This is a genomic window from Streptomyces specialis (assembly GCF_001493375.1).
Taxonomy (GTDB): domain Bacteria; phylum Actinomycetota; class Actinomycetes; order Streptomycetales; family Streptomycetaceae; genus Streptomyces; species Streptomyces specialis.
Genome location: NZ_LN929896.1, coordinates 55614 through 167945, shown reverse-complemented (window position 1 = coordinate 167945; position 112332 = coordinate 55614). Strand labels below are relative to the sequence as shown.

107 protein-coding genes, 2 pseudogenes and 1 riboswitch (2 of these 110 running past the window's edge) are annotated in these 112332 nt (G+C 72.5%); of the genes and pseudogenes, 59 read left to right on the top strand and 50 right to left on the bottom strand.

Going from position 1 to position 112332, the window contains the following annotated elements:
• The 3 genes and pseudogenes from BN2279_RS18980 to BN2279_RS18970 all read left to right on the top strand — a co-directional run.
• Window positions 1-1141, top strand: the 3' portion of a protein-coding gene (locus BN2279_RS18980; RefSeq protein WP_059011249.1) for an ROK family glucokinase. The gene continues 11 nt to the left of window position 1, outside the view; only the last 1141 of its 1152 coding nucleotides appear in the window; the start codon falls outside the window, past its left edge; its stop codon occupies window positions 1139-1141.
• Window positions 1138-1710: a hypothetical protein gene (locus BN2279_RS18975; RefSeq protein ID WP_059011247.1), complete on the top strand. Its 573-nt coding sequence runs from the start codon at window positions 1138-1140 to the stop codon at window positions 1708-1710. Before BN2279_RS18980 ends, BN2279_RS18975 begins: the two co-directional genes overlap by 4 nt.
• A pseudogene (locus BN2279_RS18970) lies at window positions 1707-2335 on the top strand (GNAT family N-acetyltransferase). Before BN2279_RS18975 ends, BN2279_RS18970 begins: the two are co-directional and overlap by 4 nt.
• 32 nt (window positions 2336-2367) lie before the next feature.
• Here the strand turns inward: BN2279_RS18970 and BN2279_RS18965 are convergent.
• The 4 genes from BN2279_RS18965 to BN2279_RS29510 form a co-directional block, all read right to left on the bottom strand.
• Entirely contained in the window at window positions 2368-3498 is a 1131-nt protein-coding gene (locus BN2279_RS18965; RefSeq protein WP_059011245.1) for a glycerate kinase, read from the bottom strand.
• 79 nt (window positions 3499-3577) lie between these two features.
• Window positions 3578-4999, bottom strand: coding sequence for a phytoene desaturase family protein (locus BN2279_RS18960; protein WP_059011243.1), 1422 nt, complete (start codon window positions 4997-4999; stop codon window positions 3578-3580).
• Window positions 5000-5035: 36 nt separating this feature from the next.
• Window positions 5036-5869, bottom strand: a complete 834-nt coding sequence (locus BN2279_RS18955) for an inositol monophosphatase family protein (protein WP_059011241.1) — start codon at window positions 5867-5869, stop codon at window positions 5036-5038.
• A gap of 95 nt (window positions 5870-5964) precedes the next feature.
• Window positions 5965-7257 (bottom strand): hypothetical protein, encoded by a 1293-nt coding sequence (locus BN2279_RS29510; protein WP_159037283.1) that lies wholly within the window; start codon window positions 7255-7257, stop codon window positions 5965-5967.
• Between the two features lie 312 nt (window positions 7258-7569).
• Here BN2279_RS29510 and BN2279_RS18945 point away from each other — a divergent pair, with 312 nt between their 5' ends.
• Both BN2279_RS18945 and BN2279_RS18940 read left to right on the top strand, forming a co-directional pair.
• Window positions 7570-8358 (top strand): SIR2 family NAD-dependent protein deacylase, encoded by a 789-nt coding sequence (locus BN2279_RS18945; protein ID WP_407702268.1) that lies wholly within the window; start codon window positions 7570-7572, stop codon window positions 8356-8358.
• 32 nt (window positions 8359-8390) lie between these two features.
• A complete protein-coding gene (locus BN2279_RS18940) occupies window positions 8391-9251 on the top strand; it encodes a Clp protease N-terminal domain-containing protein (RefSeq protein WP_079032305.1) in 861 nt (286 codons plus the stop codon).
• Between the two features lie 181 nt (window positions 9252-9432).
• Here the strand turns inward: BN2279_RS18940 and BN2279_RS18935 are convergent, their stop codons facing one another.
• Window positions 9433-9900 (bottom strand): hypothetical protein, encoded by a 468-nt coding sequence (locus BN2279_RS18935; protein ID WP_159037282.1) that lies wholly within the window; start codon window positions 9898-9900, stop codon window positions 9433-9435.
• Between the two features lie 126 nt (window positions 9901-10026).
• Window positions 10027-10884, bottom strand: coding sequence for an AraC family transcriptional regulator (locus BN2279_RS18930; RefSeq protein ID WP_059011235.1), 858 nt, complete (start codon window positions 10882-10884; stop codon window positions 10027-10029).
• A 50-nt stretch (window positions 10885-10934) separates the two neighbouring features.
• On the opposite strand from BN2279_RS18930, the gene BN2279_RS18925 reads away from it, so the two are divergent.
• The 7 genes from BN2279_RS18925 to BN2279_RS18895 all read left to right on the top strand — a co-directional run bounded on the left by BN2279_RS18925 (window position 10935) and on the right by BN2279_RS18895 (window position 16438).
• Window positions 10935-11366, top strand: coding sequence for a DUF2000 domain-containing protein (locus BN2279_RS18925; protein ID WP_059011233.1), 432 nt, complete (start codon window positions 10935-10937; stop codon window positions 11364-11366).
• Window positions 11367-11554: 188 nt separating this feature from the next.
• Window positions 11555-12043 carry a hypothetical protein gene (locus BN2279_RS18920; RefSeq protein WP_159037281.1) on the top strand — a complete coding sequence of 163 codons (489 nt, stop codon included), beginning with the start codon at window positions 11555-11557 and terminating at the stop codon, window positions 12041-12043.
• Between the two features lie 108 nt (window positions 12044-12151).
• Window positions 12152-12634 carry a hypothetical protein gene (locus BN2279_RS18915; protein ID WP_059011230.1) on the top strand — a complete coding sequence of 161 codons (483 nt, stop codon included), beginning with the start codon at window positions 12152-12154 and terminating at the stop codon, window positions 12632-12634.
• 65 nt (window positions 12635-12699) lie between these two features.
• Complete coding sequence (locus BN2279_RS18910; RefSeq protein ID WP_159037280.1) at window positions 12700-14016, top strand: DUF7224 domain-containing protein; 1317 nt, start codon at window positions 12700-12702, stop codon at window positions 14014-14016.
• Window positions 14016-14606 carry a hypothetical protein gene (locus BN2279_RS18905; protein ID WP_159037279.1) on the top strand — a complete coding sequence of 197 codons (591 nt, stop codon included), beginning with the start codon at window positions 14016-14018 and terminating at the stop codon, window positions 14604-14606. The genes BN2279_RS18910 and BN2279_RS18905 overlap by 1 nt, the downstream gene beginning before the upstream one ends.
• 11 nt (window positions 14607-14617) lie before the next feature.
• Entirely contained in the window at window positions 14618-15358 is a 741-nt protein-coding gene (locus BN2279_RS18900; protein ID WP_059011224.1) for an ABC transporter ATP-binding protein, read from the top strand.
• Between the two features lie 159 nt (window positions 15359-15517).
• Window positions 15518-16438, top strand: a complete 921-nt coding sequence (locus BN2279_RS18895) for an esterase/lipase family protein (protein ID WP_059011222.1) — start codon at window positions 15518-15520, stop codon at window positions 16436-16438.
• A 37-nt stretch (window positions 16439-16475) separates the two neighbouring features.
• Here the strand turns inward: BN2279_RS18895 and BN2279_RS18890 are convergent, their stop codons facing one another.
• The 12 genes from BN2279_RS18890 to BN2279_RS18835 all read right to left on the bottom strand — a co-directional run bounded on the left by BN2279_RS18890 (window position 16476) and on the right by BN2279_RS18835 (window position 26827).
• Window positions 16476-17588 (bottom strand): MSMEG_0565 family glycosyltransferase, encoded by a 1113-nt coding sequence (locus BN2279_RS18890; RefSeq protein WP_059011220.1) that lies wholly within the window; start codon window positions 17586-17588, stop codon window positions 16476-16478.
• Window positions 17585-18421, bottom strand: a complete 837-nt coding sequence (locus BN2279_RS18885) for a carbon-nitrogen hydrolase family protein (protein ID WP_059011218.1) — start codon at window positions 18419-18421, stop codon at window positions 17585-17587. The genes BN2279_RS18890 and BN2279_RS18885 overlap by 4 nt, the downstream gene beginning before the upstream one ends.
• Window positions 18418-19269: a carbon-nitrogen hydrolase family protein gene (locus tag BN2279_RS18880; RefSeq protein ID WP_059011216.1), complete on the bottom strand. Its 852-nt coding sequence runs from the start codon at window positions 19267-19269 to the stop codon at window positions 18418-18420. Before BN2279_RS18880 ends, BN2279_RS18885 begins: the two co-directional genes overlap by 4 nt.
• Complete coding sequence (locus tag BN2279_RS18875) at window positions 19266-20708, bottom strand: MSMEG_0567/sll0787 family protein (protein ID WP_079032401.1); 1443 nt, start codon at window positions 20706-20708, stop codon at window positions 19266-19268. The genes BN2279_RS18880 and BN2279_RS18875 overlap by 4 nt, the downstream gene beginning before the upstream one ends.
• Before the next feature lie 5 nt (window positions 20709-20713).
• Window positions 20714-21814: an MSMEG_0568 family radical SAM protein gene (locus BN2279_RS18870; RefSeq protein ID WP_234348009.1), complete on the bottom strand. Its 1101-nt coding sequence runs from the start codon at window positions 21812-21814 to the stop codon at window positions 20714-20716.
• 10 nt (window positions 21815-21824) lie between these two features.
• Window positions 21825-22355, bottom strand: a complete 531-nt coding sequence (locus tag BN2279_RS18865) for an MSMEG_0572/Sll0783 family nitrogen starvation response protein (protein WP_059011214.1) — start codon at window positions 22353-22355, stop codon at window positions 21825-21827.
• Between the two features lie 58 nt (window positions 22356-22413).
• Entirely contained in the window at window positions 22414-23295 is an 882-nt protein-coding gene (locus tag BN2279_RS18860; protein ID WP_234348008.1) for an amidohydrolase family protein, read from the bottom strand.
• Window positions 23238-24554 (bottom strand): MSMEG_0569 family flavin-dependent oxidoreductase, encoded by a 1317-nt coding sequence (locus BN2279_RS18855; RefSeq protein ID WP_059011212.1) that lies wholly within the window; start codon window positions 24552-24554, stop codon window positions 23238-23240. The genes BN2279_RS18860 and BN2279_RS18855 overlap by 58 nt, the downstream gene beginning before the upstream one ends.
• Window positions 24551-24856: an MSMEG_0570 family nitrogen starvation response protein gene (locus BN2279_RS18850; protein ID WP_059012548.1), complete on the bottom strand. Its 306-nt coding sequence runs from the start codon at window positions 24854-24856 to the stop codon at window positions 24551-24553. Before BN2279_RS18850 ends, BN2279_RS18855 begins: the two co-directional genes overlap by 4 nt.
• Window positions 24857-24942: 86 nt before the next feature.
• Window positions 24943-25629, bottom strand: a complete 687-nt coding sequence (locus tag BN2279_RS18845) for a hypothetical protein (protein ID WP_159037278.1) — start codon at window positions 25627-25629, stop codon at window positions 24943-24945.
• Between the two features lie 17 nt (window positions 25630-25646).
• Entirely contained in the window at window positions 25647-26204 is a 558-nt protein-coding gene (locus BN2279_RS18840) for an NUDIX hydrolase (protein ID WP_059011209.1), read from the bottom strand.
• Between the two features lie 179 nt (window positions 26205-26383).
• Entirely contained in the window at window positions 26384-26827 is a 444-nt protein-coding gene (locus tag BN2279_RS18835; RefSeq protein WP_159037277.1) for an ATP-binding protein, read from the bottom strand.
• 337 nt (window positions 26828-27164) lie between these two features.
• Here BN2279_RS18835 and BN2279_RS18830 point away from each other — a divergent pair, with 337 nt between their 5' ends.
• A complete protein-coding gene (locus BN2279_RS18830) occupies window positions 27165-28592 on the top strand; it encodes an NsdA family TPR-like regulatory protein (RefSeq protein ID WP_059011206.1) in 1428 nt (475 codons plus the stop codon).
• Window positions 28593-28603: 11 nt separating this feature from the next.
• On the opposite strand, the gene BN2279_RS18825 is transcribed toward BN2279_RS18830, so the two are convergent.
• Window positions 28604-29185: an HAD family hydrolase gene (locus tag BN2279_RS18825; protein ID WP_059012546.1), complete on the bottom strand. Its 582-nt coding sequence runs from the start codon at window positions 29183-29185 to the stop codon at window positions 28604-28606.
• Between the two features lie 284 nt (window positions 29186-29469).
• Between BN2279_RS18825 and BN2279_RS18820 the strand changes: the two genes are divergently transcribed.
• Entirely contained in the window at window positions 29470-29961 is a 492-nt protein-coding gene (locus tag BN2279_RS18820) for a gamma-glutamylcyclotransferase family protein (protein ID WP_079032303.1), read from the top strand.
• 296 nt (window positions 29962-30257) lie between these two features.
• Window positions 30258-31313, top strand: a pseudogene (locus BN2279_RS18815) (transcriptional regulator); the annotation flags it as partial.
• A gap of 86 nt (window positions 31314-31399) precedes the next feature.
• Here the strand turns inward: BN2279_RS18815 and BN2279_RS18810 are convergent.
• Window positions 31400-31714, bottom strand: coding sequence for a MazG-like family protein (locus tag BN2279_RS18810; RefSeq protein WP_059011201.1), 315 nt, complete (start codon window positions 31712-31714; stop codon window positions 31400-31402).
• 249 nt (window positions 31715-31963) lie between these two features.
• On the bottom strand, window positions 31964-32836 hold the full coding sequence (locus tag BN2279_RS18805; protein WP_159037276.1) for a DUF4231 domain-containing protein: 873 nt from the start codon (window positions 32834-32836) through the stop codon (window positions 31964-31966).
• 427 nt (window positions 32837-33263) lie between these two features.
• On the opposite strand from BN2279_RS18805, the gene BN2279_RS18800 reads away from it, so the two are divergent.
• Both BN2279_RS18800 and BN2279_RS18795 read left to right on the top strand, forming a co-directional pair.
• Window positions 33264-34838, top strand: a complete 1575-nt coding sequence (locus BN2279_RS18800; protein WP_159037275.1) for a sugar ABC transporter substrate-binding protein — start codon at window positions 33264-33266, stop codon at window positions 34836-34838.
• A 132-nt stretch (window positions 34839-34970) separates the two neighbouring features.
• Window positions 34971-35498: a hypothetical protein gene (locus BN2279_RS18795; RefSeq protein ID WP_159037274.1), complete on the top strand. Its 528-nt coding sequence runs from the start codon at window positions 34971-34973 to the stop codon at window positions 35496-35498.
• Window positions 35499-35560: 62 nt separating this feature from the next.
• On the opposite strand, the gene BN2279_RS18790 is transcribed toward BN2279_RS18795, so the two are convergent.
• Window positions 35561-36829: an aminotransferase class V-fold PLP-dependent enzyme gene (locus BN2279_RS18790; RefSeq protein ID WP_059011193.1), complete on the bottom strand. Its 1269-nt coding sequence runs from the start codon at window positions 36827-36829 to the stop codon at window positions 35561-35563.
• A gap of 166 nt (window positions 36830-36995) precedes the next feature.
• Window positions 36996-37113, bottom strand: a riboswitch (SAM riboswitch).
• Between the two features lie 399 nt (window positions 37114-37512).
• Here BN2279_RS18790 and BN2279_RS29505 point away from each other — a divergent pair.
• Window positions 37513-38139, top strand: a complete 627-nt coding sequence (locus BN2279_RS29505; RefSeq protein ID WP_059011187.1) for an MmyB family transcriptional regulator — start codon at window positions 37513-37515, stop codon at window positions 38137-38139.
• Here the strand turns inward: BN2279_RS29505 and BN2279_RS29500 are convergent.
• The gene (locus tag BN2279_RS29500) at window positions 38114-39010 is read right to left on the bottom strand and encodes an MFS transporter (protein ID WP_234348007.1); all 897 of its coding nucleotides are present in this window, start codon (window positions 39008-39010) and stop codon (window positions 38114-38116) included. The two genes, BN2279_RS29505 and BN2279_RS29500, sit on opposite strands and share 26 nt — an antisense overlap.
• Here BN2279_RS29500 and BN2279_RS27955 point away from each other — a divergent pair.
• Complete coding sequence (locus BN2279_RS27955; RefSeq protein WP_059011191.1) at window positions 38898-39845, top strand: MFS transporter; 948 nt, start codon at window positions 38898-38900, stop codon at window positions 39843-39845. The two genes, BN2279_RS29500 and BN2279_RS27955, sit on opposite strands and share 113 nt — an antisense overlap.
• Here BN2279_RS27955 and BN2279_RS18770 read toward each other — a convergent pair.
• The 6 genes from BN2279_RS18770 to BN2279_RS18745 form a co-directional block, all read right to left on the bottom strand.
• A complete protein-coding gene (locus BN2279_RS18770) occupies window positions 39820-40446 on the bottom strand; it encodes an MmyB family transcriptional regulator (RefSeq protein ID WP_059011187.1) in 627 nt (208 codons plus the stop codon). The two genes, BN2279_RS27955 and BN2279_RS18770, sit on opposite strands and share 26 nt — an antisense overlap.
• 153 nt (window positions 40447-40599) lie before the next feature.
• Entirely contained in the window at window positions 40600-43080 is a 2481-nt protein-coding gene (locus tag BN2279_RS29495; protein WP_079032298.1) for a 4-hydroxyphenylacetate 3-hydroxylase N-terminal domain-containing protein, read from the bottom strand.
• A gap of 50 nt (window positions 43081-43130) precedes the next feature.
• Complete coding sequence (locus BN2279_RS18760; protein WP_059011185.1) at window positions 43131-43721, bottom strand: flavin reductase family protein; 591 nt, start codon at window positions 43719-43721, stop codon at window positions 43131-43133.
• Window positions 43718-45571, bottom strand: coding sequence for an asparagine synthase (glutamine-hydrolyzing) (asnB, locus tag BN2279_RS18755; protein WP_059011183.1), 1854 nt, complete (start codon window positions 45569-45571; stop codon window positions 43718-43720). Before asnB ends, BN2279_RS18760 begins: the two co-directional genes overlap by 4 nt.
• Window positions 45572-46327, bottom strand: a complete 756-nt coding sequence (locus BN2279_RS18750; RefSeq protein WP_059011181.1) for a hypothetical protein — start codon at window positions 46325-46327, stop codon at window positions 45572-45574.
• A gap of 220 nt (window positions 46328-46547) precedes the next feature.
• Entirely contained in the window at window positions 46548-47507 is a 960-nt protein-coding gene (locus BN2279_RS18745; protein ID WP_059011180.1) for a response regulator transcription factor, read from the bottom strand.
• A 490-nt stretch (window positions 47508-47997) separates the two neighbouring features.
• Here BN2279_RS18745 and BN2279_RS18740 point away from each other — a divergent pair, with 490 nt between their 5' ends.
• From BN2279_RS18740 to BN2279_RS18705, 8 genes are all read left to right on the top strand, one after another.
• A complete protein-coding gene (locus BN2279_RS18740) occupies window positions 47998-48942 on the top strand; it encodes an ABC transporter permease (protein WP_059011178.1) in 945 nt (314 codons plus the stop codon).
• Between the two features lie 2 nt (window positions 48943-48944).
• Window positions 48945-49814, top strand: coding sequence for an ABC transporter permease (locus BN2279_RS18735; RefSeq protein ID WP_199827759.1), 870 nt, complete (start codon window positions 48945-48947; stop codon window positions 49812-49814).
• Window positions 49811-50623 (top strand): ABC transporter ATP-binding protein, encoded by an 813-nt coding sequence (locus tag BN2279_RS30745; RefSeq protein WP_059011174.1) that lies wholly within the window; start codon window positions 49811-49813, stop codon window positions 50621-50623. Before BN2279_RS18735 ends, BN2279_RS30745 begins: the two co-directional genes overlap by 4 nt.
• Window positions 50620-51468, top strand: a complete 849-nt coding sequence (locus tag BN2279_RS30740) for an ABC transporter ATP-binding protein (protein WP_059011172.1) — start codon at window positions 50620-50622, stop codon at window positions 51466-51468. Before BN2279_RS30745 ends, BN2279_RS30740 begins: the two co-directional genes overlap by 4 nt.
• Window positions 51465-53081, top strand: coding sequence for an ABC transporter substrate-binding protein (locus BN2279_RS18720; protein ID WP_059011170.1), 1617 nt, complete (start codon window positions 51465-51467; stop codon window positions 53079-53081). Before BN2279_RS30740 ends, BN2279_RS18720 begins: the two co-directional genes overlap by 4 nt.
• A 72-nt stretch (window positions 53082-53153) precedes the next feature.
• The gene (locus BN2279_RS18715) at window positions 53154-54176 is read left to right on the top strand and encodes an LLM class F420-dependent oxidoreductase (RefSeq protein ID WP_059011168.1); all 1023 of its coding nucleotides are present in this window, start codon (window positions 53154-53156) and stop codon (window positions 54174-54176) included.
• A 17-nt stretch (window positions 54177-54193) separates the two neighbouring features.
• Window positions 54194-55288, top strand: a complete 1095-nt coding sequence (locus tag BN2279_RS18710) for an LLM class flavin-dependent oxidoreductase (RefSeq protein WP_059011166.1) — start codon at window positions 54194-54196, stop codon at window positions 55286-55288.
• An 81-nt stretch (window positions 55289-55369) separates the two neighbouring features.
• On the top strand, window positions 55370-55777 hold the full coding sequence (locus BN2279_RS18705; RefSeq protein WP_059011164.1) for a hypothetical protein: 408 nt from the start codon (window positions 55370-55372) through the stop codon (window positions 55775-55777).
• On the opposite strand, the gene BN2279_RS18700 is transcribed toward BN2279_RS18705, so the two are convergent.
• Window positions 55752-56354, bottom strand: coding sequence for a TetR/AcrR family transcriptional regulator (locus BN2279_RS18700; protein WP_059011162.1), 603 nt, complete (start codon window positions 56352-56354; stop codon window positions 55752-55754). The two genes, BN2279_RS18705 and BN2279_RS18700, sit on opposite strands and share 26 nt — an antisense overlap.
• A 149-nt stretch (window positions 56355-56503) precedes the next feature.
• On the opposite strand from BN2279_RS18700, the gene BN2279_RS18695 reads away from it, so the two are divergent.
• On the top strand, window positions 56504-57295 hold the full coding sequence (locus BN2279_RS18695) for an SDR family oxidoreductase (RefSeq protein WP_059011160.1): 792 nt from the start codon (window positions 56504-56506) through the stop codon (window positions 57293-57295).
• 590 nt (window positions 57296-57885) lie between these two features.
• Here the strand turns inward: BN2279_RS18695 and BN2279_RS18690 are convergent.
• Window positions 57886-58407 carry a PaaI family thioesterase gene (locus BN2279_RS18690; protein ID WP_059011158.1) on the bottom strand — a complete coding sequence of 174 codons (522 nt, stop codon included), beginning with the start codon at window positions 58405-58407 and terminating at the stop codon, window positions 57886-57888.
• Window positions 58408-58458: 51 nt separating this feature from the next.
• Here BN2279_RS18690 and BN2279_RS18685 point away from each other — a divergent pair, with 51 nt between their 5' ends.
• On the top strand, window positions 58459-58944 hold the full coding sequence (locus BN2279_RS18685) for a winged helix-turn-helix transcriptional regulator (protein WP_059011156.1): 486 nt from the start codon (window positions 58459-58461) through the stop codon (window positions 58942-58944).
• 56 nt (window positions 58945-59000) lie between these two features.
• Window positions 59001-59315, top strand: coding sequence for a hypothetical protein (locus BN2279_RS18680; RefSeq protein WP_159037271.1), 315 nt, complete (start codon window positions 59001-59003; stop codon window positions 59313-59315).
• A gap of 30 nt (window positions 59316-59345) precedes the next feature.
• On the opposite strand, the gene BN2279_RS18675 is transcribed toward BN2279_RS18680, so the two are convergent.
• From BN2279_RS18675 to BN2279_RS30000, 6 genes are all read right to left on the bottom strand, one after another.
• The gene (locus tag BN2279_RS18675; RefSeq protein ID WP_059011151.1) at window positions 59346-59549 is read right to left on the bottom strand and encodes a hypothetical protein; all 204 of its coding nucleotides are present in this window, start codon (window positions 59547-59549) and stop codon (window positions 59346-59348) included.
• Between the two features lie 51 nt (window positions 59550-59600).
• Window positions 59601-60008 (bottom strand): response regulator, encoded by a 408-nt coding sequence (locus tag BN2279_RS18670; RefSeq protein WP_059011150.1) that lies wholly within the window; start codon window positions 60006-60008, stop codon window positions 59601-59603.
• The gene (locus BN2279_RS18665) at window positions 60005-61441 is read right to left on the bottom strand and encodes a PAS domain-containing sensor histidine kinase (RefSeq protein ID WP_059011148.1); all 1437 of its coding nucleotides are present in this window, start codon (window positions 61439-61441) and stop codon (window positions 60005-60007) included. Before BN2279_RS18665 ends, BN2279_RS18670 begins: the two co-directional genes overlap by 4 nt.
• A 65-nt stretch (window positions 61442-61506) precedes the next feature.
• Entirely contained in the window at window positions 61507-61953 is a 447-nt protein-coding gene (locus tag BN2279_RS18660) for an ATP-binding protein (protein ID WP_059011146.1), read from the bottom strand.
• Window positions 61954-62048: 95 nt separating this feature from the next.
• Window positions 62049-62441 carry a response regulator transcription factor gene (locus BN2279_RS18655; RefSeq protein WP_199827758.1) on the bottom strand — a complete coding sequence of 131 codons (393 nt, stop codon included), beginning with the start codon at window positions 62439-62441 and terminating at the stop codon, window positions 62049-62051.
• Complete coding sequence (locus BN2279_RS30000; protein WP_199827757.1) at window positions 62435-62728, bottom strand: response regulator transcription factor; 294 nt, start codon at window positions 62726-62728, stop codon at window positions 62435-62437. The genes BN2279_RS18655 and BN2279_RS30000 overlap by 7 nt, the downstream gene beginning before the upstream one ends.
• Window positions 62729-62933: 205 nt before the next feature.
• On the opposite strand from BN2279_RS30000, the gene BN2279_RS18650 reads away from it, so the two are divergent.
• The 3 genes from BN2279_RS18650 (at window position 62934) to BN2279_RS18640 (ending at window position 64862) form a co-directional block, all read left to right on the top strand.
• Window positions 62934-63266, top strand: coding sequence for an STAS domain-containing protein (locus BN2279_RS18650; protein ID WP_059011144.1), 333 nt, complete (start codon window positions 62934-62936; stop codon window positions 63264-63266).
• A 108-nt stretch (window positions 63267-63374) separates the two neighbouring features.
• On the top strand, window positions 63375-63824 hold the full coding sequence (locus BN2279_RS18645) for a universal stress protein (protein WP_059011142.1): 450 nt from the start codon (window positions 63375-63377) through the stop codon (window positions 63822-63824).
• Window positions 63825-63836: 12 nt separating this feature from the next.
• Window positions 63837-64862 (top strand): adenylate/guanylate cyclase domain-containing protein, encoded by a 1026-nt coding sequence (locus tag BN2279_RS18640; protein WP_059011140.1) that lies wholly within the window; start codon window positions 63837-63839, stop codon window positions 64860-64862.
• 64 nt (window positions 64863-64926) lie between these two features.
• On the opposite strand, the gene BN2279_RS18635 is transcribed toward BN2279_RS18640, so the two are convergent.
• From BN2279_RS18635 to BN2279_RS18625, 3 genes are all read right to left on the bottom strand, one after another.
• A complete protein-coding gene (locus tag BN2279_RS18635; RefSeq protein WP_059011138.1) occupies window positions 64927-65226 on the bottom strand; it encodes a DUF427 domain-containing protein in 300 nt (99 codons plus the stop codon).
• Between the two features lie 140 nt (window positions 65227-65366).
• On the bottom strand, window positions 65367-66029 hold the full coding sequence (locus tag BN2279_RS18630) for a response regulator (RefSeq protein WP_059011136.1): 663 nt from the start codon (window positions 66027-66029) through the stop codon (window positions 65367-65369).
• Window positions 66026-67408 (bottom strand): sensor histidine kinase, encoded by a 1383-nt coding sequence (locus BN2279_RS18625; protein WP_059011134.1) that lies wholly within the window; start codon window positions 67406-67408, stop codon window positions 66026-66028. Before BN2279_RS18625 ends, BN2279_RS18630 begins: the two co-directional genes overlap by 4 nt.
• 206 nt (window positions 67409-67614) lie before the next feature.
• Here BN2279_RS18625 and BN2279_RS18620 point away from each other — a divergent pair, with 206 nt between their 5' ends.
• From BN2279_RS18620 to BN2279_RS18585, 8 genes are all read left to right on the top strand, one after another.
• Complete coding sequence (locus BN2279_RS18620; protein ID WP_059011132.1) at window positions 67615-68172, top strand: Rv1733c family protein; 558 nt, start codon at window positions 67615-67617, stop codon at window positions 68170-68172.
• A 224-nt stretch (window positions 68173-68396) separates the two neighbouring features.
• On the top strand, window positions 68397-68636 hold the full coding sequence (locus BN2279_RS18615) for a hypothetical protein (RefSeq protein WP_059011130.1): 240 nt from the start codon (window positions 68397-68399) through the stop codon (window positions 68634-68636).
• 11 nt (window positions 68637-68647) lie between these two features.
• Window positions 68648-69001, top strand: coding sequence for a hypothetical protein (locus tag BN2279_RS18610; RefSeq protein ID WP_059011128.1), 354 nt, complete (start codon window positions 68648-68650; stop codon window positions 68999-69001).
• Window positions 69002-69179: 178 nt separating this feature from the next.
• Window positions 69180-69392 carry a hypothetical protein gene (locus tag BN2279_RS18605; protein WP_059011125.1) on the top strand — a complete coding sequence of 71 codons (213 nt, stop codon included), beginning with the start codon at window positions 69180-69182 and terminating at the stop codon, window positions 69390-69392.
• Complete coding sequence (locus tag BN2279_RS18600) at window positions 69389-70327, top strand: DUF6895 family protein (protein WP_234348006.1); 939 nt, start codon at window positions 69389-69391, stop codon at window positions 70325-70327. Before BN2279_RS18605 ends, BN2279_RS18600 begins: the two co-directional genes overlap by 4 nt.
• A complete protein-coding gene (locus tag BN2279_RS18595) occupies window positions 70324-71466 on the top strand; it encodes a serine hydrolase domain-containing protein (RefSeq protein ID WP_059011123.1) in 1143 nt (380 codons plus the stop codon). Before BN2279_RS18600 ends, BN2279_RS18595 begins: the two co-directional genes overlap by 4 nt.
• Window positions 71467-72210: 744 nt before the next feature.
• Window positions 72211-73299, top strand: a complete 1089-nt coding sequence (locus tag BN2279_RS18590) for a helix-turn-helix domain-containing protein (RefSeq protein WP_059011122.1) — start codon at window positions 72211-72213, stop codon at window positions 73297-73299.
• Between the two features lie 45 nt (window positions 73300-73344).
• On the top strand, window positions 73345-73767 hold the full coding sequence (locus BN2279_RS18585) for a hypothetical protein (protein WP_059011120.1): 423 nt from the start codon (window positions 73345-73347) through the stop codon (window positions 73765-73767).
• An 83-nt stretch (window positions 73768-73850) separates the two neighbouring features.
• Here the strand turns inward: BN2279_RS18585 and BN2279_RS18580 are convergent, their stop codons facing one another.
• The 7 genes from BN2279_RS18580 to BN2279_RS18550 all read right to left on the bottom strand — a co-directional run bounded on the left by BN2279_RS18580 (window position 73851) and on the right by BN2279_RS18550 (window position 90104).
• Window positions 73851-75083 carry a lipase family protein gene (locus BN2279_RS18580; RefSeq protein ID WP_059011118.1) on the bottom strand — a complete coding sequence of 411 codons (1233 nt, stop codon included), beginning with the start codon at window positions 75081-75083 and terminating at the stop codon, window positions 73851-73853.
• A gap of 178 nt (window positions 75084-75261) precedes the next feature.
• Entirely contained in the window at window positions 75262-76323 is a 1062-nt protein-coding gene (locus BN2279_RS18575) for a class I SAM-dependent methyltransferase (RefSeq protein WP_059011116.1), read from the bottom strand.
• A gap of 26 nt (window positions 76324-76349) precedes the next feature.
• The gene (locus BN2279_RS18570; protein ID WP_059011114.1) at window positions 76350-77519 is read right to left on the bottom strand and encodes a glycosyltransferase; all 1170 of its coding nucleotides are present in this window, start codon (window positions 77517-77519) and stop codon (window positions 76350-76352) included.
• The gene (locus BN2279_RS18565) at window positions 77516-78433 is read right to left on the bottom strand and encodes an alpha/beta fold hydrolase (protein ID WP_059011111.1); all 918 of its coding nucleotides are present in this window, start codon (window positions 78431-78433) and stop codon (window positions 77516-77518) included. The genes BN2279_RS18570 and BN2279_RS18565 overlap by 4 nt, the downstream gene beginning before the upstream one ends.
• A 3-nt stretch (window positions 78434-78436) precedes the next feature.
• On the bottom strand, window positions 78437-78751 hold the full coding sequence (locus tag BN2279_RS18560; protein ID WP_059011110.1) for an acyl carrier protein: 315 nt from the start codon (window positions 78749-78751) through the stop codon (window positions 78437-78439).
• Window positions 78748-83280, bottom strand: a complete 4533-nt coding sequence (locus BN2279_RS18555) for a type I polyketide synthase (RefSeq protein WP_059012539.1) — start codon at window positions 83278-83280, stop codon at window positions 78748-78750. The genes BN2279_RS18560 and BN2279_RS18555 overlap by 4 nt, the downstream gene beginning before the upstream one ends.
• 44 nt (window positions 83281-83324) lie before the next feature.
• Window positions 83325-90104 (bottom strand): type I polyketide synthase, encoded by a 6780-nt coding sequence (locus BN2279_RS18550; RefSeq protein ID WP_059011107.1) that lies wholly within the window; start codon window positions 90102-90104, stop codon window positions 83325-83327.
• 223 nt (window positions 90105-90327) lie between these two features.
• Between BN2279_RS18550 and BN2279_RS18545 the strand changes: the two genes are divergently transcribed.
• A complete protein-coding gene (locus BN2279_RS18545; protein WP_159037270.1) occupies window positions 90328-91050 on the top strand; it encodes a DUF5819 family protein in 723 nt (240 codons plus the stop codon).
• The gene (locus BN2279_RS18540) at window positions 91047-92237 is read left to right on the top strand and encodes an HTTM domain-containing protein (protein WP_104531066.1); all 1191 of its coding nucleotides are present in this window, start codon (window positions 91047-91049) and stop codon (window positions 92235-92237) included. The genes BN2279_RS18545 and BN2279_RS18540 overlap by 4 nt, the downstream gene beginning before the upstream one ends.
• A 97-nt stretch (window positions 92238-92334) precedes the next feature.
• On the opposite strand, the gene BN2279_RS29995 is transcribed toward BN2279_RS18540, so the two are convergent.
• Window positions 92335-93624 carry a DUF6801 domain-containing protein gene (locus BN2279_RS29995; protein WP_199827756.1) on the bottom strand — a complete coding sequence of 430 codons (1290 nt, stop codon included), beginning with the start codon at window positions 93622-93624 and terminating at the stop codon, window positions 92335-92337.
• A 536-nt stretch (window positions 93625-94160) separates the two neighbouring features.
• Here BN2279_RS29995 and BN2279_RS29485 point away from each other — a divergent pair.
• On the top strand, window positions 94161-95678 hold the full coding sequence (locus BN2279_RS29485) for a DUF6801 domain-containing protein (RefSeq protein ID WP_159037269.1): 1518 nt from the start codon (window positions 94161-94163) through the stop codon (window positions 95676-95678).
• Window positions 95679-95975: 297 nt separating this feature from the next.
• On the opposite strand, the gene BN2279_RS18525 is transcribed toward BN2279_RS29485, so the two are convergent.
• Window positions 95976-96521, bottom strand: coding sequence for a hypothetical protein (locus BN2279_RS18525; RefSeq protein WP_059011103.1), 546 nt, complete (start codon window positions 96519-96521; stop codon window positions 95976-95978).
• A gap of 135 nt (window positions 96522-96656) precedes the next feature.
• Window positions 96657-97931 (bottom strand): PucR-like N-terminal domain-containing protein, encoded by a 1275-nt coding sequence (locus BN2279_RS18520; protein ID WP_059011101.1) that lies wholly within the window; start codon window positions 97929-97931, stop codon window positions 96657-96659.
• 574 nt (window positions 97932-98505) lie between these two features.
• Between BN2279_RS18520 and BN2279_RS18515 the strand changes: the two genes are divergently transcribed.
• The 15 genes from BN2279_RS18515 to BN2279_RS18445 all read left to right on the top strand — a co-directional run.
• The gene (locus BN2279_RS18515; RefSeq protein ID WP_159037268.1) at window positions 98506-99831 is read left to right on the top strand and encodes a DUF6801 domain-containing protein; all 1326 of its coding nucleotides are present in this window, start codon (window positions 98506-98508) and stop codon (window positions 99829-99831) included.
• Between the two features lie 19 nt (window positions 99832-99850).
• A complete protein-coding gene (locus BN2279_RS18510) occupies window positions 99851-100837 on the top strand; it encodes an ABC transporter ATP-binding protein (protein ID WP_059011098.1) in 987 nt (328 codons plus the stop codon).
• The gene (locus BN2279_RS18505; protein ID WP_059011096.1) at window positions 100828-101637 is read left to right on the top strand and encodes an MlaE family ABC transporter permease; all 810 of its coding nucleotides are present in this window, start codon (window positions 100828-100830) and stop codon (window positions 101635-101637) included. Before BN2279_RS18510 ends, BN2279_RS18505 begins: the two co-directional genes overlap by 10 nt.
• A 107-nt stretch (window positions 101638-101744) precedes the next feature.
• The gene (locus BN2279_RS18500; RefSeq protein ID WP_059012528.1) at window positions 101745-102530 is read left to right on the top strand and encodes an MlaE family ABC transporter permease; all 786 of its coding nucleotides are present in this window, start codon (window positions 101745-101747) and stop codon (window positions 102528-102530) included.
• Window positions 102527-103816: an MCE family protein gene (locus tag BN2279_RS18495; protein ID WP_079032294.1), complete on the top strand. Its 1290-nt coding sequence runs from the start codon at window positions 102527-102529 to the stop codon at window positions 103814-103816. Before BN2279_RS18500 ends, BN2279_RS18495 begins: the two co-directional genes overlap by 4 nt.
• Window positions 103813-104844 carry an MCE family protein gene (locus tag BN2279_RS18490; protein WP_059011094.1) on the top strand — a complete coding sequence of 344 codons (1032 nt, stop codon included), beginning with the start codon at window positions 103813-103815 and terminating at the stop codon, window positions 104842-104844. The genes BN2279_RS18495 and BN2279_RS18490 overlap by 4 nt, the downstream gene beginning before the upstream one ends.
• Window positions 104841-105908: an MCE family protein gene (locus BN2279_RS18485; RefSeq protein ID WP_059012522.1), complete on the top strand. Its 1068-nt coding sequence runs from the start codon at window positions 104841-104843 to the stop codon at window positions 105906-105908. The genes BN2279_RS18490 and BN2279_RS18485 overlap by 4 nt, the downstream gene beginning before the upstream one ends.
• Window positions 105908-106966, top strand: a complete 1059-nt coding sequence (locus BN2279_RS18480) for an MCE family protein (RefSeq protein ID WP_079032398.1) — start codon at window positions 105908-105910, stop codon at window positions 106964-106966. The genes BN2279_RS18485 and BN2279_RS18480 overlap by 1 nt, the downstream gene beginning before the upstream one ends.
• Entirely contained in the window at window positions 106963-108039 is a 1077-nt protein-coding gene (locus tag BN2279_RS18475; protein ID WP_059011089.1) for an MCE family protein, read from the top strand. Before BN2279_RS18480 ends, BN2279_RS18475 begins: the two co-directional genes overlap by 4 nt.
• Window positions 108039-109298 carry an MCE family protein gene (locus BN2279_RS18470; protein WP_059011087.1) on the top strand — a complete coding sequence of 420 codons (1260 nt, stop codon included), beginning with the start codon at window positions 108039-108041 and terminating at the stop codon, window positions 109296-109298. Before BN2279_RS18475 ends, BN2279_RS18470 begins: the two co-directional genes overlap by 1 nt.
• Window positions 109298-109810 (top strand): hypothetical protein, encoded by a 513-nt coding sequence (locus tag BN2279_RS18465; protein WP_059011085.1) that lies wholly within the window; start codon window positions 109298-109300, stop codon window positions 109808-109810. Before BN2279_RS18470 ends, BN2279_RS18465 begins: the two co-directional genes overlap by 1 nt.
• Before the next feature lie 23 nt (window positions 109811-109833).
• Window positions 109834-110475, top strand: a complete 642-nt coding sequence (locus tag BN2279_RS18460) for a hypothetical protein (RefSeq protein ID WP_059011082.1) — start codon at window positions 109834-109836, stop codon at window positions 110473-110475.
• A gap of 30 nt (window positions 110476-110505) precedes the next feature.
• Window positions 110506-111021, top strand: coding sequence for a nuclear transport factor 2 family protein (locus BN2279_RS18455; RefSeq protein ID WP_059011081.1), 516 nt, complete (start codon window positions 110506-110508; stop codon window positions 111019-111021).
• A 45-nt stretch (window positions 111022-111066) separates the two neighbouring features.
• Window positions 111067-111807, top strand: coding sequence for a hypothetical protein (locus BN2279_RS18450; RefSeq protein ID WP_059011079.1), 741 nt, complete (start codon window positions 111067-111069; stop codon window positions 111805-111807).
• Between the two features lie 82 nt (window positions 111808-111889).
• Window positions 111890-112332: the 5' portion of a hypothetical protein gene (locus BN2279_RS18445; RefSeq protein ID WP_199827755.1), read on the top strand. Its footprint extends 178 nt past the window's final position; 443 of the gene's 621 nt are visible here — the first part of the coding sequence; the start codon lies at window positions 111890-111892; its stop codon lies beyond the right edge, outside the window.

Below are 112332 nucleotides of genomic sequence, written 5' to 3'. Positions count from 1 at the left end.
CCGTGAGCGCGCGCATCGCCAGACGGCCCGGGCGACGGTGCTGAGCGCCATCGCCACCCGCGAGCGCCGCTCACATCTGTCCGCGCCGCGCGTGCCGACCGTCGGCATCGACATCGGCGGCACGAAGGTCATGGCCGGGGTCGTGGACGCCGATGGCACGGTCCTGGAGCGGGTGCGGACGGAGACGCCCGACAAGTCCAAGAGCCCCAAGGTGGTCGAGGACACCATCGCCGAGTTGGTGCTCGACCTCTCCGACCGGCACGACGTGCACGCCGTGGGGATCGGCGCCGCCGGGTGGGTGGACGCCGACCAGTCGCGCGTGCTGTTCGCCCCGCACCTGGCCTGGCGCAACGAGCCGCTGCGCGACGCGCTGGCCGCCCGGCTGGTGGTGCCGATCCTGGTGGACAACGACGCGAACACCGCCGCCTGGGGCGAGTGGCGGTTCGGCGCGGGCCGGGGCGCCGAGCACCTGGTGATGATCACGCTGGGCACCGGCATCGGCGGCGCGATACTGGAGGGCGGCCGGGTCAAGCGCGGCGCCTACGGGGTGGCCGGGGAGTTCGGGCACATGCAGGTCGTGCCGGGCGGCCACCGCTGCGCCTGCGGGAACCGCGGCTGCTGGGAGCAGTACAGCTCCGGCAACGCGCTGGTCCGCGAGGCGCGCGAGCTGGCCGCGGCGGACTCGCCGGTCGCGCACCACATCCTGGACCGGGTGGGCGGCGAGGTCGCCGAGATCACCGGTCCGCTGATCACCGACCTGGCCCGCGAGGGCGATCCGATGTGTGTGGAGCTGTTGCAGGACATGGGCCGCTGGCTGGGCGTCGGCATCGCCAACCTGGCCGCCGCGCTGGACCCGGCCCGCTTCGTCGTCGGCGGGGGCGTGAGCGACGCCGACGACCTGCTCATCGAGCCGGCCCGCGAGGCGTTCCGTCGGCACCTCACCGGGCGGGGGTACCGGCCGGAGGCGGAGATCGTCCGGGCCGAACTGGGCACCGACGCGGGCATGGTGGGCGCCGCCGACCTGGCCCGGCTGGTCGCCCGGCGCTTCCGCCGCGCCAACCGGCGCCGCGCCGAACGCGCCCACCGGGGCGCCGCGTTCGAGCTGCGGCTGCCGCCGCGGGGCCGGGCGGCCCGGCCATGACCGGCGCCCCCACGAGCGCGTCCGGCGTGGGCGCCTCCCCGCAGCGGCCCCCGAGGCGACCGCGCCACCGCTGGCTCGCGGCGATCGTCGTCTTCCTGCTGATCGCGATCCCGGCCGCGTATCTCGCGCTGTCCGCCTACCAGAGCCGCGACAGCGGCGAGGACAAGGCCCGTTCGGCGTCGGCGCGCGCGCTGATCTACGAGTGGCCGAGCAAGGTGATGCGCCGCATCTACGACGTGCCGATCCCCAACGGCGCCGGGTACGTGGGGTATTACGAGACGAACTCCTGGGACGAGTCCACGCTGTACGTGGAGTTCCGGTGCTCGCCCGGCCAGCTCACCGCGTTCCTGGAGGAGTTGGGAACGGACCGGTCGGCGCTGGCCGAGGCCACCGTGACCATCGGCCGGTCGCGCGCGGACGTGATCGGCTGGCAACTCGACGATCCCACGCGGACCTTCGCGGGCACGGTCGTGCAGCAGTCGGAGCAGGAGCCCGAGGTGTCGGTCACGGTCGATCTGACGCGGGAAGAGCGGCCCCGGGTCTATGTCGTCTCCACCACCAACCCCTGACCCGCCCGTTCGGACGCCATGAACGGCCCGCGCGATGGGATCTCCCGCCGCCGGACGGCGGGTGCACGGTGATCCCGCCGCCCGGGTGAACGCGACGCCGGGGTCGTCGCGTTCACCGCGCACGCGGTGATCTTCACCCGCGAGGACGAGGACTGGATCCGGGCGGCGCTGCGCGCGTGCTCCGCCGACTCCCTGGCGTCCGGCGTTCCTCACTGCGCTGTCGGCCCGCACCGGCCGGCGCGCCGACACCGTCCACCTGCTGACCGTCGCCCAACCCCTCCCGGGCCGCCCGGAGTTGGCGCTGCGCGAGATCGGGCGCCAGGAGCATCCGGGGGTGGCGCGGGCGCTGAGGTTCCGCGACGGCGTGCGGGTGTCCGCCGCCGAGGGCGGGATCGGGGTGCTCGGGCGCGGCGTCGCCGGGCGCCGGGAGACGGCGATCGAGGTGGACGAGGCGGCCCGTGGCCGGGGCCTGGATCGCGCCCTGGCCACGGCCACCCGCCATCTCGTCCCGGACGGCGAGCCGCTGTGGGCCCAGCAGGCACCGGGCAACGCGCGGAGCGTGCGGGTCTTCCAGGCCGCGGCCCACCGCCCGGTCGGGGCGGAGGCGTTGCTGGTCGCGGCGTGACGGCGGCGGTTCCCGTGCGCGGGGCGCGCGGGTCAGAGGTGGTTCTCGGCGACGCGGCGGGCGACGCGTTCCAGCAGGGGGGCGGCCCGGGCGACGCAGACGGCGGGGTCGGGCTCCTCGTCGGTCAGGGGATAGGCCCGGTCGATCCCGGCGGCACGCAGGGTGTCCTCGTCCAGGGTCAGCCTGCCGCAGACCGCGACGACCGGTTTACCGGCCGCGCGTGCCGCCGCCGCGACACCGGCCGGGGCCTTGCCGCGGAGGGTCTGCTCGTCCAGGGAGCCCTCGCCGGTGATCACCAGATCGGCGCGGTCGAGGGCGGCGGTGAAGCCGAGGACGTCGAGCAGCACGTCGATGCCGGGCCGGAAGACGGCGTTCAGGCCGAGGAGCGCGCCGAAGCCGACGCCGCCCGCCGCTCCCGCACCGGGCGCCCGGGCCGCGTCGGCGGCGCGCGCGCCCAGGGTGCGCTCCAGGACGCGGGACAGGTTCGTCAGGGCGCCGTCCAGCGCCTCGACCTCGACCGGGTCGGCGCCCTTCTGCGGGCCGTAGACGGCGGCGGCGCCGTTCGGCCCGGTCAGCGGGTTGTCCACGTCGCTCGCGAGGACGAACTCCGTGTCCTTCAGCCGGGGATCGAGCCCGGACAGGTCGGCCTCGGTCAGCTCGCGCAGCGGTCCGCCGCCGTGCGGCAGCGGGTCGCCGTCGGCGTCCAGCAGCCTGGCGCCGAGGGCGGTCAGCATCCCGGCGCCGCCGTCCGTGGTGGCCGAGCCGCCGACGCCGAGCACGACCGTGCGCGCCCCGGCGTCGAGGGCAGCCGTGATCAGCTCGCCGGTGCCGAACGTGGTCGCGGTCATCGGCGCGAACGTGAACGGCGGCAGCAGCCGCAGCCCCGACGCCTGCGCCATCTCGACCACGGCGACGTCGTCGCGCAGCGCGAACGACGCGGTGACCGGCAGCCCCAGCGGTCCGGTGACCTCGACCTCCCGGGCGGTGAAGCCGCCCGCGACGGCCGCGTCGACCGTTCCGTCGCCGCCGTCGGCGACCGGCAGCGACTCGATCCCCGCCGCCGGCCGCACGGCGCGGATACCGGCCGCGACATGCCGCCCGACCTCGGCGGCCGTCAGCGAACCCTTGAACTTGTCCGCGGCGATGAGCACGTTCCCGGTCATGTCGGCCTCCTCGGTGCCTCGGGCCGACCCTATCCACGGCCGTCCGCGCCCACACCCGGACCGGCGTCCGGTGCGACGGTCAGACCGCGCGGCGCAGCCGGCGCCAGACGGCCTTGGCCGCGTTGTGGCCCGACATGCCGTGCACCCCGGGCGCGGGCCAGGAGGCGGACGAGCAGAGGAAGACGGCGGGGTGCGCGGTGGCGTACGGGTTGAACCGGGCCCGGGGCCGGAACATCGTCTGGAGGCCGGAGAACGCGCCGCACGCGATGTCGCCGCCCACGTAGTTCGCGTTGCGGCGCTCCAGCTCGGCGGGCCCGGCGGTCGCGCGGGCCAGCACCAGATCGCGGAAGCCGGGCGCGAACCGCTCGATCTGCCGTTCGATCGCGTCAGTGAGATCGCCGTCCCACCCGTTGGGCACATGTCCGTAGACCCAGAACACCTGCTTGCCCTCCGGTGCCCGCGAGGGGTCCACCACGCCGGGCTGGGAGGTGATCAGGAACGGCACGTCCGGCGCGCGGCCGTCCACGGCCGCCGCGCGCAGGGCCGCGTTGATCTCGCGGGTGCCGGGCCCGAGGTGGACGGGGCCGGCCCGCCGCGCCGCCTCGGAGCGCCACGGCACCGGGCCGTCCAGCGCGTAGTCGATCTTGAACACGGCGGCGCCGTACCGGAAGTGGTCGAACGCCCGGCCGAGCCCGGCGATCCTGGCGAGCGCGGTGGGCGAGGTGTCGAAGACGTACGCCCGCGCGGGCGGCAGCTCGTCCAGCCGTTTCACCTCGACGCCGGTGTGCACGGTCCCGCCGAGCGCGCGCAGGTACCCGGCGAGCGCGTCCGAGATCGCCTGCGACCCGCCGCGCGCCACCGGCCAGCCGACCTCGTGCGCGGCCAGCGCGAACACCAGGGCGATGGCGCTGGTCGCGAGCGTGGTCGTGGGCGCGATGACGTGCCCGGCCAGGCCGGACAGCAGGGCGCGGGCGGGCTCGTCGCGGAAGCGGCGGGTCAGCCAGGAGACGGGCTGGATGCCGTTGACGCCGAACCGCGCCAGGGTGACCGGGTCGCGCGGCGGCCCGTCCCAGGGCACCTTGAGGAAGTCCCCGACGAGCGTCTCCCACTTGCCGAGATAGGGCGCGAGCATCCGCCGGTACGTCCCGGCGTCGCGCGGGCCGAGCGAGGCGGCCGTCTCCCCCGGCGAGGGGGAGAGCACGGCGGCGCGGCCGTCGGGGAAGGGGTGGGCCAGGGCCAGCTCGGGGTGCAGCCAGGTCAGGCCGTACTTCTCCAGCGGCATCCGGTTGAACGCGGGGGAGCCGACGCCCATGGGGTGGACGGCCGAGCACGGGTCGTGCCGGAAGCCCGGCAGCGTCAGCTCCTCCGTCCGGGCGCCGCCGCCGACGGTCTCCTTGGCCTCGAACACCTCGACCGACAGGCCCCGGCGGGCCAGCTCGACGGCGGCCGTCAGCCCGTTCGGCCCCGCTCCCACGACGACGGCGTCACACAAGGACGGCACTTACGGCTCCCCTCGCCGGTGAGATCGAAGTTCGGGTCAGGCGACCGCTCCGGGGCGGCCCGCGGTCAGGAACCCGAGGATACGCCGAGCGGTGGCCTCGTCACGCGCCGCCGTGAACGGCAGCGCGTTGTCCCCGGCGAGAGCGAACGACTCGCCGCTGATCGTCAGATGAGCGCCACCGGCCTCACCGACGAGCAGCAGTCCGGCGGCGTGGTCCCAGGCCAGTTCCCAACTGAACGCGACCGCGTCCAGGTGTCCGGAGGCGACGGCCAGGTACTCCAGACCGGCCGAGCCGCAGGGGCGGGGCGCGACGCCGTCCGTCCACAGGCCCGACAAGGCGCGCTTCTGGTCGTGGGTGGTGTAGTCGGGGTGGGAGCACGCCACCTCCAGCACCTTGCCGGACGGCGGGGAGCCCGCGGTGAGCGGCTCGCCGTTCAGCCACGCGCCCGCTCCGCGCCGGGCGTGCGCGAGAGACTCGCGCGCCGGGGCGTAGGTCCAGGAGGCGAGCACCTCGCCTCGGTGCGCCAGGGCGACCAGGGTGCAGAACCCGGGTTCGCCGCGCACGAACTGGCGGGTGCCGTCGACCGGATCGACGATCCACACCGGAGCGTCGCCCCGCAGGGCCGCGTAGCCCTCGGGGTCCTCGTGCACGCTCTCCTCGCCCACCACCGCCGACCCGGGCAGGATGCGGGTCAACTCGCCCGCCAGACGCCGTTCGGCGTTGCGGTCGGCGATGGTCACCAGGTCGTGCGGTCCGGACTTGACGGTCACCTCGTGCGCGGCCAGGCGCTGCCAGCGCGGCATGATCTCCACGGCCGCCGCCTCACGCACCGCGGCCTCGACATCCGCCACCAGCTTTTCGTCGATCATGTGTCCATCGAAACATGACACGTCCGACATGCCCGCCGGGGGTCGAGGGCTGAGACGGCGGCGGGCCGTCCGGCGGCGATCCGCCGGGCGCGGGTTCAGGCGACGCCGGCCCGGCGCAGCTCGCTGGTCACCGCGTAGTGGTGGCTCGGGGAGACCTTGCTGGCGGCGTCCAGCAGCAGGGGCACCACGACCTCGGGCGCCGTGGCCGCCGCGCGGGCGGCCTCCTCCGCCGTCCTGGCCTGGACGAGCGCCGCCAGCAGGGTGACGGCCTCCTTGCCGTGGCCCGCCGACCACAGCTCGGCCGCGATGCTGCCCGCCTCGGTCGCCGGGCGCGCCGCGCCCTGGCGCAGCAACTGGCCGCAGTCCCGCTCCCGGCCCGCCTCGGCCAGGGCCTCCGCCGCCGAGACCAGCGGCCCCGGCGGCAGCGTGGCGGCCTCCCACAGCAGGGTGGTCAGGTCGGAGAGCATGCCGGTGCGTTCCATCTCGGCCACCAGCGCCGGGAGTCGCTCGGGCGGGCCGCTCGCGGCCTCGCACAGCACCACGTGTGCCGCGCCGTTGAGCCCGTCGGCGCGCAACTGCCGCAGTCGCTCGGCGATGTCGAGAGCGGCCCGGTGATCCTCCGGGGTCGGTGAGAACCGCGGCTCGGGTCTGATCTCCACCCGCACCGCCCCGGCGAACCGGGAACCCCTCAGCGGCGGGGCCCCGCCCGTCTCGGTCTCGGGGTCGGCCGGGATGACGGGCGCGGGCACGGGCACCGGCGCCGCGGTCGGGGCCGCCGTCTCGTCGAGACCGGCGAACCGCGCGCCGCGCGGGCGCCGCACGGCCTTGACCACGGGGGCCGGCGCGGGGGCCGGCGAGGACGTCTCGGGGACCCCGGCGCCCAGCGCGTCGAGGCGGGCCCGCGTCTCGGCGCGGCGGGACAGCAACCGCCCCTGGTCGTCCCGCGCCCACAGCCGCAGCGCGGCGAACCGTTCGGCGTCGAACTCCCGGCCCGTCCGCCGGGCGGTCTCCTCGGCGGCGGCCAACTGCCGTTCCCGCGTCTCGACTTCGCGCTGGGCCCGGTCGAGTTCCAGCAGCCGGCGGGTGAGCGTCTCCCGGCCGCCGGGCAGCGCGTCCTCGGCGCGGGTGGTGGCGTCGTAGGCGTCGCGCAGACGCTGACCCATCTGCTGCGCGGCGGCCGGGCCTTGACGGCCCGCCAGATCCTGGAGCAGGTCGGCGACGGCGTCCCAGGGCGGTAGTTCACGGCCCGTCAGCCATGCCTGTAGCTGCTCGCCGTTGCGCCGGCCGAAGGCCGCGAACCAGCCGTCGTCCGGGTCGAGAACATGTGTGACCGCCCGGAGTTCGGTCGTGAAGGCGGCCAACCGGGCCGTCATATCGTGCTGAGCCAAGCGCACATCCGCCATAACGGTACTGAACCCAAGTCGGTTGCTGATCGTGTTCCCGGTTGGTTACGGGTTGTTTTCGAGCTGCTCTTTCCGGCCTTTGCCCGTTCCGCGAGTGTGTGCGGACGGCCGGCGCGCGAAGTGGCGGGCCGTTCCGGCGTTCCGCCACCCAGGGTCCCACGACGGTCACGCCGTGGTCGCGCTGTCGGGGTCCGGTGAGGGTTTTCCGGCCAATCCGCGCCGCCCAGGTCACCGAGCCGGGCGCGCGGGACCGGTGGTGATCGGGGTGAACGGGCGGCGGAGCCTAGGCTTTCCGGCATGACGCGCATGAGCGGCGGCGAGAGCCAGGACCCCGGCGGGCGCCCGCTGGTGGCCATCCTCAGCGGTGCCGGTATCTCGACGGACTCCGGCATCCCCGACTACCGGGGGCCGTCCGGCCTGTGGCGGCGCGACCCCGAGGCCGAGAAGCTGGTCACCTACGACTACTACCTCAACGACGCGGACGTCCGCCGCCGTTCGTGGCTGATGCGCCGCGACAGCCCGGTGTTCCGGGCCGCGCCGAACGCCGCGCACGAGGCGATCGTCCGGCTGGAGCGGTCGGGGGTACCCGTCCGCGTCATCACGCAGAACGTGGACGGCCTCCACCAGGCCGCCGGGCTGTCCCCGCGCAAGGTCGTCGAACTGCACGGCAACGCCCGGTCCGTGCTGTGCGTCGTCTGCGGCGCGCGCGGCACGACGGAGGACGCGGTGGCGCGGGTGGAGGCGGGGGAGCCGGACCCGGCGTGCGAGGAGGGCGGCGGCATCCTGAAGACGGCCACCGTGATGTTCGGGCAGGCGCTGGACCCGGAGCGGCTGGGGGAGGCGGTGGCGATCGCGCGGGCCTGTGACGTGTTCATCGTGGTCGGCAGCAGCCTCCAGGTGCGGCCCGCCGCCTCCCTCCCCGGGGTCGCGGCGGACCACGGCGCCCGCCTGATCATCGTCAACGCCGAGCCGACCCCGTACGACGACCTCGCGGACGAGGTGATCCGGGAGCCGATCGGCACCTCGTTCCCGGCGCTGCTGGAACGGCTGACCACCGGGCCCGGCGGAGTGTCAACGTCGGGTTGACAGTCGGGCAGGTGTCAACTTAAGGTTGACGCATGGTTGATCCTCTTCGCATGACCAATCCCGTCCGCCTCGACGACCTCATCGATGTCATCAAGGCGGCCCACACCGACGCCCTCGACCAGCTCGCCGACGCCGTGATCGCCGCCGATCACCTCGGCGACGTGGCCGATCACCTCATCGGCCACTTCGTGGACCAGGCGCGGCGCTCCGGCGCGTCCTGGACGGACATCGGCCGGAGCATGGGCGTCAGCAGGCAGGCGGCGCAGAAGCGGTTCGTCGCCAAGGAGTCGGACGCGGCGCCGGACCTCGACCCGAGCCAGGGCTTCGGCCGGTTCACCCCCCGGGCGAAGAACGTCGTGATGGCCGGGCAGAACGAAGCGCGCGCGGCGCGGAACGACCGGATCCGGCCCCCGCACCTCGTCCTCGGCCTCCTCGCCGAGCCGGAAGGGCTCGCCGTGCGCGCGCTCGTGGACCTGGGCGTGACGCCGGAGGCCGTCCGGGCGGCGGCCACGGCCGCCCTCCCGGCCCCGATGGAGGACGGCGAGCCGCCGGCCCTCATCCCCTACGACTCCGCCGCCAAGAAGGCGCTCGAACTCACCTTCCGCGAGGCCCTGCGGCTGGGGCACAACTACATCGGGACCGAGCATCTCCTGCTGGCGCTGCTGGAGTTCGAGGACGGCAGCGGAGTGCTCTCGGGCCTCGGCGTGGAGAAGCCGGCCGTCGAGGAGTTCGTCACCACCACCCTCGCCGCCCTGACGCCTCACTCTTACATACATCTCCCGCGGCCGACGCAGAGGTTTGTCATCCGCCTTAAATGCACCGCTCCTCTATCCTGTTCGGTGTTGCGATATCGTGTGTCCGTGCATGTGTCGTGTCGTATCTCGTGTGTGTAGATCCGATTTGTTTTTTAATCTCACGTGCACCTCGACCTTTCTCTCTACCCTCTTCGTCGGCAGCGTCGGATGTGTAAAGGAGACCGCGGCGTGGCCGGGCATCCCCCTGATCACCCCGCCCCACCGGGACCGGTGAACGCCGGACCCGCCAGGTGGAGGAACGCGGAGGCCATACCCGGGCTCATCCCCACCAGTTGAAGACGATGGCGCCGATGGTCCCGGGTTTCCACACCTTGACCTGGGCCTTTTCATAGGGGAGCAGCTCCGACAGATCCGCGTCGGCCGTGGGCGTGCTCAGGAACTCCGCGGAGAGGGGCTCGAAGCCCGCCCACACGAAGTGTTCCGCCCAGGACGGGGGCGGAAGAAATCCAGGTGAATGATTCACCTCTTCGTCGGCCCTCGCGAAGGCGACCCAGGGGTAGTGGTGGTGACCCAGCACGGCGACGCTCTCGTCATACGAGGAGAGGAGCGCGGTGCGGTAGTTCGTGCAGGGGTCCGGCGGCGGGAAGGCGACGCTTCGCATCCCGGTGGCTCTCGTCACCGCGTGGCACGCGGACCTGAACGGTCCGGCACCGACCTCCGGCAGGGCCGGATCGTCGCGCGGGGCCAGCCCGGTGGTGCCCGCGGGCAGGCGCACCGGTCGTTCCATGATCGCCATCCTGTTCCCGCCCGCCGAGGGAGTCGTGTGCGCCGCGTTGCGCTGGGTGCGACGTACTACACCCTGCACCACGGCACCCCCGGCAGGGTCGCCGCCTACCGCCGGAGAACTCCCGGCTCAGCCCGCCCGGGCCCCGACCGGTGGCGCTTTCCGTACGCCGTCGTCGCCCCGGGCCCGAGCGGGGACCGTGCGGGCGTAGTGCCCGGGGGTGGTGCCCAGGAGCCGTTTGAAGTGCCGGGTGAGGTGCGACTGGTCGTAGAAGCCTGCCGCCGCCGCCACCTCGGCGGGCGGGCGGCCGTCGAGGAGCAGCCGCCGGGCGCGATCGACGCGGCGGGCCATCACGTACTGGTGCGGGGCGATGCCGAAGACGGCGGTGAACGCCCGCACCAGGTGCGTGGGATGCGCGTGGACCAGCTTCGCGGCCTCGTCCAGGCTCACGCCGTGGAGCAGCCGTTCGTCGAGGAGGTCGCGCAGACGGTGGGCCACGCCGGAGTTTGCGCGCGGCGGCTGCGCGGCGAGCCGGGGCCGCAGGTGGTCGCGCAGCCGCTCACCGATCAACGCGAGACGGCTCTCCGCCTCCAGTTCGTCACCCCGGCGCGACAGGGCCGTGTGCAACTGCCCGACCCGCTGCCGCAGTACGGGGTCGGCGATGCCGGGGCCGTCCACCGCCGGACCGGTGAAGCTCTCGTCCAGTCGGGTCAGGTCGAGGTAGAGGACCCGCTTGCGGAAGCCCCGCGAGGTGGCGGACGAGCCGTTGTGCGCGACACCCGGGGGCAGCAGGGTCACCGTGTCGCGCGGGGTGCCGTGCTCACGCCGGTTCAGCTCGTAACGGACCGCGCCGTCGTCCACGATCAGCAACGTCCACACGTCGTGGACGTGCATGGGGTACGCGTGCCCGCTGAAGCGGGCATGGAGCACCTCCACGACACCCGGGATCCGCGGGCGCCACGCGGAAACCTCCTGCCGTGCCACCATGCCAAGAACGTACAAGACGGCGCCGTGGGACGGTCGGCAGCCTTCAGGGCATGACCATCGAGAACACGCCCGTACGTTTCGACACCAAGATCGCCGTTCTGCTGCGCGAGGACCTGGAGACCTGGCAACGGCTGAACGTGACCGCGTTCCTGGTCAGTGGCCTCGGCTCGGAGCTTCCCGAGGTCATCGGCGAACCGTACGCCGACGCCGATGGCACCCCGTATCTGCCCATGTTCCGCCAGCCCGTCCTGGTCTTCGAAGGGACGAAGGAGACGCTGACCTCGGCGCACGGCCGCGCCCTGTCCCGCTCGCTTCCCCGGTCGGTGTTCACCTCCGACCTCTTCGCCACCGCCAACGACCGCGACAACCGCGCGGCGGTGCGGGCGGTGCCCAGGGACCGGCTGGACCTGGTGGGCCTCGCCGTGTACGGGCCGCGCAACGCGGTCGACAAGGTCCTCAAAGGCGCCCACATGCACCCCTGAACACTTCGGCGGCGGCGGGGCGGGGCAGCACCGGTTTCCCCCTCGGTCGGCGACGCCGCCCCGAGCCGGGATGTAAGGACAGAGGGCTCTCACGTACGGTGACCGGACTTGACGCCTGAGTGAGCCGCCTCTACGGTGGCCGACTAAGGTGAACATATGATGTGAGTAATTCACATGGGGGTGGGGGCATGTCTGCCCGAAGGGGCCTTGTCAAGGCGCGGATCGCCGCGGTGAGCGGAATAACCGCCACCGCGTGCTTAGGGGGAACACCGGCCGCTTCCGCGGTGTCGCCGACGCTGATCGGTGAGGGAAAGGTCACCGTTCTCAATTGGTCCAGCCATCTGAACTCGGTTGGGCCGGGTTTCCAGTCGCGTCGATGGGACGACGTGAGCTACACGGAGATCCGCTTCACGGGGTGTGACACAAGCTGGCTTTACCCCGTATTCGATGAGAGCGCCGAGGTGGAACTCCGCCAGGACATCAGCCTCCAGCCGGACCGGTCCTGGGGGACGAAAACGGCCAAGAACTGCTTCGAGAGCAGCAGCAGCGTGAGTGCGGGCGAATGGAACGGACTGGCGTCCGGTAGCTATTTCTTCCAGATCGGCCTGGTCAACAGCTCGTACGACCACACGCTGAGTGTCGACCACGTCGCGGTCGACACCACGCACGCGGACTGAATCCCGTCATCGTCCGATCCGCCGAGACGAGCGCCACCGCCCGTCGTCCGCCCGGAGAACGACCGGTGAGACGCCGCGCGACGGATCGTCACCGAAGGAGAACTCGCCATGCCCAGCTTACGGATACGCGTCGCCGTGGTGAGCGGCGTCCTCGCCGCCGCCTTACCGGTGAGCACACCCCTGGCCTCCGCGGCCACCGCCGGGACCGGTGCCGAGGACGGCGGCGTCCAGGTGCTGAACTGGAGCAGCAGCATGACCGGCGTCCTGACCGGGTTCCAGTCGCACAGGTGGGCCGACCAGAGCTACACGGAGCTGATCTTCGAAGGCTGCACGACGAGTACCCCCGTGTACGCCCCGGATCAGAGCACCGAGATAGACATGCGCCACGACCGGTCGTTCCTTCCCGATGTGAGCTACGGCCGGAAGACGGCCTACAACTGCTTCGACGGTGCCAACGAGCAGAGCCGGGGCGAGTGGACCGGTCTGGAATCGGGGGACTACTTCTTCCAGATCATGAAGATCAACGACTCCGAGAGTGGATACCGGCTGAGCGTCGATTATGTGGCGGTCGACACCACTGCGAAAGACTGAGCTCGTCCGGAAGGGGGCCGCCGTTCTGGGGCCCCCTCCTGTCTGGTTAGGTGGCCCTGTTCCCGATGAAATTCTCGACGCGGCTGCGTGTCAACAGCGCCCTGTGGGCGCTGCCGCTGGTCGCAGGCATCACCATTCTGTATTTCTTCAAGGGCTTCGTTCCGGACTTCCGGACCCATGAGGGCGAGCCGGGTTACGCGCCCACGGTCACGTCGTTCGTGCTGTCGAGCTACTACGCCTTGATCTATGCGACGGCCTCCTCGCTGGCCGCTTGGGAGAGTGGTCGGCTGAGGAAGGACGGGGTGTGGCTGCTCGCCCCGGCCCGTCACCGGTTCCGCGTGGCCGCGCAGGCCGTGCTGCCCGTGGTTCTTCTGGCGTGGCTGGTGATCGCCGCGGTCGTGACGATGGCGCTGATCCGGCAGGGAACCGCCCCCACGCTGCCGAGCCTGACGCTGCCGGCGCTCGCGATGACGGTCGCCTCGGCCCACGTGGTGATCGGGTTCGCCGTCGGACTGATCGTGCCCAGACTCGTCGCGGCGCCGCTGCTGGCCGTCGGGGTGTTCTACTGCGTCGCCGCCTCCTGGTCGTACGAGCCGTTCTGGCTCCGGCATGTTTCCGGCCAGTTCCCGGTGAGCCTGGAATACGGCGAACTGCCCACCCTCGACTCCGTCGTGCCGCACATTCTGTTCACCGGCAGCATCGCCGTCGGCCTCGCCGTGATGCTCGCGCCACGGCAGGACCCGCGGCGACGCGTCCTGCGCACGGCCCTGGGCTGCGTCATCGCCGTCACCGGTACGGTCACCGCGCAGCGCGTGACAGCCGACTGGGACTACAACCCCCCGCTCTCCGCCAACAACGTGCCCGTGCGGTGCGCCGGTACGACACCAGCCGTCTGCCTCCCGGAGGACCTGTCCGGAGACCTGGACGCGATACGCGACGAAGTGGACGCGACGCTCTCCGAACTGCGTGACGCCGGCATCGGCACCCCGAATCTGGAAAGCGTCAGCGACAGCAGCGCCAGCGGGCGTTACGCGCCGTCGTCCACCGAACGGACCTGGTGGTTCTCGATCGCCGACAGTTACCGTTCGGGAACGATCCGGCTGGCCCTCGTGACGCACGCGGTCACGTTCCCGTGCGAGCGGCCCGACCCCGTCTTCTCCCGCGCCGCGACGCTCTGGGCGGCCACCGTGGCCGGCGCGGAGCACCTCTATCTGGACTGGCAGCGGGACGAGTTGCGGCAGTACGCCGACAGCCCCGACTGGCTCGAACAGGCCACGGCACGGGTGAGCGAGGTCCGCCGGGAGTCCCCGGCGGACCAGGCCGAATGGTTCCGGGCGGAACTCCGGCGTGCCTGCGCCCCGGCCCCCGCGGACGGCACCTGATGCGGTGGTGGCTGAAAGCCCGGCGGGTCCACGTTCTGCTGCTCCCGGCGCTCGCGGGGTTCTGCCTGATGCTGGCCGTCCTCCAGGAGTCCGTGGTCTCCCTGCCGTCGTTCCTGAACGGTTCGGCGAATCCGGTGCTGTTCGTGCTCATGGCGCCGGTTCCTGTCTGCTCCGCGCTCGCCCTGTCCCTCGACTCCCGCTTGGAGGAGGCCGAACAGACGGGCGTGCGGCAGTCGCACCTGTGGGACGGTGCCCTGATCGGCGGGGTTCTCGCGGTCTCCGTCGGTGCCGGCTGGGTCCTGGACACCGCGCTCGGAACGACGACCGGCCTCCCCGCGGGCCGGAACACCGTCTTCCTCACCGGGTTGGTGCTCTGCCTCCGCGCACTCGTCGGGCCGCCCGCCGTCATGGCGCCCGTGGCCTGGATCTTCGCGGTGATCTTCTTCGGCCTGACCAGCAGCGATCATCCCGCCTTCTGGACGATCCTGCCGCAGACCGGCGGCGACCCGCTCGCCGCGCTCGCCACGGCCTGCGCCATCACCGCGGGACTGGGCGTCCACCTCAGCAACCGCCGCCCCGCCCGCGGGTGAAACGAGGAGAAATGACTCTCGAACTACGCTCCTGCACTTACTCGTACCGCCCCTGGGCGGCCCCGGTCCTCGACAACCTGGACTACACGCTGCCCGACGGACTGACGATCCTGCTGGGCCCGAACGGAGCCGGCAAGTCGACCCTGCTCAAGCTCGCCGCCTCCGTTCATCTGCCGCGTCGCGGCACCGTCACCCTGGACGGCCTGGCGTCCCGCAGCCGCGACTACCGCCGCGCCGTCGCCTGGATGCCGCAGCACATCACCGCGATGAGCCATCTCACCGCCAGGGAACAGGTCGCCTACACCGGCTGGCTGAAGGGCATGAGCCGCCGAGACGCCTGGGACCGGGCGGCCACCGCCCTTGCCCGCGTCGACCTCGCGGCACGGGCGGACACCAAGGCGGGCAGGCTCTCCGGCGGGCAGCTCCGCCGCGTCGGGGTCGCCTCCGCGTTGGTACACGGGGCGCGCGTCATGCTCCTGGACGAGCCGACCGCCGGTATGGACCCGCGTCAGCGGCGCGTGTTCCGGGACGTCCTCGGCTCCCTGACCGAGGACGTCCGGGTGCTGCTGTCCACGCACGATGTGGCGGACCTGGCGGAGGAGTCCGACAGCGTGACCGTGATCGACGACGGGCGCGTCATCCACACCGGCACGACCAGCGCCTTCCTCGCCCACGCTCCGGCCGGTACCCCGTCCGGCCGCACGGCCGAAGCCGCCTACACCGCACTGAGCGAGTCCGGCCGCGATCTCTGACGGAACGCCCCGGTGCCTGGAGCGGGGGTTGTCGGGTGGGGTGGTGGGGGCCTACGTTCGGCGGTGTTCCGCGCAGACGTACGTATCCGTTCCTCAAGCCGCCGTCTCCCGGAGGAAGTTGTGTCCTTACGACCCGTCCGCCACCGGCGCGGGCGTCCGATGCGCCGTCTTCTGGTCGCGGTGGCGGCCCTGGCCGTGGCCGTCACGGCCGTGCCCGCCGCCCGTGCCGACGCCCCGCGCTACCCGGTCGGCGGTCTCCCGGAGGCCGTCGCCAACTTCTTCACCAGCCCGGACGCCGTCGCCGGGGCCAACGACTGGAACTGCGAGCCGTCCGCCGGGCACACCGAGCCGGTCATCCTGGTGCACGCCACCACCATCAACCTCGGCACCAACTGGACCCGGATCTCTCCCACACTGGCCAACGAGGGCCACTGCGTCTTCGCGTTCAACTACGGCATGGGTCCGCTCTCGTTCCTCGGCCGGGTCGGCGGCCTCACCGACGTCGCTTCATCCGCCGAGGAGTTGGACGCCTTCGTGGACGAAGTGCTGGCGGCCACGGGTGCCGAGAAGGTCGATCTGGTCGGCCACTCGCAGGGCGGCATGATGCCGAACCACTACCTCAAGCGGCTCGGCGGCGCCGACACGGTCGACGACTTCGTCGCCCTGGCCCCCACCAACCACGGCACCACGCAGAACGGCCTCGTCACCATCGGCGAGAACCTGGGCCTGCTCGGGCTGGTCAACGGCTTCTTCGACCTCGTCGGCCTCCAGGGCCTGAAGGACCAGGAAGCCGGCTCCGACTTCCAGGAGGCGCTGTTCGCCGACGGCGACACCGTCCCCGGCGTCGACTACACCGTCATCGCGACCCGGCTGGACACCGTGGTCACGCCGTACACGAACAGTTTCCTCGACGGCGAGAACGTCACCAACATCGAACTCCAGGACCAGTGCCCGGACAGCCCTGTCGGCCACACGGGTGTGGCCTTCGACGGCCCCACCATCCAGAACATCCTCAACGCCCTCGGCCCCGACGACCCGGACTTCCAGCCGGAATGCGCCGACTACGGCCCCGACTTCTGAGAACGGACATCCCCGGCCCGGCTGTCGGCGTCGGCGGTCAGGCGCGGGCGGACCGGAGGGGAGCGGCGAGGGAGCGGTAGAAGTCGAGGTGGCGGCGCGCCGCGGCGTCCCAGGTGTGGCGCGCGGCGAGGGCGCGACCGGCGGATCGCCGGGCCGGGTCGCCGGACGCGAGGGCGCGTCCGAGTTCGGTCGCCAGGCCGTGGGGCGTGGTGGCGAAGCGGGCGGCGGCGCCGAAGACTTCGCGTAGGACGGGCAGGTCCCGTACGACCAGGGGCACGCCCGCGGCGAGGGCTTCCATCGCGGCCAGGCCGAAGCCCTCCTTGACCGAGGGGAAGGCGAAGGCGTCGGCGGCGGCGACCAGCGACGGTAGTTCGTTCTCCGGGACTTGGCCCAGCACCACCGGCTCGACGCCGAGTTCGGCGGCCCGTTCCTCCCAGCGGGCGCGGTAGTCGCGGTAGTCGAAGAGGGTTTCGCCGCCCGCGATCACCAGCCGCACGCCGGGGTGTTCGGCACGCAGGAGGGCGTAGGCCTCCAGGAGGTCCAGGGAACCCTTGCGGGGCTCGATGCCCCCCACGGTGAGGACGTAACGACCCAGCCGGGAACGCCAGTTCGCGCGGGCCGCCGGATCGGTGGCCGCGAAGCGGCCGTACGCCACCCCGTTCGGGATGATCTCCGCCTCGATGCCCCAGCCGTCGGCGAGTTCGGTGGCGACGGCCGCCGAGACGCAGATGTGGGCGTACGGCTCGGCGATGGCCCGCTCGTGGCAGGCGGCCAGTTCGGGGGTCGTGAAGTGGTCGATGTGGTGGACCGTGCGGACGCACCGGCCGCCCACCGCGTTGGCGCTGATGCAGTCCTGGGCGTGGACGACGTCGTACGGCGCCGGGTCGAAGGCCGCGCCGAGGACGGCGATGGAGCGCAGGATGCGCTCGCCGACGGTCTCCCGCGGCGGGCCGTCCGGGAAGGGGACGATCCGCAGCCGTACGTCGGGACGCACGGGCCGGAAGAAGCCGGAGTCGCCGCCGCGGCCCAGCGTCCACACCGTGACGTCCTGCCCGGCGGCGGCGAGCGCCTCGGCGAGGGCGAGAGTGTGGACGACGCCGCCGCGCGGCTTGGTGGAGTAGCTGAGCAGGGCGATGCGGAGGCGTGTCATGAGGGGGTCTCCCGGTAGGCGTCCGGTCGCCGTTCGTCGAGGTGGCACAGGATGCGGCGGGCGCGTTCCCGCTCGGCGGCGACGTCGACCTCGGCGACGGCGAGGCCGGCCTTGGCCCAGGTGCGGGCGAGGATGTCGCCGCCGGGGCCGACGACCTTGGCCTGGCCGAGGAACCGCATGCCTCCCATCGCGCCCGTCTGGTTGGAGGAGGCGAGGACGACCTGGTTCTCGGCGGCGCGGGCCTGGTCGTACAGGTCGAAGAGTTTGGCCTGCCGGTCCTGGGCCATGCGCGGGGCGCGGTTGGTGATGCTGGTGGGCCAGGCGGACAGGCAGGCGAGGATCTCGGCCCCGTCCAGGGCCAGGGAACGGGCGGATTCGGGGAAGGTCTTGTCGTAGTCGATGAGCATGCCGATCCGGCCGACCGGGGTGTCGAAGGCGTCGAAGCGGTCGCCGGCGGTGAAGGCCGCGACCTCGCCGGCCGGCAGGTGGACCTTGCGGTGGTGGCCGAGGACGCCGTCGCCGCTGACGCAGACGGCGGAGTTGTGGCGTTCGGTGCCGCCGTCCTCGCAGTAGCCCAGGCAGACCACCATCTCGGCGGCCAGGCGGGCGACTTGGAGGATCAGCGGGTCGTCCGGCTTGAGTGCCGGCGGCAGGGCGTCGGGGTCGGGGTGCCGCAGGTCGGCGAGGTAGCCGCCGAGGGCGGCGTGGGGCAGGACGAGCAGTCCGGCGCCGGCGGCGCGTGCGTCGTCGATGAGTTTGGCGATGCGGGCCAGGTCGAATTCCAGGTCGCGGCCGAAGTGGGCGGCCACGGCCGCGATCCGGATGCTGCTCATGCGGTTGCCGCTCCTGCGGGTGCGTAGGTGTCCGGACGTCGGTCCCGCAGGTGCCCCATCGACCGGCGGGCGGTCTCCAGGGCCGCGGCGACGTCGATCCCGGCGACGGCGAGGCCGGCCGTGACGCCGGTGTCGGCGAGGATCTCCCCGCCCGGGTCGACGATTTTGGCGCTGCCGACGAAGCGTAGCGATCCGAAGGTGCCCGACTGGTTGGCGGAGAGCCACACGATCTGGTTCTCCAGGGCGCGGGCACGGTCGAACAGGTCGAAGCGGCGCTTCCAGCGGTCCTCTTCGAGGTGGGCGGTCGCGTTGGTGCGGGCCCCCGGCCAGGCGGAGACGCAGACCCCGATCTGCGCGCCGTCCAGGGCCAGCGCCCGGGCGGACTCCGGGAACGCCTTGTCGTAGCAGATCATCATGCCGATCCGGCCGGCCGGCGTGTCGAAGGCGTGGAAGCGGTCGCCGGAGGCGTAACTGGCGTCCTCGCCGAGCGGTTGGTGAACCTTGCGGTGGTTGCCGAGGACGCCGTCGCCGGTGACGCAGACGGCGCTGTTGTACCGCCTGCCGTCCGCGCCCGCCTCGCAGTAGCCGGCGACGACCGTCATCTCCCCGGCGAGGGCGGCCAGTCGGCGGATCTCGGGGCCGTCGCAGGCAAGGGCGGGCGGGCCTTCGTCGAGGGCCGCGTCGTCGTCGAGGCTCAGCAGGTAGCCGCCCAGGCAGGCTTCGGGCAGCGCCAGGAGACGCACCCCCTCCTCCCGTGCCTCGCCGATCAGCCGTCCGGCGATCCGGAAGTCCTCCTCCAGATCGCGGCCGAACGCGGCGGCGACGGCCGCCATGCGCAGGGTGCTCATGCGGTCCCCATCCCGGTCACGGTGGAGGTGACCGCCTCGGTGATCTCTCCGTCGGGCCAGCGCAGCCCGACGCCTTCTCCCGCGGTGAGCTCCCCGCACACCGCGCCGGTGGCGGGCCCGGCGGGCGGGGGCGGTGCCCCCGGCTCGTCGGCCGTGAGCATCGCGAAACCCGGGAAACAGGTGAACCAGTCGCCCACGGTCGCCGTCCCCGGCCGGGGCACCGCGGCCACGTCGAGGACCGCGCGGCAGCCGCCGGCCTCGGCGAGCATGCCGAGCGTGCCGCCGATCCCGGCCATCGACACGTCCTTGGCGGCGGCGGGCCGGGCGGTGGCCGCGGCACCGGCCAGCATGCCGGTCATCGCGCGGAGTTCGTCCGCGTGGCGGTGCGTGGTCGAGTCCCACTGGCGTCCCCGGTAGCCCGGGCGCCAGCCGCCGCCGAGGTCGGCGGTCAGCCGTACGGCGTGCCCGGGGCGCCCGCCACCTCCCGGCACCGGATGGCGGGTACGGCCGAGGGCGGTGACGGACAGCGCGGCGGGGACGCCGAGTTGGGTGTGCCCGCCGAGCACCGGCACTCCGTACGCCTCGGCCGCCCGGCTCAGGCCCGCGAGGATCCGCGCGGCGTGCCCGGCGTGCCGCGCGCCGACCGCGTCGAGCAGTCCGAGCGGTGAAGCGCCCATGGCGGCCAGGTCGTTGACGTTGACCAGGACCGCGCACCAGCCCGCCCACCCGGGGTCCCGCTCGACCATGGACGGCACGATCGCGTCGCACGCGGCGATCACGTCCGTGCCCGGGACGGGCGCGCCGTCGTCACCGACGAAGCCAGCCGGAGCGGGCAGCCCGGCGAGGAGGGGCCCCAACGCGGCCTTCGTGGCCGCCGCCTGCGCCGCGATCCGGTTGATCGGCCACCGCATCAGGACGTGCGGAGCGCCCGCGACCGTCGTGTCCCGGACCCGCTGCCAGCCCAGGCGCCGGAACAGCGTCGCGGCGCGCGCCTGGACGGTCGCGTCGAACCGCAGCACGCCCTCGGCCTCCGCCCGGGCACAGGCGGCGCGGACGAGCGCCGCGCCGATGCCGTGCGGGCCGCGGGCCCCGGGGGCGACGACGAGGCGCCCGCCCTGCCACCAGCCGATGTCGGGCCCGTCACCGACCGGGCACAGGCGCACCCCGCCGACCACGGTGCCCTCCGGGTCTTTGGCGACCAGGACGACGGTGCGCGGGTCGCTGTCGCGGTCGTCCAGGTCGTGGCGCGCGAAGAGCCCCTGTTCGTGGACGAAGACGTCACGGCGCGACCGCCGGTAGGCGGCGATGTCGGCCGCGCCGTCCGCCTCCGCCACGCGGAACGCGGGCTGCCGGGCGAGCGTGCTGCGGTCGCCCAGCAGGGCCAGGATGTCCCGCGGCCCGTCCACGGACGGCACCGCGACGGAACCGTCGAGGTACACGGCGCTCACCCGCCCGCGGCCCGGAGCACACCGCACGCGCCGCAGGCGGCGCAGCCGGCCTTCTGGTCGGCGCCGCTCATCCCGGCGGCGCGCAGCTTCGCGGCGACGCCCTCGGTGACGTACTTCAGGAGCGCCGCTTCGGGCGCCCCGACCCCGTCGCGGGCGGCGAGGGTACCGCGCATCGGGCGGAAGGGGACGACGAAGGGGTACACCCCCCGGTCGATCAACCTGCCCGCTCCCGCGATGAGTTCGTCGGGGTTCTCACCGAGTCCCACGAGGAGGTACGTGGAGACGCGGTTCGGTCCGAAGACGCGCACCGCCTCGTCCCAGGCGGCCTCGTACTCGGCCATCGGCACCGTGGACTTGCCGGGCATCCAGCGCCGCCGCACCTCGTCGTCGAGGGACTCGGCATGGATCCCGACCGCGGTGGCTCCCGCGTCGCGCAGGGCGCGGATCCAGGCGAGGTCGCCGGGCGGTTCGCACTGCACCTGGACCGGCAGACCGGGCACGGCTTCCAGCACCGCCCGCACCGACCGTACGAGGGTGCGGGCGCCGCGGTCGGGACCGGTGGTGGTGCCGGTGGTCATCACCATCTGCCGGACGCCGTCCAGCCGTACGGCCGCCTCGGCGACCTCGGCGAGCTGCGCGGGGGTCTTCGCGGCCACGGTGGCGCCCGAGCGCAGGGACTCCTCGATGGTGCAGAAGCGGCAGCGGTCGGCCTCGGCGTAGCGGACGCAGGTCTGGACGACGGTGGTGGCGAGGACGTCGGCGCCGTGCAGGCGGGCGATCTGTTCGTAGCGGGTGCCGTCGGCCGTGGTCAGGTCGTAGAACTTCGGTCGCCGGACGGGCGTGAGGGAGATTCCGGTGTCCTCGGCGCGTCCGGACTCGTCGCCGAGCCACACCGTGCCGTCCCGCACGAAGTAGGGGCTGTCGGGGTTGTGGGGGAGGGCGGCGTTGGCACCGTCGACGAGGACGTGTCCGTCGTCGCTGGGCCCCGCGCCGTCCGGCCGCCGCACGGGCGCGTCCAACGCGACGCCGCGCAGGGCGAGTTCGGCCCGGGTCATGATCCGCACATCCACCGCCGTCGATCCGGTGCCAACGCTCACGTCGTGCCCCTCAGAGCTGGTAGGTGGAGTTGATGATGGCGCCCTTGCGCGCGTAGTGGATCAACGCGTCCTGGACGTCGAGGGGGTGGGTGGGGATGACGCCCTCGATGAGGTCCTCCTCGCGGGCGCCGTGCAGGGAGAGGCCGAAACGGCAGCAGTAGACCTTGCCGCCCTCCGCGATGAACGTCTTGAGCTGGTTGTTGATGTTGTGCTCGCCGGGGAAGGCGGAGTTCCCGACGGTCGGGAAACCGCGGGTGGCCAGGCAGTTGAGGGAGCCGGGGCCGTAGAAGTAGATCGCCGTCTCGAAGCCCTTGCGCAGGGCGCGGGTGGCCTGGAGGACGGCCACGAAGGACACGGACGACTCGTGGGCGATGCCGTGGACGAGGGTGAAGTACGTCTCGCCGTCCTCGGCCCGGTAGTCGGGGAAGACCTTGGTGGAGCCGTAGATGCTGGTGCCCTCGGGCAGGGAGGGGTGCGGGATCTCGGCGAGCGACTTCTGCTCGACGTCGGAGAGTTCGGCGGTGGCGGCGGATTCGGACATGGTGGTCTCCTTGTGCGCGGTAGGGGTGGGGGTGTGGTCGGTTCAGTCGTCGGTCGGTTCAGTCGTAGAGCGAGGCGAACGTGTCCCGGAAGACGAGAGCGCCGAGTTCGCCACCGCCGGTCGCGTCGGCGAGCCGGGCGTACTCGCCGGCGAAGTCGCCCCACGGCTGGTCACTGGCGAAGAGCACCCGGTCGTGGCCGATGCCGCGGTGCTCGATCTCCCGGGCCAGCCAGCGGGGTGTGAAGCCGATGGCCCAGGAGAGGTCGGTGTAGACGCGCTTGCCGGCGGTGATCCAGTCGAAGAACCGGGACCCGGCCAGCTTGATGTGGCCGCTCATCCCGCCTCCGAAGTGCACGAGGTGGACCGGTACCCGGTCGGCGTACCAGTCGACGAGATGACCGACCTCGTCGATGTCGGACGCGGCGCCGGGGGACGTGTGCACGTGGACCACCAGCCCGTGCCGCTCGGCCGTGGCGAAGACGCGGTCGAGCAGGGGCCGGCAGGCCGGGTCGGTGGGGCGACCGCCCAGCAGAAAGCTGAGCTTGAGCGCCTTCACACCGTGCTCGCCGGCCAACGCCAGGGCCCGCGCGGTGCGTTCTTCGTCCTGGGGACGAGGTGAGACCCACAGTCCGGCGCGGACGCGGTCGTCGGTCTGAGCGGCTTCCAGCGCCAGTTCGTTGAAGGAGAAGGCGATCGCGGGGTCGGGGACGCCGTAGTTGGGGATGACCAGGGCGCGTTCGGTGCCCTCCGCGTCCAGGTCGGCGACGAGCTGCTTGACCGTGGCGCGGGCGGTGGGTGGTGTCGGGGCGGACGGGCGGGCCGCCGTAGAAGGGGTAGGCGGGCAGGACTCCGATGTGCCGGTGTGCGTCGTGGACCATGGCGTCAGCCGATCGGGAGGGCGGAGGCGAGTTCGGTGGGCGCGCCGGTGAGGGTGCCGCACACGTCCGCGAGGCGGCGCGAGGCGTCGATGTGGTCGGCGAGGAACTCCGCGTCCCGGCCCACCGCTTCGAACCGTCCCGAACCCCACGAGTGCTGCCAGGGCAGGCCCAGGAAGTACAGGCCGGGCGTGCCGGTGGCGCCCCGCCAGTGCATCGGGTAGCCGCGGCCGTCGAAGACGGGCGCCTCGATCCAGCGGTGGTCGCGGCGGAAGCCGGTGGACCAGATGACGGAGGTGATCCCGGCGGCCTCCAGGTCCACCGAGCCGGGCCGTTCGTCCGGCTCCCACACCGGTACGGGCCGGGGCTCCTCCGGCGCGTCGATGCCCTCGGCGGCGATGTGCGCGTCGATGGCGTCCTTGATGCCCTCGGCCACCGCGTCCGCGTGGTCCAGGTTCGTCTTGAGGTCGTCGGCGAACGTCAGCGTCGCACCGCTGATGCCGGTGAGCCGTCCGTACAGCCGCATGCCGTCACGGGCGAAGGCGCGCAGATCGATGTCCCGGCCGCCGTCGCGTCCGGTGACGTAGTGGTTGACCCGCATCCGCACGGCACCGGCGTCGTCGAACTCGTCGATGCTCCTGCGGTAATGGCCCATGTCGTCGAGCCAGGCCACGCAGTCACGGCCACGGTAGAAGCGGGCCACGCGCGGGGCGCTGCCGACGGCCAGATGCACCTGGCGGCCGGCGAGGTGAAGGTCCTCGGCGATCTGGCAGCCGGACTGCCCGGTGCCGACCACCAGGACCGCTCCGCCGGGAAGCCGGGCCGGGTCCCGGTAACGGGAGGAGTGCACCTGCGTGATGGCGTCGGGCAGGCGCTGGGCCATCGGCGGGACGGACGGCGTGTGGTAAGGGCCGGTGGCCACCACGACCTGGTCGGCGGTGAAGTCTCCGGCGGTCGTGCTCAGTTCGAACGTCCCGGTGGTCGCGCGGCGCAATCTGGTGACGGACACGCCCTCCACCAGGGGCGGTTGGAAGAAGGCCACGTAGTCCTCCAGGTACCGGACGATGTCCTCGCGGACCATGAACCCGTCCGGATCGTCCCCCCGGTAGGGGAAACCGGGCAACCTGCACTGCCAGTTGGGCGTCACCAGGCAGAAGGAGTCCCAGCGATGCTCCCGCCACTCGTGTCCGACCCGATGGGCTTCCACGACGACGTGCTCGATGCCGCGCTGACGCAGGCAGTAACTCATCGAGAGCCCCGCCTGACCGCCACCCACCACGGCGACCGGATAGTGGGCGCCGGCGAGCGGTATCGCCGGGCTCACCGGTCCCTCCCCTCGGCGGTGGTCAGGGACTCGACCGTCACCCTGGCCCCGCTGACGGCGGCGTAGGCGGCGGCGGTCCGCTCGATCCGCGCCAACTGCTCGGAGGCGGCGGTGCAGTAGAAGCCGAACTTCTCCCGCACCCGCTCCCCGGCGATGCCGAGCGCCGTACGGCTGCGCTCGACGAAATCCGCCAGCTCGTAGTCACCACCGGTGGAGAAGTAGTCCGCGACGACCGTGGAGGGGGAGTAGCATCGCTGCGTCACGCCATCGGGCCACCGCACATCGAAATACATCTCGGGCATGACATCCTCCATGCCGGGCGCCGAGGTTCCGAACCTCGCCGCTGTCTGTGAGGACAACTCCAGCCCCCTCCGATTTCCGAACGAAGTCATCCGGAATAAAGGGGAGTTGCCAACTCCTCACCCCCCTGCCGCACCACCCCGGCCGGCCGATCGTCCCGGGCGTCCGGGTGACGGTGGGCGCAGCGGGTGCCCTGGCGGACGGTGCTCAGTGAGGTGCGGCGCGTTCGGCCGCAGGTGGTGCAGCGGGACAGCCAGGGCAGGGAGACCCGGCCCGGGTAAGGGGTAAGCGGCTCGTAACCGGCGGCCCGGAGTTCGCGTGCGGCCTGGTCGGGGGTGACGCGGGGGCGGGGCTGTTTGCGGTGGACGCAGAACTGCCCGGCGCGGATGCGTTCCAGGGCGATGAACCGGTCACCGGCCGGGCAGTCGGGCTGGGCGCATCGCATGTGCCAGGGCACGGTGGTGTTGCCGGGGTAGGTCTCCAGCGGAGTGAACCCGGCGGCTTCGAGTTCCCGCGCGGCGGTGGTGTGATCGACCGGGGGCCGGGTGGGGGGGCGGTGGCCGCAACGGCGTTGTCCCGGGCGGATGTGGGCGAGCCACACCAGCCGGGTCTGGCGGCAGGACGGGTCGGTACAGCGCACCTTCCAGGCGGTGTTGGCGTTTCCGGGGTACGTCTCCAGCGGCTCGTATCCGGCGGCGCGGAGTTCGGCGGTGGCCTGAGCGTGGGTGACCGGTCGGCGTGGCCCGGAACGGGCGGAGGCGTCGGCAGAGTTCATGGCGTCGGCGGCTGGGGTCAGCGGGTGGCGGCGCACGGGCGTTCCGCCTGTGCCGTGGGCGCGCCGTGGGAAAGGGAGTTGAGGCAGGCGGGGCAGTCCTGCTGCTCGGGGACGGGGCCCCGGCGCATCGGGCAGCCGGTGTCCAGCTCGGCGAACGTTCCGGTCAGCGCGGCCAGTACGGCGGCGCGGACCCGGGCGGCGAGTGCCGGTTCGCACCACGAGCCGAGTTCCTCGCGCGGCACCCAACGGGCCTCCGGGCCTCCGGCGTTGGGCCGCAACGCGGTCTCCCGGACCTGTCCCGCGTTGTGGACGAGATGGATCTCGGCGGGCGCCCCGGGGCGCGGCGGCCGGACGAAGTCCTTGGCGACCAGCCGCTGAAGCCGGACGGCCAGACCCGTCTGCCCACGCACGGCGGCCACGGTCGCCTCCCCGTCACCCACACCGTGGGGCACGACACCACCGGGCAACCGGAAGAAATCCGCCCCGGCGGGCCGGACCAGCAACAGCGCACCCGTGGGATGCGCGACAAGAGCCTGACCGACGATCACGGTCGGCGGAACGGGAGATGAGGCCATGGGGAGAGGTCCTTCGTGCGGTCGCGGTCCGGGCTGCGAGAGGTCGGGTTGACGCGGATGCGCGGGTGGAGCGGTGGCCCGCCGACAGCACGGCCAGGGCGCACCGCCCGGTATCAGGACGATGCAGCGCGGGACCGACGAAGCCTGCGCGGTCCTGCGGCCCCGGCTGCCGAGGCCCGTCATCGTTCTCCGCCCCGTTCGCGGACTGTGATCGCGCCCCAGGTGCATGGACCGTCCGTCCCCCAGCCAGCGGACAACGCCTCCACGATCGCCATGCCCCGACCGTTCTCGGCCTCATGCCCGGCCTGCCGGACATGTGCTCGGGCCGAAGTCCCGTCATGGACAGTGATGAGCAACATTTCGCCGCCATGGGTCAGAGAGATCGCGATCCGCTCAGCGGCACCGTGAACGACCGCGTTGGTGACCAGCTCGCTACAGATAAGCAGCAGATCGTCTGCCATTCCCGTCAACTCCCAGGCGGCCAGCGCCTCCCGGACGTATGCCCGAGCAATTCCCGGTGCCCGCTCATCACGCGGCATATCCCACTCGCGCACGCCCTCCGGCGAAGCAGTACCCGTATATGGCCCCCGGCGCGCCAGTTCGAATTCGTGCTGCGGTTTCACCAGGCCCCCTCCCCGAACGCGGCTCCCGGTACCGCTGCGGCACGGGCGAGCCGTGTGGTCAACACGCGATCCCCCAGTGGCGCGGTACGCATCACCATCAGCAGCTCCCTCCTGTAGCCGACCCACTCTGGCCAGCACGCATGGTGTGTGTCTCGTCACCTAGTGCAGCGAAAGTCCTGAGGGTGTGAACAGGTCTTTCCACCTGCCTTCTGGAGGCCCTTCACCGGCCCTCGACCGGCCCTTTGCGTGCGTTGGCGCCCCTGCCCGGCACAAGTGCTCTCCCCGGGCTGGGGAGAGCCGTTACGGTGAGACCAGGTGAGAGAACCGAGAGGTACCGATGGTGGTGGCGAACGAGGGCGTCAACGTCTCGCTGCGACGTCTGCGCACCGGGAGGAAACGCACGCAGGAGGAGATCGTCGGGGATCTTCAGGCGTGTGCGGACCGTATGTACGCCGAGGGGGAGATCGCGAGGCGCGCGACCTTCAGTCTTCGGCAGTACAGGAAGTGGGAGAAGGCGAACCCGCCCATGCCCCACCCGCTGAGTCAGCGAGTCCTGGAGATGTTTTTTCAACGGCCCGTGGCGGAACTCGGGTTCCTCCCTCCGGCTGCCATTGACACGGAGAAGGTCCACGCCTCGCAGAGCGTGAAGGCACGCACGCTGCCCGGTACTCCAGGGACAGCGGTCGAAATCCCGTCCCCTATCCCGTTTGCGCCGTCAGTAGCGGCGGCGCCTGGCGAAGCAGGTGATCCTACGAACCGACGCAGCGCGCTCACCATCCTCGGTGGAACCGCTTTGAGCCCGATGACGGCTCCTGAATCTGTCAGCGCCGACACCGTTCGGCATTACACCCGGCAAGCGACCCATACGGAACTCCCGGCCGGGGAGATCGAGTCCTTGGAACTCGCCGTGCATCAACTGGCAGCCGCTTACCAAGCTCATGCGCCGCTTGAGCTATGGCCGGTCGTGGCCGCGAACCGCCATCGTGCCTTCGGGCTTAGAGAGCACCGCCATACGCTGCGCGAGGGACGCGATATCGCCCATCACGCCGGGATGCTGTCGGTCATCATGGCCTGGATCGCACATGACATGGGGCGCCGGGACCTCGTAGCGGCGCTGTGCGACGACGCCTGGCATCAGGGCGAGCAAGCCCAGTCCTTGGAAGTGTGCGCTTGGGCCGAGGACGTCAGGGCTTCGGACGCCCTGTACGACAACCGGCCGCTTGATGCTCTGACCGCCGCAACCCGCGGCTTGGCCGTGGCTCCGCGAAACAGCAACGCGCACATTCGGCTGTCCGCGCAGCTCGCCAGGGCACACGCTCGCATTGGTAACGGTGAGGCCTACACCGAGGCGGCCACCGTTGTGCATCGCTATGGTGAGCACATTGCCCTGCATGGCGCTGGCTTGTTCTCCGTGGACCTAGTCCGTGTTCTGTCCTACGACGCGTCCTCTTACATCTGGCTGGGCGATCACGCGCGTGCCCAGGTGGCGGCCGTTCAGGCCATTGAGCACTACGAGGCGACCCCCAGCCCCCATCGAGCACCGACTCGGTTGGCCATCGCCCAGCTTGATCTGGCGCTCGCCCACACCGCGCAGGATGAACCCGACGCGGCGATCGCCGTCGCACGTCGTGCGTTTGACGGCGACCGCTTGGTGCAGTCTGTCCGCGACCGCGCGACGCAGCTTCGGCGCAGTCTCTTGCACCGCTACTCCACGCTTGCGGAAGTCCGGTCATTCGGGGAAGAACTGCGCACGCTCACGAGCTGACGCCAGCCGCTTCACCAGGACGACTCCACGAACGGGCGGACATCCACCACGTCCATGCCCGCTGCCCGCGCGGCGTCGATGCCCTCGTCAGCGTCCTCGATGACCAGGCAGCGAATTGGAGGGATCGCCAGCCTTCGCGCGGCTTCGAGGAACAGGTCCGGGGCCGGCTTTCCCCGAGGGGCGTCCTCGCGAGTCACCACGACATCGAACAACCCGACGAGCCCTGTCGCCGCGAGCCCCGCCCGCACCACTGAGCCGCCGCCGCCCGAGGCGACGGCACACCGCAACCCGGCCTCCCGTGCTCGCTCGATCCACCCGACGATGAGGGGGTAAGTCCGCAATGAGGCCACGTCTCGCATGATCAGCTCGCCACAATCCTCAAGAATCATCCGCGCATCCGCCCGCACGTCGAGCTCCCGCAGCAAATCCTCCCCCGACACCCCCAACCGCTGCCGATACCAGTCCTGCCGCAGAACGACGCCGTGGGGCTCCAAAGCAGCGGCGAGGCACTTGAAGTTCAAGGGCTGGCTGTCGACCAAGGTTCCGTCCCAGTCCGCGATCACTGCCCCGTACGCACTGACCTCCGGGTACATGGTCCTCCATTCCGCCAGCGTGGCCACGTGCTGCCACTGAGGCCTTTCTGGCCGCTTGTCAGCCGACCGACGACCCTATTGTTAGCCGGTCGAGTCGTAGTCCGCGTCTCTCGACTGCCTCTCTGGCGGCCTCTCATCGGCCCTTCCGCGGCGCTCCGGCGCGGTGTCGCTGAATGCCGCTTCTCCAGTCCCCGGGCTGCCGTTACGGTGGCACTGGGTAGAGAACGGATGCATCCACGACGCGCTGTGCGTCCCTCGCGCCGACACATCACCTTGAGGTACCCATGGCCCATACATCGGAAGAGAAGGCTCCGCTCGCCACAGACTCGGGTGGCTCCGGCCGTCTCGGCGCGCTTCCGGCGAGCCCGGATGTGCTGTTCGTCTACGGGACGCTCCAGTTTCCGGAGGTGCTCCGGGCGTTGCTGGGCCGCGTTCCGCACAGCAGGCCCGTTTCCGCGCATGGTTGGCGTGCTGCCGCGCTCGTCGGCCGGGTCTACCCGGGGCTCGTCCTCGCCGATCAGGTGACGGACGGGCTCCTGCTCGATGACCTCACACCTGCCGAGTGGCAGATGCTCGACGACTTCGAGGACGACCGGTACGAACTGCGGCGACTTCCCCTTGTCGGCGGTGGACTTGGCTGGGCGTATGTCTGGCCGGGCGAGGAGACACTGCCGGGGAACTGGAACGCCACCGAGTTCACCGCCCGCCACTTGGACGCCTATGCCGCCCGATGCGCGGGCATCGCGGCTCGCCGGGCGGGGTGCCTTGGACAGTGACGTGTCCTGCGAGCCTTTCGAGGATGTAGTCGTCCCGGTGCATGCGGACTCGCCGTCGCGCCACATGCGGAGGACGGCGCGTGCGTCGGGCGCTGGCCCCATGCGCGGGTCCGGCGGGACTCTGCTCGTCGCCCCATGACGGCTCACGCCAAGTGCGGGGCGCCTGGCGGGATGTCGTCCCGACGATCCCCCGCGAGGAATGGCCGGAAGACTCCGAAGCAGGACAGGGCCAGCTCCCAACGCCCGCGCCTATAACCGACGATGAAAGGAACCGAGCACTGCTGGGAGGGCCGGACTCGCTGGAAGCCGTTGCCGAGTTGGGGAGAATGGACGTGGACCGTCGCAAGTTGCTTGCAGTCGCCCCGTTTGCGGCGGCTGCCGGGGTGGGGCCCTCGCGGGACTGGCTCGTGAACACTCTCGATCAAGAGCCGGAGCCGGGTCCGCGTGTGCGCCTCGAGGATGTCACCGCCGTCAGAAACATGTTCACGACGTTTCAGCGCATGGACGTTCTCGAGGGAGGCGGGTCGGGACGGCTGATCCTGGCCGAGTATCTGACCCAGTACGTGTATCCGCTGCTGCGCCGCACCCATTCCGAGGACGTGCGCAGAGCGTTGTGCGAGGCGGCAGCCGAACAGACCTACCTGCTCGGGTGGATGGCCTACGACAACGGCGAGCACGGCACTGCTCAGCGCTACCTCATCCAGGCGCTGAGGCTGGCCGAGGAGTCCCGGGACGCGGCGCTCGGGGCCCACATCCTGGCGGGGATGGCGGATCAGGCGACATTGCTCGGCAATCCGGCCGAGGGCCGACGACTGGCGCAGGCCGGACGGCAGGGACTCGCGCACGCCGATTCCCCGGCGTGCTTGGCGGACTTGTGGTGTCTCGAGGCCCGTGCCCTCGCGCTGCTCGGTGACAAGGCGGCGGCTGCGCGGGCCGTCGCCCGGTCCGAGGCCGCGCACGGGAGGGCGCGGCTGGAAGAAGAGCCCGCCTGGGCGGCGTTCATCGACGTCGCGTACCTGCACGGTGAGCACGCGAACACCTTCCGGGACCTGGACGACGCCGATGCGGCGGAAGAACACGCGCGACTGTCGATCAACGCCGCCAAGCAGCAGCGGCGCGCCCGCCGGGGCGCCATGTCGCAGGCCGCGTTGGCGGTGGCGCATCTTCAACGACGTGATCTGGACGGGGCTCACGCGGCCGGCCTGAAGATGCTGGCGTTGACCGCGCAGGTCAAATCGTCGCGCTGCGTCGAGACGGTCGAGGACCTGCGGAGGCGCATGGTCCCGTTCGGCCGGCATCGGCTGGTCGCCGACTTCAACGAGCGCGCGAGCGCTCTGGTGCAGGCGGCCTGAAGGGAGTTCGGAGCCCGGAGGCCCAGTCAGGGGCGAGGCGGCTACGGGCGGGTGCGCCTCGGTTCGACGGCCGTGTGCTTCGCCTGTCAGGTCAGGGAGCGTGCGGCCACCGTGGTGAGGTGGCGGTCGAAGCGTGCCTGTGCGTCCGGGGTGAGCGTCGTGAGGGCGACCATGCCGGTGAGGATCACGTCGCACAGCTCCTTCTCGACGTCGGCCCAGGTGTGGGAGGCGCCCTTGCGGGGGTTGGAGCCCATCGCGCCGTGTACGGCCTCGGCGACCTCGCCCGCCTCCTCCTGGATCTTCAGGACGCGCAACAGCCGGGTCACGTCGGGGCTGTTGGTGCTGTTCGCGTCCAGCCACTCGACAAGGCGGTCGATCGTCTGCCAGGTCGCCCGGTCCATATGCTCACCGATCTTTGAGGGGGGTGGGGCGGCGAAGAGAGTGTCTCCTGCCGGTGTGGTGGTTTGGTCGGGCATTACCGATGAGTCGACGACGGTGATGCGCGAAGTGGCCCGCATAGCCGAGTGGTTCGTGATCGTAGGCCCATTCGTCGATCAGGTGGGAGATGGCGTCCGAGGCGAGGATGTGGTCGTGGCGGCAGCCGTTTCCGGTGCGGCCGACATGCCGGGTGCGGCGTGGGACGGGTTCCGTCAGGAACTTCGGTCGTCACGAACGGAACTCTGCTGCTCGAGCTGTAGCTCCCGTTTACGCTGCTCTTCCTTCAAACGTTCCACGAACCGGGCGAACATGCGCAGGCGTTCATGTTCCGTGAGCGGATGAGCGGCGTCGGCAGCGGCGTACTCGTCCAGCATGAACTGTGAAGCGTTGTAGTGCTTCTCGATGTCGTCGGCCGTTGACTGCAGGTTGTAGCCGCGTTCCCGGAACTTGAAGTAACCGGTGATGCCCGCCGATACGCCTACAAGCGCGCTCAGTGCCGAAGTCACGATCCGGAGAGCGAGGTTCGATCCCTCGTTCATGGCGGTCAAGGTCGAGGTCGTGATCGATCCCGTGATGATGACCACCTGGAAGAAGTTGTGCACGCGGCGGTTCCTGGCCGCCCCCTTGCGGTACTGCTCGATCAGATCGAGAGACGCCTCACGATAAATTCTCAGTCCCGACGGGGAGTCCAGGGGAAGTTTCGCCGCAGCCGTCTGGCGGTCGAAAAGAGCATTGCGGAGCTGTGCGTTCTTCTCGACGATCCGATTGCGATTGATCCAGAAGAGGCGGCCCATACCCGCCCATACGCCTACCACGATGACCAACCCGGCGTATCGGGTCGCGAACGGTTGGTCCTGCCACAGACCGACGATCACGGTGTAACCGAGCAGGAATGTCAGGGTGGCTGTACCGAGCTGGCTCAGCAGATAGATCCGTTGCCGACCGCGCGCGACCTTCAGGTCGTTCTCTGCCTCGTCGAAGGTCTTGGCGAACCCGCGGTAGGACGCCTGTAACTCCCGCTCTTCCTCTTCCGACAGCCCCGCTGGGTACGGCGTGCCCGGTCGTCCGCCCGAACCTGATGTCATCGTCCCCCTCATTCGGCGTTGTGGTGTACGCGCGAGAACCGGCCGGTTCCCGGCGAACATCACATGATACCGAGCCGTGAAGATGCCAGGCGAGGAACATCATGTTGATCGGTCTGGAGCGCAAAAGATCGCATCCTGTCCTTTACTGATCAAGTATGGGAACGGTAAATCCTTGATCACATGGTCCGGCATGCCCTGGCCCGGCGGTCGGCCGTGGGAGGCGGTTGCCGGGGTCCGGCGCGCGCCGGGCAGTGGTTTCTCAACTTTCCTCCGAACGAATGACATAGGCGCCATACTGCTGCCATCAGCGTTCCGTCCATGGGGGGATATGGTGCGTTTCCGTGGGGCTGAAGATGCGGGCGCTTCCCAGGAGGCGGTCCGAGTCCTGGCTTCCGCCTGGGGTGATGTCCCGAGCTGGATCTCGTCCGTGGCGACAGTGCTGGCTCTGGTCTTCGCCGCGATCGCTGCGGTGGCGGCTCGCCGGACCTACTCGATCGAGTCCGAGCGGGACCGGGTGAACATGCTGGAGAGGCACGCCCAAGTCGCTTACAGCCGACGGACGCAGGCTGCTCTCGTGTCGGTCTGGTGGGGCAGTAAGGACGGTCGGTGGGGCGCCTACGTCTGCAACGCTTCGGAGACCCCCGTATATCAGGCACACCTGACGATTCTTGACCCTGACATGCATGGGGACGCCGCTAAGACGCAGTTCCCCGTGGTTCCGCCGTGCGCGGACGCGGAGTTCTTCCCCATCGCGGTGGACGACCACTCCCTTGTCGACAGTGCGGTGCGCCGCGTGAAGCTGAGCTTCACCGACGCGGCCGGCGTCCGCTGGATACGCACCGAGCACGGACGGCTCATCGAACTGCCATCCGGCTTGCGTATCAGGGCCGACCCGGACCGGGCGGACGTACTGACCCGGTTCCACGAGGACTTCCGGGCCGCTTATGGCGTGACGATCACGTTCGAAACGGCGGTCGACAGCGACCCGCTGGCCCAGTTCCTGTCCGAGGCCGGGACGGGGCAGGTGGTGGACGGGTTGATATGCCCGCATGACTGGATCGGGAGCCTCTCCAGCCGAGAGGCGATCGACCCCATCGTTCTGTCCGCCCAGCACCGTGCCGCGTTCCCGCCCTGGGTCCTGCGAGCTCTGACGTTCGACAACCGTCTGTGGGGCCTGCCCATGACCGTGGACACGGTCGCTCTCGTCCGCAACACCGCCCTGGCTCCGGAGATTCCGGCGACATTCGAGGAGATGACGGCCACCGGACGGTCCCTCTTCCGCTCCGGCAGAGTCAGCGAAGTTCTCGCCGTGCGCGTTTCGGAGCATGGAGATCCCTTTCAGATCTGGCCGCTGTTCACGAGTGCGGGGGGCTGGTTGTTCGGCCGTGATGCGCACGGTGACTGGGACCCAGGGGTCATCGGCCTGGCTTCACCGGAATCCGTCCGGGCATTAGACGTGCTGCGCGAACTCGGTGAGGCGGGAACCGAAGTCCTGCGCCGGTCGATGGACCGTGAGAAGGCGCTGGATTCCTTCGCCCGCGGTGACTGTGCCTTCCTTATCACCACCTCGGACGGACTGGCCCAGGCGCGGGCGAACGGTATACCGATCGCCGTCAGCGGCGTCCCCCCGTTCACGGGCGGCGCACCGGCGACTCCGTTCGCACTCGTCCATGGCCTGGTCGCGTCGCGGCGAGGAGCCAACAAGATCACGGCGGAGGAGCTGTTCGCCGAATACCTCAGTCACCCGTCCGTGATGGACGCCCTGTCGAGCGACATCGGGTGCCCCGTGGCCATGAGCACAACGGGAGGCGTCCGGGACAGCGCGATCGAACGGTACAGCGAGATATGTGGGACGGCGCCGGTGATGCCTTCCTTTCCGAACATGTGGCGGGTGTGGCGCATCCTGGGGCAAGTGGAAGCCGCTGTTGTCGCGGGTGAATCGGCGGAGGAAGTGGCGCGATGGGCTGCCAAGGAGGTGGCCAACGCCCTTTCGATCTCCTGACCGTGACATCGGTGGCTTTTTGCCGACCACTGTCCCGCATAGCTGTGTGCCGCATGCGGTCGTCCTGTCACAATGGCCGGGAGATCCGGGGGCTGTATTCGGTGCACGTGAGGGATTCCGGAGGGATATTCCGTGGCCAGAATGGACAAAGAGATACTGCTCGGCGCGCTGAAGTTCGCGCACGAGAATCTCGACGGACTCAAGATCAAGGAGGTCGTCGACGAGAAGGGCGTCGAGAGCTACATCGACCACTGCGCCTGGCTGGCGGCCACCACCGGTGTGGCGGCCGGGGTCGGCGGGCCGGTCACTGCGGTGCTGGGGGTCCCGGCCGACGTCGCGAACACCATCGCGCAGCAGTTCCGCGTCACCCTCGCGGTGATCTATCACAGAACGGGCAGATACTCGGTCTCGTTCGAGGACTTCATCAAGATAGTCGCCGTATCCCTGGGGGTGGAACTGGGAACGCAGGCTGCCGTCTTCGGGGCGAACGTCGTCGCCAGGCAGGTGGCGCTGGAGATCACCAAGAGGTTGACGGCCAGGACGGCGGGGCGCTTGGTGCCGTTGATAGGCGGTGTGGTCGGCGGGGGAATGAACTACGCCTTCATCAAGGCGCAGGGGAAAGCGATGCTCGCTCTCGATCCGAAGAAGTTCCTCGCATAGTGCCGCGACGCCGGTCGAGCCCCCGTGGCCGCCCCCGCCGGGCGGCCACCGGGGGGCCGCGGTCAGGGGTGGGTCAGTTCGGCTGTCGCGGCCAGGAGGCGGTCGATGTGGGAGGTGGGGGTGCCGGCGCCGAAGCTGGCGCGGATGGCCTGGGGGCCGCCGTCGCAGTCGGCGGTGTCGTCGCCGAGCAGGGTGCGGACCAGGGGGTGCGCGCAGAACAGGCCGGAGCGGACGCCGATTCCGTACCGCTCGGACAGGGCGCGGGCGAACTCCGCGCTGTCCCAGCCGGAGACCGTGAAGGACACGACGGGCACCCGGGCGGCGTCCGGGCCGAACAGGGACAGCGGGCGTACGGCGGGCAGTTCGGCCAGGCCGGTGCGCAGGCGGGTCAGCAGGTGGTCCTCGTGCGCGGCGAGTTGGTCGAAGCCGGCCGTGGTGAGGGCGCGGCAGGCGGAGGCGATGGCGTAGGCGCCGATGACGTTGGGGGAGCCGGCCTCGTGGCGGGACTCGTCCGGGGCCCACTCCACGTCCAGGCCGCCGTCGGTCCGGCGGGACACGGCGCGGCTGGCGCCGCCGCCCGCGAGGTACGGTTCGGCGCTGCCGAGCCAGTCCGCGCGGCCCGCGAGGACGCCGGAGCCGAACGGCGCGTACAGCTTGTGCCCGGAGAACGCGACCCAGTCCACGTCGAGTCGCGCGATGTCCACGGCCCGGTGCGGGGCGAGTTGGGCGGCGTCCAGGACGATACGGGCGCCGTGCCGGTGGGCGGCGGCGGCCAGTTCGCGCACCGGCCACAGCTCGCCGGTGACGTTCGAGGCGCCGGTGACGCACAGCAGCTTCGGCCCGGCGGGCGCGGACCGCAGCGCGTCCTCGGCCGTGCGCACGGCCTCCTCGGGCGAGCGGGGCGCGGCCAGGTACGTCACGTCGTGTCCGCGCCAGGGCAACAGCGCCGCGTGGTGCTCGGTCTCGAAGACGAACACCCGGGTGCCGGCGGGCGTGACGGCGGCCAGCAGGTTGAGGGAGTCGGTGGTGGAGCGGGTGAAGACGACGCTGTCGCCGGGGCGGCAGCCGAGGAACCGGGCGACGGTCTCCCGGCTCTCCTCGAACAGGCGGGTGGAGAGCTGCGAGAGGTGTCCTGCGCCCCGGTGGACGCTGCCGTAGTACGGCGCGTAGGCGGCGATGTCGTCCCAGACCTGGCGCAGCGCGGGCGCGCTGGCGGCGTAGTCGAGCGCCGCGTACTCGGCGTCGCCGCCGTCCGCGAGCGGCACGCGGACCCCGGCGCTGAGCACGGGCAGGGGGACGGTGGCGGTGGCGGTGGTGGTGACAGTGGTCATGGCGAGTCTCCCGGAGGCATGACGGCCCGTCCGGCGGACCGTGCGCGCCGGGACGGGAAGGGAACGGGCCGGGCGGGAAGGATCGACCGCCGAGGCCGTGAAGGGACGGGGTGAAGGGCCTGGAACGGTGGCCTACGACATTCGCCGACTCATGGCGTACTCCCTGATGCCGCGCTTGCCACGGACCCTGCTGTCCGCGGCCCGGTCATCACCCGGGGCACCCCGCCGCAGAAGGAGGGTTGCCGGACAGCGGGCCGGGGCCTTCGTCGCTGTCACTCGTGACCTTGGGCCCTATCGTGCCACCGGCCGCGGCCGTCCGCCGCCCCCGTCTCACTCTCCGGACGGCAGGGTATGACCCCTGGTCACAGGATGAACGCCTGTCTGGCTGCCGCCGCGCGGCGCCGCTCACGATGGCCGGGCCGGACGGCCCCGTTCCCCCGCCGGAGCCGCATCCCCGTGCCGCCCGGCCCCGGAGGGCCGTGTGCCGTGCCGGGACGCGGTCTCTGACCCACCTCGCCCGCGGGCGACCCCGGGGGGGCGGGGGGGCGGCGGGGGCCTCCGCCCGGGGCGGGGCCCGGGCCTGGACCGGGGGGCGGGGGCGGGGCGGGGGGCCCGCCCCCCGGCGGGTGCGGGGGGCGGCCGCCGGGGCCCGGCGCCCCGCCCCGGGGGCCCCCCGCCACGCGATGCGGCTGGCCGGTTACCACGAACCGGCGGGCCCGGTCGGCGGCGACGGCGACGGCCGGGGCCGGCTGACGGCCGCCGTCCAGCCGGTGCTGGACTCGTGGCCCGCCAGCCCGGCCGCGCTGCTGGACCAGTACTTCGACCTGCTGGCCTGGAACACCGCCTGGAGCGCCCTGTGGGGAGCGCCCGAGGCGATCCCCGCCGACCGCCGCAACCTCATGTGGCTGATGGCGGCCGACGAACGGCTCCGCACCGTCGTGCACGACTGGGAGCCGCTGGCGATGAACGTCTTCCAGCACTTCCGCGCCCAGGCGGGACCCGCCCTCGCCGACCCCAGGACCAGCGAGGTCTACCGCCGGCTCGAAGCGGACGCCCCCGAGCTGCGCCACTGGTGGGGCTGCCACTCGGTGGCCGAGCTGACCGCCCGCACGGTCACCGTCGAGCCGAGGACCGGGCAGCCGATCCAGCTCACGCTGTCCTCGTTCCACCCGGTCGACGACCCGTCCGCGCTCGTCCTGCTGTTCACGCCCGACGCGGCCGAGGACCGCGAGCGCATGGCGGCCCTGGCCGAACGCGGACCGCGCGCGGTCCCGTCCCCGTCCGCTACGCCCGACCTGCGGGCGGGGTGACCGCCGCGCGGGCACCCCGGGCGAGCAGCAGCCCGCCGAGCGCCGCCAGCAGGGCCAGACCGGACCCCACGGCGAGGAACCCGGCCGACACGTCGGTGAACGCGCCGACCGCCCAGGCGCCGAGCCCGGTGCCCGCGTACATGGTGGACGTCAGCCAGGCGCTGGACGTGGCGCGCAGCTCGGGCGCGGCCGTGCCCGCCAGCGTCTGCTGATCCGTCACAAAGCCACCGCTGGCCACGAACCACAGCGTGATCCCGGCCAGCGCCACGACCAGGCCGGGCCCCTTCGCCGCCACCGCGATGCCCGCCGCCAGCAGCAGACCCCACAGTCCCAGCAGCGGCAGGTCCGTGCGCCCGGCCGCGCGGAACCGGTCGCCGAGCCGCCCGCCGAGCAGCGACCCGGCCACGCTTCCGGCGCCGACCAGCACCCCGACCAGGCCCAGCGCCTCGACCGACAGGTCGAACCGGTCCACCAGCAGCGCGCCGAGGAAGGTGTACGCGCCCAGGTTCGCCGCGTGGAACGCCGTGTTGACCAGCAGCGCGTCGCGCAGCGACGGCACCCGCCACGCGGCCAGCACCCCGCGGACCGCGCCCACCGGCACGCCCTGCCCGGCGGCGGGCCCGACCTGCCGCAGCAGCAGCGGCACGGCGGCGGCGGTGCCCACGGTCAGCGCCCAGAACGCGGACCGCCAGCCCGCGACACCGGCCAGCAGACCGCCCAGCGGCACGCCCACGACCTGGCCGCAGGAGAACAGCGCCATGCCCAGACCCAGCGCCCGGCCGCGCACGCGGTCCGACGTGGTCTCCGAGATGTGCGCCCAGATCGCCGGCCCGGCCGCCGCGGCGGCCGGGCCGGCGATCTGGGCGCACATCTCGGAGACCACGTCGGACCGCGTGCGCGGCCGGGCGCTGGGTCTGGGCATGGCGCTGTTCTCCTGCGGCCAGGTCGTGGGCGTGCCGCTGGGCGGTCTGCTGGCCGGTGTCGCGGGCTGGCGGTCCGCGTTCTGGGCGCTGACCGTGGGCACCGCCGCCGCCGTGCCGCTGCTGCTGCGGCAGGTCGGGCCCGCCGCCGGGCAGGGCGTGCCGGTGGGCGCGGTCCGCGGGGTGCTGGCCGCGTGGCGGGTGCCGTCGCTGCGCGACGCGCTGCTGGTCAACACGGCGTTCCACGCGGCGAACCTGGGCGCGTACACCTTCCTCGGCGCGCTGCTGGTGGACCGGTTCGACCTGTCGGTCGAGGCGCTGGGCCTGGTCGGGGTGCTGGTCGGCGCCGGAAGCGTGGCCGGGTCGCTGCTCGGCGGGCGGCTCGGCGACCGGTTCCGCGCGGCCGGGCGCACGGACCTGCCGCTGCTGGGACTGTGGGGTCTGCTGCTGGCGGCGGGCATCGCGGTGGCGGCGAAGGGGCCCGGCCTGGTCGTGGCGCTGGCCGGGATCACGCTGTGGTTCGTGGCCAGCGGTGGCTTTGTGACGGATCAGCAGACGCTGGCGGGCACGGCCGCGCCCGAGCTGCGCGCCACGTCCAGCGCCTGGCTGACGTCCACCATGTACGCGGGCACCGGGCTCGGCGCCTGGGCGGTCGGCGCGTTCACCGACGTGTCGGCCGGGTTCCTCGCCGTGGGGTCCGGTCTGGCCCTGCTGGCGGCGCTCGGCGGGCTGCTGCTCGCCCGGGGTGCCCGCGCGGCGGTCACCCCGCCCGCAGGTCGGGCGTAGCGGACGGGGACGGGACCGCGCGCGGTCCGCGTTCGGCCAGGGCCGCCATGCGCTCGCGGTCCTCGGCCGCGTCGGGCGTGAACAGCAGGACGAGCGCGGACGGGTCGTCGACCGGGTGGAACGAGGACAGCGTGAGCTGGATCGGCTGCCCGGTCCTCGGCTCGACGGTGACCGTGCGGGCGGTCAGCTCGGCCACCGAGTGGCAGCCCCACCAGTGGCGCAGCTCGGGGGCGTCCGCTTCGAGCCGGCGGTAGACCTCGCTGGTCCTGGGGTCGGCGAGGGCGGGTCCCGCCTGGGCGCGGAAGTGCTGGAAGACGTTCATCGCCAGCGGCTCCCAGTCGTGCACGACGGTGCGGAGCCGTTCGTCGGCCGCCATCAGCCACATGAGGTTGCGGCGGTCGGCGGGGATCGCCTCGGGCGCTCCCCACAGGGCGCTCCAGGCGGTGTTCCAGGCCAGCAGGTCGAAGTACTGGTCCAGCAGCGCGGCCGGGCTGGCGGGCCACGAGTCCAGCACCGGCTGGACGGCGGCCGTCAGCCGGCCCCGGCCGTCGCCGTCGCCGCCGACCGGGCCCGCCGGTTCGTGGTAACCGGCCAGCCGCATCGCGTGGCGGGGGGCCCCCGGGGCGGGGGGGGGGGGCCCGGCCCCCCCCCCCCGCCCCCCCCGGGGGGGGGGCCCCCCGCCCCGCCCCCGCCCCCCGGTCCAGGCCCGGGCCCCGCCCCGGGCGGAGGCCCCCGCCGCCGACACGGGCGCGGGTCAGGCGCGGGGGGTGAGCCGCCAGAGACGGACGGGCATGCGGCTGACCCAGCCGCGTTCCTCCTGGCGCCGGACGGCGGCCTCGCCGACCGCGCGGAAGAACTCCTCGCGCCGCGCGGGTTCGACGAGACGGCTGTAATAGTCCCCGAAGGTCGCGGCGTGGAAACGGGAGTACTGCGCGGCGTCCACCCCGGTGACCACGGCGGCGCGTTCCCACCACCCGTCGACGCGGAAGTCCCGTTCGGCCAGGGCCGTCAGGTCCTCGACGGTCCGGGTGCGGGTGGCGATGGGCAGCACCCCGCCGTCCGTGAACAGGCCGGGAACGTCCGCGCGCCGCACGCCGAGCGCGGTGAGGGCGTCGCGGACGATGTCGTCCTCGCCGCCCAGCCCGTGGGCGTCGCGCGCCGGGTGGTACGTCGTCAGCAGGAAGTGTCCGCCGGGCGCGAGGTGCCGGCGCACCCACGTCAGGACGCGTTCCTCCGTCGGGTACAGCCAGTGCAGCACCGACGTCATGGTCACGACGTCGGGCCGGTGGGGCACGGGCGCCGGGGTGTCGAGGTCGGCCCGCTCCAGCGCGACCCGGTCGCCGTAGGGCTCCAGGCGCGCGGCGGCCTCGGCGATGCGGTGCGGGGAGCGCTCCAGGCCGACCGCCAGCTCCAGGGAGGGGAAACGCTCCAGCGCGGCCTGGAGCAACTGCCCTATGCCGCTGCCCAGATCGGCCAGGGTGCGGGGTTCGCCGGGGATGTGGTCCAGGACCCAGTCCCGGTCGTGCTCCTGGCGCAGTCTGCTGGCGTCCGCGTAACCGGCCAGGGTGCGGGCCTGTCTCTTATACCCTCTCTTATACCCCTCTGGAGCCGCGGACGCAGGGGCGGGGGGGGGGGGTGGGGTGATGATCTCTGATGTAGGTATAATTAAGCAGCACAGTGAGTATGGGAGAGATTGACCGGATGTTATTGGTTTTATTTCAAAGGACAGGGGTACCAGCGAATGTGACACGTCCTCTTTCGTGGGCGGGGGCAGAGGTGTAAAGGAGAAAGGGGAAGGGGAGGGGGACGCGGGCGACTCGACGAACCGCCGCAGCCGCTCGCGGGTGCCGCTCTGGTCGTAGCGCTTGAAGAGGTTGATCCGGTTGCGGGTCAAGTCGCCCCGGTGGACGTACTCGTAGAGGTCCTGGCGCTGGCCGAAGCCGTCGCCGGTCAGCTCCCACGCCAGGCGGAACAGGCGGGACTTCCGCTCGGCGTCGATGCCCCGGCCGCGCATGTACCGGTCGAGGTGCGGGCGGAGCCGGGGGTGGGCGAGGTCGCCCGCGGTGGGCTGCATCAGCAGCCCGGACGCCCCGATCTTGCGGACGATCTCCACGGCGCTGCCCGCCACTTCGGCCGACCACACGCGGCTGGCGGCCGTGTCGCCCGGCGCGAACAGCCCGCTGTCGGTCGTGGTGGCGCGGGCCTCGGCGGCGTCGAGGAAGTACTCGGTGAGTTCGGCGTAGCCGGCCAGCCGCCCCAAGTCCTCCTGGACGTTGCGGAACTGGTCGACACCGATGGACTCGGCGACCAGGGTCGCCGTGGCCAGCAGCGTCCGCAGCCGCTCGCGGAACCGGACGTGCCCGATGTACGCGCTCCACGCGTTGATCCGGCCGAGCCCGACGCGCGCCAGATCACCGTCGCGCAGCAGGAACACCCGGTTCCACGGCACCAGGACGTCGTCGAAGAACAGCATCGCGTCCTGCTCGTCGTAGCGGGCGCCCAGCGGGTGGGAGTGGCCCCAGGGGGCGCTGCCGAGCGGCTCGCGGCACAGGGTGATCAGGCCCGGCGTGTTGAGCGGCAGCGCGAACCAGACGACGAACTGCTCGCCGCGTCGCTGGGCGAACGAGGCCGAGAGGTACACCAGCACCTCGTGCGCCAGCGGGGCCAGCGTGGTGAGTTGCTTGGCGCCGCGCACCACGATGCCGTGCTCGTTCTCCTCCAGGACCCGCAGCGCGAGGTCCGGGTCGTCCACCGGGTCGGTGGAACGGTCGATCTGCGGATCGCCCAGGGCGTGCGACAGCACGAGGTCGTTCTCCGCGCAGTACCGGTACCAGGCTTCGGCGTTGGCGCCGAAACCGGGCCGGTTGGCCTCCAGGCGGTGCCGGAAGTCGTAGACGCCGACGGCGATCGACGCCATGAAGGCGGGCGAACGGCCGTGCTGGCCCAGGGATTCGGCGTGCCAGAACTCGGCGCTGCGCCGCTGGAGCCGCAAGTCGTCCAGGCTGCGCGGCGGTTGGTAGGCGCGGGCCAGGCGGCGGCCGGTGTCGGGGTCCTGCCAGGTGAGCAGGTCCCGGTGTTCGGGGTCGTCCTGGAGGTCGAGCAGGCGGGCGAGTTCGTCGACGGCCGGTTTGAACGCGGGGTGGTCGGCGGGGCTGGTGACGCGTTCGCCGTCCAGGTACAGCTCGCGGCCGTCGGCCAGCTCGGCCCGGTAGCGGTCGCCGGTGAGCAGAGTCATGCGCGGGCTCCTGCGGAGGTCGGGTGAGGGCTGTCTCTTATCGCTGCTGCTTATACTACTGTGTCGCTGCCTCTTAGCGCTCGGGGGGCGCCGTCGCCTATACCAAAAACGTACAGTGTAAGAGCGCAGGCGAGGACGGCGGGGTGGGGGCCGAGGGACCGGTACCGGCCGTCGTGGTAGACCAGCGGGTCGCCCGGCGTGGCGTCGGCGGTGGCGACGCGGCCGACGAGCACCGCGTGGTCGCCGCCCGGGAGCACGCCGTCCAGCCGGCACTCGAACCAGGCGAGGCAGCGTTCCAGCACGGGCGCGCCCGTGATGCCCGGCCGCATCGGCGCGGGGGTGAACCAGCCCAGGGCGCGCCCGGCGCCGGGGGCGGCGAAGCGCCGCGCCAGCGGCTCCTGGTCGGCGGCCAGGACGCTGAGCGCGAACCCGCGACCGGCCCGTACGGCGCCGACGATCGGGCTGCGGCGGTCCACGGCGACGCTGACCAGCGGCGGGTCGAGGGACAGCGGGCACAGGGAGGACACCGTCTTGGCGAAGACCTCCTCGCCGTGCCGGGCCGTCAGCAGGGCGACGCCGGTGGTCCAGGACCGGGAGGCGTGGCGGTAGGCGTCGGCCGCCCGGGGGAAGGCGCCGCTCACCGCACGCTCACCCGGTAGGCCCGGAGCCATTCGTCCACCTGGACCAGATGGTCCAGGCCGCCGACGGGGTTGGGCGCGGTGCGCGGGCTGGGCAGCGGCCGTCCCTCGGCGAGGGCTTGGCGCACGACCTCCCGGTCCACCAGCTCGAACACCGGCGCCTGCGGGTCGGACAGCAGCTCGTGCGCCCGCGCGGTCAGCACCTCGGTGTACCGCACCGCCGGGGTCGAGGGGTAGCCGCTCTTGGGCCGGTCGGCCACCGGCTGCGGCAGCAGGTCGCGCACGGCGTCCCGCAGCAGGCCCTTCGGTCGGCCGCCGGGCGCCTTGAGCGCCCACGGCACGTTCCACACGTACTCCACCAGCCGGTGGTCGCAGAACGGCACCCGCACCTCCAGGCCGACGGACATGCTCACCCGGTCCACCCGGTCCAGGAGCGGGGGCAGCCAGCGGGTCAGCGCCAGGTGGAACACCTCGCGGACCCGCCGATCGGTGCCCCGCTCCCCGGGCAGTTCCGGGACTCCGGCGAGCGCGTCGCGGTAGGCGGCGGCGGTGTACTCCTCGGGCCGGACGCGGGCCCGGACGTCGGGCCGCAGCAGCGCGGCCGGGGTGGCGCGGTGGTGCAGCCAGGGGAAGGTGCCGGCGGCGAGCGCGGCGTCGTCGTGGAAGTAGGGGTAGCCGCCGAAGATCTCGTCGGCGGCCTCGCCGGACAGCGCCACGGTGGAACGGCGCCGCACCTCGCGGAACAGCAGGTGCAGCGAGGCGTCCATCTCGCCCCAGCCGGGCCGGTCGCGGGCGCGCAGCACGGCGTCGCGGGCGGCCAGCAGGTCGTCGTCGGGGATCACGACCGAGGTGTGCAGCGTGCCGATGTGCTCGACCGCGGCCCGGACGTACGGCGCGTCGTGCGTGGTGCGCCAGGCGTCGGGCGCGCGGTCGGAGGAGCCGGGGAAGTCGACCGAGTAGGTGGTCACCTTGCCCTGGCCCGCCCGTTCCCTGGCGGCGGCGGCCAGCGCGGTGATCGCGCTGGAGTCGACGCCGCCGGACAGCAGCGCGCACAGCGGGACGTCGCTGAGGAGTTGCCGTTCGACGGTGTCGGCGAGGAGGTCGCGCACGGTCTCCCGGGTGGCCTGCGGGCTGTCGGTGTGCGGGCGGGACTCCAGTGCCCAGTACGGCTGTTCGCGGGTGACCTGCTCGCGGACCGACACCAGATGGCCGGGGCGCACCTCGCGCAGTCCGCGGAAGACGCCGTGCCCGGCGGTCGGCGCGGCCGGGAGGGCGAACAGCTCCGCGATCCCCTCGGCGTCGAGTTCGGCGCGGAACAGGGGGTTGGCCAGCAGCGCCTTGGGCTCCGAGCCGAACAGCACGCCCGTGCCGTGGGCGTGCCAGTACAGCGGCTTGATGCCCAGGTGGTCGCGGACCAGGAGGAGTTCGTGGCGGCGGGTGTCCCACAGGGCGTAGGCGAAGATGCCGTTGAACCGTTTCGGCGCGTCGACTCCCCACTGGAGATGGGCGCGCAGCACGACCTCGGTGTCCGAACGCGTGCGGAACACATGGCCGTGGGCGCTCAACTCGGCCCGCAGCTCACGGTAGTTGTACAGCTCGCCGTTGTAGCTCAGCACCGCGCCCGCGTCCGCGTCCTGGGTGCCGGTGCCGGTTCCCGTGTCGGTGAGGGGCTGCGTCCCGCCGTCGATGTCGATGACGGACAGCCGCCGGTGGCCGAGGGCGGCGTGCCGGGACAGCCAGACGCCGCCGGCGTCGGGGCCGCGGCAGGCCAGGGTGTCGGCCATGGCCCGCACGGCGGGCCCGGCCGCCCGGAGGTCGGTGTCCCAGTCGATCCAGCCGGTGATGCCGCACATCTAGTTCCCCCCGGGGGTGTCGGCGCCCGCCTGCCCGGGGACGCTCGCCTCCCACCGGCAGCCGTGCCCGGTGGGGCCGCTGCGCAGCCGGTGCGTGGGCACGAAGCCCTTGGCGCTGATGTTCGCGGACAGTGCCTCCGTGCAGTACGTGCACGGTGAACTGAGCGTCAGGCGGACGCCGTTGCGGCGGGCCTGCTCGCGGTAGTCCCAGATGGCGCAGTGGGTGATGGTGACGGCCGCGCGGTCGGCCGCGGGCGGGTTGTCGTCGTCGAACTCGTAGTCCGATCCGTAGAGTTCGGCCTGGCGGGCGATGCGGTGGATGGGGTCGGCGGCGCCCCGGCCGTGGTCCGGCTCGACCTCGCGGTGCACGTCGGCGTTGGCGCGGGCCCAGTCGGCGAGGACCTGTTCGCCGTACCGGTCGACGAGGAACCGTTCCATCAGGGCCTGGCCCCGGAAGAAGATCCGCTGCCACGCGTACGGCGGGGCGCCGGGGTCGGGCAGGTCGGCGAAGATCTCGGCCTGGAGCGCGAACCAGGCGGTCAGCCGGACCTCGTCGCCCAGCGAGACGAGGTAGCGCGTCAGGCCGGCCTCGGCCTCGTGCAGCCGCTGGCGCCACAGGGCCGAGCGCTCGGTGTCGGACATCGACCGGTAGGGGGAGCGGGGGGAATCGTCGTCGCCCCGGACGGCCGCGCTCAGGAGCGCGGTCCGCGGTGCGGGGCTCAGGGGCTGATCGGAAGATCTGTGCCCGTCGCTCATGGAGGGCTCCTTGTCAGGGGTTACGGACGCACTGATCTCGTTCGCCGTTCACGCTAGGCAGCGGGCCGGACCGCCCAGAAGCCCCGAAGGGCGACGGTGACGGCGACGAACGGCGCCCTCGGGTGCTCCGAAGGTCGCCCCGCGTTGCACGCCCGGACCCCCGAACCGGCATGCGGAATCCGGGGGTCCGGTGCGGGACGTGCGGCGCGGGGCGCGGGGCTCAGCCGGCGAGGCCGTGCCGGTGGGCGTAGAGCGCGGCGCGCAACCGGTCCGACTGGCCGGTCTTGCGCATCGCCTGGGTCAGGTGCTTCTTCACCGTCGCCTCGGCCAGGGCGAGTTCGCGGCCGATCTCGGCGTTGCTCAGCCCCCGCGCGAGCTGCGCGAGGACTTCGCGTTCGCGGTCGGTGAGCCCGCAGTGCTGCGGCGGTGGTTCGGCCGCGTGGCCCGCCGGGACGGGCGGACGCGTCCGGGTGGGCGGGGGAGCGGGCAGGAAAACGGTTCCGTCCGCCGCGGCCAGCGAGACGGCGGCGATGAGACGGTCCTCGGCGAGGTCGAGCGAGACGCAGCCGCTCGCCCCGGCCAGCAGCACCTGGCTGGCCTCGGCCGGGCTCTGCGCCCGGCGCAGCAGCAACACCCGTGCGCTCCGGGCGCCATGGAGGCCGCGCAGCCGCTCCACGACCGCCAGGTCGTCGGCGAGCGTCGCCCCGGGCGCCAGCAGGACCACGTCGGGCCGCACCCGGCCCACCGCGATGTGGGCCGACGCCGGGTCGGTCGTGCCGCCGACCACGGCGATGTCCGGGGCGGTGGCGAGAACGCTGCGCAGCCCGGCGCCGACCACCGGGCGGTGCGCGATGAGGAACACGCGGGTGGCGGTGGCCGCGCGGCGGGCGGCCCAGCCACAGATGGGGTGGCCGCAGGTGCAGCCGGGCGCGTCCGTGTGGTGGCGGCCCGGCATCGCCTCGGGCTCGGCGAGGAGTTGGTGACCGGCGATCATGTCCAGCGGGTTGTCGATCTCCGCCTGGAGCGTCCCGTCGGACGCGCGGGACTGGTACGCCGGGTGCGGCCCGTGCGCCTGGAGCGCGGACGGTCTGGACGCGTCGGGCCGGGACGCGCGGCGGCCGAGGGCCGGACGGGTGAACCGTCCGGAGCCCTGCGCCGCCGGTTCGGTCAGTGTGGCCACCGTGAACCTCCGCGGGCACGGAAGGCGTTGACGCATGTGCGCGGCATCGCGTGCGTTTCCTCTCGGATATGGCGAGGCCGTGCCCTCGGGCACGGCGTTACGGCGAAGAGGAAGGGCGCTGTCGGGGATGAACGACCGCGGGTCAGCGCCCGGCGCGCGGGCGACACAGCTCGTCGAAGCACCTGCGGTGCCACGAGCCGCCGATACCGACCAAGGTGAAGTCGGTCCGCCACTTTGTCATATGTCAAGCCTACTTGGGGCCTGATTGCAGGGTCAAGGATGAACGATCGTTGTTGTGCGGGGCAGTTCGCTGCCCCCTCCCGCCGGTCCTATGAGCAGGGGTAACAGCATGAACCCCTGTCTGGCTATCGCCGCGCTCCGGCCCGCACCCTTCCTTCCGCACCCCGCGACCGGAAGGACCAGCCATGACCGCCCGCGCCCACCGCCCCGCCGACGGACCGTCCGGCGCGCCGCCCCGGCAGGCGGCGAGATGAGACGGTTCCTGGCGCGCCGGCTGATCCTCGCGGTGCCGACCCTGCTGGGCGTCACCCTCGTGGTGTTCGCGACCGTCGCCCTCGTCCCCGGCGACCCGGTCAGCACCTTCCTCGGACCCGGAGCGCCGGAGGAGGCGCGCCACCAGCTCTCCGAACGCCTCGGCCTGGACCGGCCGTTGCCCCTGCGGTACGCCACATGGCTCGGACACGCCCTCGGCGGCGACCTCGGCGTCTCCATCTCCGGTCAACGCCCGGTCACGGACTTCCTGTTCCCCGCGCTCGGCCAGACCCTGATCCTGACTGGGGCGGCGTTCGTCCTCGTCCTCACCGGCGGCGTCGTGCTTGGCGCGCTCGGCGCCCTGCGGCCGCGCGGACTGCCCGGACGGCTCTCCGGCGCGTTCAGCACGCTCGCGGTGTCCGCGCCGCAGTACTCGGTGGCGCTGGTGCTCATCGCCGTCTTCGCGGTGGAGCTGCGCTGGCTGCCCGCGGGCGGCACCCACGACGTGTTCGGCGGCGGGGGCGCCCTCGACCTGCTGCGGCACCTCGTCCTGCCGGCCGTCGCCGCCGCGCTGGTGCCGCTGGGCCTGACGGCCCGCGTGTTCCGCGCCGCGCTCGGCTCGGTCCTCGCCGGTGACCTCGCCGACAGCCTCCGGGCGCGCGGACTGAGCCGCCCGGCCGTGCTGCTGCACTGCGCGCACAACGCGGCGCCCGCCCTGCTCACCATCGCCGGGCTCCAACTCGCCTACCTGCTGGAGGGGGTGGTCTTCGTGGAAACGCTCTTCGCCTGGCCGGGCGTCGGCCGGCTCCTGTACGACGCGCTCGCGGCCCGCGACCTGCCCCTCGTGCAGGGCGGCGTGCTGGTGGTCGCCGCCGCGTTCGTCGGGATCAACATCCTCGTCGACGCCGCGCACGCCTGGATCGACCCGAGAGTGCGGAGCTGACGATGACCGCGTCCACGATCCCGATCGCCCCCGCCGTCCCCGCCGCGCCGGGCCGCCGCCTGCCACGCGCCGGACTGCTGATCCCGGCGGCGCTCGCCGTCCTGCTGGTCCTGGTGGCGCTCGCCGCGCCGCTCCTCGCCCCCGACGACCCGGCCGCCGGCTCGCTGCGGGACCGGCTGCTGGACCCCGGCAGCCCCGGCCACCCGCTGGGCACGGACGGCCAGGGCCGGGACGTTCTCAGCCGGCTGATCTGGGGCGCCCGGCCGTCCCTGACCGGCGGCCTAGTGCCCGTCGCCGTCGCCGCCGTGCTGGGCAGCGCGCTGGGCATCGCCGCCGGGCTCGGCGGGCGCGTCACCGAACAGGGGCTGCTGCGCACCCTCGACGTGCTGTACGCGTTCCCCGGCCTGCTGCTGGCCATCGCGGTCGCCACCGTGCTGGAGGCGGGCGTGGGCGCGACCGTGTTCTCGCTGTCGGTGGTGCTGACCCCGGTGGTGACCCGGGTCGCGTACACCGAGGTCCAGCGCATCCGGTCCGCCGAGTACCTGGAGGCCGCCCGGGTGAGCGGCGCGGGACGTACGGCGATCGCCGTACGGCAGGTCCTGCCGGTCATCGCCCCCGTCGTCCTGGCGTACGCCTCGTCGCTCATCGGGCTCGCCATCGTCTACGCCGCCGGCCTGTCGTTCCTCGGCCTCGGGGTCGCGCCGCCCGCCGCCGAGTGGGGCGCGATGCTGGACGAGTCCCGGCCCGCGCTGCTGACGCACCCGTGGGTGGCGGTGCTGCCCGCGCTGACGATCCTCGCCGTCTCGGTGCTGTTCACGGTCCTCGGCGAGGCCCTGCGCCGCCGCGTCGGCACCGGGGAGGACGCGCGATGAGCCGCCTCCCGCAGAGCGGGCACCCCGTGCTGTCGGTCGAGAACCTGACGGTGGACCACCCGGGACGCGACCGGACCGTCCGCGCCGTGGACGGCGTGTCGTTCACCGTCGGCGCGGGCGAGGCGCTGGTGCTGCTGGGCGAGTCCGGCAGCGGCAAGACCACCGTGGCCCGCACGGTCCTCGCCCTGCCCGGCCGCGCCGCCCGCGTCACCGGCAGCGTCCGGCTGGGCGGAACGGACCTGCTGACGGCCGGTGAACGCACCCTGTCCCGGATCCGCGGCCGGCGCGTCGGCTATGTGGCGCAGGACCCCACCGGCGCCCTCGACCCGCTGCGCCGCATCGGCCCGCAGCTCACCGAGGTGCTGCGGCGTCACCGGATCGCGGACGGCCGCCGGGCCGCCCGCGCCCTCGTGCCCGGCCTGCTCGCCGCCGCGGGCGTCTCCGACCCGGAACGGATCGCCCGCAGCCACCCGCACGAACTGTCCGGCGGTCAGCGACAGCGCGCCGCGATCGCCCTTGCCCTGGCCTGCGGCCCCGAACTCCTGGTCGCCGACGAGCCCACGACCGCGCTCGACGTGCTGGTACAGGCCCAGGTCCTGGACCTGTTCGGGCGGCTGCGGGCCGAACGCGGCACGGCCCTGCTGCTCGTCACCCACGACCTTGAGGCCGCCCGCCGCGTCGGCGGCCGGGTGGCGGTGATGCGCGACGGCCGCGTCGTCGAGACCGGGCCCGCCGAGCGGGTGCTGTCCCGGCCCGGCCACTCCTTCACCGCGGAACTCGTCGCCACGCGACAGGAGGCCCACCGATGACCGAGCCGCTGCTCTCCGTCGAGCGCGTCACCAAGCGCTACACCAAGGCCGCGCCGCCCGCGCTGGACGACGTGTCCCTGACCGTCGCGCCGGGCGAGACCGTCGGACTGGTCGGCGAGTCCGGCTCGGGCAAGTCCACCCTCGCCCGGCTGGCGCTCGGCCTGCTCCCCGCCGACTCCGGCACCGTCCGGTTCGACGGCCGGGACCCGTACCGGCTCACCGGCCGGGGCGGGCGCGCGACGCGCGGGCGGCTCCAGTTCGTTCCGCAGCACCCGCGCGGCTCCCTCAACCCGGCGCTGCGGGCCGGCCAGGCCGTCGCCTTCGCGCTGCGCGCCCGGGGCACGCCGCGCCGGGACCGCGACGAGGCCGTCGCGGAGCTGTTCCGGCGCGTCGGCCTGGACCCGGCGCTCGCCGGGCACCGCCCGCGCGAGCTGTCCGGCGGGCAGCTCCAGCGGGTGGCGATCGCCCGCGCCCTGGCCACCGGCCCCGACCTCGTCGTCTGCGACGAGCCCACCTCCGCGCTGGACCGCGCCACCCAGCACCACGTCCTGGACCTGCTGCGGGAGCTGCGCGAACGCACCGGCCTGGCCTACCTGTTCATCTCCCACGACCTGGCCGTGGTGCGGCGGCTCGCGGACCGGGTGGTGGTGCTGCGCGGCGGCCGGGTCGTGGAGGAGGGCACCACCGGCCGGCTCTGGGCCGCTCCCCGGCACCCGTACACGCGGGCCCCTTCAATGTGCTGCCACGACGTCCACCCTCACCCACCCACAACACGCACACCCTCTGGGGCGGAAGCGCCAGAAGTGAAAAAGAGCCAGCCCCTCGTGAGGAAGCAAGCACGATGACCCACCGCCATTCCGTCCACGGACTCAGACTCGCCGCCCTCCCGGCCGCCGTGCTGCTCGCGCTGACCGCCACCGGCTGCGGCTCAGGCGGCTCCGACAGCCCGACGTCCGGCGACTCCGGCAGCGGCGGCACCCTGGTCATCGGAGCGACCGGCACCCTGCCCAACACCGACACCGTCATCGGCGGCGCGGGCTTCGAGGGGAAGCGGCTGGTCAGCTTCCAGCTCTACGAGGGCCTCACCCGCTACGACCTGACCCAGGGCGACACCCCGCCCGAGATCACCGGCGCGCTCGCCACCTCCTGGGAGGTCGCCGACGACGACACCACCTGGACGTTCACCCTGCGCGAGGGCGTCACGTTCCACGACGGCACCCCCTTCGACGCGGACGCCGTCATCTTCAACCTCGACCGCTACCTCGACGAGGACAGCGAGCACTACACCGACGCCCTCGGCGCCGCCGCCGGCGAGTACGCGGGCGGCATCGCCGACTACCGCAAACTGGACGACACACACGTGGAGTTGGTGACCGAGTCGCCCAACGGGCACTTCCCCGAGGACCTCGCCCACGTGCTGATCGCCAGCCCCACCGCCATCGAGGCCACCGGCACCGAGGACTTCGCGCAACAGCCCGTCGGCACCGGCCCGTTCACCTTCGTGTCGCAACGCGAGGGCCAGGAGATCGAGTTGGCCGCCAACGAGGAGTACTGGGGCGGCGCGCCGAAGCTCGACCGGCTCGTCGTCCGGGCCATCCCCGACGCCGCCGCCCGTACCGCCGCGCTCCGTTCGGGCGACGTCAACTGGATCGAGTACCCGAACCCCGACGACATCGAGAGCCTCACCGCCGAGGGCGCCAGCGTCGTCACCAACAGCTACGACCACCTCTGGTACTGGATCCTCGACACCTCCCAGGGCCCCTGGGCGGACGAACGGGTCAGGCGCGCCGCCAACTTCGCCATCGACCGCGAGGCCATCGCCGAACAGCTCCTCCACGGCACCGCCGACCCGGCCTACCAGGCCGCGCCCCGGGCCACGTTCGCCTACGACGAGTCCGGCGACACGTACACCTACGACCCCGACCGGGCGCGGGAGCTGCTGGCCGAGGCGGGCTACGCGGACGGCTTCGAGACGTCCGTCACCGTGCCCACCGGCGGCTCGGGCAACCTGCTGCCCGTACCCATCACCGAGGCCCTCCAGCGCGACCTCGCCGCCGTCGGCATCGACGTCGAGATCCGCACCACCGACTGGTCCACGCTGATCGGCGCCGAGGCCGAGGGCGAGGTGGCGCTCGGCTCGGACGCCATCGCGCAGTCCACGACGCTGTTCCAGTCCGAGGCGCTGCTCCCGCTGTTCATCGGCAGCGACAGCCCCTTCTGGACCGGCCACTACAGCAACGAGCGCGTCGACGAACTCCTCGCCGACGCCTCCGCCGACACGGACACCGAGCGGCGCCGGGAGTCCTACCGGGAGGCGCTGTCCCTGGTGACGGCGGACGCCCCCTGGCTGTTCGTCGTCAACGACCGCAACCCCAGGGCGCTTTCCCCGCAGGTGCGGGGGCTGGTCCAGCCGCAGTCCTGGTTCATCGACCTGACCACGGTCTGGGTCAGCTCCTGACTCCCCCGGCCCCGCTTCCCGCCGCCCGTTTCCCCGCCGCCCGTTTCCGTACGAGAGGACGTCAGCCGCTCCATGACCGAGCCGCATCCGCTCCACCGCGCCGAGGCCGCGCCCCCCAAGTGGGGCGTCACCCTGCCGCTGCCAGGACTGACCATCGACCGGCACCGCTTCCTCATCGAACGCCTGCCGGACCTCGGCTACACCGACGTCTGGAGCGCGGAGGGCGGCGGCACGGACGCGTTCACCCCGCTCGCCGCGACCGCCGCCTGGTCGCCGACGCTGCGCATCGCCACCGGCATCGTGCCGGTCCACACCCGGGGCCCGGCGGTCCTCGCCCAGACGGCCGCCACCCTGGCCCAACTCGCCCCCGGCCGCCTGCTGCTGGGCATCGGCGCGTCGGTGCCCGCGCATGTCACCGACATCAACGGCATCCCGTTCGACGAACCGTTCAAGCGCACCAGGGACGTACTGCGGTTCGTCACCCGGGCGTTGCGGGGCGAGTACATCGCGGGTGACTTCGACACGTTCTCCATCACCGGCTACCGGCTGCCGCACCCGCCCGCCCAGCCGGCCAAGGTGATCCTCGGCGCGCTCCGGCCCCGGATGCTGCGCCTGGGCTTCACCGAGGGGGACGGCGCCATCACCAACCTCCTGTTCCCCGAGGACGTTCCCACCGTCCTCGACGCGGTCGGCCCCCAGCCGCCGGGCAAGGAACTGGTGGTGAAGGTCTTCGTCTGCCCCACCGAGGACGCCGACTACGCGCACCGCGCGACGCGCCCGTTCCTGGCCTGGATCCTCAACCGCGAGCCCTACCGCAAGTTCCACGAGTGGCTGGGCCATGGCGACCTGCTGAGCGAGTCGCACCGGCTGTGGGCCGAGGGCGACGCCGAGGGCGCCCAGAAGGCGCTGCCGGACGAGGTGGTGGACGGCCTGTTCATCAGCGGCTCGCCCGAGGAGTGCCGCGAACGCATCCTGCGGTACCACCGCCCCGGCGTGACCACCATCCAGCTCTACGTGTCGCTGCCGCCCGAGGTGTTCGTCAGCCGGGCCAGGGTGCTGGAGACCCTGGCCCGGCTGGGCCCCGGCGGGTCCTGAGAGAGGAACGGGGCGAGATGGAGCTGGACATACGGGGCGGCGTCAGGGCCGCTCCCGTCACGGGGCGCACCCCGGCCGAACGCCAGGCGCTGCGTTTCGCGCCCGACCCGCGCGAACGCACCGCCGACCCGGAGCACGTGGCGCTCACCGCCCGGCAGAACGAGGAGGACGGCCTGGACAGCGCCCTGGTGACGCAGTCCAGCTCCTGGCCCGATCCCTGGCTGGTGGCGGCGTGGGCGCTGGCCGCGACGCGCAGGCTGCGCGTCGCGGTCGCCCACCGGATCGGCACGACCGCGCCCACGGTGGCGGCCCGTTCGCTGGCCACCCTGGACCGCCTCTCCGGCGGCCGGGCGGCGGCCCACGTCATCATCGGGTCCAGCGACGCCGATGTGCTGCGCGACGGTGACGTGCTGGGCAAGGCGGACCGCTACCGCCGGGCGGGGGAGTACCTGGAGGTGTTCCGCCGGACCCTGACCGAGCGGCAAGGCTTCGACCACGACGGGGAGTTCTACCGGCTGCGGGACGCCGGGTCCGGGGTGTGGCCGCGCCCCGGCGGCGAGTTGCTGTCGTTCGGCGGCTCCTCGCCCGAAGGGCTGGACCTGGCGGCCCGCTTCGCCGACGTCTACGCCGTGCGGGCCCTGCCGTTACCGGCGACGCGGGCCCGTATCCGGGAGATCCGGACCGCCGCCGCCGCGCACGGCCGGACGCTGCGGATCTGGCGGCACCTCACGCTGGTCCTCGCGGCGACCGACGCGGAGGCGGCGGACCGGGCGCGGTGGCTCGCGCGGGAGGCCGTGCGCCTCACCTCGGGTGCCGACAGCGCCCGGTGGACCGGCGCGGTGCAGCTCGACCGGGACCGGGAGCGGGGTTCCGCCGACCCCGCCCGGGGCCGGGCGCAGGTCGAGGCGTACATCCGCCGCTCCCTCGCGGCCTCCTTCGTCGGCTCCCCGGACACCGTGGCCGCGCGCGTGGACCTGCTGCGGGCGGCCGGGGTGGACATCGTCCAGCTCGACATGGCCGTCGAGACCGACGAGGACCGGGCCCTGCGCCGGGCCCTGGTGGACCGCCTGCGCCCCCCCGCCCGCGCCCTGGCCCGCCGCCGCGTCTGGTAGTGGCCGGGCCGGCGGCGCGCCGCCGTAAGCTGGGCGGAACGCCCCGAGGGCGGCGGGCGACGGACTTGCGGGGGTGGGCGGATGCTGGAGCTGATCGCGGAGGCGCTCGACGCGCGGTTCACCACCCGGGCGCACCGGGAGCCCCGCCGGCGGCGGCGCAGGCGGGAGCGCGCGCTCGCGGCGGGGCGTGAAGTGCGGTTCCGGGGCGGGGTGATCGGGCCGGAGCCGTACGGAAGGCGCCTGGCCAACGTGCTGTTCGCGTCGCGGGTCACGCTGGCCTCGGCGTACGCGCCCGCGAAGAAGCGCACCCGCCGGACCCTGCCGGTGGAGCGCCTCCGGCTGGTCACGGTCAGGCCCAGGCTGTCGTCGGAGAAGAAGATCCCCGGTCACTTCCATGTCGTGGTCTGCCGCGACGGCGACACCGAGGTGCTGATCGTCTGCGCGCCGTGGAACACGGGGTTCGTCACGGCTCCGCTCGCGGCGGGCTGAGCGGGGCCGTCGCCGCCCGGACCACGTCGCGGGCGAAGCCGGCCGCGGCCCGGACCGCGCCGTCGGCGCCGAGGATCGCGGCGTCGGTGTTGACGCCGTCCATGATCAGGGACAGCCGGTCGGCCAGCCCCTCCGGGTCGCGGGCCCCGGCGCGCCGGGCCAGGGCGCGCAACTGCTCCCGGCGCGCGGCGTAGTGGGCCACGATGAACCGGTGCGCCGGGTGGGTCTCCTCGGGGAACTCGGCGTAGGCGTTCCGCATGGCGCAGCCGCGGAAGCCCGCCTCGGAGGCGCGCTCGGCGACCACCGCGACCACGGCGACGAGCTGCTCGGCCGGGTCGTCGGGGTGCCGGTCGGCCGCCTCGGTCAGCAGCTCCGGCCAGTCGGTGGCGCAGCGCTCCAGCCAGGCGACGATCAGCTCGTCCTTGCCGCTGAACTCCCGGTACAGCAGGTTCTTCCCGCAGCCGCAGGCGTCGATGATCTGCTGCATGCCGACCGCCCGCACGCCGTGCTCGTTGAACAGCCCGCACGCCGCGTCGAGGATGCGGTCCCGCGCGCCCGGATCCGGCTTCCTGGCCATCGCCCACCTCCCGTGCGCGCCAGCCTAGCGGATTACGGACCGAGCGGTCCCTCACGGTTGACAGTGGCGTCCCGGTGCGTCCAGGATACGGACTGATCGGTCCCGGACCGATCAGTCCGTTTCAATCCGGAGCACCGAGGAGTACGACCATGGACCTGGAACTCGCGGGGAAGACCGCCGTCGTCACCGGCGGCAGCAAGGGCATAGGGCTGGCCGTGGTGCGCCTCCTCCAGGCGGAGGGCGTACGCGTGGTGGCCGCCTCGCGCCGGGAGACGCCGGAGCTGAAGGAGACCGGCGCCACGCACGTACCGGTCGACCTGTCCACCGCCGAGGGCGCGACGGAGCTGATCGAGCGCGCCACCGCCGAACTCGGCGGCATCGACATCCTCGTCAACAACGTCGGCATCGGCGACACCGACGACATCGCCCGGGGTTCCCTGCTCGGGCTGCTCGACCTGCCCGACAGCGCCTGGCAGCACACCTTCGACCTGCACTTCTACAGCGCCCTGCGCGTCACCCGGGCCGCCCTGCCCAGCCTGCTCGAACGCCGGGGCACCGTCGTCAACGTCTCCTCGATCGGCGCCCGGCTCACCGGCGCCGGGCCGATCGACTACAACGTCAGCAAGGCCGCGCTCAACGCCTTCACCAAGGTCGTCGCCGAGCAGTTCGGTCCGCGGGGCGTGCGGGCGATCACCGTGTCCCCGGGGCCGGTGTCGACCGGGGTGTGGACCGACCCGGACGGCTTCATCGGCCGCCTCGCCGCCGAACAGGGCATCACCCACCAGGAGTTGGTGGACCAGTTCATGGCCGGCCTGGGTGCCACCACCGGCCGCCTGTCCACCCCCGAGGAGCTCGCGCGGGTGATCGTCTTCGCCGTCTCGCCGAACAACATCAACGGCGCCGACCTCGTCGTCGACGGCGGCGTCCTCAAGACCACCTGAACCGCCCCCGGCGCAGGACCTCTCCCACGGTGGGGAGGAGAGGTCCTCCGCCGGACACCGCACACGCGCCGCCCCCGGGGTGATCCGCGGCGCCTCCCGCCGGTCGTCCGGCAAGGGCGGTCGTCACCCTGGTGCGTTGACCCCGCGTGACCGGCTTCCGGCGCTTCCGGCACGGACCGCGGGACCGGGGCGTGCCCACGAAGGTTCGCGCGAGAGAGTCGCGGTCGCCGCGTTCGCGCCGCCGAGGCCGTGTACGAGGTGGGCACCCCGTCCGGCCGTCGAGGCGCTGGAGGGCGCCCCCCTCGGCCTCCCCCGGATCGCCTCTGATCCGTGCCGACCGTCGTGGCCATGGACGGTGGCTCGGCCCGGCCGGTCTCCACCGGTCTCCACCGGACACGGACCCGGACACGGACCCGGACCCGCCGCCCGCGTCGCGGGGAACCTGCGCCGCGCACGGCGGACCGGGGTCTCACCGGCCTCGGCACGTTCCGCCCGGAGTCGGCGTTTCGCGGCCGGACAGGACGCCGTCCTCGCGGAGTTGTCGGATCGCGCCGGCCGGGCGCCGAGCCTCGTGGTCCGTACGGCCGAGGTCAGCCGCCCAGGATCAGGCAGGTGCTCGACGCCGTCGCGAGGATCTTGCCGTCCGGGTCGCGGACGTCGCCCTCGGCGAACGCGACCCGGCGGCCCGGCTTGGTGATCCAGCCACGGGCACTCAACTCCATGCCCGCGTGCACCGGGCGCAGATAACTGACCTTGATCTCGATCGAGGTGTACCCGGTGCCGGCCGGGAGCGTGGACTGCACGGCGCAGCCGGCGACCGTGTCGAGGAGGGTGCAGACCAGGCCGCCGTGAATGAGCCCTATCGGGTTGTAGGCGCTCTCGTCCGGCACGCAGGCGAACGCGACCTCGCCCTTCTCGGCGCTGAGGAAGCGCATGCCGAACAGCTCGGAGATCGGCGGCGGCGGCAATTCCCCGTCCGCCATGGCCCGCAGGTGGTCGAGGCCCGACATCGCGGCCCCGGCTTCGGTGGTGACCCGGGGGTCGTACCAGGTGATCGTCTTGCTGCGCGGGGCACCCCAGGACTCGGGTGCGGCGTTCTGGTCGGCGGACATGGCACGACGCTAGCATCTGGGTTCGGAAAGCGAATCCAGATGGGGATGTGAATGCCGCCACGAATCTGCTCGGTCGCCAGGACGCTGGAGGTCGTCGGTGAGCGCTGGTCGCTGCTCGTGCTGCGCGAAGTCTTTCTCGGCGTACGGCGGTTCGACCCGATCCGCGAGGCGACGGGCGCGCCGCGCGCCGTGCTCGCCGAGCGGCTGCGCGATCTGGTGGCGGCGGGCGTGCTGGACCGCCGGGAGTACCGGGAGCCGGGCACCCGGGTCCGCCACGAGTACCATCTGACGCCTGCCGGACGGGAGTTGCAGCCGGTGCTCACCGCGCTCATGCAGTGGGGCGACCGGCATCTGGCCGGTCCCGGGCAACCACCGCTGGAGCTGCGGCACGCCGACTGCGGCGGCCGGGTCAGGACGGCCCTGGTCTGCGAGGAGGGCCACACCCTCCCCGACACCGGCACCGGCCTCCGCCCCGTGCCGCGGGCCGGGGACCGGGATCGGGCGACGCGGGACAGCGCCCCGGCCGGCGGGAGTTGAGCCACGTCCCCGGGCGGGACCGCGGAGCGGAACCGGGGAGGAGTAGCGTGGTCCGCATGGATCCGATCTCCCTCATCGTCGCCGCCCTGGCGGCCGGTGCCACGGCCGGGCTGACGGACGCGACGAGCGAGGCGGTCGGGAACGCCTCCGGCCGGCTCACCGCTCTGCTGAAGGCCAAGGGCGCCGAGCCCGCGCCCGGCGCCTCCGAGGAGGAGACGCGCCGGCGCCTGGCCGACGCCGGGGCGGGCGAGGACGAGGCCGTCGTCGCCGCCGCCGGCCGTGTCCTGCGGCTGGCCGACCCGGAGGGCCACCGGCACGGCAGGTACACGGTCACCGGCACCCGCGACACCCCCGGCGCCCCGGCCCCCTGACGACCGGGGCGTCACGCCTCCCGCGGGGGTTCAGCGGCCGGGGTCGCAGCAGCTCTCGCGGCGCATCAGGTGACCCACCTCCGCCCACGCGTCCTGGTCCCCGGCGTCCCGCGCGACGGGCGTGTCCGCGAACGCGGCCACCAACTCGGCCTGCCGGAACGGCACTCCGCCGCGCAGCACGGACTCGGTGCGCACCAGCGAGCCGAAGTCGGCGAACGGGTCGCCGTCCGCCACGGTCGCGCTTTCCGGCAGGGGTGACGAGCGGGCGCGTGGTGCGCCGGCCGGTCAGCGCGTGACGCCGGACCCGCCGAGTCTGCGGACGGTCGCCACGATCTCCGTGTTGGGCACGCCCTTCAGCAAGTACTCCGTCACCCCGGCGCGTCTCATCTCCTCGACCGCGCCGAAGTCGGCGTGGGCCGAAAACGTCAGCACGCGCGTGCCGGGCGAGCGCAGCAGGATCTCCCGTGCGGCCCGCGCCCCGCCGCCGGGCATCCTGAAGTCGACGACGGCGACGCCCGGTTGATGCTGGGTCGCCAGCTCGATCGCCTCATCGGCGTCCGCGGCGGCCCCGACCACCTCGAAGTCCCGTTCCTCGCGCAGCACATCGCACAACGCCTCGCGGATCATCGCGTCGTCGTCACAGACCAGGATGGTCACCCGCGGCGCGGTCGCCACCCCGTCGGCGCCGCTCATGACGTGCCTTCGCCCGGGGCGTCCCCACCGCCGACCGGCGGGGTCGGCAGCCAGAACTCGACGGTGGTGCCGCCGCCCGGCTCGCCGTGCATCGTCCACCAGCCGTCCGCGGTCTCGGCGCGCTCCCGCATCTCGATCACGCCGAAGTGTTCACGCCCGGTCAGCGGGCCCAGCGGGGCCTCGAACCCCACGCCGTCGTCGGTGACCCGCGTCAGGACCCCCTGACCGGCCGGCGCCAGCGACACCTTCACCGTGCTCGCGCGGGCGTGCTTGTGGACGTTGGTGAGCGCCTCCTGGCAGATCCGGAAGATCGTGATGGCGACCTCGGTCGGCACCTCCCCCTCCAGGCTGTGGTCGAACGCGTACCGCAGGCCCCACCCGGTGACCACCTCCTCCAGGTAGCCGCCCAGCGCCTCCACCAGCCCGTGCCGGTCGATCCCCGGCGGGCGCAGCCGGAAGCTGAGGCTCCGGAGCCGGCCGATCGCCCCGCTCACCGACTCGTCGAGCTGCCGCACCTGCGGCGCCAGCTCCGGCGGGACGCGGTTGGCCAGGAGCTGGAGCCGCATCCCGACGGCGACCATGGACTGGATCGAGTCGTCGTGGACGTCCCACGCGATCCGGCGCCGCTCCATCTCCTGCGCCTCCACCAGATGCGCCAGCAGCCGCCGCCGCTGGGTCAGCGCCTGTTCGGCGGCGCGGCGTTCGGTGAGGTCGCGGGTGACCTTGCCGAAGCCGCGCAGGTGGCCGTTGTCGTCGAAGAGGGCGGTGATGACGACGCTGGCCCAGAAGCGGGTGCCGTCGCGGCGCAGGCGCCAGCCCTCCTCCTCGTAGCGGCCTTCGGCGGTGGCGATCCGCAGCTCGCGTTCCGGTTTCCCCTCGGCCTTCGCCTCGGGCGGGTAGAAGACGGAGAAGTGCTGGCCGATGATCTGCTCGGCGGTGTGGCCCTTGATGCGCTCGGCGCCGGTGTTCCAGCTCACGATGCGGCCCTCGGTGTCGAGCATGAAGATCGCGTAGTCCAGCACCCCCTGCACCAGCAGCCGGAAGCGCTCCTCGCTCTCGGTCAGCGCCTGTTCGGCGGCGCGGCGTTCGGTGAGGTCGCGGGTGACCTTGCCGAAGCCGCGCAGGTGGCCGTTGTCGTCGAAGAGGGCGGTGATGACGACATTGGCCCAGAAGCGGGTGCCGTCGCGGCGCAGGCGCCAGCCCTCCTCCTCGTAGCGGCCTTCGGCGGTGGCGATCCGCAGCCCGCGGGCGGGACGGCCCTGGGCCCGTGCCTCGGGCGGGTAGAAGACGGAGAAGTGCCGGCCGATGATCTGCTCGGCGGTGTAGCCCTTGATGCGTTCGGCCCCCGGGTTCCAGCTCAGGATGTGGCCCTCGGTGTCGAGCATGAAGATCGCGTAGTCCAGCACCCCCTGCACCAGCAGCTCGGAGGACATCCCGGCGTTCCGGTCCGGCTTCCCGGGCCGAGGGGGTGGGGCAGCACCGCGCATACCGTAGAGCTTTACACGACCGAGCCGGCTCCCGGCACGGGCTGCCCGTCGGCGCCGCGCCCCTGGTCGGCGGATTCCGTCACCAGCTCGCACCACACGACCTTCCCGGTGGCCCGTCGTGAACTGCCCCAGTCGGCCGCGAGCCGGTCGATCATCCGCAGCCCGAGACCGCCGCCGGCCGGTCCCGGATCCCTCGGCGCCGGACGCACCGGACTGTCGTCGGCCACCTCGATCCGGATCCGGCGCCGCGTGCCCGTCATGCGCACCACCGGAGCCCCGTGCCCGTGCCGTAGAGCGTTGGAGACCAGCTCGGAGACGATCAGCACGATGTCGTCGTGACGTCCCCGGTACGCGTACCGCAGCAGGGTCCGGCGGGCGAAGTCCCGCGCCCGCGCCGCGCTGCCGCCGTCCTCCGGCAGGTCCAGCGCGACGTCGTAGACAGGGGACAGTGGTTCCACGCTGCCACTCTCCGCCATCCCCGGGCGAACGGCGAGACGCACGGGGACCACCCGGCCTGACGCAAACGCACTACACGCACCACGGCGTCCGGGCGTCAGTCCAGCAGGCCCTCGCGGCGCGCGATGGCCACCGCCTCCAGTTTCGAACGGGCGCCCGTCTTCTCCAGCACGCGCTGCACATGATTGCGCGCCGTGTTGTGCGCGACGCCGAGCCGTTCGCCGACCTGCGCGGTGCTCAGCCCCTCGGCCAGCAGCAGCAGCGTCTCCCGCTCCCTGGGGGTGAGCGTCGCCCCCGCCGTCGGGACCCGCCCGGTCAGCCGGTCCAGCACGCCGCCGAGCAGCCCCCGCGCGAAGACCACCTCGCCCGCCGCCACCTGCCGTACCGCGTCCTCCAGCTCCCCCAGCCGGCCGGACTTCAGCACCAGCCCCGCGCCCCCGGCCTCCACCACCCGGGTCGCCACCGACGCCGTCGCCTCGCCCGTCAGCACCAGACCCGCGTCCGCGCCGCCTGCCGCAGCAGGCCGATCGCCGTGATGCCGTCGCCGTCCGGCAGCCGGCGGTCCAGCACCACCACGTCGGGCCGGTAGCGCCGGGTGTCCGCGAGCGCCGCCGCGATCGACCGCGACCGCGCGACCACCGTCATGCCCGCCGCCCGGTCCAGCGCCTGGCCGATCGCCTCCGCCACCATGTCGTGGTCCTCGACCAGCACCACCCGGATCGGCCGTTCCTCCTCCGGCGACGACGACGCGGGCGGCGGCGTCGGCGATGGCGGCATGAGCGGATCCCTCGGCGATGTGCGTGCGGGCGCGGTACGTGCGCGAACTCCCCGATCGTAGCCGCCGGGCGGGCCGTCCCGCCGGGGTGGTGCGCGCCGCGGCCCGCGCGCCGCCGATGCGCGCCGCCGCCCCTGCTGCCGGGGGCCCGGGAACGCTACTGTCGATACCTGGCCGCGACTCCCCGCGAGCGAAGGCGAGGTACCGATGACAGCCGTCGACGCGTTCCACACCACTGTCTTCTCGGTACGGGACCGGGTCACCGTCAGCGCCGCGGGGGAGCTGGACTTCGCCACGCTGCCGCGCCTGCGCACCGCGCTGGCCGCCGCGCTCGCCACCCGGCCCCGCTCGGTGGACGTGGACCTCTCCGGCGTCTCGTTCTGCGACTGCGCCGGGGTGAACGTGCTGCTGTGGGCCCGGGGGCAGGCCGTGGCGGAAGGCATCGCGTTCCGTGTGACCGGCACCGGGGCGCCCGTCGTCGCGCGGCTCTTCCACCTGCTGCGCGTCGGTCATCTGTTCGCCCTCGACCGGGCCCGCTGAGGATTTGCTCCGATCCGGCGCAGGTCCGGGACCGTATTTGTCAGCCCCGCCACAACATCCGCCCGGGGACCCACTGCGCCGTTCGGGAGCCGGTTAGGGTGAGCTGCTATGACCGCTTATGACACCGTCGTCGTCGGGACCGACGGCTCCAAGTCATCGTTCGCGGCGGTGGAGCGCGCAGCTCTCGTCGCTGCCGCGTGTGGGGCCAAGCTGGTCGTCCTGTGCGCCTACCGACCGCTCGGCCGCTCCGAGTCGATGATGGCGCAGGACGTGCTGCGGGACGAGGCATACCACGTGATGGGCTCGGCGCCCGCCGAGGAGACCCTGCGCACCGCCCGTGAGAAGGCGGCCGTCGCGGGAGTGATCGACGTGGACGCCATCGCCGTCGAGGGCGACCCCGTGCCGAACCTGCTCAAGGCCGCCAGGAAGCGCGGCGCGGGCCTGATCGTCGTCGGCAACAGGGGTTTGAACCCCCTCGCGGGCCGCATTCTCGGCTCGGTGCCCGCCGAGGTCGCCCGCAAGGCCGACGTGGACGTACTGATCGTGCACACTACGTGACGGGAGCTCGACATGGAGCAGGTGCCGGTCGAACGAGGCGAGCTGGGCGCGCCCGGGATCGAGGAGGCCCTGCTCGGCGGTGAGCGCAAGTACACGAGGCAGCAGGTGGCGGAGCTGGCCGGCGTTCCGCTGGAGCGCGTCCACCGCCTGTGGCGCGCCCTGGGCTTCGCCGCCGCGGGCGACGACGACGTCATCTTCACGGACGCCGACGTGGAGGCCGCCAAGCTCGGTTACGACTTCGTCGGCTCCGGCCTGATCGACCAGGAGCTGGACGCGGCCATGACCCGCGCCCTGGGGCACTTCCTGTCCCGGCTGGCCGAGTGGCAGGTCCAGGTGGTGTGGGACTGGCTGGTCAAGCAAGAGGGCATGAACGTCGACGAGTTCGACATCGCCCGCGTCGTCGAGGCCACCATGCCGACCATGCAGAGCCTCCAGAACTACGTATGGCGCCGCCATCTGGTGGCGTTCGCGGGGCGCGCGATGACCATCGAGGCCGGGGTGGAGGCCGAGGAACGCACCCAGATCATCGGCTTCGTGGACATGGTCGGCTACACGCGGCTGACCCGGCAGACCGACGAACACACTCTGATCAACCTGCTGGAACGCTTCGAGGGGCTGGCGGCCGACACGATATCGGGCCACCGCGGCAGGATCGTGAAGATGATCGGCGACGAAGTCCTCTTCGTCGCGGACACCCCCTCCGAGGCGCTCGCCATCGCGTTCGAACTCGGCGACCGCGCCCGGCAGGACGACGGCATGCCCGAGCTGCGCACCGGTCTCGCCATGGGCCGTGTCCTGCACCGGCTCGGCGACGTGTTCGGCGAGACGGTGAACATCGCCGCCCGGCTGACGTCCATCGCGCGCCCCGACACGATCCTGATCGACACCAACCTCGCGGAACGCGTCCGCGGCGACCGCGCCTACGAACTCCGCTCCCTGCGCGCGTCCGTCCGCGGCTACAACCGGCTCCGGGCCTACGCCCTGCGCCGCCGCGAATCCGACCGCCACCGCGAACGGTCCTCCTCCCGGGACCGCTGACGAGGCCGGCCACAACGCCGTCCCGGCCGACCGGGGCGGCGCTGAGGCGGGCGGGCGGTGCCCGTCAGGCGTTCTCGGGCCGGCCCTCGACCACGACGCCGCGCCAGAACGCGATGTGGCCGGTGATGTGCGCGGCCTCGGGCAGCGGCTCGGGGTAGTACCAGGCGGCGTCGGGGTTGGTCGCGCCGTCCACCTGGAGGGTCAGGTAGCGGGCGGTGCCCTTCCAGCCGCAGACGGACGTCGTGTCGCTGTCCGTCAGGTAGTCCCGGTTCACCGCCTCCGGCGGGAAGTAGTGGTTGCCCTCGACCATGACCGTGCGCGGCGCTTCCGCGATCACCGCGCCGTTCCACAGAGCCCGCACCATGGCATCGACCTCTCGTCTCGTCGTCTCGTCGTCGTCCCGGGCGTTTCCCCGGAGTGTTCCCCGGTTGCTCCTCTTGCCCGCGTGCGGAGGGGGAACCCGGACGCCCGGCGGTTTCTTCCCGCCGTGCGGGTCCGGGGCGGTCAGGAGGGCGTGACGAGCCGTGCCTCGTACGCGAAGACGGCGGCCTGGGTGCGGTCGCGCAGGCCGAGCTTGACCAGGATGCGGCTCACGTGCGTCTTGACGGTGGACTCCGCGACGGCCAGGTGGGCGGCGATCTCCGCGTTGGCCAGGCCCTGCGCGATCAGCGCCAGCACCTGCGTCTCGCGCTCCGTCAGGTCCCCGATCCGTTCCCTGGCCGGGGGACGGGGCGCGGCGTGGCCCAGCCGGGAGAACTCGGTGATCAGGCGCCTGGTCACGGTCGGCGCGAGGAGCGCCTCCCCGGCGGACACCACCCGCACGCCCTCCGCGAGCTGCCGCGCGGAGGCGTCCTTGAGGAGGAAGCCGGAGGCCCCGGCGAGCAGCGCCTGGTAGACGTACTCGTCCAGGTCGAACGTGGTCAGCACCAGCACCTTCGTGCCGTGGTCGGCGGCCATGATCTCGCGGGTGGCCTCGATGCCGTTCAGCACCGGCATGCGGATGTCCATCAGGACCACGTCGGGCAGCAGGACGCGGGCCCGGTCGACGGCCTCCCGCCCGTTGACCGCCTCGCCGCAGACCTCGATGTCCGGCTGGGCGTTGAGGAGGACGGAGAAGCCCTCCCGGACCATCATCTGGTCGTCCGCGATCAGGACCCGGATCGTCACTCCGGCTCCCCGGTCGGCTCGGTCCCGGCCGCCACCGGCAGGAACACGGCCGTCTCGTACCCGCCGTCGTCCGTCGGCCCGGCCGTCATCCCGCCGCCCAGCATCGCGACCCGCTCCCGCATGCCCGTGATGCCGTGGCCGGCCCCGGGCGACGGCCGGACCGGGCCGCGTGGCGGGCCGTTGACGACGCGCAGGCCGAGCCCGCCGAGCACGTACGAGACCTCGACGCGGGCGTCGGCGCCCGGCGCGTGGCGCAGGGTGTTGCTCAGTGCCTCCTGCACGATCCGGTACGCCGACAGCTCCACGCCGGGCGGCAGTTCGCGGACCGCGCCGGTGACGACCTTCTCGACGGACTGTCCGGCCGCGCGGACGTTGTCCAGCAGGGTGTCCAGCTCGGCCAGCGTCGGCTGCGGGGCGTCGGGCGCCTCGTGGTCGGCGGCCCGCACGACGCCGAGGACGCGCCGCAGCTCGACCAGCGCGGCGACCGCGTTCTCCCGGATGGTGGCGAACGCCTGCGCCAGCTCGGGCGGCGGGTTCTCCACCCGGTAGGGGGCGGCCTCGGCCTGGATCGCGACGACGGACATGTGGTGGGCCACCACGTCGTGCAGCTCGCGGGCGATGGTGGTGCGCTCCTCCAGCAGCGTGCGCCGCGACCGCTCGTGCTCGGTGACGGCGGTCTGCCGGACGATCTCGTGCCGGGAGTCGTACAGCCCGCGCAGCAGGGCCGCGGCGAGCAGCGCGACGAACGAGACGCTCGTCATCAGCAGGGTGTTCGGCTCGGACCACCAGGTGTCGTGGAACGGCTCGAAGACCCGGCCGAGCCCGAAGGTGATCAGCCACATCCAGACGGCCATGCGCGGCCGGGTCCTGACCACCACCAGCGCCATCACCAGCACGTGGGAGTAGAGACCGGCCGGCGGCCAGGGCCAGGTGTCGGAGAGGTCCGCCATGGCCATCACCATCCAGGACGCGGTGGACACCCACCAGGCGCCGACCGGCCGGAACAGCACCAGCAGCGGCGGGATCCCGAAGAACAGGGCACCCACCATCCCGGCCTGGGTGTCGTTCATCCCGCCGCCGGCCGCCGCGTACGCCATCAGCGCCACCGCGGCGGCCACGATCCCGGCGTGCGGCAGCCATCCGGCGTACGGGCGCAGCGGCTCGGGCAGGTGGCCCGCGAGGGCCTTCAGCCTCGGCGCGGGCGGCAGCGGCCTGAACGCGAAGGCCCCGGTGATCAGGTCCTGCCGCACGGCGCGCAGGCCGCCGCGGAGGAGGCGTATCTCGGTCCGCGCGGTCCACGCTCCGCTCCGCGCGGGCGCGCCCGCCGGGTGGGCGGCCGTGTCGTCCTCGGCCGCCGGGTGCTGGGCTGTCTCGGTCACGGGCCCACGGTAGGCGGCGGGAACGGGCCCGTCGTCCCCGCTTGAGACGAATTCCCGGCATCCGTCTCAAGTACTACATGGACCGCCACATCCCCCGCACGGCGCGGACGCGGCGCGCGGGTCCTGGCCGTCCGGAAACGCCTCCGTTGACATGTACGGGCGCCGCTCCGGGTACTCGGGTACCGAAAGACGGAGAGGGGCCGGAGATGGAGCGCAGGGTGCGGTTGTGGCGATGGCGGCGCAATCCGCTGCGGCGCCGGTGCGACGTCGCGGAGGCGTGGGTCGGCCTGGTGGCGGGCGCGGTGATGGTGGTGGGCGCCCCGGCGGTGGGCGTGGTGGCGTTCACCGGCGCCACCGAGGCCATGCTGAACGACGGCCGGGGCGCCCGGCGCGTGGCGGCCGTCGTGACCGACGCCCACGAGGCGGTGACGCCGACCGGCACCGGGCGGCTGGGAGCCGTGCGGTGGACGGCTCCCGACGGGACCCCCGGGACCGGCTTCACGCGGCTGCCCGCGGGCGCCGGGCCGGGGACCGGCGTCACCGTCTGGCTCGACGAGGACGGCGCCCCGCGCGGCGCGCCGCCGTCCCCCGCGGTGGCCCGGACCGGGGGCGCCCTGCTGGGGACCGGCGCGGCCGGGGGCGTCTGCCTGCTGGCCCTGGGCGCCCGGAGCGGCGCCCGCCGCCGCCTGGACGCGCGCCGCTCGGCGCGCTGGGAACGCGAATGGGCCGAGATCGCACCCCGCTGGAGCGGGCAGGCCCTGTGAACCGCGCACGCCGCGTTCTCCAGCGCCCCACCGCCAGTGCGGTCAAAGGATAGATATATGAACGCCCTGGTCAGGGTGGTCAGTTCGGGTCCAAATAAACGTGCATTCGGTCTGTTGACCACCAATAGCATAAAACGGGCATCTACCTGGATTGTTGCCTCTTAGGGCGGGAAAAGGGAAATCACATCCGCTCGCAAGAACTCGCCACGAAAGAGGTATTCGCCATGAAGGTTGCTGTTTCGTCCGCCGTTCCCGGTCCCGGGGACGCGGAAGCGGTGCGCGCGCTGGTCGCCGAGGGTGAGACGTCGCAGGCTCTGGGCGCCGGTGGTGCCCAGATGACCGGTGGCGCCAAGTTCACCCTGGCCCTCGCGGGCGCGCTGTCGTCCAACCCGAAGAAGGAGGAGCCGATCGAGGACGCCTTCGGCGGGATGGTGCAGGAGCTGACCTACACGGCCGCCTACTAAGGGGCGCGTGGATGTCTGTCGCGCATCAGGCGGCGTCCGGCACGGTCGAACCGGCCGTCTCGGCGCTGGCCTCTGAGCTCGTCGGCGCGTTGCGGCACGACGGCGGGGAGTTCTCCCTGCGGGCGTTCGCCGAAACGGCCGCCGAGCCGGTGGGGACCCTGGGCGCGGTGCGGGGCCTGGGCGCGGACGCCCTGGCCCCGTTCCTGCTCGCGGGACACCCCTTCACGGCGGCCGACGCCGACGTCGTGCGCGCCGCGGTGGCGGCCTACCCGGCGCCGCCGCCCGCGGCGGAGGACGCCGCCCTGTGGGCGGCCAGGGACGGCGGCCTGGTCCGGGTGCTGGCCGTGTCTCTGATCCCCACCTGACGCTGCCGCCGCAGAGGATCGGAGTACCTCCGCCGCCTCCGGCCCCTCCTCCGGGCCGGGGACGGCGGCGGCGGGGGAGTGGCCGGTCTTCGCGGCGGCGCTGGCGCGGCTCGCCCCGCTCGCGCTGCCGCCGCTGACGGGCCCGTTCCGGCGGGCCGCGGCGGAGCGCCGGCTGGACGTGAGCCGCGGCCTGGGGCGGGCGATGCTGCGACGCGACCACCTCACCGCGGCGCGGCTGGCCCGCTGGCTGGCGCTCGACGCCGGGCCGGAGCCCGAGCCGCTCCTCCTCATCGCCCTCGGCCATATCGCGGCGCTCGCGCCGGACAAGCCGCGGGTCCTCCTCGAACTGGCCGCCGCCCGGCGGCTCCTGACGGAAGGCGGGGAACCGTGATCGACGCCGCGACGGTCCGGCTGGCCCAGCAGGTCACCGACCGGGCCCTGGCCTGGCTGTCCCGGATGCGCTCGTCCTTCGCGCTGCCGCGCGACGTCGAGGACCACGAGGTCAGGGGCGAGGCGCTGAAGTCCCTGAGCGAGCTGGCGCTCGCCGCCGGGCTGCTGCTGCGCGCGGCCGTCGCCGGGCCGGACAGTTCGCGCACCGCGCGCGAGCTGCTCGACTTCGCGTGGCGGGAGTTCCGTGAGGGCGAGCTGCTGTACGAGTTGCAGTGCTACACCCCGGCGGCGACCTACCCCTGGGAGATCTACGGGCAGTTCGCCACCTCGGGTTACCGCCACCCCCGGCTGGAGGAGCTGGCGCTCCATCTGGACGGCCTGCGCGCCGCGCGGTTCACCGAGCACGTGCCGAACCGCCGGCTGGGCCTGCTGGCGTCGCGGCGCCGGCTCGGCCTGCCGGACCCGCCGGACCTGGCGGAGCAGATCGGCCGGACGTGGCTGGGCGGCATGCCCGAGCCGTGGATGCTGGACGCGAGCAACGCGTACGGCGTCACGCACACCGTCTTCCACCTCACGGACTGGGGCGCCGATCCGGCCGGGCTGCCGGTCCCGATGCAGGAGTATCTGGAGCGGTGGCTGCCGGTGTGGGCCGAGGTCTTCGCCGAGACCAGGACCTGGGACCTGCTCGGTGAGTTCCTGATGGTCGACATGTGCCTGGAACGGCCCCGTTTCCACGCCGGGATCTGGGAGTCGTTCGCGGCGGCCCAGCGCGCCGACGGCATGGTGCCCAACGGCGTCACCCGCCCGCCGGACGACCCGCTGCGGGCGTTCCCCAACCACCACCACCCCACGATCGTCGCCGTCGTCGCCGGGACCCTCACGGTCTCCCGCGCCCTCGACCCGACGCTCCACGACCGGGACCGGCTCCCCGCGTGAGCACGGATCCGGCCGGGGCACTGCGCGCGGCCACGGACGGCCTGCTGGACGACCCGGCCGTCCCCGGCGCGGTGGCCCTGATGATCCGCGGGCCGGAGCGCGTGGTGCGCGCCGCCGGGCGGCTGGACCGGCGGCCCGCCGCCGAACCGGCCACCGCGGACACGCCGTTCGCGCTGGGCTCGGTCACCAAGACGTTCACCGCCCTGCTCCTGGCCGAGATGGCGGTCCGGGGCGATGTGCGCTACGCCGACCCCATCGAGACCTATCTGCCCGCCGGCGCCGCGCCCCGCCGCGGCGCCGGACCGCCCGTCACGCTGCTGGACCTGGCCACCCACAGCGGCGGCCTGCCCAACCTGCCGCGCAACGTCTACCGCCGCGGCCTGCGGCAGTGGATCTCCAACCCCTACGCCCGGTACCGGGCCGAGGACCTGTACCGGGCCACCGCGCGGACGCGCCCCCGCCGCCGCACCGCGCGGTACTCGACGTACGGCATGGGCCTGCTCGGCACGCTGCTCGCCAACGCCGCCGGCACGGACTACGTCACGCTGGTCACCGAACGGGTGCTGCGGCCCCTGGAGATGCGCGACACCGGCGTCCCCGGCGCCGGTCCGCCGGTGCCCGCGACCGGGCACCGGCGCGGCCGTCCCGTCCCGCACTGGACCCTCGACGCCCTCGCCGGGGCCGGCGCGCTGTACACCACCGGCGCCGACCTGCTGCGTTATCTGCTGGCCCATCTCCATCCGGAGACGACGCCCCTGGCCGCCGCCCTGACGGCCGTCCGCCTGCCCCACCGCCGGTACGACGGCGGCGACAACGACGTCTGCCTGGGCTGGACACACCGCGTCGTCGGCTCGCGCGCACTGCTGTGGCACACCGGGGGAACCGGGGGGTTCACCGCGTTCGCCGGCTTCAGCCCGGACGCCGGGGCGGGGGCGGCGGGCGGCGGGGGGGGGCGGCCCGGCGGGGGCTGGCTCTTTTACACATCTGGCGCTGCCGGCGTTGGCGGGGGGTGGCGCGGCCGGCTTCCGCCAGGGGTGTATAAGAGGCAGGTACTGGCCAACGCGGGCCCCACCAGGGCCGAACCCGTGCTCAGGGCGGGGCGGCGGCTGCTGCGCGCGGCGGTCTTCCCGGAGCGCTGAGATGCCGCCGGACGGACGTCAGGCCGTCGACCCGTGACCGGAGTTGGTCATGTGTTGACCGATTTTGACAAGCCAATGTGCGGCGTTGAGGGGATTCGTCGCGGGAGCGGCCCCATCATCCCGATTACATCTCGTAATGCTGGCGTGTCACAGGGTTGGCGGGGTAGCGTCCCCGGCAGACGAAGGAACCCGGCCGGTCTGGCAGCCAAGTTGCCGGGCTCCTCCGACAGTTACCGACTCACGATCCCAAGGAGGGGCTCATGCCTCCCGACCGCTTGCCGTCGAATCGACGCGACCCGTCTCCCAACGGGGCACCGTCATCGCGTGACGGTAGCATCCCGCGCCACCCGGCGTTTCAAACCCCCGAATCCCGTGCCAGGACGGGCAACAGCCGCCCGGCGCCGCTCCTCGCCCTCCTCGCCCGGTCGCTGGTGCTCCGCCTCTGCGTGCCGACCGCCCTCGCGGTGGCCGGCGCGGCGCTGCTGAGGGAAGCAGCCCGACGGCCCCGCGCCCGTTGTCGCCCGAATCGCCCCGACTGCGACTGATCGTCGGCCGGGGCGGCTCCCCGCCGCCCCGGCGCACACCCCGGGAGCGCGCCCGCCGCGCGCCGCGCGCCCCCCGCCCCACGCCCGCCGGGGGTTTCGCCCGGATTCCGGGCCAGTCCTGTGCCGCCTCGCGACGAAACGACGAGACGGCATCACCACATCCGGGGTCTCCCCCCGATGTCCGTCGAGCAGAGGCAGTATGACCCGCTGCAAGAACTCGAAGTGCCGCAAACCCGTGGAGCAGAACCGCTCCGGGCGGCCCAAGGAGTACTGCGACAAACGGTGCCGCGACGCGGCGTACCGAGCCTCCCGCGCCACGCCCTCCCCGGACGCCGAACGGTACTCCCAGTATGTCCGGCGGCTCGCCGAGGACCTGGCGCGCCTGACCGACCGCCTGGTGAAGGCCGCCCACGCCGACGACGCCACCGGCGAACTGCCGCTGCGCGTCCTGCGCCTGGCGGCCGAGGTCGAACGCGGGCTGCGCGACGTGCGGTTCGCCGCCGTCCAGCAGGCCCGCACCCGGAAGGTCAGGGCCGCGATGATCGCCGAGTCGATGAGCGTCACCCCGGTCAAGCTGCGCACCGACTGGTCGGCGCACGCCATCGAACGGCGCATGCAGCACCGGATGAGCCCCACCGCCCGCGACGACGGCGTGCGGCAGGACGACGACGGGGGCGGCCCGCCGGGCTCCGGCTGGGTCGCCGGCTCCGCGTTCACGCCCCGCCGGCGACACCCCGACCCGACCGGCCAGGACCCGGGCGCGGTGCCCGAGCCGGACACGCTGGCCCGCGCCCTGACCACGCTCCAGCGCTCCAGCGGGCGCACCCTGCGGGAGCTGGGCAGGCTGGCCGGCGTCTCGCCCTCCTACATCTCCCGCGTGCTCGCCGGGAAGCGCCGCCCGTCCTGGCGCCTCGCCCAGTGCCTGGCCGAGACGTGCGACGGCGACCCGGCCGAGATCCTGCCGCTGTGGAAGGCCGCGCGCGGCCTCAGCGCCCGCCCGGCCGGCCCCGACACCCTGCACGCGGCGCTGCGCGGGCTGCACCTCGCGGCGCAGCGGCCCGCGCCCGAGCTGATCCGCACCGCCAGCCACGGGCTGCTCAGCACCGACGACATCAACGCCCTGCTGACCGGCCGCCGCACCGCGGACTGGGCCACGGTCGACCGGCTCGTGCACGCCCTCGGCGGCCAGCCGGAGGCGTTCCTCCCGCTGTGGCACGCCGCCCACAGCCCTGTGCTCACGGCCGTCCCGGCCGGCGCCGGGCCGTACCCGGCCGAGGCGCTCGGCTGAGGCCGCGGCCCGCCCGTTGTCCCCCGGAACCGAAGGCCGATCACCATGCGCGCATCCACGCCCCGCGAGGGGCCGACCGCCCGCCGACTGCCGCCCGACTGCGAGGCGTTCGTCGCCCTGCACCGAGGGCACTACCTGGGCTACGCCCGGCTGCACCTGCCCGCCCCGGCGGCCGAGGAGGCGGTCGGGGCCGTCTTCGCCGACCTGTTCGGCGGCTGGCGCGACTTCCTCAGCTCACCCAACCCCGCCTCCCACGCCTGGGCCCTGCTCACCTCGCGCGTCCGCGAGGGGGCCGGCCGGCCGTGCACGGTCCTCAGCCCGGCGCAGTACGACGCCTACGCGCTGCATCACCTGCTGGGCTACGAACCGGCCGCCGTGGCCACGGCGATGGGCGAGGAGGAGGACACCGTCCGCTGCCTGCTGCGCAGCCCCGCCGTGCGCGGCCTGCTGCCGGGCGAGCGGCCCTGACAAGCCGACCACCCCCGTACCGTCGGTGACGGTACGGGGGCGGTGCGGGTGCCGGGAGAACGGCTCGGTTATCGGCTCAGTTATCAGTGGGTGTCGCAGGTGGTGGTGGCGGGGGTGCCGGCCACCCGGTCCGCGATGAACGCCGCGGCGTCGTCGTTGCCCAGGCCGATTCCGTCGGTGTGCAGGCCCCCGGATTCGTAGGCGGTCCAGGTCAGTTCCACACCCTGCGCGCAGTACTCGTCGCGCAGCACCTGGCCCTGGGAGTAGTCGACGATGTCGTCGTCGATGACGTGGTACTGGAAGACGGGCACCTCGATCGCGGCGCCACCGAGCCGGTTCTCACCGAGACGGCCCTGCCAGGAGTCGTCCAGCACCGGGACGGTCGTCATGTAGTCCTGGAGCGTCTTGCCGATGTAGTCGTTGAGCAGCTCCACGGTGCAGGAACCCTCCTGCATCTCCGCGTACATGGCGCGGCCCTCGTCGGTGAGGGAGGCGTCCAGGTTCAGCTCCGGGTACGCCTGGTCCAGGCCGAGCAGCGCGTACAGCAGCACGCCCATGCCGCGCTGGCCCTCCAGGGGCAGCGCCACCTGGATCAGGTCGGCCGGGACACCGCCGCCGACGACGCCCGCCAGGTTCAGCTCGGGCGCGTACTCGGGCTGGAGCTGGCCGGCCCACATGGCGGCGGCGCCGCCCTGCGAGTAGCCGCGGAAGAAGACCTGCGCGTCCTCCGACAGACCCGTCTCGGTCAGCCGCTGGGCCGCCCGGACGGAGTTGATGACCGCCGGGCCCATCGACTGGCCGACCATGTAGGTGCTGGTCGGGTCGGCGTGGTAGCCCTCGTAGTCGGTGATCGCGACGGCGTAACCGGCGCGGAGCATGTCGTTGAGCGCGCCCTGCTCGTAGAACGCGCCCTCGTTGATCATGCCGGAGGGCGCGCAGCGCGCGGCGGGACCGTGGGTGCCGGGGGCCAGGGCGACGATGGGCACGTCGGCCGGGTCCTGGTTCTTCGGCACGACGACCATGCCGGTGACGGCGACGGGCTCGCCGAGCGCGTCGGTGGACAGGTACATCACCTGCCACGCGGTGCCCAGCGACTGGGCGGTCGGACCGCCCGGCAGAGCCTCACGCGAGCGGATGATGTCGCCGGGCTCACCCTCGGGCAGCGGGCTCGGCGGCACGTAGAAGTCGTCCTCGGCGACGGGGGGCGGCGCCTCGGACGGTGCCCCGGCCGCCACCGGTCCCGCACCGGCGAACAGGAGCAGGACGGCCGCGGCCGGAGCCAGGATTCGTTTTCCCGGCCGCCGGCGGGACAACATTGAAAGCACTGAAGCAACCTTTCGTCCGGCCATTCGGGTGGAGATTTGAGCGTGCCAGGTAACACACCGGAAATCCACGGTCAACTTCGGGTCCGGAAGTTTCTTGTCAGCCCGGCGCATACCCGTGCGACGGCGGTGCGCCCGGGGGGATGAATTCCCGCGCCGGGCGCGGCCCGTGTCAATTGTCCCGGCGCGCGATCAGCCGGTAGGCGTTGGCCAGCCGGGAACGGCGGGCCAGCGGCGAGGCGAGCAACTCCACGGCGTGCAGGCCGAGCAGGACCGGCAGCCCGGCCAGCAGTCCGGCCTTGCGCGTCGCCTGGGCCAGCCGCGGCGGCGGCTCCTCCCGCCACGGCGCGTCCTCCTTGGGGAGCATCTGGTTGAGGACGAACCAGCCGGCGCCGATGAGGTCCACCGGGATGTGCGCGGTGCCGCGCTCCTCGGCGACCACGGAGAACCCGCTCCGGTTCAGCTCCTCCCGCAGGTTGGCCGACGGCATCAACTGGAGGTGCTGCGGCTGGAACCACGGCACCCACCACTTGCCCAGCAGCCGTGCGGACAGGGACTGCGGGTCGGGGATCTCGATCAGCAGATGCCCGCCGGGGCGCAACGCGGTGCGTGCCGCCTGGAGTTCGGCGCGCGGGTCCAGCGTGTGCTCCAGGTAGTGGAACATGCTGACCGTGTCGTACCGGCCGGCCAGGTCACCGGCCAGCTCGGTGAGCAGACCGCGGTAGGCGTGGGAAATCCGGCCCGCCTTGGCGGCGTCCTCCACGGCCTCGCCCATGTCCAGCCCGTCGAATTCCGTTCCCGGCAGCACTTTCTTCGCCGCCGCGCAGAAAAAGCCGTACGAGGTGCCCACGTCCAGCCAGGTGCGCGGCGCGATGTGCGGGGTCAGGGCGTCGACGCTCGCCTCGTAGCGGCGCGGGCTGCCCCTTCCCTGGAGCACGGTCTCGGTGGTTTCCCGGCCGAGTCCGTCGTAGAAATCGCGGTAGTAGAAATCCAGGCCGTCCTGGTTGAGCCGGGGATTCTGGAAGACGTGCCCGCAGTTCCGGCACCGGTCCAGGGTGAAGAGCCCCGGCTTGCCCTGCACCCAGTCGCGGGTGCGCATCCGCAGCGTCAGCGCCGACGACTCGCACCACGGGCAGGTGGTGCGCCGGGGCAGGAAGAACCGCTTGATGCCCGCGGCCAGTTCCGCCCGGTAGGCGTCGCGCAGCTCGGCGATCTCGGCCGTGCGTGTGTCCATGTCCGTGCCTCTTCCAAGTCGGGGTGTCACGCGTCGGCCGCGAGCTTCTCCACATGGGACGCGGCGGCGGCGGCACCGCCCGCCGCGCGGAACGAGTCCCCGATCCGGCGGGCCGCCGCCGCGTACACGGGGTTGTCGAGCACGGTGTCCAGCGCGGCCCCGACCGACTGGCGGTCCGCGCGGGCGAAGCGGACCCGCACCCCGGCACCCGCCTCGGTGACCTGCATCGCGACGGCGGGCTGATCGTCCCGGATCGGGGCCACAACCAGCGGAACGCCGTTCCACAGCGCCTCGGCCACGGTGTTGTGGCCCGCGTGGCAGACCACGGCGGCGGCCCGCTCCAGAAGCGCCCCCTGCGGGACGGACCGCGCGATCAGCACGTGGTCGTCACGGAACGGCTCCTCGCCCAGGGCGCCGCCGGGATCGGCGACGACCGCCCGCAGCCGCCCGGGCCTGGCCCGGACCGCCTCCACGGCCTCCGACAGGAAACGGGCGCCCGCCTCCGAGTTGACCGTGCCCATCGTCAGCAGCACCAGCCGCCGGTCCGGGTCCGCGTCCACCCAGTCCCAGGGGAAGCCGGGATCGTCGGGCCGCTCGGCCAGCGCCGGGCCGACGAACGCCACCGGGCCGCCCGGGTCCGGGTAGGGCCCGACCAGGTCAACCGTGGTGAAGGCCAGGGTCAGCAGCGGCGAGAACCGCGGATCGTACGCCGCCCGCCCGTCCCCGATCCGCTGCCGCAGCTCGCCGAGGCGTTCGCGGATCCACTCGTCCACCTTGGGCGTTCCGGCCGCGCCCAGCAGCTCGGCGGAGGTGGTCATCGACGTCACGAACGGCAGCCCGGACCGCTCCGCCACCAGGGCGCCCGCCACCGTCTGCTGGTCCACCACCGCCACGTCCGGGTGGAAGGCCCGGATCGCCCGCTCGACGCCGGGCTCCATCGCCTCGGCCAGCGGCACGAAGCCTTCCTCCCACAGATGCTTCAGCGCCGCGAACCCGCGCAGCCCGGCCGGACGCGGCTTCTCCTCCGGGGTGTCCACCGGGAACACCGGGTCCTGCCGGGTGAGCAGCCGGCCCAGCAGCCCCGGGTGCCCGGCCCACGCCACCTCGTGCCCCCGGGCGGCCAGCTCACCGGCGACGGCCGCCGCCGGGTTGATGTGCCCGACCAGGGGCGGAACGACGAACAGGAAACGGCTCATGGGGCCGGGCCCCCGCTCCCGCCGCCCGCCGGGGGCACCGCCGCGCTCTCCGCGTCCGGGGTGTCCCGTTCGGCGGGCCGCTCGGCCGGCTCGTTCTCCCGGACCCACTCCAGCACCAGCTTGCCGACGGCGTCGCCCGCCTCGACCAGCACCGAGTGCTTCTGGCCCGGGACCTCGGCGACCCGCACCCGGGGCAGCACCGTCATCAGCCAGTCCGCCTTGCCCTTGACCAGGCCGTCGCTGCCGTTGACGAGCAGCACCGGCGCGGCCAGCGTGCGCATCTGCTCGTCCGTCAGCAGCCGGCTGGCCGGGACGTCGGCGACGATCGTGGTGGACCGCATCAGCCGCGCCGCCGACGAACCCAGGCGCGCGATGTGCGCCTCGTGCTCCTTGCCGCTGCGGTTGGAGGCGTAGGTCCCGTACATGTGGACCCACCAGGCGAGCGCCTGGTCCTCCGGCAGGTTCTCCGTGGTCTGCACCAGCGCGCCGCGCATCGCCTCGGCCCAGTCCGGGGTCGCCGGGCCCGACTCGATGACCAGGACGGAGGCGACCCGCTCCGGGTGGTGCGCCGCGTAGTCCAGGGCGACGGTGCCGCCGAAGGAGTTGCCCACCAGGTGGACCGGCCGGTCGATGCCGAGCCGGTCCAGGAGCGCGTCGAGGTCCGAGGTGAAGTCCTCGATCCGGTAGCCGCTCTCCGGCCGCTCGCTGCGGCCGTGCCCGCGCAGGTCGAACATGACGGCCTCGCAGCCGCCGGCCGCGAGTGTCGGGCCCAGGGTGAAGTAGAAGCTGGCGAGGCTGTCGATGAACACCCCGTGCACACACACGACGATGGGCGGCCGGGCGTCGTCGGTCCCGCCCTTGGGGGTCAGGCGCAGCACGTTGAGCCCGACACCGTTCACCTCCATCCGGGCCATCGGTCAGCTCTCCTCGGCGGCACGGAGGCTGGCGACCACGTAGTCCACGAGGCGGCCCACGGTGAGGGAGATGATCTCGTCCAGCTCCATCTCGGCGACGAACGCGGCGAAGTTGACGCGGTCGCCGTAGTGCGCCTCCAGGCTCTCGGACAGCGCGACCATGTCGATGCTCTCCAGCTCCAGGTCGTCGCCGAACCGGGTCTCCATGTCGATGTCCAGCTCGGCCAGGTCCTCCCCGCCCAGAATCTCCCTGATCATGTCGGCCACGGTCGCCAGAACGGTGTCCTGGGCGGCTTCGGCGGGCTGTGCAACGCTCACTGGCTGGTCTCCTCGTTGTTCGGCGCGGTGTTCGGCGCGGTGTTCGGCGCGGTCCAGGCGACGATGTACACCGCCGCCGGGGTGCCGCTGGCCGGATCCGTGGTCACGGGATCCGGACTGGTCTGGTGGGTGCTCGCCGGATCCACGACCCGGGCGCAGAGCACCCGGTGACGGCGCGGGCCGACCGCCACGGTCAGCTCCTCCCCGTCGGCCGCCACCACGGCGAAGTCCCGCGGCCGGCCCTGGAACCCGGTCCCCTCGGCCTTCGCGGCGGCCTCCTTCGCCGCCCAGAACCGGGTGTACCACTCCGCCGGGGGCCGCTCGCCCAAGGCCACGACGGAGTCGAGCAGCGCGCGCTCCTCGTCGCCGAGCGCGACGGCCACGGCCCGTTCGACGTCGGGGGTGATCTCCTCGACGTCGATCCCGACCCCCACCCCGGCACCGGCACCCGGGTCCGGCACGGGCCGGACCAGGGCGACCGCCACGTCGCCCCGGTGGGCGAGCGACAGGTCGAGCGCGGGCAGCGTCCGGCCGTGGGTGCCCTCGGCGTACGGGCGGCCGGCGGCGTCGTTGCGGATCCGGATCTCGGCCGGGAACACGGCGTCCTCGCCGTTCCCCCACAGCCACGCCCGGACCGCGTCCTTGGCCGCGATCCGGCCCAGCAGCCACTGGCGGCGCCCGCGCGGCGGGCGCCGCGCGTACTCCTCGCGCTCCTCCCGGCCGAGCTGGGTCCGCATCAGCAGATCCCGCGAGGCCAGGTCCGGCGCCTGCTCACGCATCATGTACCAGCCGCCGGGACCCGCCACGGACAGGCCGCGCCGCTCGGGGTAGCCGCCCGCCCGGCGGGCGTCGGGACCGGCGAAGCGGCGGTCGCGCCAGTCGGTGATCTCGGCCCACACCCGGCCGTCGACGCTGAGCTGCGCGTCCATGTCGAGGCCGGTCTCGGTGACCGAGGTGACCTTGATGTGGCAGTCGACCCGCGTGCCGGGCGGCGGCTCCGGCCCGAAGAACCGGACCTCGCCGGTCTGCACGGGGAACAGGATGTTCCGCCCCGGCTGGGTGACCAGCAGCCAGTAGCCGATCATCTGGCCCACGTTGTCCAGCAGCGAACCCGGCGCGGGCGGCGCGGCGATCACACCGCGCACGTGCTTCTCGCCGAGCGCGATCGGGAACGTCAGACCCTGGAACGCCGGGCCGTGGAACAGCCAGCGGTCGCCGTAGATCTCCTCCGGCGTGTGCTCGCCGTGCCACTCGCCCGCCGGGTCGAACGACCACGGCTCGGGCCGGGGCGCGTACGCGGGCGCCATCTCGCCCTGCGCCCGCGCGTACGGGCCGAACGTCCCCGCCAGCCTGCCGTCCGGCCGGGGCGTCGCGGTCACCTCGAGCGTCACCTCGGGGATGGCGTCCGCCCACTGCTCGCAGCGGACGTCGTGCAGCGCCACGGCCCGCATGCCGGGCATCGCCTGCTCGGCGGCGTCCATGATGTGCCGCATGATCGTCGTCGCCGGCACGACCGGCCGCCGGTCGGAGTCGTCCGGCCACTCCGGCCGCTGCGGGAAGAAGCAGTGGTCCAGCAGGTACGGCATGGTCCGCGTCGACACCAGCAACGGCATCACGTGCGGCGCCGGCGCGGCCGGGGGCACCGGCGCGGGCGGCGCGGGCACGGCCCCGGCGGGCAGCGCCCCGGCCGCCGCCGGGTTGCCGGCCGCGATCACCGTGGCCGCCGCCGACGCGGTCTCCGCGAGCAGCGCGCCCAGCTCGGCCGCCACGGGGAACCGCCCGGCCAGCCCGTGCAGCGCGCTCAGCTCGGGCGCCGCGCCGGCCGGGGACCCGCCCAGCGCGCCCCGCAGCGAGGCGCCCAGCGCGTCGCGTTCCCCCGGCTCCAGGGAGATCAGCGGCGCGCCCAGCGTCAGGCGCGTCGCGGGCCGCGACGGCGTCTGCCGCCTCGGCTTCGGCGGGGCGAGCACCGCGTCGTCCACGGCCAGCCCCTCCGTCCACAGCGCGGTGGCCACCCGGCGCAACTGGGCCAGGCCACCGCGGTGCGGGGAGTTCGCCGAGACGGTCAGGTGGTCCTGACCGTCGAGCGTGTCGTCGATCAGCGAACCGACCTGGCCCGTCCCGACCTGGATGAACGCGCGGAACCCCGCCGCGTACATGGCCTGGACGGTGGGCCGGAAACGGACCGGCTCCAGCAGGTGCCGCAGGAACAGCTCCCGCACCGCAGCCGGCTCCTCGGGGAACGGCGCCGCGATCGTCGCCGACCACACGGGTACGGCCGGGGGAAAGATCTCGAACTGTTCGGCGCCCTCGGCGAGCGGCCCGACGTACGGGGCGAGCATCGGGGTGTGGAACCCCGACATGAACGGCAGGACGCGTCCCAGCACCCGCCGCTCGCGGAACCACCGCACCAGGTCCTCGACGGCCTCGCGCGGCCCGCACACCATGGACTGCCGGGGCGAGTTGTCGTGCGAGAGCACGATGTCGTCGCGGCCGGCCAGCGCCTCCTCGACCTTGTCGGCCGAGACGCCGAGCGCGGCGAAGACCACCCCGGGAACGTTGAAGGAGTCCGGGTCGAACGTGGCCAGCACCTCGTCCGACTGCTCGCTGGAGTGCAGCCCGCCCGCGACCATCGCGGTCCACTCGCCGACGCTGTGCCCGGCGACCGCGTCCGGCGCCACGCCCATCCGGCGCAGCGCGGCGTCCAGCAGCCGTCCGACGCTGATCACGCCCAGGCCCTGCCGGGCGGTGTCGGCGGCGTCGGCCTCGGTGCGGCCCGGCATGGGCAGCCCGAACCGCTCCGCGACCTCGTCCAGCCCGCGCGGCTCGAACTCCGCCTCCAGACCGGGGAACACGAACGCCAGCCGCCCGGCGTCCGGCCCGGCCAGCAGCGGCGCCGCGCTGAACCACACGTCGTCGCGTCCCCGCCAGGCCCGGCCCTTGGCGACCACCCGGCGGGCCAGCGCCAGCCGCTTCGCGGTCGGCTCCACGATCCCCAGCCGGCTGCCGGCCGGCGCGTCCGGAGCGGGCACCTCGCCCGCCCGCGCGCGCAGCTCGGCGTCGTCCGCGTTCAGCAGCTCCGCCAGCTCACCCGGGGTGGCGGCGGCCAGCCGCAGCACCCGCTCCGGCTCGCGCACGGCGCCCGGCGCCGCCGCCCGGCCGCGCCCCCGGCGCGGCGCCGGGTCGGGCGCCGCCTGCTCCAGCACCACGTGGGCGTTGATGCCGCCGAACCCGAACGCGTTGACCGCGGCGCGGCGCAGGTCGCCCTCCCACGGCTGCGCCGTGGCCACCGGGTGGAAACGGGTCCGCGCCAGCGCCGGGTGCGGGTCGTCGCAGTGCAGCGTCGGCAGCAGCGTCGCCCGGTGCACGGCCAGCGCCGCCTTGATCAGCCCGGCCGCCCCGGCCGCCGGCATGGTGTGGCCGATCATCGACTTCACCGAACCGATCACCGGACCCTCACCGTCGCCCGGCGCCCCTGGCGGGCCGAACACCTCGGCAAGCGTAGTCAGTTCCGCCGTGTCACCGGCCGGGGTGGCGGTGCCGTGGGCCTCCAGCAGCCCCAGCACGCCCGGCTCGCGCGGGTCGAGCCCGGCCGCCGCCCACGCCTGCCGCACGGCCCGCGTCTGCCCGCCCGGGTCGGGCGCGACCAGCCCGCCGGCCCGGCCGTCCCCGGCCACGCCGGTGCCGCGGATGACGGCGTACACGCGGTCGCCGTCCCGCTCCGCGTCCGCCAGCCGCTTCAGGACGACGATGCCGGTGCCCTCACCGATGAGGATGCCGTCCGCGCCCGCGTGGAACGGGCGGATGCGCTGGCTCGGCGACAGCGCCTTCATCTGGCTGAACACGCTCCACAGCGTGATGTCGTGACAGTGGTGCACGCCACCGGCGAGCATCACGTCGCAGGCGCCCGACGCCAGCTTCGCCACCGCCTGGTCGACCGCGATCAGCGACGAGGCACAGGCCGCGTCGATCGTGTACGCGGGGCCGCGCAGGTCGAGCCGGTTGGCCAGCCGCGACGCGGCGAGGTTCGGCACCAGGCCGATCGCGTCCTCCGGCCGCTCGGGCCCGAGCCGGGCGGCGAACGCCTCCCGCACCCGGGCCAACTGGTCCGCGCCCAGCTCGGGCAGCAGCTCCCCGAGGGTGCGGGTGAGCTGGTGCGCGGTGCGCAGCCGCTGGTCGAGCCTGACCTGCCCGGCGTTGAGGTAGCCGCCGCGCCCCAGCACGACACCCACCCGGTCCCGGTCGGGCAGCCGGTCCTCGCCGCCCGCGTCGGCGATCGCGTCGGCGGCGACCGACAGCGCGATGAGCTGGTCGGGGTCGGTCCCGGCGACCGAGGTGGGCATGATCCCGAACCGGGTCGCCTCCACCTCGGCCAGGTCGTCGACGAACCCGCCCCGGCGGCAGTACACCGGGTCCGGGTAGTACGACGGGTCCCACCGGCCGTCGGGCACCTGCGTGATGGCGTCGGTGCCGGAGACCAGGTTCCGCCAGTACGTCTCCAGGTCGGGGGCGCCGGGCAGCAGCGCCGCCATGCCGACGATCGCGATCCGGGTGTCCCGGCCGTCGCCGGGGGCGGTCACTTCTCCCACCCCTCGGCGGAGGTGTAGACGACGGCCGGAGTCGCGGGATCGCCCCACGCCAGCTCCCGCAGCAGGGCCCGCGCCCCGGCGTCGGGGGCGATCAGCCCCACGCCGCGCCGGGCGTAGTCGCGGCCCAGCTCGGGGCTGACCATCCCCGGGTGCGCCGAGGACGGCGCCCACGGCCCCCAGTGCACGGTCAGCGCCCGCCGGCCGGTCCGCGCGGCCCAGGCGGCGGCCAGACCCTCCAGGGCCTCGTTCGCCGCCGCGTAGTCGGACTGGCCCCGATTGCCCAGCACGGCGGCGATACTGCCGAACAGGACCGCGAACCCGGGCGCGGGGGACAGCTCGCCCACCGCGTCCAGCAGCGCCCGCGCGCCGTCCACCTTGGTGGCGAAGACCCGGCCGAAGGACTCGGGGGTCTTCTGCGCGATCAGCCGGTCCTCGATCACCCCGGCGGCGCAGATCACGCCGTCCAGGCGGCCGTTGCGGGTCCGGATCTCCTTGACGACCTGGGCGACGGCCTCGACGTCCCGCAGGTCCACCGAGTGGTAACGGGCCTGGCTGCCCAGGGCGTTCAGCTCGGCGAGAGTGGCGTCGATCTCGCGCTGGGCGAGGATCAGCCCGGCCTCCCGCTCGATCTCGGCGGGCGTGAGGCCGCCGCGCGCCGCCAGCGCGCCGCGCAGCGCGGTGCGGTCGGCGGCCCGCGCGGTGTCGGCCGCCTCCGGCGCCGTCGCCTGCGGCGTCCGGCCCATCAGCTCCAGCCGGCAGCCGCTGGCCCGCGCCAGCTCGACGGCGATGTGCGCGGTGATGCCCCGCGCGCCGCCCGCCAGCACCACCACGGACCCGCGGTCCAGGCCGAGCGCCGCGGCGTCGGGCACCGCGTCGGCGTCCCGGTCCAGCTCGCCCGCCAGCAGCTCGAAGCCCTGCCGCCCGTCGGTGGTGCGCAGCACGTCGGGGGCACGGTCGGGCGCCGCCAGCTCGTCCAGCAGCGCCTCGGCGACGGCCTCGGCGGGCACGGTCGCGTCCAGCGCCACCGCGCGGGCGACGGTCTCCGGGTACTCGCGGGCGACCGAGCGGAACAGGCCGTCGAACCCGGCCGCGCCCTCGGCGGCCGGCCGCGCGCACACCAGCCAGCGCGGGCCGTCGCGCAGCGCCGCCTTGACGGCGGGGAACACGGCCGGCGGGTTGGCGCCGCCCGGCTCGGTCAGCGGGGCAAGCAGGAACACGCCGTCGAACCGGCCGTCCGTCTCGCCCAGCAGGTGCCCCGCGTCGAACGGCCCCGGCACCGCGCCGCGCGCCGCCGGCGCCGCCGCGAGCGCGTCGGCGGCCCCGCCCCGGCCCAGCGGCGCGACCCTGCGCCCGGCCGGGTCGGGGGCGGCCGACGCCCCGGCGGGCAGCGCCCCCCGGCGCTGCACGAGCCGCTTCGGCGGCACGCCCGCGAGCGCGGCGCTGTCCGCGTCGCCGTGTCGTCCCCCGCCGGCGGCCGGGACCTTGCCACCGGTCTCCGGCGAGGGCGTCGTGGTGGACCCGCGCGCCGACAGCCAGTCGGCGATGGCGGCGGCGGTCCTGGCTCCGGACAGCTCCTCCACCTCGTCGTCGCTCAGCGTCAGCGACGCGGAACCGCCCAGCCGCACGGCGAGTTCACCGGCGATCTCGGTCCGCTTGATGGAGTCGATGCTGAGGTCGGCCTCCAGGTCGAGGCCGGGCTCCAGCATGTCCACCGGGTAGCCGGTGCGGTCGCTGATGACGTCGAGCACCGTGCCCAGCACGTCGCGCGGCATCTCGGCGGCGGCCGGCTCGGCGGGCGCCTCGGCGGTCACCGCCACCGGGGCGGCGGCGATGGCCTGCGCCGGCTGCGTGTACGGCACGGCCTGGAGCGTCAGCGGCTGCGCCGGGGCCGGCACGACACCGCCGAAGTACGACAGCATCACGTCCCGCTGCGCGGCGATCATCTCCCGGCTGGCCGTGAGGAACTCGCTGATCAGCGCATCCCGGTTCGGCTGGGCGGCGGGCAGGGCCTGCGCCGCGGCGACCCGCCGCGCCGGGCGGAGCCCGCCCGCCAGCGTCTCGCCCTCGACGGTGCGGACCAGATGACCGTCCACGGTCCAGCCGGCCGGCTTGGCCGCCGCGGCCCGCTCGGCCGCGACCGCGTCGCCCCGGCCCTGGAACAGCCAGCCGGTGCGCACCGGCAGACCCGCGACGGCGAGCCGGGCCAGCGCCTCCAGCAGGCCGCGCAGCCCGGCGTCGGGGCGCGGCTCGGTCGCCACCGTCAGGTGCGGCCGGTCGCCGAGGATCTTCCGCACCAGGCCGGTCAGCACCGAGCCGGGCCCCGCCTCGACGAACACCCGCGCCCCGGCCGCGTACATGGCCTCGATCTGCTCCACGAAGCGGACCGGCGCGCCCAGTTGGGCCGCCAGCTCCGCCTTGATACCGCCCGGCTCCGTCGGGTAGACGACGGCGGTGCGGTTGGCCCACACCGGGAACTCCGGCACCCGCACCTGCCGTCCGGCCAGCACCTCGGCGAACCGGGGGCCGGCGGCGGCGACCAGCGGGCTGTGGAACGCGCAGGCGACGGGCAGCCGCTGGGGCCGCAGCCCGGCCTCACGCAGCCGCTCCACGGCGTCGGCCACGGCCTCGGTCCCGCCGGAGATCACGGTCTGCTTGGGCGCGTTGCGGTTGGCGGTGACGACCCGGTCGGCCAGCCCCGCCTCGCGCAGCACGCGTTCGACGTCCCCGGCCGGGGCCGCGACGGCGGCCATGGTGCCCGGGTCGTCCCCCACCGAGGCGAGGATCGACTCGGCCCGCCCGGCGCTGAGGCCGACCAGCGTCTCCGGCGAGAAGACACCCGCCGCGCACAGCGCGACCAGCTCGCCGTAGGAGTGCCCGGCCGCCATGTCGGGCCGCACGCCCGCGCGGGTCAGCAGGTCGAACGCGGCCAGCCCGGCCATGCCGAGGACCGGCTGCGCCACGCGCGTGTCCGTGACCGCGCCGCGCTGCCGTTCCGCCGTGCTGGGGTCGAACGCGGCGGGCGGGAACAGCGTGTCGGCGTAGGCCGGGCCGGCGCCGTGCCGCAGGTGGCGCTGGAGTTCGGGGAAGGCGAGGAACAACTCGGCGAACATGCCGGGCCGCTGGCTGCCCTGACCGGGGAAGAGGAACGCGACCTGGCCCTCGGGCCCGGCGGTCGCCGGGTCCGCGAGGAACACCCCGGCGGCCGGGTCGTGGCCACCGGCCAGCGCCTTGCGCAGCGACGCGGACAGCTCGTCGGTGTCGGTGGCGACGACCGCGATCCGCACCTCGCCCTGCGCGGTGTCGGAGCGGCGCGCGGTGGCGCGGGCCAGCTCCCGCAGCGGCTGCCGGGCGGCGGCGCCGCCTTCGAGGGTCTTCAGCAGCCGCTCGGCCTCCCGGACGGCGGCGGCGTGGTCCGCGCCGCGGAACGTGAACAGCTCGGCGGGCCACACGTCCCGGCCATGCGGGGGCGGCGGCGCGTCGTAGCCGCGGAGCACCACGTGGAAGTTGGTCCCGCCGAAGCCGAACGCGCTGACGCCCGCGATCCGTTCGGCCGTCGGCACGGCCCAGGGGCGGGGCGAGGTGTGGAAGACGAAGGGGCTGTCGTCGGGGTTCCAGGCCGGGCTGGGCCGGGTCAGGTTGCCGGCGGGCGGCAGCGCGCCGGTGTGCAGGGCCAGCGCGGCCTTGATCAGACCGGCCAGACCGGCGGCGCACTTGGTGTGCCCGATCTGGGACTTCACCGACCCGAGCACGCAACTGCCGGGCGCGGCACCGGACTCGGTGAACACCTCGGTCAGGATGGACAGCTCCGTGCGGTCACCGACCACGGTCCCGGTGCCGTGCGCCTCGACGAGGCCCACGGCGGCGGGGGAGACGCCCGCGTTGCGGTAGGCCCGCTCCAGGGCGGCGCGCTGCCCCTCGGGGCGGGGAGCCGTCAGGCCGCGCGCGCGGCCGTCGCTGGAGGCGCCGACGCCCTTGATGACGGCGTAGATCTTGTCGCCGTCCCGCTCGGCGTCCGACAGCCGCTTCAGCGCCACGCAGGCGATGCCCTCGCCCAGCGCGATGCCGTCGGCGTCCGCGTCGAACGTCCGGGACCGGCCGGTGGGCGACAGGGCGCCGACCGAGGCGAACAGCAGGTAGTCGTTGACGCTGTTGTGCAGGTCGGCGCCGCCGCACAGCACGAGGTCGCTCGACCCCGCCGTCAGCTCCTTGCAGGCCGCGTCCAGCGCCGCGAGCGACGAGGCACAGGCCGCGTCCACCGTGTAGTTGGCGCCGCCGAGGTCCAGACGGTTGGCGATCCGGCCCGCGATGACGTTGGACAGCATGCCCGGGAACGAGTCCTCGGTGAGCGTCGGGAGCTGCTCGGCCAGGGCGTCCGGCATCGAGTCCAGGTAGGACGGCAGCACCGCGCGCAGCGTCGCCGCCTGCGACAGGTCGCTGCCCGCCTCGGCACCGAAGATCACGGAGGTCCTGGCGCGGTCGAACGGCCGGTCGTCGTACCCGGCGTCGGTCAGCGTGCGGCGCGCGGCCTCCAGAGCCAGCAACTGCACCGGCTCGATGCTCCGCAGCGTCGCGGGCGGTATCCCGTAGGACAGCGGGTCGAACGGGATGCGCGGCAGGAACCCGCCCCACTTCGACGGCGTGGTGGCGTCGGCCCGCTCAGCCGAGTAGTACACCTCCGGGTCCCAGCGGTCCGCCGGGACCTCGGTGACCGCGTCGTGGCCGGACAGCACATTCGCCCAGAACTCCCCGAGGTCGGCGGCGTCGGGGAACATGCAGGCCATGCCGACGACGGCGATGTCCAGCGGCTCCGGCGCCGGCTCGGGCTCGGGCTCGGCGGTCAGGCCGAGCCGCTCGCGCACCAGCGCGGCGCTGCCGGCCAGGAACTCCGCGGCGGCCGGGCCGACCGCGTGGTGCAGCTCGCCGATCGACGTCAGCCGCGACCGCAGCACCGCCACCTCACCGGCCATGAACATCCCCGCGGTGAGCTGGCGGTCCTCGCCGGTCTCCCGCAGTTCGTCACCGACCCGCTCGATGCCCTTGCTCGCGATGCGCAGCCGGCCCAGGTTGAGCTTCTCCAGCTCCTGCCACGCCTCCCGGTCCGGCACGCCCTCGGCGCGCAGCCGCTCCCGCGCGGAGGTGAACTCCTCGGTGAACGGGCTGCTGACGCAGCGCGTGGCGTGCCCGGGAGCGGTCTCCAGCAGGTCCGTGGCCTCGGCCGAGATCACCTGCCGCTGGAACACCTCACCGATCGCCCCGCAGCTCACGGCCTGCTCGGTGAACAGGTACGCGGTGCCCATCAGGACACCGGCCGCCGCACCGCGCGCCGTCAGCGGCGCGGCGAGCGCGGCGATCATCGCCGAGGACCGCTCGTCGTGGATACCGCCGGCGAACAGCAGCTCCAGCGTCGCGGCCGTCTCGTCGCCGTCCGCCGCCTGCGCGACGAACCGCTCGATGACGGCGAGCTGCGCCTCCCAGAGCGAGAAGCTGCTGAGGGGCCCGACGTGCCCCCCGCACTCGGACCCCTCGAAGACGAACCGGCGCACGCCCGCCTCCAGGAACTGCTTGAGCAGCCCCGGCGTCGGCACATGCAGGAACGCTCTGATCCCTGCCTGCTCCAGCGCGGCGGCCTGCGCGGGGCGCCCGCCCGCGATGATCGCGTGCGTCGGCCGCCGTTCCAGGACCTCCGCGATCTGCGCGGTCCGCAGCTCCTCGTCGGCGAAGCCGAGCAGCCCCACGCCCCAGGAACGGTCGCCCAGCGCCGCCTGGGTCTCGGTCAGCAGCGCCCGGGTCTGCTCGCCGGTGGCCAGCGCGAGGGCCAGCATCGGCAGGCCGCCCTCGCGCGCCACCTCGGCGGCGAACCGCGGCTGGTCGCTGACCCGCGTCATCGGCCCCTGCACCACGGGCAGGGCGGTGCCGAGCGCGCGGCTCATCGGGGAGCCGGGACGCAGCGCCGCCGCGGCGCGGTCGTCCGCGAACGTCTCCTCGACGGCCGTCAGCACCGCGCGGACCGCGCGGGCGACGTTGCCCCAGTCGTCCGCGAAGCGCCGGGCCTGCCAGGCGTCCTGCCCGACCGGCAGCGGCTCCGCGTGCCCCTCCTGCACATCGCGGCGGCGCAGCACGCGCACGCCGTCCACGACCATCGTCTCCGTGCCGTCCATGCGGCGGACCGCGGCGGCCGTGTCCTCCGGGAGCCCCGACTCCTCCAGAAGCGAGAGCTGCGTCTCCAGCACCACGCCGGCCGCGCCGCCAGCCACCGCCGCGGCGGCCGTGCGCGGGCCGATTCCCCCGGCGGCCCACACCGGCACACCCAGCCCCGGGTCGGCCAGCAGTCGTTGCAGGAGCACAAAAGTGCTCAGGGACCCGATCCTGCCCCCGTTCTCACTGCCGCGCGCGATCAGCCCGTGGGCCCCGGCCGCGACGGCCCGCCCCGCCTCGTCGGCGCTCGTCACCTCGGCCAGCACCCGCCAGCCCTCCGGCAGGTCACGCGGCTGCCAGGGCGCGCCCGCGCTCAGCACCACCGTCAACTCCGCCTGCCCGGCCAACTCCTCGGGCCCCAGCGCGCAACCGGCCGAAACACGGACACCGAATGGCCCGCGAACCCATTCGCGGACGCTCGCGAGCGCCTCCAGCGCCCTCCGGTCACCGGCCCCTAGATCGAGAATTCCCAGCCCGCCGGCCCGGCACACAGCGGCGGTGAGCCGCGCATCAGGTTTCCCGAACGGACTGACGCCGATGACAATATGGGGATTGTGTGAATCGGGCGACATGGCACTCCAAGTGCATGCGGGGGGATTTCAAAACCGGAAAACTACTCGGCGGTATCGAACAAGGTCAAGGAGCTTTCGACACCCGATTTTTTTTGTCATGCGAATGAGTAGTCCTGCCGTGGGGGTTGTCACCTGCGGCCAAGGGTGCCACAGAGTAGGGGTTCCCACAGGTAGGGGAGCGTATGGTGCCGGAACTTCATAGGACATGGGAGAGCCGCATAGCATGGAACCGCCCGAGGCCGCAGCGCCTAACGCCTCCACGCGCACCGGGCCACCCGGGTTCGGCGCGCTCTCGCTGCCGGGTCGTCTCACCGTGGCCTTCGCCGCGGTGGTAATCGTCCTGGCCGGCGTCTGGCATATGGGGAATATTTTCTTCTACGTCGCGCCGACGAATACTGTCTCCGACGAGTACGGCGACACGATCCGCGACTACATCAGCCCGGAATTTTCCCGGAACTGGAAGCTGTTCGCGCCGAATCCACCTCGGAGCAATATCCATGTGGAGGCCCGTGCGGAGTTCCGCCGGGACGACGGCACTCTCGACACCACTCCGTGGCTGGACATGACCCAGCAGGACATGGACGACATCGAGCACAACCTACTACCCAGCACCACCTCGCAGGCCCAACTGCGGCGTGTCTGGACCCTTTATACCGACACGCACGACGACGAGGGCCACGCCATGACGGAGAACGGGCTGCTCCTGGAGAGCTACCTGCACCGTATGGCGCTGCTGCGGCTGGGCGGGGAGGGCGGCGACATCGATATCGCCGACATCGAGCGTGTACAGGTCCGTGCCGTCACCCGGTCCATCCAGCCGCCGGGCTGGACCGGAGAGACCGTCAGCACCCTTCCGAGCTACCGCGAGCTGGACTGGTGGACCGTCCGCCCTTCGGACTACCCGGACGACGTGCGGGACGACATGAGTGACCAGGAGGCATCGTGAGCGCGACCGCCGACACCGAGAGCCGTCTGATCCGTCCCTGGCTGGAGTTGGCGGCGAGCCGCGCGTTCGGCTCCTATCAGTCAGCGATCGTCCGGATCGGCATATCGCTCACCTTCCTCTGTTATCTGCTGCGCGAGATCCCCCACCGGCACGAACTCTGGGGCCCGGACGGCCCGTGGGGCATCGACCTCGCCGAGCGGGCGGTGGCCAACTCGGACGGGTTCACCGTCCTGCTGTGGTCCGGCTCCGATCTGTGGTTCGAACTCGCCTACGCCCTGGCCGTGATCGCCTCCTTCTGCATGGTCATCGGCTGGCGCACCCGCCTCATGTCCGTCCTCTTCACGGTGATGGTCGTGTCGTTCCAGGCACGCAACCAGTACCTGATCGGCGGCGGCGAGAACATCCTCCGCATCATGGCCATCTATCTGGTGCTCACCCGCTGCGCCCAGGTCTGGTCGCTCGACGCGCGCCGCCGGGCACGTCGCGGAGAGAGATCCGTCGACGTCACGGGCATCGGCCTGTGGGTGGCGGCCGGAGCGGCGCTCGTGGCCGCCACCGTCGCCGGCCACCTGGACCGGCTGGGCTGGGGCGGCGCCCTGTGGGGCCTGTGGGCGGTACAGGCGGTGTGGTGGCTGGTCAACCGCCGGGAGAACGGCGAACCGCGCGCCGTCGCCGATATGATGGCCAACCTCGCCCACAACGCCGTTCTGTTGATCATGATGGCCGAGGTCTGCTTCGTCTACGCGACGGCCGGCTGGTACAAGATCCAGGGTTCACTGTGGCAGGAAGGCGTCGCGGTCTACTACTCGATGCGGCTGGACTACTTCTCGCCCTGGCCCGAGATCTCCGAGCAACTGTCGGACAACAGCCTGATGGTGCTGCTGATGAGCTACGGCACGGTCATCGTCCAGGTCGCCTTCCCGTTCACGGTGCTCAACCGCAAGGTGAAGAACGTGCTGCTCGGTGCCCTGATCCTGGAGCACATCGGGATCGGCATCCTGCTCGGCCTGCCGTTCTTCTCCATGGCGATGATCGCCGCCGACATCGTCTTCCTGCCCACCGTCTTCCTCCTGGCCCTGGACGGCCGGGTCCGCGGACTCTTCCGGCGCATTCCGCCGCGGCGGAAGGAGCCGGCGGACGAGCCGGCGGGAGAGAAGGAGCCGGTGCCCGAAGGTCAGCCCGCCTGACGGGAGTCGGCCCCACCGCACACGACAAGGGGCCCGGAGCGAATCCGCTCCGGGCCCCTTGTCGTGCTGTTGGGCGCGATGGTGCTGGACCGTCGGGTCAGGCGGTCTCGGTCCGGCGGGCCATCAGGCGGGGCAGAACGCGGAAGGCGGCGCCACCCGCGAGCATGGTCGCCGCGCCCACGATCATCAGCGGGGTGTTGTTCGACGAACCGGTCTGGGCGAGACCGCCGCCGCCACCGAGCTGGGTGCCGCTCACGCCACCGCTGGTGGAGGAGCCGCCGATGCTGCTCGTCCCGCCGGTGACGCTGGTGCCGTCGGTGGTGGTGCCGTCGGTGGTGGTGCCGTCGGTGGTGGTGCCGTCGGTGGTGGTGCCGTCGGTGGTGGTGCCGTCGTCGGTGGTGCCGTCGTCGGTGGTGCCGTCGTCGGTGGTGCCGTCGTCGGTGGTGCCGTCGTCGGTGGTCCCGTCGTCGGTGGTCCCGTCGTCGGTCGTGCCGTCGTCGGTCGTGCCGTCGTCGGTCGTGCCGTCGTCGGTCGTGCCGTCGTCGGTGGTCCCGTCGTCGGTCGTGCCGTCGTCGGTCGTGCCGTCGTCGGTGGTCCCGTCGTCGGTCGTGCCGTCGTCGGTGGTGCCGTCGTCGGTGGTCCCGTCGTCGGTGGTCCCGTCGTCGGTGGTCCCGTCGTCGGTCGTGCCGTCGTCGGTCGTGCCGTCGTCGGTGGTCCCGTCGTCGGTCGTGCCGTCGTCCGTGGTGCCGTCACCGCCGGTGCCGTCGGTGACCTCGAACTCGGCCAGGACGACGTCCTGACCCGGGGAGAGGGTGCAGGCGGCGTCGAAGGTCTTGAGCCCGGTCTGCGAACCGTCGGCCTTCTTCGGGGTCAGGGTCAGAAGGATGTTGCCAACGGTGATCTCGCCGTGGCCAGGCTCGCTGAAGCTGATCTCCGGAGCGTCGCCACCGGCGGTGATGTCGAACTCCGTGTACGGCGGCGCCGGCGGGATGTCCTGCTTCGGAACCGTGATCGGCACCTCGAGCGGCAGCTCGAAGCCGGGGGCGGTGATGTTCGCGTTGGCGACAGCGCTGCCCTCGATGGTGGTGGCGGCCACCGTCTTCAGACCCTGGTGCGTCTTGGCGTTCACCGTGGTGATCGCCTCGATCGCGATCGGCGGCGTCATCTCACCGACCGCGATGCTGCTGGGGATGTCCGAGTTGATCTCCACGCTGATCGGCTGCGTGCCGATGAGCGGGAACGGACACTTGTACTCCAGCGTCAGAGAAACCGGCTCCGCCGAGGCCGTGCCCATCCCGGCGACGACCATGAACCCGCCGGCGGCGACAGTGGACGCGGCCAGGGCCGCGGCAGCCCTGGTCCTTCCCGATTTCTTGTGAGTAGCCATCTAGAGCCCTTCATCTTCGCCCATTGACACGAGTGTGAATCCCGAGCCCCCGGAAAACCTCGTTGTGGTGCATCCCACCCGGCCACTTACGTTGCGGACCGGTAAACTACTCACGGGTATCCAGTGGGGTCAAGGGTTGTGACCCCCTCTTGGTGATTTGTCATCCGGGTGAGTACTCCGTCCCCGGAATTTGTCATCCGGTGCTCAATCCGTCGCGCCAGGCCGCAAGGCGGCGCCAGACATGGCACGTTGGCCTCCTGTGATGAAGGAGGCGTGTGTCGTTGCTCACCCGGCCACAAGAAAAGGCCCTGTTCAGGATGGCCGGGCGAGATTGCTGTGACACACCTTGACCGCCGAAATACCGGGAAGTAGTTTACGGCCCGGAAACGTGGTCGGATCGGTTTATCCGAGCGATTACGTGCTCAGTAGGCGATCCGTTCTCAGCGAAGCGAGCGGCATCACTCGGTGTCTCTCTCTCGCTACACGAGAGGTAGCTCATGGGAGCTCATACGAGGAAAGCACGACGGATTAAGGCGGTGTCGGCGGTTTCCGCCTCCCCCCCCGTCGGGGGCGGGCTCATCGCCCTGGCCGGAAACTCCGCATCCGCGGACCCGGTCTCCCTGACGTTGGAGTACACGTGTCCGTTCCCGCTCATCGGCACGCAGCCGATCAGCGTGGAGATCAACTCGGACATACCCAGCAGCATCGCGGTCGGCGAAATGACGCCGCCCATCGAGATCGAGGCGATCACCACGGTGAACGCCAAGACGCACCAGGGTCTGAAGACGGTGGCCGCCACCACCATCGAGGGCAGCGCGATCGCCAACGCGAACATCGCCGCCCCCGGCTTCGACCTGCCGCTCGAGGTGCCGATCGAGGTCCCGAAGCAGAACATCCCGCCGGCTCCGCCGTACACGGAGTTCGACATCACCGCTTCGGGTAACGCTCCGGAGATCAGCTTCAGCGAGCCCGGCCAGGGTGAGATCACCGTCGGCAACATCGTGCTGACGCTCACCCCGCGCAAGGCCGACGGTAACCCCACCGGTCTGAAGACCTTCGAGTCGGCCTGCACCCTGGTGGCGGGTCAGGACGTCGTCCTGGCCCAGTTCGAGGTCACCGACGGCACCGGCGGTGACGGTACCGACGACGGCACCGTTGATGGCACCGACGACGGGACCGTGGACGGTACCGACGACGGCACCGTTGATGGCACCGACGACGGGACCGTGGACGGTACCGACGACGGCACCGTTGATGGCACCGACGACGGCACTGTGGACGGTACCGACGACGGCACCGTTGATGGCACCGACGACGGGACTGTGGACGGTACCGACGACGGCACCGTTGATGGCACCGACGACGGGACTGTGGACGGTACCGACGACGGGACTGTGGACGGTACCGACGACGGCACCGTTGATGGCACCGACGACGGGACTGTGGACGGTACCGACGACGGCACCGTTGATGGCACCGACGACGGGACTGTGGACGGTACCGACGACGGCAGCACCGACGGCACCGACGGTGGCAGCGGCGAGCCGATCGAGTACGGCTACAACCTGGAAGGCACGTCGCACATCGGCACCCCGAACGGCGACGTCCCGATCCGTGGTGACCTGGACGCCCTCTTCGACCTGGAGTCCGGCGAGTTCGACGCCGAGCTGAACCTGGCGAAGACCTCCGGCAGCTTCAAGCTCCTCGGCTTCCTTCCGTCCACCGCGGACATCGCCTTCGAGCAGGTCGGTTCCACCACCGGCACGCTGCAGGAAGGTGTGCTGAACTCCAGCTCCACCATGAACATCCTGCTTCCGTCCGTGAAGCTGTTCGGCATCCCGGTCGGTGGCGGCGCCACCTGCAAGACCGTCGAGCCGTCCGTGATCGACCTGCACTCGACCGCGGACTTCTTCGACCCGCTGTCGGGTGGCGAGCTGGTCGGCGAGTACGCCCTCTCCGCCGTCCAGGGCTGCGGTCCGCTGAACGACTTCATCAGCCCGTTCATGGCCGGTGCCAACAACACCCTCACCATCAACCTGACCCCGAAGTCCTAATTCGGAATCAGGACAGGTGAAATAGCACCACCGATAAACTAGCCGGCCCCCGTCGCATCCGCGGCGGGGGCCGGTTATCGTTCGTGCCGATTCATGGTCCGACGACCCGGGCCCGACGCGTACAGGTGATGTGTACGGACGATTCACACCGGCCATCGGCGAGACCATTCACGCGGGCGACGCGGAAGTGGCGATGGCGAGCGCGGCGAGCGGGGCGAGCGTGGGTGTGAGCCGGGCAAGCAATCGGCCCCCGCCGCGTTCTGCGGCAGGGGCCGGTCACCGTGGTCGAGGCCGGGGTCAGACCTGCTGGCAGTTCTCCGCCTCCTCCAGGGCCGCCACGACGTCGGGGTTGTTGCGGAACGTCTCCTCGGGGCCCCCGTAGGCCTGGAGGTCCGTCATGCTCTCGCCGGCCTCCGTCAGCGCGGCTTCGAGACTGGCCGGGTCCTCGCTGACCTCGGCCTCCTCAAGGGAGGCGGTGGCCGAGGCGACGGCGTCCCTGGCTTCGTTGAGCTGCTCCATGGCCACGTCGTACGTCTCCTGGCCATTCACGACGGGAGGCGGCCCGTCGCTCTCGATGCCCTGGGCGAGGGTGTCGAGCTGCTCCGACAGGCTGGCGAGGAACCCCACGTAGTCGTCCCTGGTCTCCTGGGGGTCGGTGGAGCCGGTTTCGGGAAGGTTCAGAGCCTCCGAGCCTTCCCGAATGTGACCGCAGAAGCTTTCGGCCCACTCAAGGGCTTCCGAATCGACAGCCGATTCGTCGTCTTTGCTATCCGAGCCACAGCCGACCAGCGTCATCCCGGCCACCGACACCAGCGTCAGACCGGTAATCAGACGTCGCACCATATTCCTCTCCTTCGTGAATTGGTGAGCGCTGGACGACGCTACTTACCCGCGAGTTCGAGGACAAGGTTCCGTACCCGGAATTGCGGCGCTCAGGCCCCGTTTGTCATCCGGTGACAAAGGGGGGTCCGGGTGTTGTCAGCCGTAGGTGCGGCTCAGCGAACGGTCCTGCGACGGCCGGAGCTGCCGCGCCAGCGGCAGGACGGTGGCCTTCTCACGGAGCCGCAGAGCCCGCAGGACGGATTCCGTGGCGAACCGCTGGTCGGGGTCGCTCAGTCGCCGGGAGCCGAAGATGCGCTCCAGGTTGCGCATCCGGTACCGGACCGTCTGCGGATGCAGGTGGAGCAGGTCGGCCATCTCGACCGCGTTGCCCCGGGTCGTGTGCCAGGCGCGCAGCGTCTCGATGAGGCGCTCACGCTGGGTCTCGGTGAGTTCCGCCAGCGGCGCGAGCTGCCTGCGGGCGAGCTGCTCCGTCAGAGCCGGGTCGGCCAGCAGCCAGAGCGTGACCAGATGCTCGTCGCACTCGATGAGCGGGCCGGCCTCGATGATGCCGGTCTCGGCCAGTTGCAGGGCCTGACGGGCCCAGCGCAGCGAGTCGCCGGCGTCGTCGAGCGGCACGGTGAGCCCGATGACCGCGCGGGTGCTGGAGAGCGCGCTCTCCAGCGAGGCGTGGCGCAGGTCGTCCATCGGCCCGGGGATCAGGAGGTGCGGCTGCGGGTCGGTCAGGTCGACGAGCGCGTCGGCGTCCAGTTCCTCCCGCATGAGCTGCGGGTCGGGCGCCAGGGCGACGAGGGTGACCTCGTCGGGCAGCGGCCAGCCCGTGCGCTCGGCCAGCTCGGTGACCTTCGCCCGCGGAGCCGCGGGACCGGCGAGCACCAGGCGCAGCAGGCGCCGGCGCTCGTTCTCCATCTGTTCGTTCAGCTCGGTCTGCGCCTTGATGGCCACGTATCCCTCGCGGGAGACCTCCACCAGCTCGTCCACATAAGCGAACAGGGCGTCCGCGAAGGACAGCATCAGGCTGGGGGACAGGCTGTAGCGCTTGCCGATCCGCTTGGCGCGGCGGAGGGCGACCCGGGCCCCGATCTGGAACGAGGCCCGCAAGGTGTCCAGGGAGTGGCCCGACAGCGCTTCGCAGCGGCCGAGCCTCCTGCACATCTCGTCGCGCCGTGCCGTCGAGGAGGAGGGATCGTTCACCTGCTCCACGAATGTGATGAGAATCTGTTCGACACATGCTTGGATGGCCCTGCCGTACGGGCCGTTCAGGAACTTGGTGTGCTCCGGTATGGCTCGCCGGATCTCCTCACCTATCTCACGGATGAGGCTCGGGAGCTCCGGCCGCATGATCGTCGCGAGCTCCTTGGGAATCGGACCCAGTGGCTCGAACACCTCTGGCTTGGTCGCGCTGGTAGTCATATCTCGCCCCTCACTCCGCCCAGGGCGGACCCCGACAGCCGGATGGCCTGCGTCGATCCGGTCGACGGCGTCCGCGGATCGTCTTTGATCGCGGCCGGTGGCTCCGCCGCGTCAACGTCCATAGGCGCGCCGTAGCTCGCAGCAACATAGACCACGATGGGGCCATAGCGCAGTAGTTAGGACATGCCGAACTACGATCAAGCGGCTGCGCGCGGTGTCAACCCGCCGGTAGGAACATGCTCATCCCCTGACAAGATGCCCCAGGAGACCCCCTCAGCGGACGACAGGACAAATCTTCGCCTCGAAAGTCTTACGTGGATTCTTGTTGAGGACCATTGCGCTTGAGGTTACCCGTACGTAACGTCCCATCCGCGAGTTGCCGCCGGAGCCAATCGCCCCCGGTCGGAAGCCCGCTCGCGCAATACCACGTCCGGGTCGGTCGTCGCCGAGGAGACTAAAGATGCAAGGTGCATTCAACCGACGTCGAGCGGTGCGCTTCGCCGCTGTCGCCGGAGTCGGTGCCCTGGTCATCGGCTTCTTCCAGGCCCAGGGCTCAGCCAGTGACAACCAGGACGTGGACAAGACGGTCGTCTACCAGTGCGTCTTTCCCTCAGGTAGCCGGGCGGTCGAGGTTGGCTTCGCCGGCGTCTTCCCCGTGGCCGGCGAGGCCGGCCGCCCGTTCACCCCTGGTGACATGACCGTGCGCGCGACCCTGCCGCAGGACGTGACCGGGGACCTGCTGACTTCCGGAGCCGAGACCTTCGGCAGCGAGGCCGCACTCACCACGACCGTCACGCAGAACGGCGGAACCACGTCGGCCCAGTGGCCCGCGCTCAGCGCGGAGCTCGCCACCGTGCCGCCCGCCGGCCAGGACCTGTCGCTGACGTACCAGGGCACCGGCCCCGAGATCACCCCCGCCGTCGCCGGCGACGTGACCTTCTCGGCCGGCGATCTGGTCCTCACCTTCCAGGTCGACGGCGCCGATTCCCCCGCACCCGTCGAGTGCGCCCCCGACCCGGCCCAGGCGGAGGAAGACCTCCGCCTGGCCACGGTCGAGGTCTCCGGCGGCGAGGAGGAAGAGGCGACAGAAGAAGGGGAATCAACCCCCGAGATCGAGGGCCAGGCCCGCGAGGGCGCGGAGGACAACCCCGAAGCGGACGCCCAGGCCGACGAGGTCCGCCCGCTGCTGGAAGACTGTCCGGACCTTCCGGCTTCCGTTCAGCCGGATCCGGATCGTCTCCCCGAGGGCATCAGGCTGCCGGATCCGTCGCCGGATGCCGGCGAGGTCTCCGAGGGGACGCCCTACTGCACCTACGCCGTAGGGTTCGCCGACGTCACCAAGCAGAACGGCGCCGCGATCGTCAACGACCCGTCGCAGAACCCCAGGGCAGGCAGTGTGCGGGCCGCCATGTGGGTCTATCCGGATGAGGACAGCGGACAGTTCGTGCAGGGCACAGTGGTGCAGCTCGACTTCGCGCCGGTCCGGTCCACGTTCCTCAGCTTCGGATTCGCGCCGGTCACCGCGACCGTCGCGTTCGACGCGGAACCGGCATCGGTCTTCACCGTTGGTGAGACGACTACCGTCGGCTACTACCAGACGCTGCGCGTTTCCGATGTAGAGATCAATGGAGTGCCGCTCGACGTCGGTCCGAACTGCCGGTCGGCCCGGCCTATGGATACTGTCCTCACGGCCGGTTCCGGTTACGACCTGTTCATGGGCGGTCCGCTCAGCGGCGAGGTCGAGATTCCCCCCTTCACCGGCTGCGGATCGAACGGTGAAGATCTCGACCCGCTCCTGACCGCCACGATCTCCGGTCCCGGCAACGCCCTCAAGTTCAACCAGGGGCCGCTGTGCGACCCTTGCACAGCGAACGACATCCCTAGTCTGCCCGAGCACTGATTCATCCCCGGGAGGTGTGATGGGTACTGAAGTCATCATTGAAGGTCTGACGAAGTCCTTCGGAAAGCAGAACATCTGGGAAGATGTGACGCTTACCCTGCCTGCGGGTGAGGTCAGTGTCATGCTCGGCCCGTCCGGTACCGGCAAGACCGTCTTCCTGAAGTCCCTGGTCGGGCTTCTGCGGCCGGAGCGCGGGCGTGTGCTCGTCGATGGCGTGGACATGGTCAACAGCCCGGTCAAGGACGTGTTCGAGGCCCGCAAGAAGTTCGGCCTCATGTTCCAGGACGGCGCGCTGTTCGGGTCCATGACCCTCTTCGACAACATCGCGTTCCCGCTTCGTGAGCACACGAAGAAGAAGGAATCCGAGATCCGCAAGATCGTCATGGAGCGGATGGAGATGGTCGGCCTCGGCAACGCCGACCGCAAGCTCCCCGGCGAGATATCCGGCGGTATGCGCAAGCGTGCCGGTCTGGCCCGCGCGCTGGTGCTGGACCCGCAGATCATTCTCTGTGACGAGCCGGACTCCGGCCTCGACCCCGTGCGTACTTCGTACCTCTCGCAGCTCCTGATCGATCTCAACGCGCAGATCGACGCGACGATGCTGATCGTCACGCACAACCTGGAGATCGCGAACACCGTGCCCGACAACATGGGCATGCTCTTCCGCCGCAGGCTCGTCACCTTCGGCCCGCGCGAACTGCTCCTCACCAGCACCGAGCCCGTCGTGGCCCAGTTCCTCAGCGGCAGCCGCGCCGGCCCCATCGGCATGGCCGAGGAGAAGGACGCCGCCACCATCGCGATGGAGACCCGCAACGGCCTCACCGCGATCCGGCCCGACCAGATACGGGCCGTCGCCCCGCAACTGGAGCCGACGCCCGGCCTGCCGCCCCGGATGGCCGTGCTGCGCCGCAAGAAGCGGGTGATGAGCATGCTCAACCAGATGCCCGACGCCGCCCGCCGCGCCGTCGAGGAGAACCTGCTGCCCAGCGGAGGACAGTGGCAGTGACCGCTCCTTCCGTGAAGGCGCCCAGGCGACCGCTGCCAGGGCTCGGCCTGCTCCGGCAGACCGGGGACATGTTCCTCCTGGCGCTGTCCGTCCTGAAGCTCATGTTCAAACGGCCCTTCCAGGTCCGTGAGTTCATCGAGCAGTTCTGGTTCATCGCGAGTGTGACGATCCTGCCGGCGTGTCTGGTCGCCATTCCGTTCGGCGCCGTGATCGCGCTCCAGGTCGGTTCGCTCACCGAGCAGTTCGGCGCCCAGTCGTTCACCGGTGGCGCCAGCGTCCTCGCCGTGCTCCAGCAGGCCAGCCCGCTCATCGTGGCCCTGCTGGTGTCCGGCGTGGCCGGCTCGGCGATCTGCGCCGACCTGGGCTCCCGCAAGATCCGCGAAGAACTGGACGCCATGGAGGTCATGGGCGTCTCCCCGGTGCAGCGCCTCATCGTTCCCCGCGTGCTGGCCACCGTCCTCGTCGCCGTGCTTCTCAACGGCCTCGTGTCGGTGGTCGGCACGGTCGGCGGCTACTTCTTCAACGTGGTGCTGCAGGAAGGCACGCCCGGCGCCTACGTGTCGAGCTTCAACTCGCTCGCCCAGCTCCCCGACATCTACGTCAGTGAGCTGAAGGCCATCATCTTCGGGTTCGTCGCCGGAATCGTCGCCGCCCACCGCGGCCTCAACCCCAGCGGCGGCCCGAAGGGTGTCGGCGACGCCGTGAACCAGTCCGTCGTCATCTCCTTCACGCTGCTGTTCGGGATCAACCTGATCATGACCGCCATCTATCTGCAGATCGTCCCGCCGAAGGGAGGCTGACCGTGGCACTGCTGGACAAGAACCAGGACACCGCGGAGCTGCCCCCCACCGGGGGCGGATCCGCCAGGCCGCCGCGCCGGTTCGGCGCGGACCGGCTCTTCTCCTGGCTGGAGAAGCCCGGCGACCAGCTCATCTTCTACGTGCGCGCGATCCTGTGGATGCCGCGCGCCACGCGCCGCTACTTCAAGGAGGTCCAGCGCCTCCTCGCGGAAGTCGCGTTCGGCTCCGGTGGCCTCAGCGTCATCGGCGGCACGATCGGTGTCATGGTCGCCCTGACCCTGGCCACCGGCATGGTCGTCGGCCTCCAGGGCTACGCCGCGCTGAACCAGATCGGCACCGAGGCCCTCACCGGCTTCGTGTCGGCCTACTTCAACACCCGCGAGATCGCGCCGCTGGTCGCCGGGCTCTGTCTGTCCTCCACCATCGGCGCCGGGTTCACCGCCCAGCTCGGCGCGATGCGCATCAACGAGGAAGTCGACGCGCTGGAGAGCATGGGCGTGCGCAGCATGCCCTACCTCGTCAGCACCCGCCTGGTGGCCGGCGTCATCGCGATCATCCCGCTGTACGCCATCGGGCTCCTCAGCTCCTACCTGGCGTCCCGCACCGTCACGATCATCTCGGCCGGGCAGTCCACGGGCACCTACGACCACTACTTCAATCTGTTCCTGTCGCCCACGGACGTCCTGCTGTCCTTCATGAAGGTCATCCTCTTCAGCGTGCTGGTCATCCTGGCCCACTGCTACTACGGCTTCAACGCGTCCGGCGGCCCCGCCGGCGTCGGCGTCGCCGTGGGCCGCTCGGTCCGTACCGCGATCGTGCTGATCGGCATCACCGACTTCTTCCTCAGCCTGGCCGTGTGGGGAACGACGACGACCGTGCGAGTGACCGGATGACGACGATACTGCGCCCCACCGCCCCCCAGCCGGCCGTGCCGTCCCCCGCGGGACCACGCCTCCGGCGCTCGGACACCGGACGCCGACGCCTCGCCGGTGTCGCGTTCCTGCTGATCCCCGCCCTGCTGATCTGGCTGTGCGTGGCGGTCTACAACAAGGAGTTCACCGACGTCGATCTGGTCGTCGTCGAGACCGATGTCGCGGGCAACGACATGCGCCCGCACGCCGACGTGAAGCTGCGCGGGGTCATCGTCGGGGAGGTGCAGGACGTCACCGCGGACGCCGACGGCGCCACGCTGACCCTGGCCATGAAGCCCGGTTCGATGGACGACATTCCCGCCGACGTCTCCGCGCAGCTTCTGCCCACCACGCTGTTCGGTGAGCGGTACGTCGCGCTGATCCCCGCCGCGGACGCCGGACCGAGCACGCTCGCCGAGGGCACCGTCATCACGCAGGACCGCAGCTCCAACGCGATCGAGATCAACGACGCCCTGGACAACCTGCTGCCCGCGCTGAACGCCCTCCAGCCGCAGAAGATGTCCTCCATCCTCACCGCGATGGCGACCGCGCTCGACGGCCGGGGCACCGACCTCGGCGAGACGATCGTGACGCTCGACCAGCAGCTCGCCGTGATCAACCCGCAGCTCCCGGCGCTCAACGAGGACATCAGCCGGCTCGTCGAGGTCAGCAACCTCTACGCCGACACCGCGCCGGACATCGTGGACGCGCTCAACGACTTCTCGGTCACCAGCGCCACCATCGCCGAGGAGCGCGGCAACCTCAGCTCGCTGTACCAAGCGGTGACCACCACCTCGCAGGACCTCAACACCTTCCTGCGCTCGAACCAGGAGAACATCATCCGCCTGGCCGAAACCAGCCGCCCGACCCTGGACCTGCTGCGGGAGTACTCCCCGTCCTTCCCCTGCACGCTCCAGATGCTCTCGGACTTCGTGCCCGTCATGGACCAGGCCCTGGGCGCGGGCACCAACGAGCCGGGCCTGCACATCAACGTCCAGACCGTTCCGTCCCGGGGCGCCTACGGCCCCGGTGACACGCCGAGCTACGGCGCCGGCGGCGGACCCCAGTGCTACGGCACGCCGTACGTCAGCGGCGCCACGTTCCAGGGCACCGAGGGCGGTCTGGGTCTGCCCAACTCCGAGCAGGAGAGCGAGCTGGTGAACGAGCTGCTGGCCGCCGACGGCGGCACCGCGGCCGCCGACCTGCCGGAGTGGTCGAGCCTGCTGGCCGGCCCGGCGTTCCGCGGGACGGAGGTGGAGCTCCGGTGAACCGCGCAGGCATAGCCTCCCCGCTGATCAAGTCGCTGATCTTCGTCCTGGTCACCGCGCTGTCCACCCTGGTGCTCGCCGTCAGCGTCGGCAGCAGCGGTGTCGGCGAGGCGGAGTCGTACCGGGCCGTCTTCACCGACACCACCGGTCTGGCCGACGGCGACAGCGTCCGCATCGCGGGCGTGCAGGTCGGGGAGGTCACCGGGATCGAGGTCATCGACCGCCGGTACGCCGAGGTGACCTTCACGGTGGAGAAGGGCCGCGAGCTGCCGTCGTCCGCGACGGCCGCCGTCCGCTACCTCAACATGGTCGGCCAGCGGTACATCTCCCTCGGGCAGGGCACCGGCGAGGTCGGCAGCAGCATGGAGCCCGGCGAGACCATCCCGCTGGAACGCACCACGCCCGCGCTGGACCTGACGCAGCTCTTCAACGGGTTCCAGCCGCTGTTCCGGGGCCTCGACCCGGAGGAGACGAACCAGCTCGCCGCAGAGATCGTCCAGGTGCTCCAGGGCGAGGGCGGCACCATGACCAGCCTGCTCAGCCACGTCGGGTCGCTCACCACGACCCTGGCGGCCGAGGACGAGGTGATCGGCGAGGTGATCGAGAACCTCAACACCGTCCTGGACACCCTCAACGAACGCGAAGAGGACTTCACCGAATTGGTTGCCACGACGCAGGAGCTGGTCTCCGGATTCGCCGCGGACCGCGAGCCGCTGGGCGACGCGATCCAGGCGATGGGCGACCTCTCCGTCAGCACGGCGGGACTCCTGGAGGAGAGCCGTGAGCCGCTCCGGCAGGACATCGCCGAGTTGGGCCGGCTCTCCGGCAACCTCGCGGAGAACGCCCCGCTCCTGGAGAACTTCCTCCAGAACACGCCCGAGAAGATGGAGTCGATCGCCCGGCTCGCCTCCTACGGCTCGTGGTTCAACGCCTACCTCTGCGAGGCGACCGTGACCGGCGTGTCCACCTGGGACGGCAGCAGCCCGCCCACCGGCCTGCCCATCACCGAATCGCGGTGCCGGTCATGAGCGGCACCAGGCGGCTGCGACCGCCGCGCTTCGGCGCCCTGCGCGGCCGGATCAAGCCGCTCAACGAGTGGAACACGCTGGTCGTCGGCGTCGTCGGCCTCACGCTGTGCGCCCTGCTCTGCCTCGGCGCCTACCGCGCCGACTCGCTGCCGCTGATCGGCGGCGGCACCGAGTACACCGCGGACTTCACCGAGGCCGCCGGTCTGCGGACCGGCGACGAGGTGCGGATCGCGGGCGTGCGGGTCGGTGAGGTCACCGGTGTCGATCTCGACGGCGACCGGGTGAAGGTCAGCTTCCGCGTCGAGGACGCCTGGGTGGGCGACTCCAGCCGCGTCGCCATCGGCATCAAGACGCTGCTGGGCTCGAAGTACCTGGCCCTGGACCCGCTCGGCTCCGAGGAGCAGGACCCGGACGAGCGGATCCCCTCGTCCCGGACCGCCTCGCCGTACGACGTGACCGAGGCGTTCCAGCAGTTGGGCGAGCAGGTCGGCGAGCTGGACACCGACGCCATCGCGGAGAGCTTCGCGACCATCGCGGACACCTTCGAGAACACCTCGCCCGAGGTCGGTGACGTCCTGGAGGGCATGTCCGCCCTGTCGGAGACCATCGCCTCCCGCGACGCCGAGCTGGCGAACCTCCTGGAGAGCGCCGATGTCGTCTCCGGGGTCCTCGCCGAGCAGAGCGACGCGTTCGAGACGCTGATCCAGGACGGCAACGTGCTGCTGGAGGAGGTCCGGCAGCGGCGCGACGCCATCCACGCGCTGTTCGTCAACACCGGGCAGCTCAGCGAGACCCTCAGCGGCATCGTCGAGGACAACAACGCGCAGATCCAGCCCACGCTGGACGCCCTCAACCAGGTCACCGACGTGCTGCTGGACAACCAGGAGCAGCTCGACGCCGTGCTGGCCACGGCCGGCCCGTACTACCGGCTCGTCGGCAACACCGTCGGCAACGGCCAGTGGCTCGACATCTACGCCTGCGGCCTCGTGCCGTCCAGCTACATGCCCCCCGGCACCGCACCCGAGTCCGGTTGCATGCCGCCCAGGCCCGGAGGCGGTCAATGATGACGTTCTTCAAGCGCAAGCGCGTCGTGATACCCCTGGTGGGCATCGTGCTGGCGTTCCTGCTGGGCTGGGGCACCGGCCTGATCAGCATCGGCGGCGGGGGCGGCAAGACGATCACGGCCTTCTTCGACCGGGCCGTCGGCGTCCACGAGGGCTCCGACGTCCGCGTGCTGGGCGTCAAGGTCGGCTCGGTGCAGGCCGTGGAGCCGGAAGGCACCCAGGTCCGGGTCCAGCTCCGCGTCGACGACGGGGTGAAGATCCCGGCGGACGCCGAGGCGCTGGTCATCTACCCGAGCATCGTCGCCGACCGGTACATCCAGCTCACCCCGGCCTACACCGAGGGCGCGGAGATCGAGAACCGGGCCGTCATCCCCCTGGAGCGGACCGCCGTGCCGCTCGAGGTGGACGACCTGTACGAGAGCCTCACGTCCCTCAGCGACGCCCTCGGCCCCGAGGGCGCCAACCAGAACGGCGCGCTGTCCGACATGCTGGACGTCGGCGCCGAGAACCTGGTGGGCAACGGTCAGGCCCTGGGCTCGACCATCGAGCAGTTCGGCGCCGCGGCCGGCACCCTGGCCGACAGCAGCGACGACCTGTTCGGCACCATCGTGAACCTCCAGCAGTTCACCAGCATGCTCAGCGAGAACGACGACGGCGTCCAGCAGGCGGAGCAGCAGCTCGCCGAGGTCGCCGGCTTCCTCGCCGAGGACAGCGACGAGCTGGGCCAGTCCCTGGAACTGCTCGGCACCGCCCTCGGCCAGGTCGAGACGTTCATCGGCGACAACCGTGAGGCGCTGGCCGCCAACGTCAACGACCTCGCCGCGGTCACCCAGACCCTCGTGGACCAGCGCGCGTCGCTGGCCGAGATGATGGACACCGCGCCGCTGGCCCTGGACAACGTCCTCAACGCCTACAACCCGAGCACCGGCACGTTCGACACGCGTGCCAACCTCAACGAGGTGAGCATGATCCCGGTCACCAACTCCGCGCAGACGCAGTTCGTCCCGCTGGCCGCGGAGGGCTCGGTCTACCGCTTCGACGAGGGGACCGGCCAGTGAAGCGCGGACCACGGATAGCCGCCGGGGCCGGCGCGGTCGGCCTCGCGGTGATCGTCGTCGTCACGGCGTCCAGCGTGAACCTGTCGGAGCTGCCGACGGTGGCGGACCTGCCGCTGCCCGGCGGCGCCGACCTCGGCAGCCACCCGTACACCATCACCGCCGAGTTCGAGGACGTGCTCAGCCTCGTGCCGCACTCGACGGTCAAGGTCAACGACGTGGCCGTGGGCCGGGTCACCGAGATCGGCATCTCCGACGACGGCTGGAACGCCCTGGTCACCATGGAGGTCAACGGCGACATCGAGCTGCCCGCGAACGCCTTCGCCTCGGTCGAGCAGGCGAGCCTGCTCGGCGAGAAGTTCGTCCAGCTCTCCTCGCCCGAGGAGGCCGAGGGCAGCCTGGAGAACGGCGCCGTGATCCCCGTCGCCAACACCAACCGGAACGCCGAGGTGGAGGAGGTCTTCGGGGCGCTGTCCCTTGTCCTCAACGGCGGTGGCGTCGACCAGATCCAGACCATCAGCGAGGAACTCAACAACGCGCTGGAGGGCAACGAGGACGAGACCCGCTCGGTGCTGGACCAGCTCGACGTCTTCATCGGCAACCTGGACGAGCACCGCGAGGACATCACCGACGCGCTGCACGGCATGGACCGGCTCACCTCCACCCTCGCCGCGCGGGACCAGGCCATCGGGGACGCCCTGGAGAACCTGGCCCCCGGCCTGGAAGTCCTCGCGGAGCAGCGGGAATCGCTGATGACCATGCTCGACTCCCTCGACCAGCTCGGGGACGTCGCCATCGACACCATCAACCAGAGCGCCGACGACATCGTCGCCGACCTGGAGGCCCTCGCGCCGACCCTGCGGAACCTGGCCGACGCCGGCCAGGCCCTGCCGGAATCCCTCGAAGTGCTCGCCACCTACCCGTTCACCGACGAGGTCATGAACGGTATCCGGGGCGACTACCTCAACGCCTACCTGACCCTCGCGGCCGAGCCCGGCACGGAGATCGTGCCGCCGGTCGGCTCCAGCACGCGCAGCAGCTCGCTGCCCCTGCCCTCCGTGGGAGGGGATGACTGATGCTCACACTCGCAATCCGCCTGAAGATCGTCGCGTTCCTGGTGATCGGCGCCGTCGCCTGCGGCTACCTCGGCGTCAACTACGCCGACGTCGGCCGGTACGTCGGCATCCGCGACTACTTCGAGATGAAGGTCGAACTCGCCGAGACCGGCGGCCTCTACCCCAACGCGGACGTCACCTACCGGGGCGTGTCCGTGGGGCGGATCGGTTCCATCGAGCTGACCGAGGACGGCGTCGAGGCCACCGTCCGCATCAACAAGTCGGCCCCCGACATCCCCGCCGACTCGACGGCCACGGTCGCCAGCCTGTCCGCCATCGGCGAGCAGTACCTCGACCTGCGCCCGCGCACCGACAGCGCGCCGTACATCGACAGCGACACGGTCATCCCGGTCGGCGACACCGAGACCCCGGCGCCCGTCACCGACATGCTCAGCAGTCTCAACGACATGGTGGAGTCCGTGCCGCTGGACTCGCTTCGGACCGTCATGGACGAGCTGGGCACCGCGCTGGAGGGCCAGGGCGAGAACCTCGGCGACATGCTGGACGCCGAGCACGAGTTCGTGCAGGCCGCCGACGAGGCCCTGCCGGAGACCGTGGAACTCGTCGTGGACTCCCAGACCGTCCTGGCGACGCAGGCCGAACAGGGTGACGCGCTGCGCGAGTTCGCCGCCGGGGCCGCCGAACTGAGCGCCCAGCTCGCGGACTCCGACAGCGACCTGCGGAACGTCATCGAGGCCGCCCCCGGCGCCGCCGCGCAGGTCTCCGGCCTGCTGCGGGACGTCGACCCCGGCCTGAGCGTGCTCGTCGCGAACCTGCTGACCACCTCCGACCTGATGGTGACCCGGCAGAACGGCTTCGAGCAGCTCCTCGTCCAGGCGCCGCGCGTGGTGGCCGCCGGTTCGACCGCGGTCACGCCCAACGGTGTCAACGCGGGCATGGCCGTCACGTTCTTCCAGCCGCTGCCCTGCACCCAGGGTTACGGCGGGACGACGTACCGCAACGGTCTGGACACGTCGTCCGCGCCGTTGAACACTGAGGCGTCATGCACCGCATCGCCCAGCAGCGGCCAGAACGTCCGCGGCTCCCAGAACGCCCCGTACGGCGGCGGCGTGCCCGACCCGGCTGTCCCCGGCTCGCTGCGGGCGGGCGGCGGCGGCGAGCTGCCGGGCGCCCTGGGCCTGCCCGGCACCGGCGGGGACTCCGGCTCCGACTCCGGTTCCTCCGGGATGGGTGACCTGCTGGGGATGGGAGGCAACTGATGAGCCTGGTCCGCAAGGCGCTGGTGTGGGTCGTGGCGGCGGCGATCGTGGTGTTCACCGCGTACTCGGCGTACAGCTACTGGGACACCAGCGGCGACGAGCCGCTGGAGTTCGCCAAGACCCGCGACGCCGTGCTGGACGCGGGGGAGCGGCACATCGAGCGGCTCAACAGCATGGACGCCGACGACGTCGAGGACGGCCTCGCCGCGTGGCTGGACGCCACCGGCGGCGCCCTGCACGAGGAGCTGGCGCGGGAGAACGACGAGAGCGCCGAGGTGCTGACCGAGGTCGGCACCACCACCCGCGCCACCGTCACCGACGCCGCCCTGCTCCAGCTCGACACCAGGGCCGGAACCGCCCGCATGATCGCCAGCGTCCGGGTCGAGTCCACCCCGCGCGGCGGGGAGGCGACCACCGACCGCAAGCGGTTCGAGGCCGGTCTCGGCCACACCGACGACGGCTGGAAGCTCACCTCCCTCACCGCGCTCACCACCGCCGCGGACGAGAGCTGACCGGGAAGCGAGAGGAGCGACCAGTGAGCACATCCCGACCCGTCACGGAACCAGACGTCCACGACAACGGTGACGACAACGACGAGGGCACCGGCGACGTCGACGCGGCGGCCGACGACGGCCGTCCGCCGTCCCGGCGCGGTCGTCGGCGCCGCCGGCGCGGGCGGCTGCCCTCCGCCCGGATCGTCGTCGCCGCGCTGCTGGCGCTGACCCTGCTCGCCGGTGTCGGCCTCTTCGTCCGGGCCGCGCAACTGGAGGACTCGGGCGCGACGGGCAATCTGGCTCTCGCCGACGCCGACGCGACGGACGCCGTGGCCGGGGAGGTCACCGACATCCTCCGCACCGTATTCTCGTACACTCCCGAGACCATCGAGGAAACCGAACGCAGGGCCGGGGAGCTGCTGGCGGGCCCGGCGGCCGAGGAGTACAGCGAGCTGATGGCGGAGGTCAGGGACCTGGCCGCCGACCAGCAGCTCACCCTCACCACCACCGTGGTGCGGGCGGGTGTCCGCGACCTCACCGAGGACCGCGCGCACCTGCTGGTCTTCCTGGACCAGGTCGCCGAGCGAGCGGGGGAGGACCCCACGACCACGGCGGCCCAGCTCTCGGTGACGGCCCAGCGGGGCGAGGACCGCTGGCAGGTCACCGAGATCACGTCGAGGTAGGACCTCGCAACGAGAAAGGCCGGACAGGACATGGTGCGAACGCTGCGGAAGAACGCGCTGCTGGTGACGGCGCTGCTGCTGGCCCTCGTCGCCGCGATCGGCGCGACCGGCGCCACCTTCTCCTGGTACGACGCGTCCCACGACGAGACCGCCGACTTCGCGAAGGCCCGGGACGACGCGCTGGCCGCGGCCAGGCAGGGCGTGCAGAACCTCAACACCCTCGACCACGCCGACTTCGACGCCGGCATGGACCTGTGGCTGGACTCCACCACCGGCGACCTCCACGAGCAGTTGGAGGAGGGCCGGGACGCGTTCGCCGAGCAGGTCGGGCAGGCCGAGAGCGTCACCACCGCCGAAGTCGTGTCCGCGGCCGTGACCGAGCTGGACGAACGGGCCGGCCGGGCCGGGGTCATCGTCGCCGTCCGCATCACGGTGACGCTGCCCGACGAGGAACCGGACACCAAGACGAGCCGTATGCTGGGCGAGCTGACCAGGACCTCCGAGGGCTGGAAGATCAGCGGACTCGACCAGGCCCCGGTCGGCTGACGGCCGCAGGATGACGAGCGAGACCACGGCCGGAAGGACCACACCATGTCGATGACGCGCCACCTCGTGAACCGCCGGCGCCGCCTGGCGTCACGTACGGACACCGCGCCGCCGCCCCGGCAGGAGGACCCGAAGAAGCCGCGCCGCCCGGAACCGGACCGGAACGACAAGAAGGACCGGGACAAGAAGGACCGGGACGACAAGGCCCGCGCGAAGGCACAGCGCGCGGAGCGGAAGCGGGAGCGGAAGGCCGCCGGTGAACGGACGGGCCGCTCCAGGCTGCTCCTGCCCGCGATCCTCGGCCTGGTCGCCGTCCTCCTCGGCGGCTACGCCCTGTGGGCCAGTGCCAAGGCCGACAGCCTGAAGGACGACCCCGCCCTGCGCAACACGGCCCTCAGCGACACGGCCGCCACCAGCGAGGTCATCGGCACCGTCTCCGACGCGATCAACTCGCTCTTCTCCTACGACTACGCCTCCCCGGAGGACACGGACGCCGCCGCCGAGGAGTGGCTCACCGGCGAAGCCGTCGAGCAGCACGAGACGCTGCTCGCCCCGGTCCGTGAGGTGGGCGAGGAGGAGCGCATGGTGCTGACGACGACCGTGACGCACGCCGGGGTGGAGATCCTGGAGGGCGACCGCGCCCGGCTCCTGATCTACGCCGACCAGACCAGCGCCCGCGCCGACGACGAGAGCGAGACCCTCCACGGCCCGGCCGTACTGACCGTCGAGGCGGTCCACCGCGACGGCACGTGGCTGATCGCCGGCATCGACACCTACGGCGGCTGAGACCGCTCACCGTCCGCTCTGGTCCCGTCGCGGTGCGCTGCACTAGCGTGGCGCCAAAGGTCGTGCGGGGAGGGCGGATCTGATGGGTGACGGGCCGGATCTGCGGGTCGATGAGGAGAGTGTCCGGCGGATCACCGAGGGGTTGCGGGGCGCGGTCGGTGAGCTGCGGGAGGTCGGGACCGGCACGGGCTCGGTGCTCGGCAAGGGCTTCTCGGAGCTGGCGATGACCGGCATGGAGGCCGGGCACCACGGACTGTCGGTCGATTTCGAGGACTTCTGCGAGCGGTGGGAGTGGGGCGTCCGGGCACTGGTCCAGGACGCGAACACCATCGCGGCCGAACTGGGGCTCGCGGCCGGGCTGTTGTGGGAGGAAGAGCAGTACATCCAGGCCACGATGAGGATCGGCGCCAACGCGCTGGTGGGGAATCCGTATGCCTCCGAGGAGGAGGTCGCGGCGCAGAGCTGGAGCGAGACGCTGACTCCGGACGCGCTGGACCCCGACTACAGCGGTGAGTCGTTCGGGCA

What these genes read in the sequence shown, in the direction of transcription:
- BN2279_RS18975 (WP_059011247.1), top strand. Translation starts at nt 1,138, where the DNA reads ATGACCGGCGCCCCCACGAGCGCGTCCGGCGTGGGCGCCTCCCCGCAG.
- BN2279_RS18965 (WP_059011245.1), bottom strand. Translation starts at nt 3,498, where the DNA reads ATGACCGGGAACGTGCTCATCGCCGCGGACAAGTTCAAGGGTTCGCTG.
- BN2279_RS18955 (WP_059011241.1), bottom strand. Translation starts at nt 5,869, where the DNA reads ATGATCGACGAAAAGCTGGTGGCGGATGTCGAGGCCGCGGTGCGTGAG.
- BN2279_RS18945 (WP_407702268.1), top strand. Translation starts at nt 7,570, where the DNA reads ATGACGCGCATGAGCGGCGGCGAGAGCCAGGACCCCGGCGGGCGCCCG.
- BN2279_RS18940 (WP_079032305.1), top strand. Translation starts at nt 8,391, where the DNA reads ATGGTTGATCCTCTTCGCATGACCAATCCCGTCCGCCTCGACGACCTC.
- BN2279_RS18935 (WP_159037282.1), bottom strand. Translation starts at nt 9,900, where the DNA reads ATGGAACGACCGGTGCGCCTGCCCGCGGGCACCACCGGGCTGGCCCCG.
- BN2279_RS18930 (WP_059011235.1), bottom strand. Translation starts at nt 10,884, where the DNA reads ATGGTGGCACGGCAGGAGGTTTCCGCGTGGCGCCCGCGGATCCCGGGT.
- BN2279_RS18925 (WP_059011233.1), top strand. Translation starts at nt 10,935, where the DNA reads ATGACCATCGAGAACACGCCCGTACGTTTCGACACCAAGATCGCCGTT.
- BN2279_RS18920 (WP_159037281.1), top strand. Translation starts at nt 11,555, where the DNA reads ATGTCTGCCCGAAGGGGCCTTGTCAAGGCGCGGATCGCCGCGGTGAGC.
- BN2279_RS18915 (WP_059011230.1), top strand. Translation starts at nt 12,152, where the DNA reads ATGCCCAGCTTACGGATACGCGTCGCCGTGGTGAGCGGCGTCCTCGCC.
- BN2279_RS18910 (WP_159037280.1), top strand. Translation starts at nt 12,700, where the DNA reads ATGAAATTCTCGACGCGGCTGCGTGTCAACAGCGCCCTGTGGGCGCTG.
- BN2279_RS18905 (WP_159037279.1), top strand. Translation starts at nt 14,016, where the DNA reads ATGCGGTGGTGGCTGAAAGCCCGGCGGGTCCACGTTCTGCTGCTCCCG.
- BN2279_RS18900 (WP_059011224.1), top strand. Translation starts at nt 14,618, where the DNA reads ATGACTCTCGAACTACGCTCCTGCACTTACTCGTACCGCCCCTGGGCG.
- BN2279_RS18895 (WP_059011222.1), top strand. Translation starts at nt 15,518, where the DNA reads ATGCGCCGTCTTCTGGTCGCGGTGGCGGCCCTGGCCGTGGCCGTCACG.
- BN2279_RS18890 (WP_059011220.1), bottom strand. Translation starts at nt 17,588, where the DNA reads ATGACACGCCTCCGCATCGCCCTGCTCAGCTACTCCACCAAGCCGCGC.
- BN2279_RS18885 (WP_059011218.1), bottom strand. Translation starts at nt 18,421, where the DNA reads ATGAGCAGCATCCGGATCGCGGCCGTGGCCGCCCACTTCGGCCGCGAC.
- BN2279_RS18880 (WP_059011216.1), bottom strand. Translation starts at nt 19,269, where the DNA reads ATGAGCACCCTGCGCATGGCGGCCGTCGCCGCCGCGTTCGGCCGCGAT.
- BN2279_RS18865 (WP_059011214.1), bottom strand. Translation starts at nt 22,355, where the DNA reads ATGTCCGAATCCGCCGCCACCGCCGAACTCTCCGACGTCGAGCAGAAG.
- BN2279_RS18850 (WP_059012548.1), bottom strand. Translation starts at nt 24,856, where the DNA reads ATGCCCGAGATGTATTTCGATGTGCGGTGGCCCGATGGCGTGACGCAG.
- BN2279_RS18845 (WP_159037278.1), bottom strand. Translation starts at nt 25,629, where the DNA reads ATGAACTCTGCCGACGCCTCCGCCCGTTCCGGGCCACGCCGACCGGTC.
- BN2279_RS18840 (WP_059011209.1), bottom strand. Translation starts at nt 26,204, where the DNA reads ATGGCCTCATCTCCCGTTCCGCCGACCGTGATCGTCGGTCAGGCTCTT.
- BN2279_RS18830 (WP_059011206.1), top strand. Translation starts at nt 27,165, where the DNA reads ATGGTGGTGGCGAACGAGGGCGTCAACGTCTCGCTGCGACGTCTGCGC.
- BN2279_RS18825 (WP_059012546.1), bottom strand. Translation starts at nt 29,185, where the DNA reads ATGTACCCGGAGGTCAGTGCGTACGGGGCAGTGATCGCGGACTGGGAC.
- BN2279_RS18820 (WP_079032303.1), top strand. Translation starts at nt 29,470, where the DNA reads ATGGCCCATACATCGGAAGAGAAGGCTCCGCTCGCCACAGACTCGGGT.
- BN2279_RS18810 (WP_059011201.1), bottom strand. Translation starts at nt 31,714, where the DNA reads ATGGACCGGGCGACCTGGCAGACGATCGACCGCCTTGTCGAGTGGCTG.
- BN2279_RS18805 (WP_159037276.1), bottom strand. Translation starts at nt 32,836, where the DNA reads ATGACATCAGGTTCGGGCGGACGACCGGGCACGCCGTACCCAGCGGGG.
- BN2279_RS18790 (WP_059011193.1), bottom strand. Translation starts at nt 36,829, where the DNA reads ATGACCACTGTCACCACCACCGCCACCGCCACCGTCCCCCTGCCCGTG.
- BN2279_RS29505 (WP_059011187.1), top strand. Translation starts at nt 37,513, where the DNA reads ATGCGGCTGGCCGGTTACCACGAACCGGCGGGCCCGGTCGGCGGCGAC.
- BN2279_RS27955 (WP_059011191.1), top strand. Translation starts at nt 38,898, where the DNA reads ATGCCCAGACCCAGCGCCCGGCCGCGCACGCGGTCCGACGTGGTCTCC.
- BN2279_RS29500 (WP_234348007.1), bottom strand. Translation starts at nt 39,010, where the DNA reads ATGTGCGCCCAGATCGCCGGCCCGGCCGCCGCGGCGGCCGGGCCGGCG.
- BN2279_RS18770 (WP_059011187.1), bottom strand. Translation starts at nt 40,446, where the DNA reads ATGCGGCTGGCCGGTTACCACGAACCGGCGGGCCCGGTCGGCGGCGAC.
- BN2279_RS29495 (WP_079032298.1), bottom strand. Translation starts at nt 43,080, where the DNA reads ATGACTCTGCTCACCGGCGACCGCTACCGGGCCGAGCTGGCCGACGGC.
- asnB (WP_059011183.1), bottom strand. Translation starts at nt 45,571, where the DNA reads ATGTGCGGCATCACCGGCTGGATCGACTGGGACACCGACCTCCGGGCG.
- BN2279_RS18750 (WP_059011181.1), bottom strand. Translation starts at nt 46,327, where the DNA reads ATGAGCGACGGGCACAGATCTTCCGATCAGCCCCTGAGCCCCGCACCG.
- BN2279_RS18740 (WP_059011178.1), top strand. Translation starts at nt 47,998, where the DNA reads ATGAGACGGTTCCTGGCGCGCCGGCTGATCCTCGCGGTGCCGACCCTG.
- BN2279_RS18735 (WP_199827759.1), top strand. Translation starts at nt 48,945, where the DNA reads ATGACCGCGTCCACGATCCCGATCGCCCCCGCCGTCCCCGCCGCGCCG.
- BN2279_RS30745 (WP_059011174.1), top strand. Translation starts at nt 49,811, where the DNA reads ATGAGCCGCCTCCCGCAGAGCGGGCACCCCGTGCTGTCGGTCGAGAAC.
- BN2279_RS30740 (WP_059011172.1), top strand. Translation starts at nt 50,620, where the DNA reads ATGACCGAGCCGCTGCTCTCCGTCGAGCGCGTCACCAAGCGCTACACC.
- BN2279_RS18720 (WP_059011170.1), top strand. Translation starts at nt 51,465, where the DNA reads ATGACCCACCGCCATTCCGTCCACGGACTCAGACTCGCCGCCCTCCCG.
- BN2279_RS18715 (WP_059011168.1), top strand. Translation starts at nt 53,154, where the DNA reads ATGACCGAGCCGCATCCGCTCCACCGCGCCGAGGCCGCGCCCCCCAAG.
- BN2279_RS18710 (WP_059011166.1), top strand. Translation starts at nt 54,194, where the DNA reads ATGGAGCTGGACATACGGGGCGGCGTCAGGGCCGCTCCCGTCACGGGG.
- BN2279_RS18705 (WP_059011164.1), top strand. Translation starts at nt 55,370, where the DNA reads ATGCTGGAGCTGATCGCGGAGGCGCTCGACGCGCGGTTCACCACCCGG.
- BN2279_RS18700 (WP_059011162.1), bottom strand. Translation starts at nt 56,354, where the DNA reads ATGGCCAGGAAGCCGGATCCGGGCGCGCGGGACCGCATCCTCGACGCG.
- BN2279_RS18695 (WP_059011160.1), top strand. Translation starts at nt 56,504, where the DNA reads ATGGACCTGGAACTCGCGGGGAAGACCGCCGTCGTCACCGGCGGCAGC.
- BN2279_RS18690 (WP_059011158.1), bottom strand. Translation starts at nt 58,407, where the DNA reads ATGTCCGCCGACCAGAACGCCGCACCCGAGTCCTGGGGTGCCCCGCGC.
- BN2279_RS18685 (WP_059011156.1), top strand. Translation starts at nt 58,459, where the DNA reads ATGCCGCCACGAATCTGCTCGGTCGCCAGGACGCTGGAGGTCGTCGGT.
- BN2279_RS18680 (WP_159037271.1), top strand. Translation starts at nt 59,001, where the DNA reads ATGGATCCGATCTCCCTCATCGTCGCCGCCCTGGCGGCCGGTGCCACG.
- BN2279_RS18670 (WP_059011150.1), bottom strand. Translation starts at nt 60,008, where the DNA reads ATGAGCGGCGCCGACGGGGTGGCGACCGCGCCGCGGGTGACCATCCTG.
- BN2279_RS18665 (WP_059011148.1), bottom strand. Translation starts at nt 61,441, where the DNA reads ATGTCCTCCGAGCTGCTGGTGCAGGGGGTGCTGGACTACGCGATCTTC.
- BN2279_RS30000 (WP_199827757.1), bottom strand. Translation starts at nt 62,728, where the DNA reads ATGCCGCCATCGCCGACGCCGCCGCCCGCGTCGTCGTCGCCGGAGGAG.
- BN2279_RS18650 (WP_059011144.1), top strand. Translation starts at nt 62,934, where the DNA reads ATGACAGCCGTCGACGCGTTCCACACCACTGTCTTCTCGGTACGGGAC.
- BN2279_RS18645 (WP_059011142.1), top strand. Translation starts at nt 63,375, where the DNA reads ATGACCGCTTATGACACCGTCGTCGTCGGGACCGACGGCTCCAAGTCA.
- BN2279_RS18640 (WP_059011140.1), top strand. Translation starts at nt 63,837, where the DNA reads ATGGAGCAGGTGCCGGTCGAACGAGGCGAGCTGGGCGCGCCCGGGATC.
- BN2279_RS18635 (WP_059011138.1), bottom strand. Translation starts at nt 65,226, where the DNA reads ATGGTGCGGGCTCTGTGGAACGGCGCGGTGATCGCGGAAGCGCCGCGC.
- BN2279_RS18620 (WP_059011132.1), top strand. Translation starts at nt 67,615, where the DNA reads ATGGAGCGCAGGGTGCGGTTGTGGCGATGGCGGCGCAATCCGCTGCGG.
- BN2279_RS18615 (WP_059011130.1), top strand. Translation starts at nt 68,397, where the DNA reads ATGAAGGTTGCTGTTTCGTCCGCCGTTCCCGGTCCCGGGGACGCGGAA.
- BN2279_RS18610 (WP_059011128.1), top strand. Translation starts at nt 68,648, where the DNA reads ATGTCTGTCGCGCATCAGGCGGCGTCCGGCACGGTCGAACCGGCCGTC.
- BN2279_RS18590 (WP_059011122.1), top strand. Translation starts at nt 72,211, where the DNA reads ATGACCCGCTGCAAGAACTCGAAGTGCCGCAAACCCGTGGAGCAGAAC.
- BN2279_RS18585 (WP_059011120.1), top strand. Translation starts at nt 73,345, where the DNA reads ATGCGCGCATCCACGCCCCGCGAGGGGCCGACCGCCCGCCGACTGCCG.
- BN2279_RS18580 (WP_059011118.1), bottom strand. Translation starts at nt 75,083, where the DNA reads ATGTTGTCCCGCCGGCGGCCGGGAAAACGAATCCTGGCTCCGGCCGCG.
- BN2279_RS18575 (WP_059011116.1), bottom strand. Translation starts at nt 76,323, where the DNA reads ATGGACACACGCACGGCCGAGATCGCCGAGCTGCGCGACGCCTACCGG.
- BN2279_RS18570 (WP_059011114.1), bottom strand. Translation starts at nt 77,519, where the DNA reads ATGAGCCGTTTCCTGTTCGTCGTTCCGCCCCTGGTCGGGCACATCAAC.
- BN2279_RS18565 (WP_059011111.1), bottom strand. Translation starts at nt 78,433, where the DNA reads ATGGCCCGGATGGAGGTGAACGGTGTCGGGCTCAACGTGCTGCGCCTG.
- BN2279_RS18555 (WP_059012539.1), bottom strand. Translation starts at nt 83,280, where the DNA reads ATGGCGGCGCTGCTGCCCGGCGCCCCCGACCTGGAGACGTACTGGCGG.
- BN2279_RS18550 (WP_059011107.1), bottom strand. Translation starts at nt 90,104, where the DNA reads ATGTCGCCCGATTCACACAATCCCCATATTGTCATCGGCGTCAGTCCG.
- BN2279_RS18545 (WP_159037270.1), top strand. Translation starts at nt 90,328, where the DNA reads ATGGAACCGCCCGAGGCCGCAGCGCCTAACGCCTCCACGCGCACCGGG.
- BN2279_RS29995 (WP_199827756.1), bottom strand. Translation starts at nt 93,624, where the DNA reads ATGGCTACTCACAAGAAATCGGGAAGGACCAGGGCTGCCGCGGCCCTG.
- BN2279_RS18525 (WP_059011103.1), bottom strand. Translation starts at nt 96,521, where the DNA reads ATGGTGCGACGTCTGATTACCGGTCTGACGCTGGTGTCGGTGGCCGGG.
- BN2279_RS18520 (WP_059011101.1), bottom strand. Translation starts at nt 97,931, where the DNA reads ATGACTACCAGCGCGACCAAGCCAGAGGTGTTCGAGCCACTGGGTCCG.
- BN2279_RS18510 (WP_059011098.1), top strand. Translation starts at nt 99,851, where the DNA reads ATGGGTACTGAAGTCATCATTGAAGGTCTGACGAAGTCCTTCGGAAAG.
- BN2279_RS18495 (WP_079032294.1), top strand. Translation starts at nt 102,527, where the DNA reads ATGACGACGATACTGCGCCCCACCGCCCCCCAGCCGGCCGTGCCGTCC.
- BN2279_RS18485 (WP_059012522.1), top strand. Translation starts at nt 104,841, where the DNA reads ATGAGCGGCACCAGGCGGCTGCGACCGCCGCGCTTCGGCGCCCTGCGC.
- BN2279_RS18480 (WP_079032398.1), top strand. Translation starts at nt 105,908, where the DNA reads ATGACGTTCTTCAAGCGCAAGCGCGTCGTGATACCCCTGGTGGGCATC.
- BN2279_RS18470 (WP_059011087.1), top strand. Translation starts at nt 108,039, where the DNA reads ATGCTCACACTCGCAATCCGCCTGAAGATCGTCGCGTTCCTGGTGATC.
- BN2279_RS18465 (WP_059011085.1), top strand. Translation starts at nt 109,298, where the DNA reads ATGAGCCTGGTCCGCAAGGCGCTGGTGTGGGTCGTGGCGGCGGCGATC.
- BN2279_RS18455 (WP_059011081.1), top strand. Translation starts at nt 110,506, where the DNA reads ATGGTGCGAACGCTGCGGAAGAACGCGCTGCTGGTGACGGCGCTGCTG.
- BN2279_RS18450 (WP_059011079.1), top strand. Translation starts at nt 111,067, where the DNA reads ATGTCGATGACGCGCCACCTCGTGAACCGCCGGCGCCGCCTGGCGTCA.